Annotated in this window: 83 protein-coding genes, 2 tRNA genes and 1 pseudogene (1 of these 86 running past the window's edge); 48 read left to right on the top strand and 38 right to left on the bottom strand. The window is 54.9% G+C overall.

Annotated features, from left to right (window positions below):
* Positions 1–416: 416 nt before the first annotated feature.
* Both H6F75_RS14760 and H6F75_RS14755 read right to left on the bottom strand, forming a co-directional pair.
* A complete protein-coding gene (locus tag H6F75_RS14760) occupies positions 417–806 on the bottom strand; it encodes an AbrB family transcriptional regulator (protein ID WP_190753235.1) in 390 nt (129 codons plus the stop codon).
* Positions 807–997: 191 nt separating this feature from the next.
* Positions 998–2,569: a cytochrome P450 gene (locus H6F75_RS14755; RefSeq protein ID WP_190753225.1), complete on the bottom strand. Its 1,572-nt coding sequence runs from the start codon at positions 2,567–2,569 to the stop codon at positions 998–1,000.
* Positions 2,570–3,908: 1,339 nt separating this feature from the next.
* Here H6F75_RS14755 and H6F75_RS14750 point away from each other — a divergent pair.
* On the top strand, positions 3,909–4,382 hold the full coding sequence (locus H6F75_RS14750; protein WP_190753224.1) for a hypothetical protein: 474 nt from the start codon (positions 3,909–3,911) through the stop codon (positions 4,380–4,382).
* 237 nt (positions 4,383–4,619) lie between these two features.
* Here H6F75_RS14750 and H6F75_RS14745 read toward each other — a convergent pair whose 3' ends face one another.
* Positions 4,620–5,426, bottom strand: coding sequence for an aldo/keto reductase (locus H6F75_RS14745; RefSeq protein ID WP_190753223.1), 807 nt, complete (start codon positions 5,424–5,426; stop codon positions 4,620–4,622).
* A 499-nt stretch (positions 5,427–5,925) separates the two neighbouring features.
* Here H6F75_RS14745 and H6F75_RS14740 point away from each other — a divergent pair, with 499 nt between their 5' ends.
* From H6F75_RS14740 to H6F75_RS14700, 9 genes are all read left to right on the top strand, one after another.
* On the top strand, positions 5,926–6,678 hold the full coding sequence (locus H6F75_RS14740; protein WP_190753222.1) for a DUF4336 domain-containing protein: 753 nt from the start codon (positions 5,926–5,928) through the stop codon (positions 6,676–6,678).
* A gap of 123 nt (positions 6,679–6,801) precedes the next feature.
* Entirely contained in the window at positions 6,802–7,020 is a 219-nt protein-coding gene (locus tag H6F75_RS14735; protein ID WP_190753221.1) for a hypothetical protein, read from the top strand.
* A 254-nt stretch (positions 7,021–7,274) separates the two neighbouring features.
* Entirely contained in the window at positions 7,275–8,390 is a 1,116-nt protein-coding gene (locus H6F75_RS14730) for a carboxylate-amine ligase (RefSeq protein ID WP_190753220.1), read from the top strand.
* A gap of 618 nt (positions 8,391–9,008) precedes the next feature.
* Positions 9,009–9,081 (top strand) — tRNA-Val (locus tag H6F75_RS14725).
* Between the two features lie 518 nt (positions 9,082–9,599).
* Entirely contained in the window at positions 9,600–10,406 is an 807-nt protein-coding gene (locus H6F75_RS14720) for a 4'-phosphopantetheinyl transferase superfamily protein (RefSeq protein ID WP_190753219.1), read from the top strand.
* 291 nt (positions 10,407–10,697) lie between these two features.
* On the top strand, positions 10,698–13,016 hold the full coding sequence (locus H6F75_RS14715; protein ID WP_190753218.1) for an NACHT domain-containing NTPase: 2,319 nt from the start codon (positions 10,698–10,700) through the stop codon (positions 13,014–13,016).
* A 547-nt stretch (positions 13,017–13,563) separates the two neighbouring features.
* Positions 13,564–14,052 carry a hypothetical protein gene (locus tag H6F75_RS14710; protein ID WP_190753217.1) on the top strand — a complete coding sequence of 163 codons (489 nt, stop codon included), beginning with the start codon at positions 13,564–13,566 and terminating at the stop codon, positions 14,050–14,052.
* Between the two features lie 595 nt (positions 14,053–14,647).
* Entirely contained in the window at positions 14,648–15,133 is a 486-nt protein-coding gene (locus H6F75_RS14705) for an allophycocyanin (RefSeq protein WP_190753216.1), read from the top strand.
* 293 nt (positions 15,134–15,426) lie between these two features.
* Positions 15,427–15,921, top strand: coding sequence for a response regulator (locus tag H6F75_RS14700; protein ID WP_190753215.1), 495 nt, complete (start codon positions 15,427–15,429; stop codon positions 15,919–15,921).
* A 609-nt stretch (positions 15,922–16,530) separates the two neighbouring features.
* Here the strand turns inward: H6F75_RS14700 and H6F75_RS14690 are convergent.
* The 3 genes from H6F75_RS14690 to H6F75_RS14680 form a co-directional block, all read right to left on the bottom strand.
* Entirely contained in the window at positions 16,531–17,667 is a 1,137-nt protein-coding gene (locus H6F75_RS14690; RefSeq protein ID WP_190753213.1) for a diguanylate cyclase, read from the bottom strand.
* Entirely contained in the window at positions 17,664–18,341 is a 678-nt protein-coding gene (locus H6F75_RS14685) for a PAS domain-containing protein (RefSeq protein ID WP_190753212.1), read from the bottom strand. Before H6F75_RS14685 ends, H6F75_RS14690 begins: the two co-directional genes overlap by 4 nt.
* Positions 18,342–18,763: 422 nt before the next feature.
* Positions 18,764–21,724: a chemotaxis protein CheB gene (locus tag H6F75_RS14680; RefSeq protein WP_190753211.1), complete on the bottom strand. Its 2,961-nt coding sequence runs from the start codon at positions 21,722–21,724 to the stop codon at positions 18,764–18,766.
* 915 nt (positions 21,725–22,639) lie between these two features.
* Here H6F75_RS14680 and ftsH point away from each other — a divergent pair.
* The 3 genes from ftsH to H6F75_RS14665 all read left to right on the top strand — a co-directional run bounded on the left by ftsH (position 22,640) and on the right by H6F75_RS14665 (position 25,753).
* A complete protein-coding gene (gene ftsH, locus H6F75_RS14675; RefSeq protein WP_190753210.1) occupies positions 22,640–24,499 on the top strand; it encodes an ATP-dependent zinc metalloprotease FtsH in 1,860 nt (619 codons plus the stop codon).
* Between the two features lie 87 nt (positions 24,500–24,586).
* Entirely contained in the window at positions 24,587–24,886 is a 300-nt protein-coding gene (locus H6F75_RS14670; protein ID WP_190753209.1) for a hypothetical protein, read from the top strand.
* A gap of 465 nt (positions 24,887–25,351) precedes the next feature.
* Positions 25,352–25,753, top strand: a complete 402-nt coding sequence (locus H6F75_RS14665; protein ID WP_190753208.1) for a fasciclin domain-containing protein — start codon at positions 25,352–25,354, stop codon at positions 25,751–25,753.
* 504 nt (positions 25,754–26,257) lie between these two features.
* Here H6F75_RS14665 and H6F75_RS14660 read toward each other — a convergent pair.
* The 8 genes from H6F75_RS14660 to H6F75_RS14625 all read right to left on the bottom strand — a co-directional run bounded on the left by H6F75_RS14660 (position 26,258) and on the right by H6F75_RS14625 (position 35,024).
* Positions 26,258–26,503 (bottom strand): hypothetical protein, encoded by a 246-nt coding sequence (locus H6F75_RS14660; protein WP_206754681.1) that lies wholly within the window; start codon positions 26,501–26,503, stop codon positions 26,258–26,260.
* A gap of 254 nt (positions 26,504–26,757) precedes the next feature.
* On the bottom strand, positions 26,758–28,416 hold the full coding sequence (crtO, locus tag H6F75_RS14655; protein WP_190753206.1) for a beta-carotene ketolase CrtO: 1,659 nt from the start codon (positions 28,414–28,416) through the stop codon (positions 26,758–26,760).
* Positions 28,417–28,430: 14 nt separating this feature from the next.
* Positions 28,431–28,904 (bottom strand): tryptophan-rich sensory protein, encoded by a 474-nt coding sequence (locus H6F75_RS14650; RefSeq protein WP_190753205.1) that lies wholly within the window; start codon positions 28,902–28,904, stop codon positions 28,431–28,433.
* Between the two features lie 295 nt (positions 28,905–29,199).
* Positions 29,200–30,159, bottom strand: coding sequence for an aldo/keto reductase family protein (locus H6F75_RS14645; RefSeq protein WP_190753204.1), 960 nt, complete (start codon positions 30,157–30,159; stop codon positions 29,200–29,202).
* 173 nt (positions 30,160–30,332) lie between these two features.
* Positions 30,333–31,283, bottom strand: a complete 951-nt coding sequence (locus H6F75_RS14640) for an SDR family oxidoreductase (RefSeq protein WP_190753203.1) — start codon at positions 31,281–31,283, stop codon at positions 30,333–30,335.
* A 160-nt stretch (positions 31,284–31,443) separates the two neighbouring features.
* A complete protein-coding gene (locus H6F75_RS14635) occupies positions 31,444–32,004 on the bottom strand; it encodes a DUF2231 domain-containing protein (RefSeq protein ID WP_190753202.1) in 561 nt (186 codons plus the stop codon).
* Between the two features lie 659 nt (positions 32,005–32,663).
* Entirely contained in the window at positions 32,664–34,307 is a 1,644-nt protein-coding gene (locus H6F75_RS14630) for an alpha-amylase family glycosyl hydrolase (RefSeq protein WP_190753201.1), read from the bottom strand.
* A 210-nt stretch (positions 34,308–34,517) separates the two neighbouring features.
* Positions 34,518–35,024 (bottom strand): vitamin K epoxide reductase family protein, encoded by a 507-nt coding sequence (locus H6F75_RS14625; RefSeq protein WP_190753200.1) that lies wholly within the window; start codon positions 35,022–35,024, stop codon positions 34,518–34,520.
* Positions 35,025–35,061: 37 nt separating this feature from the next.
* On the opposite strand from H6F75_RS14625, the gene H6F75_RS14620 reads away from it, so the two are divergent.
* The gene (locus tag H6F75_RS14620; protein ID WP_190753199.1) at positions 35,062–35,223 is read left to right on the top strand and encodes a hypothetical protein; all 162 of its coding nucleotides are present in this window, start codon (positions 35,062–35,064) and stop codon (positions 35,221–35,223) included.
* 25 nt (positions 35,224–35,248) lie between these two features.
* On the opposite strand, the gene H6F75_RS14615 is transcribed toward H6F75_RS14620, so the two are convergent.
* Complete coding sequence (locus H6F75_RS14615) at positions 35,249–35,803, bottom strand: hypothetical protein (protein WP_190753198.1); 555 nt, start codon at positions 35,801–35,803, stop codon at positions 35,249–35,251.
* 406 nt (positions 35,804–36,209) lie between these two features.
* On the opposite strand from H6F75_RS14615, the gene H6F75_RS14610 reads away from it, so the two are divergent.
* Positions 36,210–37,373, top strand: a complete 1,164-nt coding sequence (locus tag H6F75_RS14610; protein WP_190753197.1) for a Gfo/Idh/MocA family oxidoreductase — start codon at positions 36,210–36,212, stop codon at positions 37,371–37,373.
* Positions 37,374–37,448: 75 nt separating this feature from the next.
* Positions 37,449–37,667 carry a hypothetical protein gene (locus H6F75_RS14605; RefSeq protein ID WP_190753196.1) on the top strand — a complete coding sequence of 73 codons (219 nt, stop codon included), beginning with the start codon at positions 37,449–37,451 and terminating at the stop codon, positions 37,665–37,667.
* 230 nt (positions 37,668–37,897) lie between these two features.
* On the opposite strand, the gene H6F75_RS14600 is transcribed toward H6F75_RS14605, so the two are convergent.
* Positions 37,898–38,035 (bottom strand): hypothetical protein, encoded by a 138-nt coding sequence (locus H6F75_RS14600; protein ID WP_190753195.1) that lies wholly within the window; start codon positions 38,033–38,035, stop codon positions 37,898–37,900.
* A gap of 497 nt (positions 38,036–38,532) precedes the next feature.
* Here H6F75_RS14600 and H6F75_RS14595 point away from each other — a divergent pair, with 497 nt between their 5' ends.
* The 4 genes from H6F75_RS14595 (at position 38,533) to H6F75_RS14580 (ending at position 41,934) form a co-directional block, all read left to right on the top strand.
* Positions 38,533–39,270: a hypothetical protein gene (locus H6F75_RS14595; RefSeq protein ID WP_190753194.1), complete on the top strand. Its 738-nt coding sequence runs from the start codon at positions 38,533–38,535 to the stop codon at positions 39,268–39,270.
* Between the two features lie 94 nt (positions 39,271–39,364).
* Positions 39,365–39,790, top strand: a complete 426-nt coding sequence (locus H6F75_RS14590) for a hypothetical protein (protein WP_190753193.1) — start codon at positions 39,365–39,367, stop codon at positions 39,788–39,790.
* A 183-nt stretch (positions 39,791–39,973) separates the two neighbouring features.
* Complete coding sequence (locus H6F75_RS14585; RefSeq protein WP_190753192.1) at positions 39,974–40,492, top strand: hypothetical protein; 519 nt, start codon at positions 39,974–39,976, stop codon at positions 40,490–40,492.
* A gap of 653 nt (positions 40,493–41,145) precedes the next feature.
* The gene (locus H6F75_RS14580; RefSeq protein ID WP_190753191.1) at positions 41,146–41,934 is read left to right on the top strand and encodes an META domain-containing protein; all 789 of its coding nucleotides are present in this window, start codon (positions 41,146–41,148) and stop codon (positions 41,932–41,934) included.
* Positions 41,935–42,170: 236 nt separating this feature from the next.
* On the opposite strand, the gene H6F75_RS14575 is transcribed toward H6F75_RS14580, so the two are convergent.
* Positions 42,171–42,884, bottom strand: coding sequence for a response regulator transcription factor (locus tag H6F75_RS14575; protein ID WP_190524014.1), 714 nt, complete (start codon positions 42,882–42,884; stop codon positions 42,171–42,173).
* 285 nt (positions 42,885–43,169) lie between these two features.
* Positions 43,170–43,241, bottom strand: a tRNA-Asn gene (locus H6F75_RS14570).
* A gap of 207 nt (positions 43,242–43,448) precedes the next feature.
* On the opposite strand from H6F75_RS14570, the gene rpmI reads away from it, so the two are divergent.
* From rpmI to H6F75_RS14530, 8 genes are all read left to right on the top strand, one after another.
* Entirely contained in the window at positions 43,449–43,646 is a 198-nt protein-coding gene (rpmI, locus tag H6F75_RS14565; protein WP_073609358.1) for a 50S ribosomal protein L35, read from the top strand.
* 54 nt (positions 43,647–43,700) lie between these two features.
* The gene (gene rplT / locus H6F75_RS14560) at positions 43,701–44,051 is read left to right on the top strand and encodes a 50S ribosomal protein L20 (RefSeq protein WP_190524018.1); all 351 of its coding nucleotides are present in this window, start codon (positions 43,701–43,703) and stop codon (positions 44,049–44,051) included.
* 49 nt (positions 44,052–44,100) lie between these two features.
* Positions 44,101–44,868 (top strand): transporter substrate-binding domain-containing protein, encoded by a 768-nt coding sequence (locus H6F75_RS14555; RefSeq protein ID WP_190753190.1) that lies wholly within the window; start codon positions 44,101–44,103, stop codon positions 44,866–44,868.
* A gap of 43 nt (positions 44,869–44,911) precedes the next feature.
* Positions 44,912–45,451: a tetratricopeptide repeat protein gene (locus H6F75_RS14550; RefSeq protein ID WP_190753189.1), complete on the top strand. Its 540-nt coding sequence runs from the start codon at positions 44,912–44,914 to the stop codon at positions 45,449–45,451.
* 160 nt (positions 45,452–45,611) lie between these two features.
* A complete protein-coding gene (locus H6F75_RS14545; RefSeq protein ID WP_190753188.1) occupies positions 45,612–45,773 on the top strand; it encodes a hypothetical protein in 162 nt (53 codons plus the stop codon).
* Positions 45,774–45,843: 70 nt separating this feature from the next.
* On the top strand, positions 45,844–46,929 hold the full coding sequence (locus tag H6F75_RS14540; RefSeq protein ID WP_190753187.1) for a thiamine phosphate synthase: 1,086 nt from the start codon (positions 45,844–45,846) through the stop codon (positions 46,927–46,929).
* A 126-nt stretch (positions 46,930–47,055) separates the two neighbouring features.
* Complete coding sequence (gene thiS, locus H6F75_RS14535) at positions 47,056–47,280, top strand: sulfur carrier protein ThiS (protein WP_190753186.1); 225 nt, start codon at positions 47,056–47,058, stop codon at positions 47,278–47,280.
* Positions 47,281–47,385: 105 nt separating this feature from the next.
* Positions 47,386–48,333 (top strand): DUF1517 domain-containing protein, encoded by a 948-nt coding sequence (locus H6F75_RS14530; protein ID WP_190753185.1) that lies wholly within the window; start codon positions 47,386–47,388, stop codon positions 48,331–48,333.
* Between the two features lie 165 nt (positions 48,334–48,498).
* Here H6F75_RS14530 and H6F75_RS14525 read toward each other — a convergent pair whose 3' ends face one another.
* Positions 48,499–49,122: an exopolysaccharide biosynthesis protein gene (locus tag H6F75_RS14525; protein ID WP_190753184.1), complete on the bottom strand. Its 624-nt coding sequence runs from the start codon at positions 49,120–49,122 to the stop codon at positions 48,499–48,501.
* Positions 49,123–49,145: 23 nt separating this feature from the next.
* Positions 49,146–51,971 carry an HAD-IC family P-type ATPase gene (locus H6F75_RS14520; RefSeq protein ID WP_190753183.1) on the bottom strand — a complete coding sequence of 942 codons (2,826 nt, stop codon included), beginning with the start codon at positions 51,969–51,971 and terminating at the stop codon, positions 49,146–49,148.
* A 90-nt stretch (positions 51,972–52,061) separates the two neighbouring features.
* On the opposite strand from H6F75_RS14520, the gene H6F75_RS14515 reads away from it, so the two are divergent.
* Positions 52,062–53,153, top strand: a complete 1,092-nt coding sequence (locus tag H6F75_RS14515; protein ID WP_190753182.1) for an ATP-binding protein — start codon at positions 52,062–52,064, stop codon at positions 53,151–53,153.
* A gap of 17 nt (positions 53,154–53,170) precedes the next feature.
* Here the strand turns inward: H6F75_RS14515 and H6F75_RS14510 are convergent, their stop codons facing one another.
* On the bottom strand, positions 53,171–53,593 hold the full coding sequence (locus H6F75_RS14510) for a thioesterase family protein (RefSeq protein WP_190753181.1): 423 nt from the start codon (positions 53,591–53,593) through the stop codon (positions 53,171–53,173).
* Positions 53,594–53,832: 239 nt separating this feature from the next.
* On the opposite strand from H6F75_RS14510, the gene cbiT reads away from it, so the two are divergent.
* Positions 53,833–54,432 carry a precorrin-6Y C5,15-methyltransferase subunit CbiT gene (cbiT, locus tag H6F75_RS14505; protein WP_190753180.1) on the top strand — a complete coding sequence of 200 codons (600 nt, stop codon included), beginning with the start codon at positions 53,833–53,835 and terminating at the stop codon, positions 54,430–54,432.
* Positions 54,433–54,524: 92 nt separating this feature from the next.
* On the opposite strand, the gene H6F75_RS14500 is transcribed toward cbiT, so the two are convergent.
* A complete protein-coding gene (locus H6F75_RS14500; RefSeq protein WP_190753179.1) occupies positions 54,525–55,187 on the bottom strand; it encodes a response regulator transcription factor in 663 nt (220 codons plus the stop codon).
* A 95-nt stretch (positions 55,188–55,282) separates the two neighbouring features.
* A complete protein-coding gene (locus H6F75_RS28820; protein ID WP_199303938.1) occupies positions 55,283–56,575 on the bottom strand; it encodes a sensor histidine kinase in 1,293 nt (430 codons plus the stop codon).
* Between the two features lie 326 nt (positions 56,576–56,901).
* On the opposite strand from H6F75_RS28820, the gene H6F75_RS14490 reads away from it, so the two are divergent.
* A complete protein-coding gene (locus H6F75_RS14490) occupies positions 56,902–58,281 on the top strand; it encodes an efflux RND transporter periplasmic adaptor subunit (protein WP_190753178.1) in 1,380 nt (459 codons plus the stop codon).
* Here H6F75_RS14490 and H6F75_RS14485 read toward each other — a convergent pair.
* Entirely contained in the window at positions 58,253–58,405 is a 153-nt protein-coding gene (locus tag H6F75_RS14485; RefSeq protein WP_190753177.1) for a hypothetical protein, read from the bottom strand. The genes H6F75_RS14490 and H6F75_RS14485 overlap by 29 nt on opposite strands.
* Before the next feature lie 186 nt (positions 58,406–58,591).
* Here H6F75_RS14485 and H6F75_RS14480 point away from each other — a divergent pair, with 186 nt between their 5' ends.
* From H6F75_RS14480 to H6F75_RS14470, 3 genes are all read left to right on the top strand, one after another.
* Positions 58,592–59,821, top strand: coding sequence for an ABC transporter permease (locus tag H6F75_RS14480; protein ID WP_190753176.1), 1,230 nt, complete (start codon positions 58,592–58,594; stop codon positions 59,819–59,821).
* 4 nt (positions 59,822–59,825) lie between these two features.
* Positions 59,826–60,542, top strand: coding sequence for an ABC transporter ATP-binding protein (locus H6F75_RS14475; protein ID WP_190753175.1), 717 nt, complete (start codon positions 59,826–59,828; stop codon positions 60,540–60,542).
* A gap of 388 nt (positions 60,543–60,930) precedes the next feature.
* Positions 60,931–61,833 (top strand): ADP-ribosylglycohydrolase family protein, encoded by a 903-nt coding sequence (locus H6F75_RS14470; RefSeq protein WP_190753174.1) that lies wholly within the window; start codon positions 60,931–60,933, stop codon positions 61,831–61,833.
* Positions 61,834–61,924: 91 nt separating this feature from the next.
* Here H6F75_RS14470 and H6F75_RS14465 read toward each other — a convergent pair whose 3' ends face one another.
* Positions 61,925–62,281 (bottom strand): hypothetical protein, encoded by a 357-nt coding sequence (locus tag H6F75_RS14465; protein WP_190753173.1) that lies wholly within the window; start codon positions 62,279–62,281, stop codon positions 61,925–61,927.
* A 163-nt stretch (positions 62,282–62,444) separates the two neighbouring features.
* On the opposite strand from H6F75_RS14465, the gene H6F75_RS14460 reads away from it, so the two are divergent.
* The 10 genes from H6F75_RS14460 to H6F75_RS14415 all read left to right on the top strand — a co-directional run bounded on the left by H6F75_RS14460 (position 62,445) and on the right by H6F75_RS14415 (position 72,463).
* Positions 62,445–63,422, top strand: a complete 978-nt coding sequence (locus tag H6F75_RS14460; RefSeq protein WP_347710653.1) for a beta-fructosidase — start codon at positions 62,445–62,447, stop codon at positions 63,420–63,422.
* Between the two features lie 270 nt (positions 63,423–63,692).
* Complete coding sequence (locus tag H6F75_RS14455; RefSeq protein ID WP_190753171.1) at positions 63,693–65,075, top strand: proton extrusion protein PcxA; 1,383 nt, start codon at positions 63,693–63,695, stop codon at positions 65,073–65,075.
* A gap of 608 nt (positions 65,076–65,683) precedes the next feature.
* Positions 65,684–66,181 (top strand): DUF2231 domain-containing protein, encoded by a 498-nt coding sequence (locus H6F75_RS14450; RefSeq protein WP_190753170.1) that lies wholly within the window; start codon positions 65,684–65,686, stop codon positions 66,179–66,181.
* Positions 66,181–66,768, top strand: a complete 588-nt coding sequence (locus H6F75_RS14445; RefSeq protein WP_190753169.1) for a DUF2231 domain-containing protein — start codon at positions 66,181–66,183, stop codon at positions 66,766–66,768. The genes H6F75_RS14450 and H6F75_RS14445 overlap by 1 nt, the downstream gene beginning before the upstream one ends.
* A 15-nt stretch (positions 66,769–66,783) precedes the next feature.
* A complete protein-coding gene (locus tag H6F75_RS14440; RefSeq protein ID WP_190753168.1) occupies positions 66,784–67,746 on the top strand; it encodes a cytochrome c oxidase subunit II in 963 nt (320 codons plus the stop codon).
* A complete protein-coding gene (gene ctaD / locus H6F75_RS14435; protein WP_190753167.1) occupies positions 67,739–69,424 on the top strand; it encodes a cytochrome c oxidase subunit I in 1,686 nt (561 codons plus the stop codon). Before H6F75_RS14440 ends, ctaD begins: the two co-directional genes overlap by 8 nt.
* Entirely contained in the window at positions 69,411–70,016 is a 606-nt protein-coding gene (locus H6F75_RS14430; protein WP_190753166.1) for a cytochrome c oxidase subunit 3, read from the top strand. The genes ctaD and H6F75_RS14430 overlap by 14 nt, the downstream gene beginning before the upstream one ends.
* Before the next feature lie 108 nt (positions 70,017–70,124).
* A complete protein-coding gene (locus H6F75_RS14425) occupies positions 70,125–70,541 on the top strand; it encodes a XisH family protein (RefSeq protein ID WP_190753165.1) in 417 nt (138 codons plus the stop codon).
* Positions 70,529–70,864, top strand: coding sequence for a XisI protein (locus H6F75_RS14420; protein ID WP_190753164.1), 336 nt, complete (start codon positions 70,529–70,531; stop codon positions 70,862–70,864). Before H6F75_RS14425 ends, H6F75_RS14420 begins: the two co-directional genes overlap by 13 nt.
* Before the next feature lie 87 nt (positions 70,865–70,951).
* Positions 70,952–72,463, top strand: coding sequence for a GMC family oxidoreductase (locus H6F75_RS14415; protein ID WP_190753163.1), 1,512 nt, complete (start codon positions 70,952–70,954; stop codon positions 72,461–72,463).
* A gap of 5 nt (positions 72,464–72,468) precedes the next feature.
* Here the strand turns inward: H6F75_RS14415 and H6F75_RS14410 are convergent, their stop codons facing one another.
* The 11 genes and pseudogenes from H6F75_RS14410 to H6F75_RS14360 form a co-directional block, all read right to left on the bottom strand.
* Positions 72,469–73,176 carry a carbonic anhydrase gene (locus tag H6F75_RS14410; protein ID WP_190753162.1) on the bottom strand — a complete coding sequence of 236 codons (708 nt, stop codon included), beginning with the start codon at positions 73,174–73,176 and terminating at the stop codon, positions 72,469–72,471.
* An 11-nt stretch (positions 73,177–73,187) separates the two neighbouring features.
* On the bottom strand, positions 73,188–73,499 hold the full coding sequence (locus H6F75_RS14405) for a P-II family nitrogen regulator (protein ID WP_190524085.1): 312 nt from the start codon (positions 73,497–73,499) through the stop codon (positions 73,188–73,190).
* Between the two features lie 3 nt (positions 73,500–73,502).
* Complete coding sequence (locus H6F75_RS14400) at positions 73,503–74,471, bottom strand: sodium-dependent bicarbonate transport family permease (RefSeq protein WP_190753161.1); 969 nt, start codon at positions 74,469–74,471, stop codon at positions 73,503–73,505.
* A 677-nt stretch (positions 74,472–75,148) separates the two neighbouring features.
* The gene (locus H6F75_RS14395; RefSeq protein WP_190753160.1) at positions 75,149–75,601 is read right to left on the bottom strand and encodes an orange carotenoid protein N-terminal domain-containing protein; all 453 of its coding nucleotides are present in this window, start codon (positions 75,599–75,601) and stop codon (positions 75,149–75,151) included.
* Positions 75,602–75,874: 273 nt separating this feature from the next.
* Positions 75,875–76,561, bottom strand: coding sequence for an isochorismatase family cysteine hydrolase (locus H6F75_RS14390; protein WP_190753159.1), 687 nt, complete (start codon positions 76,559–76,561; stop codon positions 75,875–75,877).
* Between the two features lie 50 nt (positions 76,562–76,611).
* Positions 76,612–76,956 carry a cupin domain-containing protein gene (locus H6F75_RS14385; RefSeq protein WP_190753158.1) on the bottom strand — a complete coding sequence of 115 codons (345 nt, stop codon included), beginning with the start codon at positions 76,954–76,956 and terminating at the stop codon, positions 76,612–76,614.
* Positions 76,957–77,023: 67 nt separating this feature from the next.
* Positions 77,024–78,568, bottom strand: coding sequence for an ABC transporter ATP-binding protein (locus H6F75_RS14380; protein WP_190753157.1), 1,545 nt, complete (start codon positions 78,566–78,568; stop codon positions 77,024–77,026).
* Positions 78,569–78,607: 39 nt separating this feature from the next.
* Positions 78,608–79,366, bottom strand: a complete 759-nt coding sequence (locus H6F75_RS14375; protein WP_242020018.1) for an isochorismatase family cysteine hydrolase — start codon at positions 79,364–79,366, stop codon at positions 78,608–78,610.
* Between the two features lie 174 nt (positions 79,367–79,540).
* A complete protein-coding gene (locus H6F75_RS14370) occupies positions 79,541–80,470 on the bottom strand; it encodes an ABC transporter permease (RefSeq protein ID WP_190753156.1) in 930 nt (309 codons plus the stop codon).
* 85 nt (positions 80,471–80,555) lie between these two features.
* Positions 80,556–81,647, bottom strand: a complete 1,092-nt coding sequence (locus H6F75_RS14365; RefSeq protein WP_190753155.1) for an ABC transporter permease — start codon at positions 81,645–81,647, stop codon at positions 80,556–80,558.
* A gap of 194 nt (positions 81,648–81,841) precedes the next feature.
* Positions 81,842–82,998 (bottom strand): annotated as a pseudogene (locus H6F75_RS14360) (BMP family ABC transporter substrate-binding protein).
* A 267-nt stretch (positions 82,999–83,265) separates the two neighbouring features.
* Here H6F75_RS14360 and H6F75_RS14355 point away from each other — a divergent pair.
* Positions 83,266–87,006 carry an NB-ARC domain-containing protein gene (locus H6F75_RS14355; protein ID WP_190753154.1) on the top strand — a complete coding sequence of 1,247 codons (3,741 nt, stop codon included), beginning with the start codon at positions 83,266–83,268 and terminating at the stop codon, positions 87,004–87,006.
* 115 nt (positions 87,007–87,121) lie between these two features.
* The gene (gene sipA / locus H6F75_RS14350) at positions 87,122–87,352 is read left to right on the top strand and encodes a regulatory protein SipA (protein WP_073609289.1); all 231 of its coding nucleotides are present in this window, start codon (positions 87,122–87,124) and stop codon (positions 87,350–87,352) included.
* 35 nt (positions 87,353–87,387) lie between these two features.
* On the opposite strand, the gene H6F75_RS14345 is transcribed toward sipA, so the two are convergent.
* Both H6F75_RS14345 and H6F75_RS14340 read right to left on the bottom strand, forming a co-directional pair.
* Positions 87,388–87,750 (bottom strand): hypothetical protein, encoded by a 363-nt coding sequence (locus H6F75_RS14345; protein ID WP_190753153.1) that lies wholly within the window; start codon positions 87,748–87,750, stop codon positions 87,388–87,390.
* Positions 87,751–87,945: 195 nt separating this feature from the next.
* Entirely contained in the window at positions 87,946–88,122 is a 177-nt protein-coding gene (locus H6F75_RS14340; RefSeq protein ID WP_190524118.1) for a hypothetical protein, read from the bottom strand.
* 300 nt (positions 88,123–88,422) lie between these two features.
* On the opposite strand from H6F75_RS14340, the gene H6F75_RS14335 reads away from it, so the two are divergent.
* Both H6F75_RS14335 and glgA read left to right on the top strand, forming a co-directional pair.
* Positions 88,423–88,893 carry a hypothetical protein gene (locus H6F75_RS14335; RefSeq protein WP_190753152.1) on the top strand — a complete coding sequence of 157 codons (471 nt, stop codon included), beginning with the start codon at positions 88,423–88,425 and terminating at the stop codon, positions 88,891–88,893.
* 203 nt (positions 88,894–89,096) lie between these two features.
* Positions 89,097–89,775, top strand: the start of a protein-coding gene (gene glgA, locus H6F75_RS14330) for a glycogen synthase GlgA (RefSeq protein ID WP_190753151.1). 797 nt of this gene lie beyond the right edge of the window; the window shows 679 of its 1,476 coding nt (coding positions 1–679); the start codon lies at positions 89,097–89,099; its stop codon lies off the right edge, out of view.

Below are 89,775 nucleotides of genomic sequence, written 5' to 3'. Positions count from 1 at the left end.
GCAGCAAGCACTTTGTTACGGAGGTCATCACTATAAGCGGCTGGCATCAGACGTGGGGGTACAGTAGACGCACTTCCCTCTATATTGTCCTAATTACACCTTCGACTGCAATAAGGGCTGAGAGCAAGGTAAAGACGATGATAGCTCTTCGTACCGCTAAGTCGACAGTGAGATTTGTAGATGCCTATTACGAAAGCTACCGAGAATCTAGAACTCTGGACTTGAGGCTTGGGTGCAGACATGGTCAGATGGAGGAAGATCGGCTTAAACCTAGGGTGGAAGTAGTCTGCGGAGTGGTCGTGCGTCAATTTAAACAGTTCTTTGAGCAGCTAGCGTTGTCCCAATAGTAAAAAACCCTCTGAAAGATCAATTCCAAAGGGTACGAGTTAAAAGTTCTAGTTCATTAACTAGTTTCGTCAGGCTTGCTCTTCATTGCCTTCAGCGTCCAACTTGACCAAGCGAATGTGCTTATAGCCCAACTTGATCTTGAACTCATCTCCAGTCTTCAAGCCCATTTCCTGGGTGTAGGCTGCGCCAATCACAATCTGACCATTCTTATGGACAGTGAGAGTGTAAGACGCTTCCCGGCCTCGACCGTCAGCCGCCTTCTCTGGCTCAAGCTGAATGCCCTTAGCTGCTAGGAGAGCATCATAAAAGTCAGCCAGGTTCACACGGGTTTGCCCTTCTTTACCAACCGTATAGTAACCACATTCCTTAGCAAGATCCCGCTTAGTGAGGCCGTCGTTCTCCTTGACCTTGGCCAGAAGCTCTTTCCCTGACAGGGGTTCTTTACTTTTCACTGCCATAGTTTGGATTGTCCACAGGGTAAACATCAAATATGCGATGATCCAGAAAAGAGTCTCTGGAGCTTTTTAATCATCTTCCCTTACGATTCTATCTAACTAGGGAGTTTTAAGAGCATAAACTAATTTATTCACCTGATGGCGATACTGCTTTAAAGTGGCTCAAGTGTGTGATCACTGCTGTGCTGGTCCTGTTAGTTAACCAATGATTTCGCCCGTGGTTGGACGAATGAGCGCACCTGAAATCTCACTGGCATGCGATCGCGCGGAAAGATAGTCAAGTTCTGATCAAACTGTTTCAACGATGCAGAGCCATTGACCAACTCCCAGTCAAAGTAGTGCAGCAAAACCGAAAGCATGATCGTGGCTTCTAGGAGCGCTAGGGGAGCCCCAAGACAGTAATGTGGTCCCAAGGAAAAGCCAAGATGAAGGGGCTGTTTCCCAGGTATGTTCTCTACTTTATCCGCTTGAAGCCAGCGCTCCGGGCGAAACTCATCCGGTTGAGGATACATCTCAGGATCTCTGCCCGCGCCCAGGAAAAAGGGCTCTATACCGGTTCTTTGAGGAATTCGTATGCTGTCAAGCTCGGTGTCTTGAGTGGCTACTAAAGGAATGCCAGGGGCCACGGGATATAGCCGCATTGTTTCTTTAACGATTGCCTCAATATAAGTCAGGTCCTTAACGGCTGAGGCGTTAAGACATCCTTCCTGCTGCCAAATTTCGTCAACAATATTCTGAGCTTTCTGGCGTACTGTCGGGGTCAACCCCAGAGCTCCGACAGCAAACGATAGGGTGTGAGCGGTGGTATCGTGACCGGCAAAGAGGAAGGCTTTCGCTTCAGCAACCAAAGTCTCTAAATTGTGCTGAGGACTCTTTGCGAATTGAATCAGCATCGAGGTTCGAAACTGCTGACTGACCTCAGGTATAGACTGAGTATCCGACTCCTTGGCCAACCGTAGCGCCATGGCTGCGCGAGGGGCGAGGAATTCCTCCAAATATTGTTGAGCATTTTTGTAGGTACGCCCTTCCTGAGTCGGCAAATACTTCAGCCATTTGTTTGTGCCCGCAGACTGAAGCAACACCTGCTTTTCCAGCACGGCTAGGGCTTTGTATAATTTCTGCGGCTCAAAGGAGGGCTCACCCTCAAAATTTGGCTTGCCATCCAGCGACACCCCCAACAGGAAATGGGCAATTACTCCCATGGTTAAATTGACAAAAAGTGAATCGACATGGATAACCTCCTGCTTTAACGCGAGTTGATGGATGTCATCTATCACGCCCATACAGCTATCAACAATCACGTCTAGCTTCTGCGAAAACTGGCTGGGTTTGAATGATGGGGCAGCAGCCTGTCGCCGCCACTTCCATTCCTGCCCTTTTTGATTGCCGATGTGAATTCCAAAGACATCTTGATAGGCCCCATAAAAATTAGGGCTCCTGGCAAAGATGCCGTCACTCTGACCTTGGGTGAGAATTTGCTCGATTAACTTAGGTTTTGACACCACCAAGATTGGTTTGTTAAAGACCCAAACCACCAACAGGGGGCCATATTGCTGAGTCCATTCCAAAAACTTCTGTGAAAACTTACCGTCTTTAGCTAAGGCAATTAATTCTGAGGCATTACCGCTGAGCCAATGACCTGACGGTGAGGGCAACGCTTTCAATGACTGAAGCTGCTTCGCTTGCTGTCGCCAACGCCATCCTAATCCACCAGCCCCTATAGCAGCCAAACCTAAGATTGATGCTAAACCTTGTATTTCAACCATGCCGACTACCCCTTCAATTCACTGTATACAATCATCCAGTGTTGAGTCGTCACTGCTTTAATAAAATCGTAAACCTGCCTTTTAATTGTTGACAGGATGAAGAGGTTGAGGAAGTACTTTGGAAACAATTGGTAATATCAAGGCTGTTTGAACACCTGACCGCTCGGTGGGTTGTAGGGTGGGGCTTTCTTAGGAACCTTAGATATAGGAAAGGGCGGTGTGGGGAATTTGGAGCGATGCCCCTCTTCGCTGAAACAATAGTAATCAGGTTGTCCTGATGCACGGATCGCGTTATCCTGCTGAGTTTGTCATTGTTCAAGCCTTAACTGGGTTTTAGACCATGCCTGCAAAAGGTGAAATCGACATTACGGTTAAATTTAGCGGTATCCCAATAGCCACTGCTGCTCCTGGTGGAGTTACTAAAATCGAAATGTACTGTAACGGCTATATTGTTTTAGCCAATATCAAACCAAAACGTTCAAGCGCTTTATTGAGAAGACTATGGAGTATGACTATTGGGAGGGCATCGTAAGCGGCAGGCTTCACCATATTCAAGGCCATCAGCTAATGCTTACCCACGCTGGCCTCCACTGTCGTGAAAAGAAAACAGCAGGCTAGAGGAGAGACAGGGTATAAGCAAAGCAGCCTCATCCCAAACCAAGATGGCAACAAGCAGGCTAACCCAAAGGTTGCAGAGGAGCTATTTCTATGGAGGGTAGGTTGCTTGGAATGGCGTGTAGAGGGCAGGCTAAGCAACAAAGTGGAGTAAGTCTGCTGAGTGCGATCGCAGACCTGAAGCAGGTTTGAACGCTTGTCCGCTCAACTCGGAATTGGGGCGGGGGCTTTGGAGAGAAAGTTGGCTAGGAGTAAGGGCGGCGTGATAGATCGGCCTGTGTTGCTCCAACGGGGATGTGTTCTGGGGAGATGGGAGGCAAGAACGCCCTTCAAGCCAAAACAAAAACAGGGGGGCCGAAGCCCCTCAGAAACTATCCCCGCAGTTGCACTCGTGACCCGCGAGAAGCTGGCCCTAAAGACACCTGGTCGCTAGGAACGGTGCAGGGAATGGAAGCCGCGAACGACCCAGGTCCCGGGGGCATAAAGCGCACCAGGATAGAGCATCCCACGACCGCAGCCCAGCAAGTGGAGAAGGCCGAGGGCAGCTCATTGAACCACCCCTCAGCCATGAGCAAGCTTACCTAACATCCAAAGCGCGATCGCCCCCCAACCCGCTACAGCGGAGCCTTGTTCCCCAAACGACCTGGACATCAGCCTAGCGGCAATAGACATACGCAGCGCAGATGCTTACGATCTGTAGTAGCGACTCCAAAATTCACGCCCAATGCCCCCAACCCTGAATGAACCCCTTTCCCTCGAAATTTCTGAACAAATCAAAAGCAAAGCAGGCGCTCCCTTTGACAATACCCATCGAGCTGTGCTGACACTGACTGGAGCAACCTACGTCCAAGGGTTTGTGGTTTTGAATAACGGGCAGTATGCGCCTATCGAACACGCCTGGATTGAGCTAGGTGAGGATATTATCGACCCGACGCTACCGCATATCAATAAGACCCAGCAAGAAATCTATTACTTTCCCGCCCAAAGCCTCAGCATCAAGGCATTAAAAGCCTCTGTTGAAGAGGCCCAAGAAGATTACCCAGACGATCCTCCGCTGCCGATTTACGGTGCTCCGCCCTACGAGTATTACGGTGACGTGATGCTAGGGGGAAAAGACTACGTGAATGCTTATCAAGCAGCCGAATTAAAGAGCCGAGAACTCAAGGCAGCTAGAGCAGAACGCAAACAAAAAAACTGATGTTGTCAAAGCATTATGCTTGTTTAGCTAAAGCTAAGAAGTCCTTTAAAACTGGAGAAACCGGCTGTCTTATCGGTTTCAGCCCCAGGCAGTCTGAATTACAGGAGAGCGTATAGCCCTAAGTGAGACCGTTTTGACAGACACGAAGATTCAGCTCGATTTAGTCAGCCTCGCCACTCAGCCTTAGCTTCCTGTCAAATCGTCTACTCACAGCAATTCTCCCCAGGAGAGATTCAGCTATGGCCAGCTCGTTTCAAAACTGTCCTGGCCACTGCCATAGACTAAATCTCCAAACTGCCGCCAGTGCGCAACTTCGTGTTCGGACATGGGCGGGGAAGTGAGGGCAGCAAGATTATTTCCTAATAACTTGAGGGTTTTTGGGGCCGTTAGCACTAACCGAGTAGCTGGTTGGTACAATCCAAAGCGATAACAATCAGAAGCTGTTGGCGGGGCGGTAGGCCAGTCTGTAGGCTTTTGAAGGAGCGTTCCCCAACGAGTGCTAGTGAAGGCGACGACCGGGATCTTAGCGGCCTCTGCCATGGGAAACACGGTTTCTTCAGCCTTACGGTGAGCCATGTTGTAGCGATGCATTAGAACATCACAGAGGGATTCTTGAATGAGCTGTTGGGCGATCGCTCGATTATGGGTTGTCATACCCACATACCGAATTACTCCCTCAGATTTCCAACGATAGAGTTGATCCGCCAGGGCCTTTACCTGCTGCCAATCATCGGTAGGGGAGACATATTCGGCAAAGAGAATGTCTATTGTGTCGATACCGAGGGTCTGCTGTACCTGCTCAACGTACTCTTGCCAGTGGCCAATCTCTCGCTTCTCGCTTCCTGTAGCCACAATGACGGATTCTCTATGCTGCTGTAATAGCTGCTTCAAATTATTGACGATAGGGCTATTCCCAATGCCATAGGAAAAGAAGTAGTTGATGCCAGCTTGCCAAGCTAGATCAACACATCCCGACTCCATGGTCTGCTGTACTGCCAGTCCAAGCATGCTGGCGGAGTTGCCTTGAATTGTTTGAATGTCCATAGCGGCTTTGTCTCCACAGACTCAAGAAAGGCGGGAAACACTACATCGACGTTGAATCCTTTGGCCCCTAAAACGCTACCCATTTTTAGCCTCTTCAATGAAGGATAGAGCGGTCGTATCAGCATTGATTAGTGACTAACGTCAGTCGATAGGCCTTAATCTCAGACTTCTAACGTAGCTTATCCATCATCGGACTTTAAACATCAATTCCGGTATAGGCATAGCCGACGTTACATGGTGGAGACTCTTTAGTTCAACTCATTGCCACTTCTGGTTGGATTGTGGCCGTCACTCATTGCCATGCCACGGGGCATCGCTGATGGGTTATTGCTCCTGAACTATCCACCCTTAGCGATTGCGAAATCTACCCGACTAACCAAGATATTTTAGAGTCTAGTGCAATGCTCCACTGGGTTATAGATCGACTTTAGCCGCTGTCGTCTTTACTAAGACTAGCAACTGGCCTCAAAATGGTAGAGTCGCTATCCCTTGACTGGCCATGGTCAAAGACCTGCTGACGCTGTACGAACCCATCAACACACTCAAGCCTGTTGATAACGGCATCTGGCTCGTGGATGGCCCTATTGTCAAGATGTCGATGTACGGCATGGCTATTCCCTTCACCACTCGAATGACGGTTGTGCGCCTGGGCAACGGCGGGCTGTGGTGTCATTCCCCCATAGAACTAACGTCTACTCTCAAAGCCGAAATCGACAATCTTGGCCTCGTCGAACATCTGGTATCGCCCAACAAGATTCACTATGCCCACATTCAGAGTTGGGTAGATGCTTACCCTCGGGCGATCGCCTGGGCATCCCCAGGGGTGCGAGAGCGAGCTGACAGCCAGCACATTCCAACGACCTTCCACGCTGACCTAGACGATACGCCACCGCCCCAGTGGGCCACCGAGATTGACCAAGCGATCGTTCGCGGCAGTCGGTTTTTAGATGAAGTGGTGTTCTTCCATCGGCAGAGCAAAACGCTGATCTTGACCGACCTGATTGAAAACGTTGAACCTTCAAAGATAGACAAAACCTTTCGCTGGTTAATTCACCTGGTTGGTATAGCCGACCCCAACGGCAAGGCTCCCCTAGATTTAAGGATGACGTTTTGGAATCGTAAAGCCCAGGCGAGGAAAGGCTACGAACAGATGTTAGCCTGGGCACCCGAGAAGATTATTTTGGCTCACGGTCGCTGGTTTTCAGAGAATGGGGTGGCGGAGCTAGAGCGGGCCTTTCAGTGGCTCAAGTAGTCCGCGGTGGAGGCGATCGCCTGTGATGGAGCGACAGCGGTGGCAAAGCTAATGCGAGTTGAGTAGCCCAAGCCATGACTGACTTCATTACCACCGGCCGCTTTCGTTCCTAGGAACCGCAGTATGCCAACTCAGAGACACTGGGGCGATACCCCAACGGTAGTACAGGCAGCGCCAAGGGCTACAGAGCAGCTGTATGAGCCTGGATACCAGTACTACAAGGCCGGAGTTATGCTGATGGAGTTGGACCCTACTAGCATCGCTCAAGGCAGCTTGTTCGTGGATGAGAGCAGGCGCGAGACGGCTTGGCAACTGATGGATGCTGTGGACTCGCTGAGTTAGCGGTTTGGGGTGGGGACTGTACTCTCGACGGAGGGATGGCAGCACGGGTGGAGGACGCGAGCTGAATGGCGTTGGCAAAGTCGCTCTGAAAGAGCCTCGCCCAGGTTTACTACTCGGTGGGATGAGTCAGTGAAGGCTGAGTAGATGGAAGAAGCGCAGGCTAAATGTCTAGAAGCCCGTTGAAGCTGTTGCAGCAATAATTAAAAAAGAGTTTGTCGTTACACATTTTCTAAAACTTACTAAAAACATAAACAATGTCACTTCCAACAGAAGACTTTACCATTGGGGTTGAAGAGGAATATCAAATTATCGATCCTGCGACTCGTGAACTGCGATCGCGTCAACAGCAAATTCTACCGATCGCCAAAAAAGCGCTTGGTGAAGAAGTACAACCGGAAGCTCAGCTTTCGCAGATAGAGATCGGTACACCTGTTTGTCACTCGCTTTCTGAAGTACGTGCAGAACTTGTCCGCTTGCGCCGGGAACTTATTGCTGCCGCTGCCAAAGACGGCAATCAAATTGCTGCCGCTGGAACGCACCCATTTTCCGAGTGGAAAGAACAGCAAGTTACGCCCAAAGAACGTTATCAAGGGCTGATGCGAGATTATCAACAACTGACCCGCGAGCTCATGATCTTTGGCTGTCACGTACACGTTGGCATCAGCGATCGAGAGATGGCAATTCAGGTTATGAACCGTTCGCGAATGTGGCTGGCACCGCTGCTGGCGCTTGCTGCTTCCTCGCCATTTTGGTTCGGTACGGATACGGGATATGCCAGCTATCGCACGGAAATTTGGGGCCGATGGCCCATATCCGGCCCACCGCTAATTTTCTCCTCACACGCTGAATACCAAAGGCTTGTAAAAGATTTGGTCGCAACTGGAGCTGTAGAAGAAGCGACGAAGATTTACTGGGATGCGCGTTTATCAGAGCGTTACCCAACCGTAGAGTTTCGCATTACAGATGTCTGCATGACGGTGGATGAAGCAGTAATGGTTGCAGGACTGGTGCGCTCTTTGGCGCGAACGTGTTACGAACAAGCTCAAGGAGATAAACCATTTCCAGCCACTCGTCACGAAATTATACGCGCCGCGCACTGGCGTGCTGCACGCTACGGATTAGATACAGAGCTGATCGATGTTGAGGCAATGCGTGCTGTTCCAGCCCACGAACTCGTTGAGAAGTTTCTAGCCTTCGTGCGCCCATCGCTGGAGGAGTATGGCGACTGGGACGAAGTTTCATTGCTCGTGCGGCAGACGATGCAGCAAGGTAATGGCGCAGCGCGACAGCGGGAAGTTTACCAGCGTACTGGACGCTTGGAGGATGTCGTTGATTTTATTGTCGCCCAAACGCTGAAAGGTATTGATTAACTTCATTAGGGGTAGAAAAATGTGGATGTTGCCATTGTTGGAGGCGGTGTTTCCAGAATTTAGAATCCCTAGCGATTGACATGGACAGGTAGTTCTTTCTCAATCCCTTGAAGGGGACTGGTCATTACATTGGGTTTTGGTATGTCTAAGGTTGGCCCGAGCCCGGCGTAGCTTGTGACTTTAAGCCTGGACCCCCACCGTTTCTTCTGAGGCTTGTCGGGTGGTTAGGGGGATAGTTGGTAGGCTGGGTGGTGGAGAAACGGACTCAGGTGTAGCGCTCAGCAAAGCCAGCTTCTCTTCTCTTCTATTCGGGTCAGCCAGTCAATTACGACACCCAACGACTCGGAAGGTTTCTGAAAGACTAAGTATCTTCCCTCTGCAGCTGTGGACAGCAGTTCGCTTAAACTGACCCCTTGCCTTGCCGCGACAAGCTTCAAGAATGTCTTTGTCTCCGGCCTTGGGGTGACTTAGTCACGGGTGGTAGGTGGGGTCACAGGGGTAAATGGGATAGTCCAGTTCTAGTCCATGCGGTGTGACCCCAGCTAATCGACCAAATTTCACAGAAACGGCTAAAACGTCTCTATCCTCTGCTAAGATATGAAACTGCAAATGCAGCACGGGCGATTAGCTCAGTTGGTAGAGCGCCTGCCTTACAAGCAGGATGTCACTGGTTCGAGTCCAGTATCGCCCATACATTGCCCTTGTCGGATAACAGTTTAGCTGTCGTCTTAATAGATTAGTGACGGCGAAGCGTTTTGACTAATCGTTAACATGCTATCTGTCGTTTCAAGCGCTCCCGTATAGCGATCTGACGTGCGGCTCCTGCCATATTGGCCCTGTTCTCCCTTGTCGTGCTCCTCACTCAGCGCTGCACCCGCAATTTACGTGCTCCCTGCCTCAAACTGCCTGATACGTGAAGCAACATCCAACCTTGGCCTGTGTCCGGTGCCACTTGTGGGCTTCCGACTTTTTCGAACATTACTAGACGACTCTGAGCATGTGAAAGGCCCTCGCCCTATTTTGGGCAGTTGGACCGAGCTACTCTGCCATGCTACCTAAATGGATAAAGTCGAGCCGAGACATGTTGGGAGAAATTGGAACTCTTCTTTCTGCTGTTGATTCTCAAAAAGATTTTATACTCAAATGTTTGCCTGCTGAGTAGCGTTTTGACAGCAGTACCAAAGCGCTGCCGTTTACATTTGAGAGCGTATGGTAACTACTCGGCTGAGCCAAAACTGGCGGTTTCCGGCTACTGTCCCGCTTTTTTGCCGAGGGGATGAAGTTCATGTTTGGCGCATAGATTTGTCGCTACCTCCAGCTTATCTGCAACGGCTTCAGCTACTGCTTTCTCACGATGAACGGATGCGGGCGGGGAAATTTCGGTTTCAGCGCGATCGCGATCGCTTTACGGCCACTCGGGGTTGTTTACGACTACTGCTAGGTCATTATCTAGGGGTAAAACCGGAGACCGTGCAATTTTGCTATGGCCCTCAAGGCAAGCCTGCCCTTCAGCTACCGTCTGCAACAGCACTCTCATTTAATGTCTCTCATACTCACGAGTGGGCTTTGGTCGCCATTGGTCAAGGGCAACCCGTGGGTATCGATTTAGAACATATTCAGCCTGACTATCCTTGGCAAGCCGTCAGTGATCTGGCGCTTTCACCAAAGGAGCGGGCGATGTTGGCGGCGCTGCCACCAGAGGCCCAAAGCGCTGTCTTTTTTAAGCTTTGGACGGGTAAGGAAGCTTATGTCAAAGCTACGGGAGAAGGGCTGTTGAGACCTTTTAATCAGCTGGAAGCTTGGGAATTTGATCGGCTAGAGGTTGGAGAAGATTTGGCTGCTACGGCGGTGCGCTTGCCTGACTCAGCAGGTTCTAGTGGGAATCAATCCTGGTGTTTGTATCTACTCCACCCTTTGCCGAACTACGTCGCGACCTTGGCGGTCTTGGGGCCTGCGATCACCCTGAGCTGCTGGGACTGGCATGCTGAACTTTTTAGCTTAGGGGTGATTGATTAGACATGATGCTGATGCAACAACTGGCGTGGTAGGTATTTTGATGTTGAACATTGCCTTTGATGACTAGTTGGGCTGGACGCATACTGTAAATACCTACGATGGCTGGAATGCCTACTGGCTGGAGCTGGTTGGCGATAGCTATGGCTGGGAAGGGGATTTTGGGCTTGAATGCGCTCATGGGATGCTGCTAGACCTTGAAGTCTCGGAAAAAGGCGTTAGTATGAGCCTCATATAAGACAACCACTTTTTTCCGCTGTTTAAATTCACAATTTAGAATGCTCTTTTTACAGTATGGCCAAGCGATCGCTAAAGGCCTCCCCCGCTGGCATTCAGCGGGCTAAGCGGGCATTTGCGCTCAAGGGGTGGACTCAGGAAAATTTGGCCGGGGAGGTGAACCTCAAAACTCGGCAGCCAATCTGGCGGTTTTTTACCGGTCGCCCGGTCGATCGCCAAATTTTTGTGGAAGTTTGTCAGGTTTTAGACCTCGACTGGCGAGAGGTTGCCGCCGATCCGCCCGCTGACTTTTCGGAGCCAGGAGAGTTGCTGGGGCCGCGCCCGCTGACGGTGGACGAGCTGGTGGCAGAGGTGCGATCGCAGCACTACGACACCATTCAGCACCAGTGCGGCATTCTGCAACTGCTCGATATTGGCCGCCCGGTCAACATTGACGACATCTATGTCGAGGTCAACATTCTCGAAGCGGTCGCTAACCAGCAGTGGCTAGAGATTGCTGAATTGAATAGTCTGGCCCCAACCGAGTTTGACCGGGTGGGGCTAGGGGATGTTGACCAACCCCAAATTTCTGGTGTGGAAGCGGTTAAAACCCACGGCAAACTGCGGGTGCTGGGCAAGCCGGGGGTGGGCAAAACCACCTTTTTGCGGCACCTAGCCGTGCAGTGTAACCAGGGCGAGTTTGCCCCCGAGCAGATGCCTCTGTTTATCGTCCTGCGGGAGTTTGCCGAGGCCGCCAAACGCCAGGCCGACTTTAGCTTATTCAGCTACATTCACCAGACCCTGCTCACCGCTGGCATCGCCGACCCCGCCCAACTCGAAACGCTGCTCACTGAGGGACGAGTGCTGATGCTGATGGACGGCATCGATGAGGTGCTAAATCAGGACATCAACGCCGTTATTCGAGAAATTCGCACTTTTTCGGACCGGTATCACCGCAATCGGTATGTGGTGTCGTGCCGCACGGCGGCCCAAAAGCTGGCCCTGCACGGCTTTACCGATGTAGAAATTGCCCCCTTCAGCCAAACGCAGATTGCCACCTTTGCCAAAAAGTGGTTTGTCGCCCTGGGTAAAGCGGCCACCCCCGAGGGCGAGACCAGGGCAATGGCATTCGTCACTAAGCTTGAGCAGCCCGAAAACTGGCAGTTTCGCCAGCTAGTAGTGACGCCCCTATTTTTGCACCTGGCCTGCTGGGTATTTCAAGGGGAAGGGCAGTTCCCCAGCAAGCGCACGGCCTTTTACAAACAAGGCCTCGACCTGCTGCTGGGCAAGTGGGATGAGACCAAAGGCGTTGCGCGCGACGATATCTATCGCGGGTTTTTGCTGCCCCAAAAAATGAAGCTGCTGAGTCAGCTGGCTGCCGTCACCTTTGAGCAGGGGCAATACTTTTTTGAGCAGCGCACCATCGAGCAATACATTGAAGACTACCTGCAAAACCTGCCCGGCAATGCCCTCGAACCGGAAGAACTCCAGCTCGAAAGCGAGGCAATGCTGAAGGCGATCGAGGCTCAGCACGGGCTGCTGATCGAGCGGGCGCGAGGCATTTTTTCGTTCTCGTATCTGGCGTTTCAAGAATATCTAACAGCGCGTAAAATCGTCGCTACCCACAACCTGCGGGCGCTGGACCAGGCGCTGGGGGGGCTGGTTAGCCACATCACCGACCCTCACTGGCATGAGGTGTTTTTGCTCACCGCTGCCATGCTGCGCAGCGCCGACTCGCTGGTGCAGCTGATGAAGCAGGAGATCGATGCCCTGGTGGCCCAAGACCCCCACCTGCAAGATTTTTTGATGTGGGCTAGCCGAAAATCCCAGACTATTCCTCCTGAGCCCAAGTTGGCTACTACCCGCGCCTTTTATCTGGCCATGGCTCAGAGCCCCCACACCGCCGACCAGTTTGCCCTGGCCAGCACCCTCGATCAGGGGATTTTTCTAGATGCCGCCCTGGAAAACCTGCTGGTGGAGTTTGCTGTCGATCGCAGCCAAGATTTTGCCTATGTACACGCCTGTAGTGAGGCGCTCAGCAATATTTTGGTCATGGTGCTCGATGCCGGATTTTATAAGTCGCTCCAGCAGCTGAAGGATCAGCTGCCCGCCTCGCACCAAAGCCAGGAGCGGTTGCAAGCCTGGTGGCAAGACAATTACCCAGCCTGGGTCGAGCAGATCAAACGCTCGATCGCTGAATACCGCAATATTCACCACCCTTGGCAGTTTAGCCCTGAGCAAGAGCAGGTGCTAAAGCGCTACTACGACGCCAATCAGCTGCTAGTGGACTGTTTGAACAGCAACTGTGAAGTAACCGAAACTATTCGGCAGGAGATTGAAGCGACGCTGCTGCTGCCTCAGAAGGAGTTGGAGGAGCGGGAGTGGCAGAGGGAGTAGGGAAGCGGGAAGATGGGGAAGGTGGGGAAATGAGGAAGGTGGGGGAGATGGGGAAGACGGTGGAGAAATTGAGGGAATTAGATAGATATTTGATTAAATCAATCGATTCAAACAGGGCTTAAACAGTAGTTCGACCACGGCTGCGACATAATTTAGATATCGCTTCATCAACTGCAGAACCGTGAGAAAGTTGCCTATGTCCATATCTAATTGGCAAATAGTCAATCAATAGCTGATATGTGATGCTGGTTCAGTTCTGGCGATTGCGGCTGGGCCTCTAAATCATCCCAGTCTGACTAAGGTTATCCATAGTTTTGGCAAGTAGCGATCGCGATTTGATTGATTGCTTTTGCAGCGCGATTGCGTTTAAACACCCAATCTCATCGACCCCTTTCTACGAGAAAAGGGAATTAGCAGCAGATAAGTTCTGTCGTGAGTAGGCCTAATTCCCCAATGTTTCTCAGCAAAAATTTTAGCCATTAACCCTTCTTTAAAGAGGGATAGGCTTCGTTTAATCAACGCCCCCTTAAGAAAGGACTTCTACACCATGGTTAAAGGTAGAGACATGCTCGGTAAAGCTATCGTCTCCTACGACGCTGGGGAAACAACCAAAACCGTCCAACTGACCAACGAGCGCCTTCAGCACCTAGGCCACTACGCTAGCGAAATGACCCAACCCCTGCACGGTCTGGGCCGCACTGCTCCGACCGCCTTGACCAGTGCCATCCTTGACCCGGCGGCGCAAAAGGCTTATGTCACCGGCAAAGTTCCCCATCGTGAGGTGCTCACTCTGAGGGGCAGCTTGTTTGCGCTGGAGGGGCAGCCTATCACCCATGAAATCGCCGAGGCCGCCAATGCTATAGGCATTTTAGACAACCTCTACCGCGCCGTGGGGGGCAGTTGGACGGTGTCGGCCAGGTCGGATGAGGCGGTGGACAGTGTTATGGTCGAGCAGACCGAGGGGTGGAAAGTGCGGCACTCGGTACGCAACGAAGCGGACTCTATTTTGGCGGCACTGGGCAAATTGTTACTTTAGCGGTGATTGAGCGGGCCAAGCTTTGTTACCGAGAGCACTGACTGCTGCAAGCGGTGAGTTTATATCCATGGACAGTTCTGCAAGGGACTTAGCAGCGCCGGGGCCGGAGCAGGCGATCGCCTCCAAAGCGCCAGCGCCAGTACCGGTGAGCAGATTCAGGTCGGGTGCTCAACCTGCTACTCAACTGGGTTCAGACGGGGAACCTCTGACTCTCCCCAGAAGACTTGGGACACCTCAACCAAGAATTGCCGCACTATAAAGTCACCAAAAAAGGTCATTAAATCTTGGGCGGCTCTAACTCAAGCTTCACTGGCTACAGCGCAGACAATTTGTTCGAATTGCTACAGCTTTATGCCCGTTAACAACAAATTTATACCTCAAATAATCTAAGCTTACTGAAGTTTTTTGCTTATCCCCTAGCCTTAAACAACTCACACATGAAATAAAACCTCTGTCTAACACAATTGCAAGAGAGGTTTTGATAGGCCTCCCTGCACTTCCGAGCCAGGCTCATCCCTCAACTATTAGATACATCCGTACCTAGCTATCGCAAGATCAAGCTGTCCGTGGTTAAGCAGATTAAAAAGGTGATTAAGTGAGCATTGTTAAAACATTAATTATTAATGCCGATGCTGAATGCCGCTACCTCACGCCAGGGGAATCGGAGCAGATCAAGATTTTTGTCGCTAGCGGTGCTCGGCGAGTGCGGCTAGTGCAGGCATTGGCCGATGGCCGCGATCGCATCGTTAAACAGGCGGCTAACCAGCTCTTTCAAAACCGGCCCGACTTAGTTGCCCCTGGCGGCAACGCCTACGGCAAAGATATGACTGCTATCTGCCTGCGCGATATGGACTACTACCTGCGTCTGGTCACCTACGGGGTTGCCGCTGGAGACACCACTCCCCTAGAAGAGATTGGCGTGATTGGCGTGCGTCAAATGTACAACTCCCTCGGTACCCCCATGGAAGGAATAGCTGAAAGTATTCGCGCCATGAAAACCGTTGCGATCGCACTCTTATCCGCCGAAGATAGTGGTGAGGTGGGCGCTTATTTCGACTACCTAATTCGGGTCTTTGAGTAGGCCAACTCACCTGAACGAACAATTTTATGACTACCCCCCTTGCTCAATCGGTTTCTACTCTAGAGAAAGTTAGCGCGATCGCTCAAAGGCGATCTGTGGGGGTTAGACAATCGTGCCCCTGCTGCTCAAATACACCACTTCGCCATGCTCGATCGAACCAGGTGTATTGGCGCTGTAGCCATTGCCATCAAGCTATGCCTTTATTGGGAGATGCGGTAGCGTTTATGGTCTAGATCAATCAGCATTTTTCGGCGATTTTTGCACTTTGGTTATTTATTACAGAGGGCAATAGCATGTCTGATTCAAGCCAAGCTCTTTCAAATCCTGGTCTACTCAAGGATGTTCAGATCCTTGTCGTTGATAATGATGCTGACAGCCGATATCTTTACAAAGTTTTGTTTGAGATCTGCGGTGCACAGGTAACGCCTGTTGAATCGATCGCCGACGCCATAGCTCTTTTAGACGATTTGGTTCCCGATATTCTGATCTGTGAATCTAGTTTTTTTAACGAAGATACATCATCGCTGGTTCAAAGAATTAGAGCTGTAGCTTTAGACCGAGAGCGGACGATCCCCATTCTTGTGGTTTCTGCTTATTATCTGGCTAAATTTGTCCAAAAAATGTTTCCTGTGGTTGAAGACTGCTTGCTCAAACCTATCGATGTTGAGAAGTTGGTTGACGAAGTTTGGAATTTGGTTCGTCTAGCAAAATCAACCGAAAAAGCTGGCATACAAGATTGGGTTATCAAGCATAGAGATAGGGCAAAGCAGCTTACTGCTAGTGTGTAGCCGTAGAAAAATTTACTTATAAAGGGAGCAAAGCCAACTATATCTTCAGACCTTCGTGTCAAGAAAAAGAACCGAGAAAGCCTCCAAAGTCTTCTCCCAAAAGAGGGAGATCAGGGTGAAAAGAACTTCCTGCATTTTAAGCTGACCGAGTTTAATTAAACTGTTTGCTTAGATGTAAAAATTAGCTACGTTATCAAACAAAATATGCGTTTACTTAGACAGCCTGGTGAGAAGCTTATGGGTAATCATCTACGTTGAATATGATTTCTTAAAAGCCATGTCCTATATACTGTCTTTGCTAAAGTCCAAACTGCCCACTCAGCTGAGAAGTGAAGTCTCCTCGTCCATCCTTTGTTATTACATTAACGATACGACAGATATACAAATTATTCGGGTAGTAAGTGAGGCGGTATACCGCTTCGAACGCGTTGTCTTTCCAGAGGAGAGGGTTTTATTCGAGGCTTCTTCAGAATCTTACCTAGAAATTCATTCGCCTTCTCCCAATGGGGCTCGAATAACTCGATCTGAGTGCAGAACTTTTCAAGTAAGTGAGGGATAAAGCAATAGCTCTAGCTATCGCAAACGTCTGTGGGTTTAGGGTCGATGCAACTACTGGCTTTCCTGGCTTTGTTCGCCATTGTCAAAGCATTTGATGGTCAACCCCGGTTGGTAAAAACGGTAGGTGTTGCGGCCCTGGTTTTTGGCTTGGTAGAGAGCATGGTCGGCGTGGCGCAGCAGAATGGTGGGGTCGGTGCCATCTTGGGGAAAGAGGGCGATGCCGATGCTGGTGCCAATGTGCAGCTGGTGGTCATCAATCTCGAAGGCGAGTTCCAGGCTTTCTAAAATGCGATCGCAGGTGCGCCCTACCGAGTCTGCCGCAGTGAGCCGAGAGAGTACCAAAACAAACTCATCGCCACCCCAGCGCACCAGCAGGTCTTCGCTGCGCAGGCATTGGGCTAGGCGCTGGGCTACTCGGTGCAGCATTTGGTCGCCTACCTCGTGGCCCAGGCTGTCGTTGATGTTTTTGAATTTGTCGAGGTCTAAAAAGGCCACCGCTACCTGAGTATGTTGGCGATCGGCCTGGGCCAGCACCTTGGGCAGGTAAGTGTCGAGAAAGGCGCGGTTGGGTAGGCCGGTGAGCCGGTCGTAGAAGGCTTGGTGGTGAATTCTGGCCTCGGCCTGCTTTTTTTCAGTAATGTCTCGCACCAGCCAGCGCAGGTGTGCTTCGCGGCCCTCGCGGCTGATGGAGACAGTAATAGCGACATCAATATTCGGGCCATCCCGAGGCAAAAGCTTGGTTTCCCAAGCTTTGGTGGGCAACGCCTGGGCGGCGCGGCTGAGCTGGGCCAACATGGCATAGAAGGCGCGGCGGTGCTTAATCGGTAGAAACAGCACCATGGGTTTACCCACCAGCAACTCCTGGGGTAGGTGCAGCATGGCTGCGATCGCCACGTTGCCCGCCTGAATAATGCCCTTGGTATCGCTGACCAGGTAGCCATCGGGGGCGAGATTGAAGAGGTCTTGGTAGCGCTGGCGCTCGATTTCTAACTGCTGGCGGTAGTCGGCCAGGACCAAATTTTGCTCAGTCAGCTCTTCGTGGGCGGCCCGCAGTTCTTCAAGCACCAGGCTGAGGTCGGCTAGGGCCAGGGCCAGTACCTCGGGCTGAATAGGCGACGCGCTGGCGTGCTGGTGCAGCAGTAGTGCCCGCTGCTGCACGGCATCAATGCGCTTGAACATGATACTCATTGCGGCCCACCCCGACGGCAGTCGTTGAGATCTTGACGCAGCTGAGCGTTGGCCTGGGTGAGTTCTGCGGTGCGGGCGGCAACGAGATCTTCGAGATCGGCGTGGGCCGCCTGGAGCTGCTGCTCTACCCGACGCTGCTGAGAAATATCTCGCAGCGACCAAAGAATGGTGGTGCCGCCTAGGCGGCTGTCTTTGAGGAAGTTGGTGGCGATCGCTACCCTAACCGGATCCCCCTGGCGTGATTTGAGGGTGGCTTCCCAGGGCTCGGTAGGCTGGGCTAGCCGCTGCTGAAAGTCTGACCAATCGCCCTGATCGATCAGCACCACTAGGGGTTTGCCCACCAGCCCCGCCTGGGGTAGCGCAAATAAGGCTTCTGCTGCTCGGTTGGCGTGGTAAATTTTGCCTCTGGCATCGGTGACCAGGTAGCCATCGGGGGCCAGCTCAAATAGGGTGCGGTAGCGCTGGCGCTCAAGGTCAGCCTGATAGCGAGTGTTGTTGAGTATCTGGTTTTGCTCGTGCAGCTCCGCATCTACGGCCTGGAGCTCTTCAAGCACGAGGTAAAGATCTTTGAGGGCTAGCTCTAGCAGGGCGGGGTCGATCGGGTTGGTGGTGGCCTGCTCACGCAGCCGCAGGGCGCGTTGGTAGACTGCCTCGATTTGGTGAGAGATGCTCATGGGTCAGTCTCCCTGAGGATGGACGGTCATCCCAAAAAGTGTAGCTGTCAGCACCTTCCTCAGAGGTTTGATTTCAGCCTAAAAAGCGCTTGCTGTCGGAGATATCATACCAAAATGTTTTGCTGAGTATAATCTCCGGTGGACTGAGTTTGCCTTCTTCAGCAAGGATAAGGTCAGGCGTTCATGACGGTCTTTCTACAATCGCCAGCCTAGCTCGGGAGCTGTAGATTTCTCTTAGGAAAAACTCTATTTCTGGGCTTGGATTAGGTCTAATTTTCTCTGAAGAAATACTGCTCTCAGGGCGCAGCCCACCCTCGCAGACTTTACTGCCGACTAGATATGGCAGGTTGGATTTTGCTGTCATTCGAGCTCTATTAGCGATTTACCCATACATTTCATACCTTTAATCAAACCATTTTCATCTAGTCCTCATTGGCAGCGCGCTCAAGCACGGTTTCAATCGCTAGCAAAACTAAATCGTCACCATTGACTTGAGTCATCTTGCGGGCGTTGAGCCACATGGTTTGGGGGCCAATGGTCTCAAAATTATGCACCACTTCAAAGTCGTCGATCTGCATGTTTTGGGGCAGCAGGTCGTGAAGCAGCGATCGCAGCTGCGGGATATCCCACTGGCCGTTGCCCAGCTCAAAAATCAATTGGCCCTCAGTATCGCCGGGGCTAACCTGAAAAGTTTGATAAAACTGCCGATTCGCCGTCACCACCCGCAGGTCGTGGGTGAGCACCACCAGGGCCTCGCGCACGGTTTGCACAATGGCGTCGGCGTAGTCGCGGGCCTGTCGCAGCTGCTCGGCACTGCGCTTGAGGTTATCAATATCCACCAGCACCAGCACCGCCCCATCGATGCGGTTGTCGAGGGTGCGATAGGGGCGAATGCGCAGGTCGTACCAGCAGCCCTCCTGATCCTGTACCTCCTGGCTGCTCTGCTCTAGGGTATTGATCACCGCTAGGATGCGGGCCTCGAGGTCGGTGATTGCCAGGCGGTGGTTGATGTCGCCCAGGGGGCGGCCCACGTCGCCGGGAATCAGGTTAAATAGGGCTGCTGCGGTGGGGGTAAAGCGGCGAATTCTGAGGTCGTCCTCCAACATCAGAATGGGAATGTGGATGCTGCTGAGCAGGTTTTGAAAATCGTTGCTGATGCGGGTGGTCTCGGAGTTGCGGCGGTAGAGCTCGTCGTTGATTGTGCTGAGTTCTTCGTTGGTGGCCTGAATTTCTTCTTTGGCGGTTTGCAGCTCTTCGTTGGTGCTCTGGAGCTCTTCGTTACTGGAGAGAATCTCTTCGTTGGCGGCCCGCAGATCCTGGTTGGTGGCTTCCTGCTCTTGGATAATCGATTGCAGGTGCGATCGCGTGGTGTTGAGATCCTGCTGGAGGGCAAGGTTTTCCTGCCGGTACTGATTTTCCATGTCGGTGACGGGGACGGCGGCTTTTGGGGCGGTGCCGTCTGACCCCAAATCGGCGAAGAACACCAGATAGTAGGCTTTGTCAGCGGGTTGAGGACTGAGGGGCACGACCTCAATTTGAATAGGGCGGGGGCGATCACCCGCTTCGATCAGCAGCGATCGCCGCTGCACCTCCTGGCTGGTTTGCTGGGCCTGGTAGAGGGCCGTGCGCAGGTCGAGCCGCAGCCCCTCCTTGGCCATGGCAAGCAAATTGAGGCTGGCGCGACCGGGGGCAGGCTCCAAATAAGCCCCCGTTTGCCCTCGAAACTGCAAGATCTCCAGCCGGTCATTTACCAATACCCCCACTGGGCCGTAGCGGTTGAGCACCATTTGGTCGGCCAGGGCATAGAGGTCAGTTTCTGAGGTGTGCTCTCGCGGGGGCTCGGGTCGGGGGGGCTGGGGGCTGGGAGTGTAGGTGGTGGGGTCAAAGTCAAAGTTCAAGGGCAGCGACGTCGACTGCTTGGCGTAGAGCTTGTAGCGGCTGTCAACCAGCGAAAACAGGTGGCTAAACTCCCCCGTCGTCTCCGACGACCCCAGCAGCAAAAAACCCTCGGGCTTGAGGCCGTAGTGAAACATGGGCAGCACCTTGCTCTGCAAAGACACCCTGAAGTAAATCAACACATTGCGGCAGCTAATTAAATCCAGGCGTGAAAGGGGTGGGTCAGTGATCAGATTTTGGCAGGCAAAGATGCACAGCTCCCGCACCACTTTGTTGATCTGGTAGCCGCCGTCGGCGGGCACAAAAAACCGCTGCAACCGCTCTGGCGATACGTCGCTCACCTGCACGGGCGAGTACCAACCCAAGCGGGCCACTTCAATGGCCAGCTCGCTGACATCGGTGGCAAAAACTTGAATTGGCGGGCTAATGTTGTGGCGGCTCAGATACTCCAGTAGGCAAATGGCGATGGAATAGGCCTCTTCGCCAGTCGAGCAGCCTGCCACCCAGATACGCAGGGGCAGTTCGGGGTTGCGCTCCCTAAGCAGCGCTGGAAACACGGTCTGCTCTAAGGCCGTAAACACTTCCCCGTCGCGAAAGAAGCTGGTCACGCCAATCAAAATTTCCTGGTGCAGGGCCTGCACCTCCTCGGAGTTGGCCTGGAGGTACTGACTGTAGCTCTCTAGGCTCTCCAGGTGGTGCAGGGCCATGCGACGAGAGATGCGCCGCTTGACGGTGTTGGGCTTGTACTGGGCAAAGTCAATTTTGGTGACCCGCTTCAGCAGGGTGAGAATGGTGTCTAGCCCAGTGGCGTTTGGGTCCTTGTCCTGGGCCACGAGTTCTGCTGGGCTGAGGCTGGTGATGTAGGGGTGAGCGCTGAGGCCGGCCAGGGTTTGGGCAATTTCTTCTGGCGTTTGAATGAAGTCGATCTGCCCAGTCGCGATCGCCATGTGGGGCATGCTGCTAAATTGTGCCGATGCCTCTGACTGCGAAAAGGTGATGCCCCCCGCCGCTTTGATCGCCTCTAGACCCAGGGTGCCGTCGGCATCGGCCCCCGAGAGCACCACGCCAATGGCTTTGTTCCCCCGCTCCTCGGCCAGGGCGTTAAAGAAACTGTCGATCAGGCGGTTGCCGGTGCGCGATCGCGGTCGGGGTTGCAGCCGCAGCTCGCCCCCCACAATCGTCATCGCCGTGTTGTGGGGGATGACGTAGACGTGGTTAGGGGCGATTGCCACCCCATCGACCACCTCCAGCACCGGCATCGCGGTGGTGCGGCCCATGATCTCGCTCAGCAGGCTAGGCTGACTAGGGTCTAAATGCTGCAACAGCACAAAGGCCATACCCGTAGTAGTGGGCAAATGGCGCAGCAGTTGGGTAAAAGCCTCTAGCCCTCCCGCTGACGCCCCAATGGCCACCACCGGAAACATCTCTTCTGGTAAGGCAGAGGCTGGTGAATCGTCGTCGGTGGGGAAGGGTTGCGGGAGAGCCATACCTGGGGTAAGCCACGGTCTAATAACTGCGCTGAGCGGGTCTAGGTCAGTATGACGGCTCAACCCCCTCTATATAGCGCGATTTTGCTGACCTGGGGCATGGATCTGCGCGCCTGGCTAAGGCCTACGTGGGCAATCGCAGGTGCACCTACGATCCCGCTCAGCCAGAGCCCTGGAGTGGAGGTTTGAGCCCTGGCATTTCTCAATGATTGATTGGCGATCGGTTAAAGCCAGTCAATACCAACTAGACTGAAGCTATCCGGCGACAACGCTACCCGTTGCGAGGCAACCAGCGTAGGTGCCGAACTAGGTTTTAACACCCCGTTAAATTCCATGCGCTTTTAAGTGAATTGCAAAATTCTGTAGGGTTAGCCTTTGCCCTGTGCGGGCAAGAACCTGTGGAGATTGCAAATATCAACCTGGATAGTGATGTTTAAGTCTTTAGATTAGGTAATGGTTGTGGGTAAGGAAAAGAAAGGCAATAGAGAAACCGAAGGCGGATTCTAGCGGGGTTAAGAAGTCCAAAAAAGATTCTAAACGCTGTGACTCTTCTGCATAAGTTTTTGTGGTCGGCGTTATTTCACTCTTTTGACAGATGAACTTGTCGCCCTCGCCTAGCTCAGCCTTAAAACTAGTTGGGACGCGTACTTGGTTATCTAGTCTGCTATTTGGTGCAGGATTTTACAACCCTATTTTCTAGCGGTGGGCAGTGCCCACCCTACCTCTAAGGCAACAAAGAAAGATTACACAGCTGGGCAACACTAAAGCTTTCCATGCTTCCATCACTCTAACCTTTGAGGTGATGGTTTTTTGGGTGCCTAAACTTTAGTGTCCCTCTTCATCAATTCAAACTCGAAATCAAACCTCAGACCGTCATTCTAAAAGAGCCCTCCGTCCTATTGCCAGGTTGCCAAAATGCCCATCAAAGACAAGCCGACGCCGCCAAAGTTTCGCCTCTTCAACAATATTTTTCTGATTTTGGGCGTCGTGTTTCTGGCGGCCAGCTTCATCTTGCCCAGCATCCTCGGGCCGAAGATTCCGGGTGTGCCTTATAGCCTGTTTATTCACCAGGTGCAGGAGGGCGAGGTGGCGCGGGTGCAGGTGAGCGAAAACCAGATTCAGTATCAGCTCAAGCCCGTGGCTGACGAGGAGGCCGGGCAGGTCTTCTCTACCACTCCCATCTTTGATTTGAGCCTGCCCAAAACCCTTGAAGCCAACGGTGTCGAGTTTGCCGCCACGGCTCCGCCCAAAAATCGCTGGGTGGGCAGCCTGCTGAGCTGGGTGATTCCGCCGCTGATCTTTGTGGGCATCTGGCAGTTTTTCCTCCGTCGCAGTGGTGGCGGCGGTGGCCCCCAGGGCATGCTCTCCATCGGTAAGAGCAAGGCCAAGGTCTATGTGGAGGGCGAAGCCGCCAAAATCACCTTTGCTGATGTAGCCGGGGTAGACGAAGCCAAGACCGAGCTGGTGGAAATCGTCGATTTTCTCAAAACACCGGAGCGCTACACCCAAATTGGGGCGCACATTCCCAAGGGTGTTCTTTTGGTCGGACCACCGGGCACCGGCAAAACTCTGCTGGCGAAGGCCGTCGCCGGGGAGGCCGGGGTGCCTTTCTTCAGCATTTCAGGCTCTGAGTTTGTGGAGATGTTTGTGGGGGTAGGGTCGTCGCGGGTGCGTGACCTGTTTGAGCAGGCTAAAAAACAAGCCCCTTGCATTGTGTTTATTGATGAATTGGATGCGATCGGCAAGTCGCGCAGCAGCAGCGGCATGTACGGCGGCAACGATGAGCGCGAGCAGACCCTCAACCAGCTGCTCTCAGAGATGGATGGTTTTGCCCCTGAAGATGCCACGGTGATTGTGCTGGCAGCCACTAACCGGCCCGAAATTCTCGACCCAGCTCTCTTGCGCCCCGGTCGGTTTGACCGTCAGGTGCTAGTCGATCGCCCCGCCCTCTCCGGTCGTGAGGCCATTCTCGGCATCCACGCCCAGACGGTGAAACTGGGGGAGGATGTGGATTTGAAGGCGATCGCCACCCGCACCCCCGGCTTTGCCGGAGCCGACTTGGCCAACCTGGTCAACGAAGCCGCCCTGCTGGCCGCCCGTAATTATCGTCCGGCTGTAGCCCAAGCCGACTTTGCCGAGGCGATCGAGCGAGTAGTCGCTGGGCTAGAGAAAAAAAGCCGTGTGCTCAACGACAAAGAGAAGAAAATCGTGGCCTACCACGAAGTCGGCCACGCCCTGGTGGGTTCTCTCATGGCGGGCAGCGGCAAAGTCGAGAAAATCTCTATCGTGTCGCGGGGCATGGCGGCCCTGGGCTATACCCTGCAACTGCCCACCGAAGACCGCTTTTTGATGGATGAAGCTGAATTGCGGGGACAGATTGCTACTCTGCTGGGGGGGCGATCGGCGGAAGAAATTGTCTTCAACAGCATCACCACCGGAGCTTCCAACGATTTGCAGCGGGCAACGGATCTAGCTGAGCAGATGGTAACCGCCTTTGGCATGAGCAAGGTGCTGGGGCCACTGGCTTATCAGCAGGGGTCACGCCCGATGTTTCTTGACCAGGGAGCCAGCGGTCGCCGCACCATGAGTGAAGAAACTGCCCAGGCGATCGATCGCGAGGTCAAAGACATTGTCGAAACCGCTCACCAGCAAGCCTTAGAAGCCATTCGCCACAACCGCGACCTGATGGAGACTATCACCATGCAGCTGCTGGAAACCGAGGCGATCGAAGGCCAGACATTGCACCATCTACTCGATCAAGCCAGCCCAGCTTGATAGGCATTCATTAGCTTGCACCGGGGGTTAGGGTTTCTCCCCTAACTCTCTACTCCAGTTTCCAAACACCATTTTTAAGAGGTGAATATGTCATCTTCTCTAACCAAAGGCACCCTCGTCACTATCATTGGCGAAGCCGTGTTGCAAAATCGGCTGATTAGTTTGCTTACGGAGCTTAAGGTCTCGGGCTACACCCTGGTGCCTGCCCAGGGCGCTGGCAGCCATGGCAGACGCATGGGCGATATCGCTGGCTATAACACCAACATTGAGCTTAAAACCCTTGTTACTGCTGACATCTCCGATCAGCTGATCGAAGCCCTGAAACCTTTTCAAGATACCCACGCTCTCATTGTCTTTCGCCAAACTGTAGAAGGATTGTTTGACTAAGGGGTAGTCGCTGTTCAGCTTTCTCCTAGAAGGGCGTTTAAAGAGCAGTTTGTTGTAGCTTTGGCCACCTAATAATCTCCCTTGCTCCTTTCAAAAAGAGTAGGTATTCCCTTTCTTAAAGAGAATTTAAGCGGAGCTTCACTTTTGCTATAAGGAGCAGGAATACTTAAACGTCCCTTAAGGCCGCTATGGTTTGGGTCAGGCTATACGAACAATTCAAATCCACGCCTTTTTACAGCACGCTTATACTTGCCCTACCCACTAGCAGACCCTAGACCAGGTATAGCGATCGCGCTTTATCAATTTGTTTTAAATCACGGTTAAGGAAAAAAATCTGCCTAAGTTTAGGTCTAAAACATTGAATCCACGGCACGTTAGATCTAGATCTGTTATAGTTCGAAGTGTTAGCCGCTCATCCGTGACAGATGACCTTAGTTAACTAGTAACAAATCTAGGAACAACCCCATGGCTGACATTGTAGATACCGCCGTAAACGCCGGTTCATTCACTACTCTAGTGGCTGCTGTTAAAGCCGCTGGCTTAGTCGATACCCTCAAAGGTGCAGGCCCATTCACCGTTTTTGCACCCACTGACGAAGCCTTTTCTAAACTGCCAGAAGGCACTGTCGACGGGCTACTCAAAGACGTGGCCAAGCTGAAAGAAATTCTCACCTACCACGTCGTCTCCGGTAAGGTGATGGCTGCGGATGTCTCTAAGCTCAAGACCGCTACTACCGTCCAGGGCACCGATGTTAAAATCGATGCTTCTAGCGGCGTAAAAATCAATGACTCGACGGTAACCACCGCCGACGTGCCCACCGATAATGGTGTCATCCACATTATCGATACTGTGCTTATCCCCGCATAGATTAGTTAGAGGAAGGATGCGATCGTGCCCTTCCTCTGTATGACGGATCAAAAAACTCCCACGATATTACCGGGAGTTTTTTTCTGTTTATTCCGCTGTTTAAATAACTGCTGAGATATAGTAGCTACCCTCTGAAGTTAGTTGCCGAATTGAGCGCCTCAGATAGCCTTCAACGGGCTCATGGCCACAAAGTTTTTAGTGATGGGCAATCTTCGCAGCGCAATGTTCTGCGTGTTAGCTGAGCGATCGTCTGCGGAGACGGTATGGCAAAAAAACAGAATAGCGAAAAATGACGGGGCGCGCCCCAACCCAAAGGGGCGGGGCGGCATCTAGCAACCTATGCAGAGCGCTTGGCTCTACAACAATGCGGCAGCTACGGTTGCTATGCTCCTAGCGATGATGGGCCTGGCGGCAACTGGCGGCAACCGCATTGGGTGCGGCTCTGTCGCTGGCTCACTGGCTACCAAACGGCTAGGGTTCTGTAAAGGTGAATATCTAGACCGTCTAACGTTTGGCAATCTTGCCCAGTTCGATCATCATTAGCGCGCCACCGCTGGCAAAAGCGCCAGCGAGCATGCCCTGTGCCACTTGCATTTTGGGGGATTCGCTGAGGCAGTGCCCAGGCATTATCTGTGATTGGGCGCAGGCCTGATTTTTAGCCCGCGCTGCGCCGCCGCCCAAGAGGATACCGGTTGAGATTACTAGGGTAGCGCCCCACAGCATGACATTTTTTTCGCGTTGAATAAACATTTCGGTAGTTGACAAACGGTTGCTTTAGCATGCCCAACTACATCAACTTTCATAACGCGTGCTGCCATCAACTCCCCAAATTTTATATGAATGTTGGGCATGGTTGTGGTTAGGCAGCTGGTAACGCCGTCCATAGGGACCATCGGGTACAGCCGCGATTCTTGTAAAAAAGCCTGCTGAGTCAAAACCTCAGCAGGCTTTTTTACCTCGGGTAGAGCCTCAGGGAAGGGATGCCATTGTTAGGCGATCTAGCATCACGCTCCAGAAAGCCATTGACCGAAAATACCTAAGGGGTTTTGCTGCTGTAAAAACTGGCGGGCGCAGTTGCGGCCCGGCATGCCCGAGATGGAACCTCCGGGATGGGTGCCTGCCCCAGTCAAGAAGAGCTGCTCAATAGGGGTCTGGTAGTTGGCAATCTCTGGCAGGGGGCGAAAAGGCATCATCAAATCTAGCGTCATATCGAAATGGTAATAGTTGCCTTTTTCGACACCAAGGCGATCGCTAATTTCGGCGGGGCTTTCGACCCGGCGAGCAATAATGGACGACTTGAGGTTGGGGGCGTAGGTGGCCAGCTTATTTAGTACGCGATCGGCCACCTGCTGTTTGCGGTCTTCGGTCCAGCCGGTGCCCATCAGGCCAGTGCCTTCTGCCCCTTGAATGGCGTAGGGCGCAAAAAACTCAATCCAAAGGGTGTGCTGTCCGGGCGGAGCCAGGGAGGGGTCAAGCAGGGAGGGAATCACCGCATACATCGAGGGATTTTCGTCGGGGATGCGGCCAATGTGGGGATCGCTGTGGGCTAGCTCCACGTGATCAATCGAGTCGGCAATCAAAACGGCCCCAGTCCAGTAGTCATCGCGGTGCTGGTGATACTCAAAGCGGGGCAGCTCAGACAGGGCACAGTCGATTTTCATAATGGCGTCGTTGTGGCTGGTGACCCGCCGCTGAAGGCGATCGCGCAATATTTCATCAGCCTTATCGACATCGGCAGCATCAACTAGCTGGAGAAACACCCGCTTGGCATCTAGGCTAGAAATCACCCCCTTTTGGGCGCGATACTCCTCGCCGTTTGCCACCCGCACCCCCACCGCTTTGCCCTGGTCGATCAGGATTTTGGTGACGGGTTTTTCAGTCCAAATTTGGCCGCCTAGGCTGGTGACTAAACGCACCAGAGCAGCGGTTAATGCGCCGGTGCCGCCTTTAGGGCGAGCCACACCGGGATGGTGGCGCATGGCCATCATCATGCCTCCGATGGCGCTGGTCTTTTGGGAAGGAGGCACACTTAGCTCCGAGGCCATACGGGCTAGAGGAGCCCTGAGAAATTCGGCGTCAAAGTGCTCCTGAATGACATCTTCGGCACTGGTAAACAGAGTGCGAAATAAATCCAGGGTTTTGCGGTCGGAGCCAAGCAGTGAAACTAAGTCTTTGACATTGGTCAGACTGTAGTTGGCAAGAATATCGATCAGGGATTTAGGCGGCGCATTGAAGATAGGTCCAACTGCCGAAATTAGGCGCTGCCAAAAGTCGATATATTCCCGATATCGCTGGGCATCTTTGGGGCTAAAATAGGCAATTTCTTGACAGGTTTTGTCTACCGATTTGTGGGCAAAGAAGTATTTGCCATCGGGATGGGGACAAAATACTAACGGATCGCAAAAGAGGTATTCCAGACCATACTTATGCAGCTCTAATTCCTGCACAACAGGCCCGAGATGGATGAAAGCATGGTCGATCGCACAGAGGTTGAAGTGAAACCCTGGTGCCTGATCTGGCATGATCTCTTCAGTGGTGGCGGCGCCACCGGGGATTGAGTTTTTTTCTAGCAGTAGAACCGAGTAGCCCGCTTTTAGCAGATAGGCTGCACAGATCAAGGCATTGTGGCCAGCCCCGATCAAAATTATGTCGTAGGTCTGCATAGGGTACTACTCGACTAGCCAGCGCTGGGGTTAAGGTCTATCATCTGGCCAGTGGTGTAGGTGCCAACTGGGCTCCAGAGCACGTAGGGCAGAAGGAGCAGGGCAGCAAACTCAGAGATCGGAAAAACTATGAGTGTGAGCACAACGCCTAGAACCACCCCCAGTCCACCTAGCACAGTGCCGACTTTCAGGCTTCTAAACCACAGTGTGGCAGGAATATAGGCGACGGTAATGACTTCTACCAATAGATAAAAACCCATCAACAGCCAGGTTTTAGAACTACCCGGATCGTCTTGCCAAACGTAGGTGGCCGAGAATGCTCCGCAGGCAAAAATTACCGTCCAAATCAGCGGAATAGCGGGTTCAAAGAAGAGCCACCTGGGGCGATCGAGGCGCTTTCCCCAGGAGATATCTCGAGGTCTAATAAAACTGCTACCCAGGGCAACCAGGAAGGTTATTCCCCCAATTATCATCCAGCTATCGTGCATTTTAGGGTCGGGATTTAAACGGCATAAGACTTTTTTGAGGCCAGTAGTCTGCCGAACTAAACGTGACAGGTTATTAGAGGGTTTAAGGTCTAGGGTTCATGACCTGCCTTGAACCCTAGACCTTAAACCCTATCCCGTCACCCCGTTACCATCGGCTTGATCAAGCACTAATAAAAGCCCCATCTATTAACGAATTGTTCCAGCTTTTTTGGGCGTCGCCGTCAGTCTTTGGTAGGAATTCGCAATTCCCCGTTGGGCGAAGTGATCTGGGGCGATCGCAGCTAAACTCAGCGCTTTACGACCTGGCTGCCTGCGGCAGGGCCGGAGCCAGTACTCCGTCGATCTCCTGCAATACTTCAGAGCTGAGATCCACCCCAGAGGCAGCGGCATTGTCGGCCACCTGTTCGGGACGACTTGCACCGATAATCGCCGATGTCACCCGCCGATCGCGCAGAATCCAGGCGAGGGCTAGTTGGGCCATGGAGAGGTTGAGCTTTTGGGCAATGGGCTGGAGGTTTTGCACGGCACTAAGAACGCGATCGCTTTTCAGCTCGTTCATAAACCCATTCATTTTGTCGTTGGCAGCGCGGGAGTCTGAAGGCGGTGTAGCCCCCGGCTTGTATTTGCCCGTGAGCACCCCCTGGGCTAGGGGTGACCAAACAATTTGTCCAATGCCGTGGTCGGCACAGAGGGGAAAGACTTCGGCCTCGGGCTGCCGCCACAGCATAGAGTATTGGGGCTGGCTAGAGACAAACTTTTCGACGTTGGGCAGGTCCAGCGCCGCCTGAATCTGGGCAGGGCTCCATTCGCTAAAGCCGATATAGCGGGCTTTACCCTGCTGCACCACCTCGGTGAGGGCGGCCATAGTTTCTTCAAGCGGCGTGTTAGGATCGTAGCGATGGCACTGGTAGAGATCAACATAGTCGGTGCCCAGGCGCTGCAAAGAGGCGTCGATCTGTTTGTGAATTTGCGCTGCCGACAGTCCCTGATCGCTTGGCGACATAGGAAAAAAGACCTTAGTGGCCAGCACGTAGGAGCTGCGATCGCGCCCCCGCAGTACCTCTCCTAAAAATGACTCCGCAGCTCCACGTCCGTAGACGTTGGCCGTGTCAATAAAGTTGATGCCGACGTCAAAGGCCTTGTGCACACAGGCTTCCGCCTGCTGCCGCTCTACCCCACCGCCGTAGGTCAACCACGACCCCAGGGCCAGCTCCGAAACGGTGAGGTCGCTATCCCCCAGCTGCCGATATTTCATCCTAAATCTCCTTCATTGGTTAAATTGAGACAAAATCTAGAACCCTGGGCTTGAGCTGACGGGGCTGGGCGACTAACAGAACCCCCATAAAACTGGGTCTGAGGACGGGTTCAGATTATGCCAACCAGCCCACCCGTCCCTCAGCGTTGTCTCGGAGGGCTTTCTGCTGTCAGTTAGACGCGGTTCCCGAATATAAGCTTGAGCAGCCAGTCCGACAGACTGGGCACGGTGAGGTGATTAAAGTCTCCCTTCACCTGCTCATAGCCCGGCATTGGCTCAAACAGTCCGTCTGGAGCCTGAGGAGCTTTCAGATCGTCGGTGCGCTGACCGCGAAAGCCCACGTAGTTGAGGGCAACATCCATTAGCCCCGGCGACAACCGCTGGCCCCAGTCAAGCAGGCGACCGACATCACCCACGATGTAGTCGCGGATTGGGTTCTCAGCAGCATAGAGAATGGCATCGGTGACCAGGCTCGGGTCGTAGTAGGGCGGAATGCCTGTGGGCTTAACGCCGACTTTGGTGCGCATGTGGTTGTAGAAGGGGGTGTTGATCACCGCTGGCTTAATGCTGGTGACATTGATGGTAGACCCCTCGTGCTCCAGCTCTACCCGCAGCGATTCGAGAAAGCCCTCCAGCCCGTGTTTAGCTGTGGAATAGGCGCTCTGCAACGGCAGTGCCCGTCGCCCCTCCATAGACGAGATGGCAATCAGCGAACCTCGTCCCGCTTGTTTGAGGTGGGGCAGGGCCACCTTGGCCCCGTAAACCTGACCCATCAGGGTAACGTCAATTACCCGACGAAACTCTTCAATGGTCATGGTCTCGAAGGGGGCGAGGATGCCGGCGGCGGCACAGTGCACCCAGGTGTCGATGCGGCCAAAACTGGCGATCGCAGCATCGGCGATCGCGCTGACCTGCTCAAATTGGGCGACATCGGCTGTGACGGCGATCGCCTCTCCGCCCAGCTGCTGAATTTCTTTTACCAGCGACGCTAAGCCGCTCTCGTTGCGTGCCGCCACGACAACTTTAGCGCCGCGCTGGGTCAACTTTAGGGCGGCATCGCGACCGATACCGCTAGAGGCCCCCACTACAACGACAACCTGCTGGTTAAGTGGTTTAAGCTCCATGAAAAATCTCTACATTTCCTAAATTAGGGCCTCGGACCAAATCTTGAAGTCAACCACCCCCAACACCAAAAGAGGCAACGTTCTAAAATCAAACGGGGTTTGCCCCAATAGGATTTGGGGGCAGTCAAACTAAGCTTGAGATAAATCGATATCAACTCCGTCAGGACAAGTGGGTTTCACCTGGTCCTACAATCCCTACCTTGTGGCGGAACATCAACTCACCGCCAAACCAACCACTGGCCAGCAGTAGCACCGACACCACCAAAGACAACACTAAGCCAGTTGGCAAAATATTCGTTTCTGGGTTGCCCAACCGCAGTGCAAAGTTGCCAATGCTCAATACCAGCACTGCCACGTTTAGCCCCATGTGCAACCAGCCCGCCTGACGTTTGCGCGCCCTGGGAATACGAACGAAGTCAAACATGCCAGTGATAGCGGCGGCCACCCCAGATAGCAGACCCACCCCCAACAGCCAAATCGAAGCTTGTGCCCAAAACTCGCCTTTGGTTAGCCAGTAGCCCAGATCAGCACCAGCTACGCCGCTGAGAAATGCAACTGGGAAAATTACAATAATCGGATGAATTGGGTGGCCCAAAATAGCTACGGTGCTGGTGATACCGGTGCCATGATATTCGGTGGCGCGACTGTCAATCAGCGGTGGAATATTTGGATAGGGAACATCACCACCCTGCTGATTTTGTTGAGTTTCTCGTGTTTCCATACTGCCTCTTAGGTACAAAACTATACTGTCAACCCTTAGCGCTCTACCGGTCCCCAACGCCTAACCCTGCTCGAAACCACTGAAATGTTGCCCTTGCACGTACGTCCCTTAAGGGGAAACGGGAAAAACCCATGGGTTGTCAAAGCTAAGGGCCATATTTTCTAGCGTTGGAACAAGGCGTCACCGTTGCTACTTAGAGAATCGCCATTCCGTTCTTGCCCGTTGTGACACAGGCACAATGCTCAGCTTCCAAAATTTTGCAAATGGGGGCCGCCTCTCAACCAGAGATTGATAGTCATTGCTATGGCACTTTGATCAAGATCTGACTAGAGCCTTCAGCACAAAGCATTCTGTGGAATGGCTACCAGGGAACACTTGCTCTACCAGGAGTCTAGTGACTAGCCCAGCCTATTTCGTCTTCCTTAAGAAGTATCTGCCTATTTCCTAAGGGGGAATAAGCAGCAGCAGCAATGCCACACCTCAGGCGTAGGTTTCAAGGTTCTGCTTCACTGGCAAGGGTGTGGCAAAAAAGATCTTTTTTGCCACACCCTTGTACCCTCTACTAAAATCTAAGTCCTTGAGTCTGTCACTGTGTCTGTCAAGGTCAGAGAGGCTCAATCAGTCACTCGGACCACAGTCGTTTCCTTCACGGCAACTCTTTAGACCAGTACCTTTGCCTCGTATTCGGGTAAATCTGTTATCCAAACACCATCATGCACTTCGATATCGTAGTCGCTAATCCATTCGTGCCAGGTATTTCCCTGGGGAAAGTTTTTAACTTCGTAGTCAGCTAGATATTGGTCTGAGAAATTGATGACAACAACAACACGAGATCCCTCATCGTTCCAGCGAATATAGGCCAGCACTTTAGAATCTGGATCCTCGTAGAAAAACTCTACATTTTCGGTGCGCAGGGCATAGTTGTCTTTGCGAAGATTAATCAGACCTCGGTAGTGCTGCATCAGGTCATGGTTGCGATCGTTCTTCAGCAGTGTCCAATCAATTTTGGCTGATTCCAGGGTTTTGGGTTGGTGGGCCCCAAACTCTTCTCCCATCCAGATCAAGGGCACGCCCATAGCAGTCATCACCAAAACGGCCCCTAGTTTCGCTCGCTTAAAGGCGGTTTCGTCAAAGATTTCATGGTTGGCGAGCTGCACCATTAAGCGATCGTGGTCGTGGTTGCTGAGATAGTTAATGGCGTTGACAGCCCCTAAATAGCCTGACTGCTTGGCATCAATTAGCTCCTTAACGGTATCTATACTGGTCTCATCTCCCCACAGCACAGGCAGCAGCTGGTGCAGAAATCCATCGCGCCAGCAGGCATCGAGGGGGCCTTCTAAATTGGTGGCATCGGGAGATTCGGGAATGAGTTCTCCGATGTTGTAGAAGGGTTTGGGCTGAGCCTGCTTGCTTGTTTCTTCAGTAAGCTGTCCCAGAAAGTCAAAGTGGCCCATTTGGCTGACGGCATCAAATCGGAAGCCGTCAATGTGGTATTCCGTAATCCAGAAATGCAGGACGTCTTTGACGAATTCCTGAGCGGGACATAGATTCAAGTTTTCGTCGTAGTGATCGTAATCAAATTCTGGTCCCCAACTTTGCTCAGGGTCTTTAGGTTCGCTTCGGTACCAATAGTTATAGTCAATTTTTGTCAGCGGAGCCTCAGAGCCCGAATGGTTGAGAATAATATCTAGAATGACTCGAATGCCTCGAGCATGGCACTCATCTACTAAATGTTTAAAGTCTTTGCTGCTGCCATAGGCCGACTCTACTGCGAAATAATGGTGAGTATTGTAACCCCAGCCCTGCTCACCAGGAAATTCCTGAATCGGCATCAGCTCAATGGCATTTATCCCTAAATCGCAGAGGTAGTCGAGCTTTTCGGTAATATGCTTAAGCTGCCCACGCAGATCGGAATCATCCTCTCCGCCAGAAAAATCGCTAACCAGAACCTCGTAGATGATCAGCTCTTCGTTTTGTGGCAGTGCTTTATCATCGTGATGCCAAACATAATCGTCAACTATAGGTTCGCCGTCCTTAACATGCAAAACAGCGGTTTGATTGCTTTCGTCTACGTGACTAGCTCTTGGATCAATGACCTCAATCCACTGATCGGGTTCTAGAAAAAAGCTTTTAGATTGAACCCGAAACTTGTAGTCGTAGTGACCATCATCTAAGTCAACTTGGGTGCGAAAATAGCCGTCTTCTCCTTTTTCCATAGGGATGTCTTTCCCTTTGGTAAAGGAACTAGTCAAAACTGCGCCCTTGTTGTAGGGAGCGAACAGCTTAAACTCAACAGAGACCATAACCACACCTTTCTCTTCTTAGTGTGTCTTAATTTGATGCTAAAGCTTCTGTTTTTTACCTATCCTTGGGCAGAAATTACTGGTGTCTCGTTTTCCTGAAGTTGAAATAGGCAACTGGTACCAACTACCGTAATTGTGTGTTGGCCTAAAGCCGTGCTTACACTGTTGGCCAATGTGGCACGGCATGATGGGATCATTCCAGAGACTGGTTTAGTCAGTCTTTGCGAGCAGGGCTTGAACGGCGGTGGTTATCTCTGGTATTGCGATCGCAAGTGACGCAAACGTTGCCAGCGTTGCTACTTGGCAGTACTCACATAGAGCCTTGTTTTCTGCCCATTCCTCTCGTGCCAATTCCGCAGTCAGAAAGGCGTCAAACAAGAGCTTAGCCCCCATCGCTAAAGGAATCAGCGGCTGCTCTCGCCCTCGGTTTTCGCCGCCCATCGAGGCTAGCCAAGCGGTAATGCCGTAGTTAACCGTCATTAGTGGTCCGTCGGGGCTATTGAACCGGCTGTAGGCGTAGTTAGAAGCATCGACTTTATTGGCATCAAAAAGTGGGCCAGGTAGGCTAGGTAGCTCTTTGACTACCCCCGTTTGATATAGGGTGATGACTTCTCCGATCGCCGCTCCTAACATGGACAAGCCGATGATCTGACGGCGTCTCTCTAGATCGGGGCTGCTGCCTTTGCGGAGTTCGTAACTCAATTGTGTTGGGTTCATGGGTTTGCTGGGGTTTAGGGTTTAAAGTTTAGGGTTGATGAAAAACGGAGAGTTTTTACTTTTCATCGCTCAGTTTCAAGCTTTTTGTTCAAAGTCTAAACTCAGAACTCAAGCCGGTGATTTTCTAAGCTTTGATGATTTCCAAGATGAAAAACTTGGAGAAATACCAAAGTTTAGAAAAGGCAACTTGGTTGCTTAAAGTAACCTTAAGACAACTCTTCGGTTTAGGACTGAGGCTTAGGGTAGATGCCCCAGGCTTGAATATTGTGTTTTATCAGGAGTGGCTCGACCTGGTTGATTTCGTCCTGGGTGCCATCTATTACCACCATAAAATCTTCGCCAAGGAGGCGATCGCAAGCAGTTCCAATCTGATCTTCAGGAAGGCCTAAAGACTTTAATCCCTCCTTTAAATTCATGGTTGCAACAGCCCCTGCCCCTTGCCCAGCCGCAACAGTTAGAAAAGCCGTTCCAAGGGCACCGACAGCAATCACAGTTCCAGCGCCTGGTATCGCTAGGCTGCTCAACCCACCCAACAATCCGCCCCAGAGGGCACCCGTCAAAGCGTCCTCTGACCAGCGTTGAGAGGCATTAATATCCTGGCCTTTAACCCGGTGGCCCGTGGTTGCCCCCCCTGCTACCACATCTTTTTTTAGCTGTTTGGCTAAAATTGATACCTGATTCATGGCAAAGCCAGTCGATTCTAGAGCCTTAGCCGCTTGCTCTGCCTGGTCTTCCTGAGCGAAAAAACCAATGCCTCTATGGGTAAGTTGTGCTGCCATTAGGGTCTCCTAGCCAACCGGATGCAGGGCGTTACGTGTGTGCCTAGTTCCATCCTTCGCCTTTTGCCAATAATCCTCATCAGCCCGCAGATACAGTATTTTTTCTGGTTCGAGAGTGGTTCTTTAAAACCTTTGGCGATCGCTCAACTACCGCTATCTAGCTAGTTTGATACAACTCGTTACCTTAAATCTCCACCTAAGCTTTTTAAGCGTCAATCTCAGTCGCTTCCAAGGCAATATGTTGATTTCTTTCTAACTAAAGGCAGAGCTATAGCCATGGTCAATCTGCCTCACTTGTCAGAGGCCAAACTCAGCTCTAGTGTTTAGCCTAAGGGCATCGATCCCTACGGATTGCACTGCTGTGGAGAGCAGCTGCGATCGTGTCAGTCTTCTTGGAGCTCCCACCATGACTGCGTCTCAAAATTCACTTAGCGATCGCGCTGTCTCTGAAGAGATTCAATCCTCCCCAGAGAATCGCATACGCTACGCCGTAGTAGGGCTTGGCTGGTTTGCCCAGACCGCAGCCTTGCCCTCCTTCCCCAGTTCTGAAAACTCCGAAGTCGTGGCCTTAGTTTCTGATGACCCCACCAAGCTGCAAGAGCTTAGCCAGAACTACGGAATTCAATATACCTACAGCTATGAAGAATACGAAGACTGCCTCAGAAGTGGAGCGGTAGATGCCGTCTATATTGCGTTGCCCGACCATCTGCACTGTGAGTACACCGTGCGGGCGGCAAATCACGGTATTCACGTGCTGTGCGAAAAACCGATGGCCACAACCGTAGCCGAAGGTGAGCGCATGATTCAGGCATGCCAAAATAACGGCGTCAAGCTAATGATTGCCTACCGCCTCCACCTTGACCCAGCCAATATGCAGGCGGTTGAAATTGTCCAATCAGGGCAAATTGGGCAACCTCGCATTTTCAACTCCGTCTTTTCGCAACAAGTTAAGGGAAACAATATTCGGCTCCAGAAGGCCACTGGTGGCGGTGCTTTAGAAGACATCGGCATCTACTGCATTAACGCCGCCCGGTATCTGTTTCAAGCTGAACCCGTTGAGGTGTTTGCTACAGCCGCCAATAACGGCGAAGAGCGGTTTCGTGAAGTCGATGAAATGATCAGTGTCATACTCCGCTTTCCCGATCAGCAACTGGCAAATTTCACCGTCAGTTTTGGGGCCAGTCCGGTTTCGACTTACCACGTCATCGGCACCAATGGCGATCTACGGCTAGAACCAGCCTATGCGTGGGATACAGAAATCACTCACCACCTAACCATCAATAACGAATCCTCCCAGCAGACCTTTGGCCCCCATAGTCAGCTAGCAGCTGAGTTTACCTATTTCTCTAACTGCGTTATGCAGAACAAAGACCCGGAACCATCGGGGATAGAAGGGCTTAACGACATCCGCATCATCTGTGCCCTGCATGAATCGATTCGGCAGGGCAAACCCGTCGTTCTCGACCAGATAGATTCTGTCCAGCACCCGACAGCTGACCTAATCACGGTTCGCCCAGCCAATGCAGACCACGCTGACCTTGTCCATGCGGCTAGCCCAGAGGATAGCTAGAGCGATGAAGCTAATTAAATCTCAAATTGACTGCACTCAAACCCAAAATCTCTACGTCCTACTTAGGAATAAATTATGACTACTAACCCACCCACCTTTCATGATGAACAAAGCTTGGCAGACGCAGCAGAAGACCTTGGCAACCAAGCTTTACAGCAGGGGTTAATCCACAGCTTTGTCGTGCGTCACTTTGCCGACACGCGGCAATTTTATATTCCCGATGAGCATCACGAGCCCCTCACACCAGAGCAGGCTTATTTGCAGTTAAAGGCGCTGCTGAAATCATCAAATTAACCCTAGCCCAACGAATTAATGACCTCACGAGCTTCTAAGTAGCGGCAGTTCTCGCGAAGGAGCGCAGGCGTTCCCATTCTCTTGCCTAAAATTTTTGTTTTGCAGCAGCGATCGCCGCTGCTATAGCACTCGTCAAAATTAGCATTATCACAAAAAGTGCCGCTGGATCAATTTAATCCATCTAGCGGCACTTTAACTATAGCGGGTTGTTGTTAACTACGTCGTTATTGCTACTCAGAAACTTCAGCCTCAGCTTCCTTCTTCTTCTCTTCCCGCTTCTTTTCCCCTTTTTCGTTGATGTTATCAACAAATTCTGTGATGCGCTCTTCGTTCTTTTCGGCGTAAGACTTGTGCTGTTTATCAGTCATAGGATTAACCTCAGTAGTCAAATTACTCAGGTTTCAGTCTAGCGGCAGCTCTAGGCACTACCCTCTACTCAATGAGTGATTTAATCTAAACGACGTTCTACCACAAGGACTAATACCAATCGAAATAGCGGAACACCTTAAATGATTCCGCCTTATCTCTATCAGGCCGACTAAACTCTACATCCCCTAGCCCACAGGGTATTTGACCACAAAGTGTTGAGAAGTCAATCGATGCTCTAAGAACATTCATCAATCGACTTCAGTAGTTTAGGTGGCTGAGAAGATGCAGGCTGCTAGCGATCGCTAACTTGACCTAACCCCCTAAAGGGCAACGCTTGTGAACGGTACCCACTATAGGATCTCCTCCTTTCTACAATTTTTGATCCCTCCAATGAGCGATAAGGCTAACCGAGCGCAACCTTTAGGATATTAACCAAAGCAGCGATCGTCAGCTTTGCAATAGCTGCTGGCTTCGCACAACAAGGAGGAAGCACGACATGGCTTCACAACACAGACGAGCGGTAGGTATTTTCTCCAACCGTCCTAAAACAGCATCGGCTCTACAAGCCCTTAGTGACTCATGGCGAAGCCTGAGTCACGTGTCGGTGATTGCTAAAGACTCCGAGCGACAAAGCGCGATCGCAGGGGTTAAAGTCACCGACGAGGCTGGCAACCACGCCGACAAAGCTGGCACCGTCGGCGCGGTGACAGGTGGCGTGTTGGGAGGAGTCACCGGTCTACTGGTGGGCCTTGGCACATTAGTTATTCCTGGCGTTGGCCCTGCCGTACTGGCGGGAGAAGCTGCCGCAGTGGTGTCTACGCTGATCGGCGGGGCCGCTGGAGCAGCAGCCGGTGGTGTGGCAGGTGCCCTGGTTGGTTTGGGCATTCCTGAGCACCGGGCCAAGCAATACCGCGATCGCATAGCCCGAGGCGAATACCTCGTTATGCTCAAGGATACTGAGCCTGAAATCGCTCGGGCAGAACGCACCCTCAGGGCGGCGGGCATTGAAGATTGGGGAGTTTACGAGACTCCAGCCGATGCATCTTACGCCAGAAGTGGTTCTCCCAACGCCACATTCAATGGAACCGCTGACGTTGTCCAGGGGCGAGGCAATCCCTACAACCGAGTCGATCATCCCATGGATGAAGCTTACCCTTACGACGATTCTCGTCGAGGAGGGGAGGTGCCCCAGGCCGCTGGACTACCCCATGCCTCCAACCCCTTGGAGCCCTAAAACGTTCGAAAGTTAGCAGCTGAGTTGGGAGGGCCGTTTGGCCGCGCCCATGGCTAGCACTGCTAAACATGCTGTCGTTATTGAGGAAAAACCCGTGAATTTCTTAAAGTCTATCCGTCTTGGCGTAATCGCCCTGTGTTTGGGAGTAATCTTGCTCACCACCAGCGCCTGTGGTAGCGCTACTCAAACCAGCACCGCCCCTAGGCTATCGCCTACCAGTGCCTATACCCAGCTCGAACGGGGTGACACCGCTAGTGGCGAAAGCTACGGGCGATGGGTCATGCAGACTGCAAAAGGATTGGTCAGCGATGCTTTTGTACGTGACAACAACAAACTCGGCGTTGTGATCTCACCAGATGTGCAGCCCCGGGAGGTAAAAACCTTGGCCCAGTCGCTGGTGCAGGGGTTCCACAAAAAGTTTCCCAATCGGGATCTGAGCGTCTTGGTCTATGCACCTGACAAAGAGCTAATTTTAACCGCCAAATATGACGATACGACTCGGCAGGTCGAATACCAATAGGTGACGACGCTCCCTAATGGCTCGCCTAAACCGAGATATCAGTCTCGAAAGTGCTAATCACTGCAACGTTCATAAGTTGCTTGAGGAAGGGGAGCTTTGAGAGTAGCGGTTTTTTTCAGCTCTGAAACGCTGTAGAGACCGGTCAGATTGGAATCAAAAAACAAAAATTTGGAGAGTTACGCTATGAGTAGCAGCAAAGATTACAAACGTGAAATCATGAATGACTTGGCTGGTGGCAATGTTGAAGGCATCGATGCCAAAGCTACCCAGCCCGAGAAAGAGTATGCCAACTTTGACGATTTCGCCAATCGTTCGTCTCGTAACGAGCGCCGGGAATTATTTGGGCGCGGGTTTCACCCCGATCGCATCCCCACCAGCGAAATGGAGCCTGAGCTGCGCAAAGCGATCGCTCAAATCAAGCCCCAGCAACGAGACGATGTTGCTCGCGATCTATTCAAGCATCTCAAAGAGCGTGGTCTCCACGATCGAGATCTAGAGAGACAGCTGGGGCTATCGACCCACCACACCGGCCGCATGAATGAAGATGACGTCTCTAAGCTGGCCGCTTTCGCTTACCACAACCACCCCGATGTCTTTCAGGAAGTGCTGGCTGACCAACCCACTATTCTCAAGTTTTTGAGCAATCCGATGGTGGGTGCGGCTGTGGGAGCGATCGCCGCCAAGTGGCTGGGCAAGCGCTAAGAGCCCTGACTCTGTTGCCCAGCCTGGAGTTAGGCTGGGCAGCAAAAGCCTTCCCTTAGCAGCCATTAGGGGTTAATGCACCCGTGAAGAGTTCAGGGAAAAGACCTCACTGGCTGTCCAACACATTAGTCCTTGCGGTTGCCTACCAAAAAGAGCCCGCCTGTTTAAACGGGCGGGCTCTTTTTTGAGAAGACTATTAAACATCCAACACAGCAACCAAAGTTTCAATGTATAAGTGATTAATTTAACTGGTGAATTTAGTCAAGCCACAAAACAACATTGATAGATCTTGGAAAGAAGCGACTTTACAGGGAATTGAGTAGAAATAAAAATATGAAATTTATAGGATGCTATGTTTCTAAATCTACTGTTTTGGAGATTGAATAACATTAAAAATTATGGATTTTGCAATCTAAGAGTTGACGTTTTTTAGAGGATGTTGCAATTATTAGGGTGCTTGTAGCCCGCTTAAAATTAGGCATCAACTAGATGTTTCAAGCCAAGCTGAGTTTATTCAAAACTAGGGCTGCACGATTATCTGGGCCATAAATCCTGGTGAGCTGACCATGTTGGCTGAGCAAAATTTCGTCGTCAGCCACGGCTGTATGGCTTTATTGCTCCTGATCGACTCATTAAAAACGTTGGGTGATTTTATGATTTCATCTCGCTCTGCTGCGGTATTAGCGGCAGCCTCTGCAGTCTTCTGGGGAGCCACGGCCTGTGTAACTCCATCCTCTGGTCCTGGTGTGCCACCCCTCACGGGCAGCATCTGGGAACTCCAGCAAATTCAGATGAACGATGGCACACTGCTAACAGCAGATCCGCCGCAAAACTACACGGCGGAGTTTGCTGAAGACGGACAGGTGTTTGTCAAAGCCGACTGCAATCGGGCGATCGGTCAATTTACGGAATTCGCCGACGGACGAATTACGGTTTCTATGGGGCCAACTACCCTAGCCGCTTGTCCAGAGGCAAGCATCAGCTCTCAGTTTTTGCAGGCGATGAACAACGCTAACTCTTTCTTTTTCCAAAACGACGATCTATTTATTGAGCTAAAGTTTGACAGCGGAACGATGCAGTTTTCGAGTACCCCTACCCCAGCCCTGGTTGGCACTCTATGGAAGCTGCAGCAAATTCAGTTCAGCGATGGCAAGCTGCTGGTCGCCGATCAGCCCGATCACTACACTGCTGAGTTTTTAGACGATGGCACTCTGCTGGTGCGAGCCGACTGTAACCGAGGTCGGGCCGATTTCACAACCACCGACGATCGCACCCTTCAAGTCTCGTCCATTGCAACCACCAGAGCCGCCTGCCCCGAGGGGTCAATTGGCAACGAATTTGTGCAGGCTCTGGGGAACTCTGGCACCTACTTTTTCCAAGACGGCAATCTTTTCGTAGACCTAGCCTTTGACAGCGGCACCATTCAGTTTTCTGCCGACTGAGGCTTAACGCCAGTAAAAAAGGCCACCGTAGGGGTCAACATTGTTTGCCCTGTCAGACTAAAGCGGGCAACCAGGATTGGGATTACTCTCAGATTGATATAAAAAGTAGAGGGTTGCTGGAACCCTCTGTTTTTTGGCCTCTACTTATATACAAGCCTTTTACACCTCAGTTGGAGCCTGGAGTAGTAGACAAGCATTAAACAGAGACCGGGCGTCCTGTATCCCTTAGGCTGGCCCTACTCTACAGTGACAGCAGGCAACTCTAAGCAGTAGCCGGCTCCGTAGACGGTCTTGATAAATTTAGGATGCCGAGGATCAGGCTCTAGCTTAGTGCGCAGGTGCCGTACGTGAACTCGAATAGTTTCGATATCGTCGTTGGGCTCGTAGCCCCACACCTCTTGCAAAATTTGGCTAGGAGATACCGTCTGACCGTGGCGCTGAAGCAGGCAGTGCAATAGCTCAAACTCCAGATGGGTGAGCTTGACGGTGCCGTCAAACCAAATCGCTTCGTAGCGCTCAGGAATTAGGGTGAGAGGGCCGTAGTTGAGAATTTCGCTGTGTTTAGCCGCCTGGGGAATGCGATCGGTGCGGCGCAGCAGAGCGCGTACCCGAGCGAGCATTTCATCTAGCTCAAAGGGTTTGGTGAGATAGTCGTCGGCCCCAGCGTTAAAACCATCGACCTTATCCTGGGTCTGCGATAGGGCCGTGAGCATTAGCACAGGAATTTCGGCGGTGCGGCGATCGCGGCGGAGGCGCTGGCACACGGTTAGCCCATCCACCTTAGGCAGCATCAGGTCGAGCATGATCAAATCTGGCAGCAGCTGCACAGCTAGAGCCTGACCCTTGATACCATCTCCAGCCTGGTTGACGTCGTAGCCTGCCATTTCCAAATTGACGGAAACAAGCTCCGCGATCGCGGGATCATCATCAATGACAAGAATACGAGGCATTACCAACTAGACCTGAAACCCTAAAACAACACTCACTCAGCTAGAGGCAAGCCACAAAGCTTTGAGTAGCCTAGCATCACAACGTAAAGAGCCGTGTCGGAATAATACAATTCCTCGATAAATTATAAGCAGAACCCTTAAATTTTCCTAAGTAAACCGGATTACAGCTCGCCGAGCTTAAGCTTTTCTTTAGGTTCTAGAGCAAACTTAGGTACTGCTCGTCAGATCCCTAGAGATCTACTGACGCAGAAAAACCACTGCTTGTACCAACTATTAGTTTAGAAACTCCCCAGGTAGGATTCGAACCTACGACCAATCGGTTAACAGCCGACCGCTCTACCACTGAGCTACTGAGGATTAATCGCGAAGCCGCGAAGCTAATAATAACGATAAGTGTGCAACCTTGACAACCCTTTGGTGAAAATTTCTGGCTTGGCCCCGATCTCAGCTATCTAGCGGACACTCTAAGGGTGGCTTCGCGCTGCAGCGCTATGGCTGAATTTCGTGCTTCCATAGCGGGCCACTCATGGTATAGTCAAAGACTGTGTCGAAATTGTGGTAACCATGCCCAAGCTTAAGTCTCGCAAAGCTGCCGCTAAGCGCTTTCGTCGCAGTGGCAGCGGCAAAATCATGCGTCGCAAGGCGTTCAAGAATCACATGTTGCAGCACAAAAATGCTGAGCGTCGTTCTCGCCTGTCCAAGATTGCCTTAGTGTCAGAAGAAGACGCTCCCAACGTGGAGCTAATGTTGCCCTACCTCTAGGTAAGGGCTTTGAGTCTGCTAGTAGTCATTAATAGTTCCAAGGGTTAAACAGTCATGGCACGTGTCAAGCGCGGCAACGTAGCACGCAAGCGCCGCAACAAAATTCTCAAGCTGGCAAAAGGGTTTAGAGGGTCGCACTCTAAACTGTTTCGCACAGCCAACCAACAGGTGATGAAGGCGCTGCGATACGCCTATCGCGATCGCCGCAACCGGAAGCGCGATTTTCGCCGCTTGTGGATCACCCGCATCAACGCGGCTTCTCGCATGCATGGTCTGAGCTACAGCCAGCTGATTGGCCAGCTCAAGAAAGCCAATATCGACATCAACCGCAAAATGCTGGCCCAAATGGCCGTGCTTGACCCCGATGGGTTTGCCAAGGTAGTTGAAGTTGCCAATCAATCTTAAGGATTGGCCCAGACAGTAGGAGCAGTCGTAGTTTAGGCACGGCCGCGCCATGACATGGAACTGGCTTGGGTTTGGTTTAGCACTGGGGGCGCAGCTAGCTGTGCTCCCAGTTTTTGCTGCGGATCTTGACACCATTCACGCCCGTGGCCACTTGGTAGTGGCGGTGCGAGATGGCTGGCGACCCCTGAGTTTTCGCGATCGCGAAGGCGACCTAGTCGGCTTAGAGGTTGACATAGCCCACGGACTGGCGACAGCTATCTTTGCTGACCCCGCGGCGGTTGAGTTTGTAGTCGTGCCCAACAGCGAGCGACTGCCGGCGGTGCTGGAAGATCGAGCTGATATGGCGATCGCTGGCCTCACCTTGACCTCGGGTCGCCAGCGGCTGGTGAGCTTTAGCCCACCCTACTACCTCGATGGCACCGCCGTGCTGGTACGCGATCCCCAGTTGCAGAGCCTGAGTGATCTCCAGCGCCAGCGGCTAGGGGTGCTGCAAGGGGCAAGTACCGTAGCGGTACTTCGCTATCTGCTGCCACTGGCCATCCTCACCCCTCTAAATAGCTATCAAGATGCCTTTGATCGCCTCAGCACAGGCCAAATTGACGGCTTTGCTGGCGATGTGACGGTGCTGAGCGGGTGGCAGCAGGCCCACAGCGACTATTATTTAGTGCCCAGCCTGCTGTCGGCTGAACCCCTGGCGATCGCTCTGCCTAAGGGCACTCAGTACAATGAGTTGCGTAGCCTGGTCAATCAGACCGTCATCGATTGGCATCAAAGCGGTTGGCTAGAAGAACGGACCACCTTTTGGGGGTTGCCCTAGCCATGGCAAGATAAGGTAGTTCTCAAGTGCAGACAAAGACCGCATGGAAAACAGCAACCTGCTCCTTATTTATCTGGGTATTCTGCTGGCGTTGCTGAGCGTTGCCGCCTTTTTTGTGGTGCGCCAGGTGCTCAAGACCCGCCGCATCGAAAGCACTTTGGGGCGACTTCAGTCACGGTTAACCAAAGAAAAGGGCACCGCTCAGGAGTATTACGAGTTGGGCAGTCTACTGCTCGACAAAAAGCTCTACACCCAGGCTGCCCTCTACCTCCAGCAGGCTATCAAGCAACTGGGTAACGACGAAGCCGAAAACGCCGCCGTGGTTTATAACGCCCTGGGCTACTCCTACTTTGCCCAAGACCAGTACGACCTGGCCATTCGCAATTACAAAGAAGCGCTCAAAATTTCGCCTGAGTACGTCACCGCCCTCAACAACCTAGGCCACAGCTACGAGCGCAAGCAGCTCACCACCCAGGCTCTGGAGATGTACGAAGCCGCACTGGCGCTTGAGCCCAAGAATTCCACTGCCCGCCGCCGCTTCGACTCGCTCAAAAAGCGCGTTTCTCCTGCCGAAAAATCATAGCTGCCGGGCTAAACCTCCTTTGGCTAAGCCTTCTTCTAAGCAGGCGTTATGAAAATACAATCTGCAGGGTATATAAGTAGGTATAGGGATCCTGCTATGGCAGGATATTGCACCGATACTCTACCTCTTTCTGCTCTTCATTGTTTTTCAGGGAGTGGTTATGCGCCTCGATACTGGTACTCCGCTTACTCGGTTTTTCTCAGCGCTAGTGACTATTTTGGCGCTGCTGGCCTTTGGCTTCGTGGCCTGGAAGGCTTTTGATGTCTGGCGTTCTGACCCGGCGGTAGAAGGCATTCACGACATTTTGCAGCCTAAGCAGTAGCACCCTTGCCTAATCTCTGCCTGGCCCTTGCCTGGTAGGATGTGGAGGTTCTTTGCCCCACAGTGTTTCCATGCCGGAGTTAACCGGGCTGCCAGTGCTGCCCACTCGTGCCGATGCTGCCGTTTACCGAATTCTCGATGCCAACCTCGATCGCGCCCGCGAAGGGCTACGCGTTATCGAAGAGTGGTGCCGCTTCGGGCTGAATAACTCAGCTCAAACCGAGCAGATTAAGCACCTGCGGCAAACCCTGGCCCAGTGGCATACCCCTGAGCTACGCCTGTGCCGCGATACGCCCGGTGACCCCGGTACTGCCCTCACCCACCCCCAGGAGGCGGAGCGCACCAGTGTGACAGCGGTGCTTCAAGCCAACTTTTGTCGGGTGCAAGAGGCCCTGCGAGCCCTCGAAGAATACGGCAAGCTCTACCGTGATGATCTAGCGGCAGGGTCTAAGGTCATGCGCTACAAGATTTACGCTTTAGAAAGCGAAATTTTGGGTAGTCATCGGCTGCAGCGGCTGCGCCAGGGCTTGACTTACCTGGTGACATCGCCAAATGATCGCCTGCTGCCCATTGTTGAAGCTGCACTGCAGGGAGGCATTGCCCTGGTGCAGTACCGCGACAAAGATGCAGACGACCACCTGCGCCTAGATCTAGCTCAAAAGCTGAAGGATCTGTGCCACCGCTATGGAGCGCTATTTTTAATCAACGATCGCGTCGATCTTGCCCTGGCCGTGGAGGCCGACGGCGTCCACTTGGGCCAAACCGACCTGCCCACCGTCACCGCCCGCCAACTGCTGGGCAGTCAGTGCATCATTGGCCGCTCAACCACCAACCCCGACGAAATGCAGCGGGCGATCGCAGAGGGCGCTGACTACATCGGCGTTGGCCCGGTCTATGCCACCCCTACCAAACCCGGCAAAGCAGCCGCTGGCCTTGACTACGTACGCTACGCTGCCGAGCACGCCACCGTGCCCTGGTATGCGATCGGCGGCATCAACACCGAAAATCTGAGCGAAGTGTTGCAGGCTGGAGCTGAGCGAGTCGCCGTCGTGCGGGCGCTGCTCGAAGCCGAAAATCCCACCCTGATCGCCCAATACTTTGCTGCTCAAACCAACCACCGTCGAACCTTTCACACCGTCGCTACCCCCACTGGTTGAGCCGCTATCAAGTTGATTAACTGTCGCAAACAATGGGATTTGGGGTGCAAGGTATAGGGTCTAAGGTTGCCATACATCCCTCAACCCCAAACCTTGAACCCCTACACCCTATACCCGACTTTCCCCATGAACGACCCCACCACCGACAACTTTCATCTTCTCGTCAACGGCGAATCTCAGCCCTGCGCTCCTGGTACGCTGCTGCCCAATTTTCTAGAATTATTAGGTCTGAATCCTCGCCTGGTGGCAGTAGAGTACAACGGCGAAATTCTTCATCGTCAGTTGTGGGAAACTACCTACCTGCGTCCTGATGACAGGCTAGAGATTGTCACCATTGTCGGGGGCGGTTAGGGCCATTAGGTACGGGTTTCCGCCGTTAGTTGGCCAAGCAGCAGCAACACTTCGCGTTACATTAAAGACATAAAGCAATCCACGTTAGCACTCCGGTTTTACGCGATGGTTAAACAACTTTTTCAACGCCTTAAGCCGTTTTTGAAGCCTCTGATGGCCATGGTCCTGGCCGTAGTGTTGGTGTTCGGCACCGCTCAGGGTGCCTGGGCCGCTGCGGGTGGCCGTATAGGAGGCGGTAGCTTCCGGGCTCCGGCTCCTCGCATGAGTCCGGCCCCTCGCACCTATGCCCCCGGTGGCGGTGGCGGCTACTATCCCGGCGGTGGCTTTGGCTTTCCGTTTTTATTCCCCTTTATTGGCATTGGGGGTGGTTTTGGCGGGTTGTTTACCCTGCTGATCTTTATTGCCATCGCCAATGTAGTGGTGCGCGGTCTCAGGGGCGCAACCGCTGGTGACGACTACGACTATGCCGCTCCTGCTAGCAGCAACCCACCGGTGTCTATTGCTAAGCTCCAGGTAGGGCTGTTGGCCGACGCTCGCGCTCTGCAAGACGACCTCAACCGCTTAGCAACCACGGCAGACACCGGTACCTCTCAGGGTCTGGCCAAACTGCTGCAAGAAACTACCCTGGCTCTGCTGCGCCATCCCGACTACTGGGCCTACGCCGCCAGCGAAGACAAGCAAACCCGTCTGCTGAGCGCTGAGCAAGAGTTTAACCGCTATACCCTCTCGGCCCGCAGCCGGTTCAGTGCCGAAACCCTGTCCAACGTCAACAACCAGCTTACCCAGGCTGAGCCCCAGGCTCTGCTAACGGGCGACACTGACCAGGCTCCCGGCGAATATATTCTTGCCACGGTAGTTGTGGCCACCCAGGGCAAGCTTGACCTGCCTGATATTTACTCCTCGGCCGACCTGCGCCAGGCCCTGAGCCAGATTGGTGCAGTCTCCGGCGAAAACCTGCTAGCGGTGGAAGTTCTTTGGACGCCACAGCAGTCAGGGGAAACCCTCAGCAGCGATGAGCTAATTTCTCAATACCCAGAGCTGAAGCTGATTTAAACTGCTTTTTAGCTTACAAATTACAAAAAAGCCCTTTGGTAAACAAAGGGCTTTTTTTAAGGTCTATGGCTGCTGGTGGATAGCGAAGTCAAAGCCACCGCTAGTTTGGAGAAGGTCTCCTGGAGTTTGAATGCCGCTACGGGAGAGCAGGGAATAGAATCGGCTCTAGCGTTGAAACCAATTTTGGAGTAGTTCGGGCGATCGCCACAGCAGATAACCCACCAAGCCAAAGGTACTGGTAATCAATCCTGTGGCTACATAGCCCAAAATCATTACTACGCCATCGGCTTCGAGGGTGGCCACCACAAAGATCAAAATGCCAACCGTAGGGATGGGATTGGTAAAGGGAATTGGACTCATCAGCAGCAGCGTCAGCCAGCTAATACATAACCCGTTGATGCGCCAGATGGTGGATCGGTTGGCAAACCTTGGTAGACGAGGCCGCACAAACCGCTCGGTGACTCGCGTTACCCGTTTGAGGTTGCTGAGCACCGTTTTGGCCAGCACCGACGGGAACTGAAACTGAGCGACTCGTCGGGGTAGCCAGGGCGATCGTCGTCCCACCGCCATCTGCAACGACAGCAGCAGACAGGCCGACCCCAGAATGGTGGTAAACCCCGGTGGCATGGGGAACAAGAACGGCAGCACCAGTAGCCCAATCACCAGGCAAAAGCCCCGCTCGGCGGTTTCATTGAGCACGTGGGAGATAGTTAGCGGCTGCTCGGCGACGCGCTCTAGCAGGACTTTGATTTCCTGGGAAAAGCTGTGTTGAGGAGAGTCAGAATCCATAGGGGTGAGGAAGTTGGGTGGGATTAAAGCACATGTTTAGACCCATTGGGCAGACCCGGCTGCTTGCGCCGTAGCGACAGTTGAATGACCAGTTTTTCGAGCTCTAGCCAGGCAAACATGAGAGCGCTAAAGCCGAAGCAAATGGTCAGTTCTGAGGCTGACAGGGGATGAAGGCCGAAAAATTGCGCCAGGACTGGAACGTACAGTAACAACACTTGCAGGCCGGTGGTGAGTAAAACCGCACCCCATATGTAAGGATTCGACAAAGGATTGAGCTGAGCTGTTAAGCGTGTGTCTGAGCGAGCCGCCAGGGCATGGCCCATCTGGGCTAGGCAGAGGGTTGTGAATACCATCGTCTTCCAGGTGTCGGGATGACCGGGATAGCCGGGGGCATTGGTATAGCGGTAAGCCCAGCCCATCAGGCCAATCGTCAGCACCGCCAGCACGATACCCACCCGCACCATGTAGGAACCCAGGCCGCGAGCAAAGATGCTCTCGCGCGGATTGTGGGGCGGACGCTCCATCACGTCGGGTTCGGCAGGTTCCATAGCCAGAGCCAGGGCGGGCACACCATCGGTCACTAGGTTCATCCACAGAATTTGCAGGGGCGAAAGGGGCACGCCACCCAAGCCCATAATCGGGGCGGCAGCGATGGTGAGCACCTCGCCAATGTTGCTGCCCAGAATGTATTTGATGAAGCGGCGAATGTTGTCGTAGACGACTCGGCCCTCTTCGGTGGCCGCCACAATGGTGGCAAAGTTGTCGTCGAGTAGCACCATGTCGCTGGCTTCTTTGCTGACGTCGGTGCCGGTGATGCCCATGGCAATGCCAATATCAGCCTGCTTAAGGGCGGGAGCGTCGTTGACGCCGTCGCCCGTCATGGCGACAAATTCGCCCTGTTTTTGCAGCGCTTGCACGATGCGCAGCTTGTGCTCTGGGGCTACGCGAGCGTAGACGCTGACGTGGGGAACAGTTTGCTCTAGTTCCTCTGAGGAAAGGTGGCTCAGCTCGCGCCCAGTCAGGATAGTGTCGCCGGGTTGGGCAATGCCAAGGGTTTCGGCGATCGCCTTAGCGGTCAGTGGGTGATCACCTGTGATCATCACTGGGCGAATGCCGGCTCGCCGACAGTCGATTACGGCGTCGCGCACTTCGGGGCGTGGGGCATCTAGCATGCCCACTAGACCCAGCCAGATCAGGTTCTGCTCCTCGGGCTCTAGGTTGCCGTTAGGGTTGGCTACGTTCGTAGGCTTCATGGCAAAGCCCAGCACCCGCAGGCCACTGGAGGCCATGGCGTCGTTGTGGGCCAAAATAGCCTGTCGCTGAGCCTCAGTGAGCGGCACGGGCTGCCCCTCGCCCTGGCTAGTGCTACAGCGCTCTAGCACCAGCTCGGCGGAGCCTTTAGTGAACATCACCTGGGGGGCCAGAGGCCAAGCAGCATCGCCATGGGCCTGCACGAAGACGCTCATGCGCTTGCGCTCTGAGGTGAAGGGCACTTCGCCGATGCGATCGCTCTGTTGACTCAGCTTCTCTTGATCAAAGCCACCTTTGCCCGCTACGGCCAGCAGGGCTCCCTCGGTGGGGTCGCCCAGCAGGGTCCAAATGCTGCCTGACTGGCTGAGGTTGGCATCGTTGCACAGGGCGCAAGCCATCAGCAACGCCTGGAGGGACGGGTCAGACTGAGGGGAGATAGCGGACCCATTTTCCAAGAGGTTGCCTACGGGGGCATAACCCTCGCCGGTCACCTCATACTGGTGTTCTACGGTTTTAACCTGCTGCACCACCATTTTGTTTTGGGTCAGGGTGCCGGTTTTGTCGGAGCAGATGGTGGTGACCGAGCCTAGAGTTTCTACCGCCGGCAGTTTGCGAATCAGGGCGTGGCGTTTCACCATGCGCTGGGTGCCCAGGGCTAGGGTGACGGTGATGACGGCAGGTAGACCTTCCGGTACCACGGCGACGGCCATGCTGAGGGAGACTTCTAGCAGCTCATCGAACAGGCTGAGATCGCCGGTGCGCAGCAGCCCCGCCACTACTACTAGGGCTACGAGCACCAGGGAGCCGGTCACCAGCACATTCCCCAGCTGGGCCATGCGCTGCTGGAGGGGCGTGGGCTCTGACTCCACCGACTGAATTAGGGTGGCAATGCGGCCCAGCTCGGTGGTCATTCCCGTTTGGGTGACCAGCACGGTACCGCGTCCTTGGAGAACTTCGGTGCCTTGGTAGACCAGGTTGAGGCGATCGCCCAGGGCAGATTCGTCCTCTAACAGCAGCTCAGGCTGCTTGATTACCGCTTCGGCTTCGCCAGTTAGGGCGGCTTCGCGCACCTGCAAATTGGCGGCGCTGAGCAGACGGCCGTCGGCGGGCACCTGCACCCCCGCCTCTAGCAGCACCACATCGCCTGGCACCAGGGCTTTGGCGTCGATTTCCTGCTCCTGGCCCTGGCGAATGGTGCGCACCCGGGGGGAGGTCATGTTTTTGAGGGCGGCCAGGGCTTTTTCGGCCTTGCTCTCTTGCAGGTAGCCTAAAATGCCGTTTAGCAGCACAATGGCAAAGATTGCGATCGCATCTTTAGGAAAGCCCCCCTCGCGCAGATCGAGCACCAGCGACACCAGCGCCACCGCGATCAGCATCAGCAGCATGATGTTTTTGAACTGGTCCCACAAAATTTCCCAGGGGCTACGGGTGGCCCCCTCCTGAAGCTCGTTGGGGCCATAGACCTGCTGTCGGTGCTCGGCTTCGCTGGGGCTTAACCCTTCGGGGCTGCTCTCTAACAGCGCGATCGCCCGCTCCGGGGTGAGGGTATGCCAAAGGTTAGCAGACGCGCTTTTGCTGGGGATGGTGCTTTGGGCCACGGGTGCAATTTACCTCAAAAATCAAGTGCTACTATTCGCCAGTATCTAGCCTATATTTATAGCACTAAAAAATAGTGCAGCTCCGCCTCAATGTTCAATCCGTTTGTGCCGCAGTCGCTGATTTGCCGAGAAAGCGAATTAGAGCGCGTCTGCGCCCTGCTCCGTCAAGACAGCGATTTTGTCGTCACCGGCGTGCCGGGCATTGGCCGCCGCACCCTAATTCGCAGCGCCGCCTATCAGGAGGGCTCGCGCTGTCTAGAAATCGATCTGCTGCGCTGCCGCAATGCCGGTCAATTTCTGCGGTTTTTGGCCGATGGCATTGTCGACGCCTTCTCAGAACCAAGTGAAATTGCCCAGATTCAGCGGTGGAGCCAGAATCAGCCCCTCAGCGTCGATCAGACCCTAGAAGCCGAAGCACGACTGGTGTGGCCCAAGACCCTGGGCAAAGAGTGGCCCTTGTTTGAAGACCTACTGTCGCTGCCGCAGTACCTGGCAGAATGGCTCAACTGCCAGGTGGTAATCATCTTTCACAACTTCCCTCACATTCGCTCGTGGGATCGTCAGGGCAAGTGGGAAAGCCACCTGCGCCAGGAGATTGAGCGGCAGAACCGGGTTAGCTACGCCCTGATCGCCACCGTGGCCGAACCCTGGATGACCGCCAGCCAGCTGCCAGTGATTGCGCTCACCCCCCTGAGCGATCGCGAGCTGCAACCCTGGGTGATTAGCACCATGGCCACAGCGGGCCTCAAGTTTGACCCCGAAAGCCAGGCCCTGGAGCTATTTCTCAGCTACGTGCAGGGTCACATGAAGGATGCCATTACCCTGGCCCAGCGTTTGTGGTTGGGCTGCAATGCGATCGCCTCACCAACCCCAGAGCTAATTCAGGCGCCCCTGGTGCACAGCACCATGCTGGGTCTGGCCCAGGATATGGCGGTTGTCTTCGAAGCTCTGCTGCTGCTGCTGCCCTCTACCCAAGCCCGCGTGCTCGAAAGTCTGGCCCTCGACCCCACCGACAGTCCTCAGTCCAACGCCTATATCAAGAAACACCAGCTCTCGAGGGGCGGTGGCCTCCAGGGGGCACTCACCAGCCTGGAGCAAAAGGGCTTAATCTACGGCCCCCAGTTCGGTTACCGGATTGCGCTACCGCTGCTCGATTTTTGGCTCAAACAGCGGCTGCGGTAGTCATACATTGAAGCGATTTAGAGAGCTTCTGCGGCGGTTACCAATTCAAAACAGCCTGACACGGAGACGGGAATGGTGCGGGGGCGATGGCTAACTGCATCGACAAAGACCCACTCGGTTGCGCCGGTTGCCAGCACGGTGTCGTCGCTGAGGCGCGAAAATTTGTACTGACGAGTGCTGCGGGCTTTGCGCAGGGTGGTGATCCAGGTGGTAAGGCGCAGGCGATCGCCCCCAAAGGCTGGGCGCAGGTAGGTGATCTGGTGCGATCTTGCTACCCAGGTAGCCCCTAGGGCTTGAGTTTCGGCGGTGCAGCCGACGCTGGTGGCGTGGGCAATGGCGATATCTTGCATCCACTGCACGTAGGCGACGTTGTTGACATGGCCGTTGCCGTCGACAACCTCAGTTGGCACAACAAATTCGTGGTGGTAGAAGGCTTTCATGAACTAACCAAAGGGTTGGAGGAGCGCAATGGGGGCTGAGCCGCGTTGAGGAAGAGCCGAACCTTTAGTACAAGCTAAAACGCCTCACAAACTAATTACTCGAAGTTCTAAACACTTCGCGGTCTGATGCCGATCACGCTCCTCTAACAATACCTACTCGGCTTCCGTTCTAGAGTCTGCGCGATCGCCCCTTCCTTTCCCCCCGCCATAATAGAGCTAGCGCTATTCCCGGCAATTCTATGGCGAAACTCTGGCCCTATGCCACCCCCGGCATTCCCGATCACCTGTTCGAGCAGTTGCCCGGCATTCCCCTCAGCAGTCGGGAGGTGCGGCTGCTGCTGCTGGGCTACCTGCGGCTCAAGCCCAAGGATGTGCTGTGGGATATTGGTGCAGGCACCGGCACTCTAGCCATTGAGGCGGCGCTGATGTGCCCCGGTGGCAAGGTAGTAGCGGTCGAGCGTGACGAGGATGTGGCCGATTTGATTCGGCGCAACTGCGATCGCTTTGGCCTTAACAACGTGCAGGTGATTCAGGGCAGCGCCCCCGGCTGTCTGAGCGAGCTGCCCCACCACCCCGACTGCATTTTTGTCGAAGGCGGGCGCAACCTCAAAGACATTCTGCTAGCTGCCTGGGACTACCTGCCATCGCTGGGGCGGGTAGTGGTGACGGCGGGCAACCTGGAAACCCTTTACGTGGTGTCTGAGACCTTTGCCCATTTGAGGGTGCGCAACATTGAAGCCGCTCAACCTGCCGTCAACCGGCTAGAGACTAAGGGCAACTACCAGGTATTTACGGCAGTAGACCCGATCTTCATTCTCAGCGGCGAAAAGTACGAATAATCTGAGTCCTGCTAGGCTATGCCCCATGCTCTAAGGGCAAACGCCATTTGCCCCCACCCATCTACCCACCTACCCATCCACCCACCCACTCCCTACCTCCCCACTCTGGGCCAAAACCCACTGGCATAGAGCGCGGCCTGGGTGCGATCGCGCAGCCGCAGCTGGCTCAAAATGCTGGTTACGTGGTTCCTCACCGTGCGCTCAGCAATATAGAGAGCGGCAGCAATTTCACGATTGCTGAGGCCGTTGCTAATTAGCCTCAGCACCTCCTGCTCACGGGGTGACAGCGCCGCTAGCTCAGGCGGAATCAGGGTCTCGGGCAGTTCGGCAGCGGGGAACTGGGTTTTCTCAAACAGCCCTGGCCCCATGTGGGTATAACCCTGATGAACAGCGCGAATGGCGATCGCCAGTTGCTCAATGGGAGTCTGTTTTAGCAGGTAGCCCTTAGCCCCATAGCGCATAGCCTGCTGCACGTAGTCGTCATCGTCAAAGGTGGTGAGCACCAAAATTTTTACCTTCGGAAACTCATCGCAGATCTGACGGGTGGCGGCGACCCCATCTACCTGAGGCATACGGATATCCATCAGCACCACGTCGGGCTGGTGGGGGGTGGCGTAGAGAGCGGCGACCTGCTCCACCGCCTGCTGGCCGTTTTCGGCGTCGCCCACCACGGTGAGATCGGGCTGAGCCTCTAGCAGGTTGGCCAATCCCTGGCGAATGATGGTTTGGTCGTCGACAAGCAGGAGGCGGATCATGGGTGAGGGGATGAGGGAGATGGGGAGGCTAAGGGGGATGAGATGATTGAGGGGTGGATCGAGTAGGGTGCAGTCGGGACAGGACTGCACCAACCCTATGCGGGACGTTCAATCGCCCCAGGCAAGGGCAAGATGACGCTGATGCGACAGCCCGCACCGGGGGCGCTCCAAATTTGGCAGGTGCCGCTAAGGGCGATCGCCCGTTCGCGCATGCCTCGCAGGCCAAAGCCCGTGGTGTTTTTGCTAGGGTCAAAACCCTGGCCGTTATCGAGCACCTGAAGGTAAACGCGGCTGGCTTTGGCTGCCAGCTTGACCTGCACGGCGGTGGACTGGCTGTGCTTCACCACATTAGTAATCGCCTCCTGCACAATCCGAAACAGAGCCAGCTTGATGTCGTCGGGCAGCGGCTCGGGCAGTTCGACGGAGCAGTCGGCCCCCATGCCCGCCGATTGGCACAATTCATCCACTAGCAGGGGCACCGCCGTGGTCAGCGATTGCCCCTGCAACGGGCTGGTGCGCAGGGCCGAAACCGACTTCGACACATCTCGCAGCGCTTGGTAGGCCGAGTCTTTGGCGCTGGTGAGGTAGCCTCTAGCTTGGTCGGCCTGGGAGGGCAGGTACAGCAGGGCATTCTCTAGCAAAATGGTTTGGGCTGTCAGGGCATGACCGAGGGAATCGTGAATTTCGCGGGCAATGCGGTTGCGCTCTTGCAGCGTGGCCTGGTTTTCGACCCGCGTGGCGTAGGCGCGTAGCTGCTCGTGGGCGATCGCGAGCTTCTGCTGACTTTGGTAAACCGACAGCAGCGCATTGACCAGCAGCGACACAAATACCAGCACCAAACCAAACACAATCATGGCGTTGGTTTGAAAGATGTGGAGGTGCAGTTGTTCTGGGGGTGGAATAATGCGCTGCCCGATGTCTTCGTGCAGAGACGTGCCGGCGTAGATCATGGCGATCGCCCCATGCAGCACAAAAATAACGCCCACCACCGCAGCCTGCCCCCACCGCCCAAAGCGCTGACAGCTGCGCACCACCACGACTAACCCCAGCAGCGGCAAAATGCGCATCATGGCGGGAACATGGCTAGTGGCCATTGCCAGCAGCAGCAGCAAGCCCAACTCTATAGCGGTGTAGAGCAGTTTTTGGGACCTTTGCGGCGGTCGCCACAGGCCCATCAGGCCCAGCAGGGCAATGGTCAACACCTCTAGCCAGGCTATACCGGCTTCAAAGTCCACCACAAAGGAGGGCAGGGTTAGGCAGATGGCAATGCCGAGCAGCACCCACTCTACGTAGAGCAGCTGTCGGAGCGGCGAGGGGTGGCTTAGGTCGGCTCTAGGCAATTCCCTCAAGGGGGCGGGCTTTGACCCTAGCAGAAACGCAGATTTCACCAAAGTTAGCGTCCAAAAAGGGTTGCTGCTTCAACTGTACAAGCCGCCAATTGGCAGTGACTAGGGGCTGACATCCCATTGCGGCCCAGTTCTAGTAGGACAAATCTCCTAGCTTTGGGGCACCATCACAGCGACATTTGCCCTACAAGGTTTGGGAGCTTTGCTTCAGGCGCGGGGCAAGGTCAGCTCCGTAGGATGGGGCTAACCCAACTGGGTTGGTTGTGTGTTCCAACTTTTCACTTCCCGAACATCACTCCTTGCTTCTTTTGGCCTCAACCCCGGGGCCAAGAGAAGCTTTCCTCACTACGGTTGCAGATAGAGAACCTATGGCAGAGTCTTTTTCAACGGCTCCTTTATCGGGGGAGCGATCGCCCGATGCCGACCCTGTAGATGCTGAGGCAAAGCCAAAACGCTGGCCTCGGTGGTTCTGGTTGCTCGCTGTGCTGGGCTTGCTGGGGCTAGTGCCGATCGTCGGCCCTCGGGTGGGGCTGTTGCCACCGTCTCCTAAACGCCCAGCGGCTAGCAGTAACCTCAACGCCTTGACTCAACCCGTCGAAACAGCGGCGCTGACGGTGCGGGTGGAGGGGCGGGGCAGCGTCGTCGCGGTGACTACGGTGAATCTCAGCCCTAAGACCGCAGGACGATTGGAGGCACTCTATGTAGACCAGGGGGCCATAGTAGCTGCTGGGCAGGTGCTAGCTCGTATGGAGGTAGGCACTTTGGAGGCCGAGCTGACCCAGCGTCGCGCCCAACTGGCCCAGGCTGAAGCTGAATACGATCGTACAGTGGCGGGGAATCGGCCCGAAGCGATTCGTCGGGTTGAGGCGCAGGTGGCCTCGGCCCACGCGCAGGTGGAGTTGGCGGTGAGCCAGCGCGATCGCTTTCGTGACCTGGCGGCCCAGGGGGCAATTTCTCAAAACGAGCTCGATCAGTATGAAACCGAGGCCCGCAATGCGGCAGCGAGTCTGAACGAGGTGCAGCAGCAGCTGGCCGAAACCACCAGTGGCTCTCGCCCAGAGGAGATTGCGGCGGCGGCGGCAGCGGTGGCGGCGGCGAAAGCCCAGGTCGAGATTGTTCAAACTCAGCTGGGCGAGGCGACGATTCGCGCTCCGTTTGGTGGGGTGGTGACGCAGACCTATGCAACGTTGGGAGCGATCGTGACGCCGACGACCAGCGCCTCAGCGACGGCTTCGGCGACCTCTAGCTCAATTTTGGCGCTGTCTTCGGGGCTGGAGGTGGAGGTGGAGGTGTCGGAGGCGAGCATTGGCCAGGTGGCGGTGGGGCAAATGGTGGAGATTGTGGCCGATGCTTTTCCGCAGGAGACTTTTCAAGGCCGAGTAAAGCGGATTGCTCCGGAGGCGCTGATTGAGAATAACGTCACGGTGTTTCAGGTGGCGGTGGAGCTGCAAACGGGGCTGGATCGGCTGCGATCGGGGATGACGGTGGCGGCGACGTTTGTGGGCGAGACGGTGGCGGATGCGCTGCTGGTGCCGACGGTTGCGATCGCAACTGAGAATGGCCAGCTGGGGGTGCGGGTGGCGGATGCCGCTGGCAATCCGGTTTTTCGGCCGGTGACGGTAGGGCTGACCCAGGATGGGAAGACGCAGATTTTGACGGGGGTGGAGGGGAGCGATCGCGTTTTTCTGGATATGCCAAGGGAGGAGGGGGGATCGCCGTTTAGTCCACCGTCGCCGCCGCCGGGTTAGGGAGGCGGCGCACAATTGGGGTCGAAAGCCAGATCTGCTGCTGGGGCCATTTCGCAGGCCCCAGACCCCCATCGAGAATGGCGTTCCGCCGCCCTTCACCCCACGGAAAGGAGTGGCTGATCATCGGTTTAAACCTCTGTTCTGCAAACGGGCTTGTGAGCAACTGCGATCGGCCTCACCTCCCCCATCTCCCTCATCCTCCCCATCTCCCTTTCCTACCCACCTACTCGTCCACCCATCTACCCAACCACCCATCTACCCAACCACCCATCTACCCACCCACTCGCCCACCCCCTACCCATCCACCCCTATGTCTCTCAACATTGTCGAAAACGCCGCAATGGCGGTCAAAACTCTGAACGCCAACCGGATGCGCAGCGGTTTGACGATGCTGGGTATTGTGATTGGCAATGCGTCGGTGATTGCGATGGTGGCGGTGGGGCAGGGGGCGCAGAGGTTTGTGACGCAGCAGTTTGAGGCGTTGGGGACGAATGTTTTGTTTGTTACGCCGGGGGACGCGCAGCGGGGGCCGCAGGCGGGGGTGGCGCGGGCCGATACGCTGACGCTGGCGGATGCGCGGGCGATCGCAGCGGAAGTCTTGGCTATTCAGGCGGTGTCGCCGGAAAAGAGTGAGCGGCTGCGGGTGACGCAGGGCGCGGCTGAGACTCAGGCCAGCGTGATTGGCACCACGCCCGACTATCCGGTGGTGCGGAATGTGACGGTGGATAAAGGGCGCTTTTTGCACCCAGTGGATGCTCAGGGGGGGCTGGCTGTGGCGGTGCTGGGCAGCGAGGCGGCGAAGATTTTGTTTGGCAGCGAAGACCCGCTCAATCAGCGCGTTCGCATCAACGGGGTGGGTTTTACGGTGGTGGGGGTGGCGTCGCCGCGGGGGTCTTCTTTTGGTCAAAACCAGGATGAGGCGATTTACATTCCCATTGAGGCGATGGTGAACCAGATTACAGGGCTGGAGTCGGGCCAAACCAGCCCCACGGTGCAGACGATCGCGGTGTCGGCCCGCAGCGAGGCAGATACCAGCGCCGCCCAGTACCAGATCACTAACCTGCTGCGCCTGCGCCACGAGCTGCGCAACCGAGCCGACGACTTTACCGTGCAGAGCCAGCAAGAATTGTTGTCTACGGCGGCCAGTGTGTCCGACATTTTGGTGCTGCTGCTGGGGTTTACGGCCAGCATTTCGCTGCTGGTAGGGGGCATTGGCATCATGAATATCATGCTGGTGTCGGTCACCGAGCGCACTCAAGAGATTGGCCTGCGCAAGGCGATCGGGGCCAAGGGCGCGGATCTGATGGCTCAGTTCACCATTGAGGCAGTGATCTTAGCGGTGATTGGCGGACTGGTGGGCGTGGTGTTTGGGGCTGGTGGCGTTGGGCTGGTGGCGCTGCTGAGCCCGCTGGAGGCGGGGGTAAGCTGGGTGGCGATCGCCCTCTCGTTCTCGGTCTCTGGCGGCATTGGCTTGGTCTTTGGCATTTTGCCTGCCCGCCGCGCTGCTCAGCTCGACCCTATCGTTGCCCTGCGGAGCTAAACCCATGGCCCTCATCGAACTCGATCGCGTCAGCAAAACCTACGGCAGCGGCGAACTGGCTGTCCATGCCCTACACCCCGTCAGCCTCACCATTGAGGCGGGAGAGTACTGTGCCATTGTGGGGCCGTCGGGGTCAGGTAAATCGACAGCGATGGCCATTCTCGGCTGCCTCGATCGCCCCACCGAGGGCACCTATCACCTCAATGGCAACCCTGTGAACAGCCTGGCAGCCGATACCCTGGCGGAAGTACGCAATCGCACCCTGGGCTTTGTGTTTCAGCAGTTTCACCTGCTGCCCCAGCTTACCGCCCTAGAGAACGTGATGCTGCCCATGGTTTACGCCAACCTGCCCAAAACCAAGCGCAGGGTGCGCGCTACCCGCGCCCTGCAACGAGTAGGCCTCGGTAATCGCCTTCACAACCGCCCCAGCCAGCTATCGGGTGGTCAGCAGCAAAGAGTCGCGATCGCCCGCGCTATCGTCAACCGCCCCAAACTCCTGCTCGCCGATGAACCTACCGGAGCCCTCGACTCTCAAACCAGCCAGAGCGTGATGCAAATCTTCGCCGATCTCAACCGCGAAGGCATGACCGTGATCCTGGTGACCCACGACCAGGAGGTGGCCGGGCAGTGCGATCGCACCATCACCTTTCGCGACGGTCAAATCATCGCCGACAACCCTACCAGAACACCCATTCATCTGCCACGCAAAACAGAAGTTTAAACCGATGATCGGCCGATCCTTTCCGTGAGGTACAGGACGACGGAACGTCCTGCTCGTAGGTCGGAGGACACACGAAGCCGGGAGCCTGGGGCCTGCGAAATGGCCCCAGCAGCAGATCTGGATTTTGACCCCAATTGTGCGCCACGCACGCCCATGGAGCTTACACAAACAACGCTACAGGTTCACTGTAGGGGCGAACACCAAGGGATTGGTAGCCTTGCTATTCAATCTGCTAGCAGCACTGAAAAAGAACTTCTCTAAGCTTTGGGGTCAGTTTCCTGATCGAATCTCAAACCAAAAGCTTGTGAAGGAATACAACATTTTTAGAAAAAAGTCTTTTATAGAATCAGAAGACCAAGAAATAGTGGCTGGAGAAACAATCATTCCAATGAATTCATCACAGCGATTTCGAGGGTGCCTGTTGGGGCTAGCGGCAGGCGACGCCGTCGGCACCACGGTCGAGTTTCAGCCCCGTGGTTCGTTTGCACCGGTGACAGACATGGTGGGCGGTGGCCCATTCGACCTCCAGCCAGGGCAGTGGACCGACGACACATCAATGGCGCTATGTCTGGCCACTAGCCTAGTCGAGGTCGGTGCCTTTGATGCCGTTGACCAAATGAATCGCTACTGTGACTGGCGCGACGACGGTTATCTCAGCAGCACCGGAGACTGTTTTGATATTGGTAATACTGTCAGTCAAGCGCTGTCTCAATACAAAACCTCCGGCAATCCGTTCAGCGGTTCTACCCATCCAAGGTCTGCCGGAAATGGTTGCTTGATGAGGCTTGCCCCCATCCCAATGTTTTATTTTCCCGATCGCGATCGCGCCATCCAGTTCTCAGGCGAGAGCTCTCGCACAACCCATGGGGCACCAGAATGTATTGATGCCACTCGTCTCTTTGGGAATATGCTGTTCCGAGCGCTCTCAGGGGCTAGCAAAACCGAAATTCTCTTTGAGCACAACCTAGAGACAATTGCATCTCCCGCCATTCAAGCCATTGCCGATGGGGAATATCAAAGCAAGCGAGTCGGTGATATTCGGGGCACAGGATATGTCGTAGACAGTTTAGAAGCAGCGCTGTGGTGTTTTTGGACAACGGAAAGTTACGAACAAGCCATTCTTGCGGCAGCCAACCTTGGTGATGACGCCGACACAACCGCCGCTATTTGTGGTCAAGTAGCTGGAGCTTATTACGGAGAATCGGGCATACCGACGTCTTGGCTTAAACGACTCGCTATGGGCGAGCAAATTGCTGAGCTTGCCGATCGATTACACACTGCTACGCCATGACGCCCCTTCATACCAACCTACGCTCCGTAACCCCCTCTTAGGAGGACAGAGGGGGAGCATTTGACTATCTCACAAATGAAAAATGCTAGACCTACGCTTCCAGCACCCGCTGAATGCGGCGCTCTAGCTGATCGAGATCCAGCCCGCCTTCGTCACGGCTGATGCGGCGCACCGTCGAGTTGACCTTCGACAAATCTTGAAGCAGGTCAGTTAAAATTTCCTGCTGCTGCCGCGACTGAATTACCTCACGCGGTTCCTGCACCAAATCGCGCACAATAGTATCTTCTGCCCGCGAGGCCACAACGGGGTCAGTTTGCCCTTCTAAATAAACAAATGTTCGCCGCCCTGGACCGCGCTCCTCCTCAACTGGCTGCAGCGATGTTACCTGATCCGATCGCACATATTTGCCAAAACCTAAGTGTACTAATACCGATGATTGAATCTTCATACTGCGTATTACGTCTACTACCGCTATATCCCTATGATAAAGACTTTGAAGAATCGCTAGAAGCAATGATAGGAGAGGATTCTACGGTATTTTAGGTAGGGGTTTACGCGACGTTTGTACAGGTGGCAAAATGCCCTTTCCAATGCAGCATCCCAGTCGCCATGTGTGGGATTTTTGGTATCATTTTGACCCAGGAACCAAACTCTTTCATATTTTTTATCTAAATGCCGATCGGGCGCTGGTAGCGTCAGAGCAGCATCACTACGCCTCCTGCGTAGGCCACGCCACCACCACAAATTTTGTCGCGATTGACTGGGGCAACGAGAGCAATTTTGACGTGCTAAAGCCTCCCATAGAGCACTGGGCAAATACCTGCATCTGGAGCGGCGATATTATTAAATTCCAAAACGGCTATCTCATGTTTTTTACATCGCGAGATTGCCGTCAAGACGACGGCATGACCCAAAGCATAGGCGTTGCTTACACCAGCGATTTGTTCTTGAATCAGTGGCATTTCTTTGATACCCAGCTAAAGCCAAAATTCTTTTATCAAACCCGAGGCGTTGCTGAGGATTTAACCATTCACGCCTGGCGAGATCCATTTTTATTTCGGGATCGAGCCAGCCGCCAAATTTTTATGCTGGCGTCAGCTAAGGCATTGAATGGACCGATGGGCAGGCGTGGTGTAGTCGCCCTATTGCAAGTTGCCGACGACAACTTTGCCCAAGCTGTGCGCGGAGATAGCGAATGGCAATACCTCCCGCCGCTGCTAGAACCTGGCGGCTACTCTGAAATGGAAGTGCCACAGCTCTATCGACATGTTGAAGGTGGCTATGAACTGGTATTTTCGTGCTGGGCAAAATACGATTTCTCACCCGTTACAGGAGGGGTAGGTGGCTTCCAGGGCCTAACGATTCCCCAACTCTGGATGCAGGAGCGCGCTCGTATTCCACTCCCTCTATCTACCCAAGCTATCCATGTGCTAGTCGCAGAGACTCAAGGGCTCTATGCCTGTCGTATCGTGCCTGAATTGGACGGTGAAATCATTGGCTTTGATATTCAAACGGGCGGCATCCGCCGCAGTGGTGTGCAAACTAGTCTGGCCTCAATGGACCGTGACTTTTCTGATTTGGCAGTTTGAAACGAGCTAGCGCTTTGGGAATAGCTAGCGGCACGAATGTTGCGCGTAGATATTTCACGTTTGCTTGCAGCTTTGCTTAGCTAGTAGCCGCAAGAAATCTTCTAGTTAGCTCCAAAAAGCGTTGCCGATGACTTCCTTAAGAGCGGTTTGCGTTGTTCAGCACACGTATATATCAATAAATATATATGCTGCTTTGTCTGCCGCCCCTCATCCCCTGGTCTCAACCGACTGTAGTAGGATCGGGACATCTCAGCGCCAATACCCAACCCAATGCAGAACTCAGGCTTTTTTCGCAGCGCCCAGCGGTGGGTTTCTCGCACCCCCGAGCGTGCCCTTAACCAAGCCTACGAAGCCGCCCAAATGATTGAGGCGATCGAGCGTGAGTACTTTGGTGGCAACCCGATCTCACCTCGCTACGGCAGCTACGGCGACAGCGCCATTGCCTACTTTCAGGGCGAGCTAAAAAAATACCTGAACCTGATCAAGGTTCGCATGGCTGTGTTCCGAGCCAGTCGATCGCTCGTGCGGGTCACTGACCCTAGAGTGACCGAGGTGCAGCTACCTGCGGCTGGGGCCGATGAGCTGGCCGTCAGCGTGATTGACCAGCAGGCGATGTTTTTTCGCAAACTCCAGCTGATCGACGACGTGCTGGCCCGCTACGCCAGCCTCGACACCAACCCAGAACGGGTGATCACCCTTGCCAACGGAGCCAGCGGCAGCTTAGAACCTGCTCCTTCAAGCCCGGTGCTGCGATCGCAGACTAACCAGGCGCGGGATGGGCAGCTGTTGACTGGCCCAAACGGGTCAACGCCCAACACTCCTCCCAAAGACGGCACCCGGGCAGCGGGCCTCTCCGACCGGGCCAACGTGCTGCCCCGCTCCATCCTCCGCACCGTCGATCGCATTCGCCAAGACCTCGACCCCAACGCCGAGCAAGAAGTGGTCAAGGAGTTCCGCAATTCCAAAGCCAAAACCACTGCCGCTATTCGGTTTGTGCTGCTGCTGGTGATTGTGCCGCTGCTGACCCAGCAGTTTACCAAAGCCTTTATCGTCGGGCCGATCGTCGATCGGGTGCGGGCCGGGGGCGAAGAAATTGAAGTTTTTCTCAATCCCGAAATGGAGGAAGAAGCCCTCCACGAGCTACAGCAGTTTGAAGAGCGCCTGCGCTTTGAAGTGCTGATTGGCAAAGTCCCAGCCCTGTCTGAGCTGAATATTGAAGAGCGAGTCCGCGCTAAAGCTGCCGAAGTCGAGGAAGAGTACCGCGATCGCAGCGCTAGCTCCGTCAAAAACGTGTTTTCCGATATTCTGGCGGCAATCGCCTTTGCCCTCCTGCTGATTTACCGCAAGCAGGACGTAGCCAACATCAAAGCCTTTATGGACGAGATCGTCTACGGTCTCAGCGACAGCGCCAAAGCCTTCATCATCATTCTCTTCACCGATACATTCGTCGGCTTCCACTCGCCCCACGGCTGGGAAATTATCCTAGAAGGACTCTCGCGACACCTAGGCCTACCCGCCAACCGCGACTTCATCTTTCTATTCATCGCCACCTTCCCCGTTATCCTCGACACCATCTTCAAGTATTGGATCTTCCGCTACCTGAACCGGATCTCGCCCTCGGCGGTAGCGACCTATAAGAACATGAACGAGTAGGGGGAAAGGGGTAAGGGAGATGGGGAAGGTGAGAGAGATGGGGATGCAATAAGAGGCCCGTCTCCCCCACCTACAGGCCCATTTGCAGAGCAGAGGTTTAAACCGATGATCGGCCAATCCTTTCCGTGGGGTGAAGGGCGGCGGAACGCCATTCTCGACGGGGGTCTGGGGCCTGCGAAATGGCCCCAGCGGTAGATCTGGCTTTTGACCCCAGTTGTGCGCCGCGACGCTGGTGCCATATTCTCAAATTCAACGTTACAGACGTTGCACTGGGCAAACGCCATTTGCCCCTACAGAAGGGCGCTCGACCCATCCCACCTCCTCCCCAAGTAATATTTCGCCCCCTCCCCTGCTCTACCGACAAGCAGAACAAAATTCTCTCGACAGAAACTAACATTTCATAAAAACACAGCTGATTCCTGCCTCACCAGTGAGAGAATCTGCCCACATCTAACATGCCCCTAGCTATTGATAGCTCTGATACCTACCCTGTAGAGAGCAGCTTGTTATGCTCAATCTGCGGTCAGCACAAAAGTTGCCCAGACGCTAAACTCTAACCGTGTTGTTCCCCTCGTCGCTCAGGCCCCCTACCTCCCAAGGAAAGCCCCGTGTTTGAGTACCTGCCCCCTCTCAACGACCACAACCTTCCCTACCCCGACACCATTCACCCCATCGTGGTGCACTTCGTGATTGCGATGGTGCTGTTTGCCGTCTTCTGCGATCTAATTGGCTATTTCACCAAAAACACCCGCCTGTTTGAAGTGGGCTGGTGGAACATGGTATTCGCCACAGTGTCTATCTTCATCGCCATTATTTTTGGCCAGATCGAAGCCGGTCTAGCAGAACCCTACGCCGCCGCCGTTAATGACCTGAACTTACACACCCTAATCGGCTGGTCCCTTTCGGGCATTATCGCCGCTCTGACCGGCTGGCGCTACATCATTCGCATTCGCACCCCTGACCAGCTGCCCATGCCCTACCTGGGCTTAAACGTGCTGCTGACTGGGATTGTGCTCTTCCAAGTTTATTTGGGTGACAAGCTGGTTTGGGTTTATGGGCTGCACAGCGCGCCCTTAGTAGAAGCCACCCGGGGAGGTGTACTGTGATGGTTTGGTCTTTGGTGGCTGAGACGGGGCCTAACGACCTGCCGTACGCCATTCCCATTCACCCCAACCTGGTGCATTTGACGCTGGGTCTGTTTATTGTGGCGATTGGCTTTGATATTGTGGGGGCGCTGTTTCCCTTAGAAAAGCGGGTGTTTAAGTTTTTGGCGATTCCGGCCACCCGCTCCAATTTGTTTGATGTGGGCTGGTACAACATGGTGGCCGCCGCGATCGTCACCTTCTTTACCGTCGCTGCTGGCTTTTACGAAATTTTGCTAGCCGACATGTCGGTGCCTGGGGTCAGCGCCTGGGGGCTGGGAGTTAAAGACACCATGGTCTGGCACGGTTTGGGAGGCGTGCTGATCCTGACGCTGATTGTAGCTATGACCGTCTGGCGAGGGTTTCAGCGCTATGTGTGGCGGCAAGACCGGGCCCGGCAGGTGCAGTGGAGTTACCTGTTGTTGGGTCTAGTTGTCTTTGGGCTGATGTTTGCTCAGGGCACCCTGGGCGCTCACCTGGGGGGTGATTTTGGGGTGCATGTCACGGCCGATCAACTGCTGCGATCGGGGGGCGACCCCAACCAGATCTAGAGGAACCACAGCGATATGACGACACCGACGACACCGACAAAACCCCGCAGTCTTTCCTTTCGCACCGTTGCGCAGCTGGTCGCCCTAGCGATCGCCGATGCCGCAATCAGCGTTTGGGTGGGTCGCCAGGCTTACCTCTGGATGCCGCCTCAGGCCTCGGCTGAGGCGCTGTTAGTTGACGATCTGTTTGGCTTTTTGACCACCATTGGCAGCTTTATCTTTTTAGGGGTCACCGCCGCGCTGCTGTACTCGGTGCTGTTTCAGCGAGCAGACAAGTACGACATCAGCGATGGCCCCCCGGTCGAAGGCAACCTGCTAGTCGAAATTCTCTGGACGACAATTCCCCTAGGGCTGGTGATCTGGATTGCCACCTATAGCTACCAAATTTATGACCAGATGGCGATTCTCGGCCCCATGGAGCACATGAACCACGTGCCTAGTTTGAGCCTGATGCCCTCCGCCGAGGCCGCGACCCTGCCCGCCGTGCCTGAGCAGACCCCAATCGAAGTCCACGTGCGCCAGTGGGCCTGGGAGTTTCACTACCCCGACCAAAACATCATCAGCACCGAACTGCATCTGCCGGTAAACGAGCGGGCCAGGCTGAAGCTGATCTCCGAAGACGTGCTGCACGGCTTCTACGTGCCCGCCTTTCGCGTCAAGCAGGATGTGATTCCTGGCAGCACCATTGACTTTGGCTTTATGCCCATTCGCGAGGGGCGCTACCGGCTGCGCGACTCTGACTACAGCGGTACCTACTTTGCCGCCAACCAGAGCACCGTAGTGGTTGAGTCAGCCGAGGCTTACCAGCAGTGGCTAGCCACCGCCGCTCAGCAGCCCCTTACCGAAGCTGACAATCGCGCCTTTCGCGAATTCACCAAGTTGGGCGATCGCCCCATCAGCGCCGGCTGGAAAACCGTCGAACCGGCTCCGCCTCCCCGTGTAAACTTTGCCAGCTCTGAGGAAGATAGCTATGAGTAATGCGTCGCTCGATGCGATCGCCGCCAAGAGCGATCAGCCGTTTCCTGGAGCCCCCAACAACTGGCGACGGTTTTTCAGCTTCAGCACCGACCACAAGGTGATTGGCATCCAGTACATGGTTACCGCCTTTGTGTTCTTCCTGATCGGCGGGCTGCTAGCTATGGTTATGCGGGGCGAACTGATCACTCCCGAGGCCGACCTGGTCGATCGCACCGTTTACAACGCCCTATTCACCATGCACGGCACCATCATGCTGTTCATGTGGACATTCCCCATGCTCAACGGGCTGTCCAACTACCTGGTACCGCTGATGATTGGGGCCAGGGATATGGCCTTTCCCCGGCTCAACGCTGCCGCCTTCTGGCTGGTGCCGGTGTTTGGCACCCTGCTGATGGTCAGTTTCTTTATCCCCGGCGGGCCGTCGCAGTCGGGCTGGTGGGCCTACCCCCCGGTCAGCCTGCAAAACCCCACCGGCAATCTGATCAACGGCCAGGTGCTGTGGCTGCTGGCGGTGGCCCTCTCGGGGGTGTCGTCGATCATGGGGGCGGTCAACTTCGTCACCACCATCTTTCGCATGCGGGCCCCCGGCATGGGCTGGTTTAGAATGCCCGCCTTCTGCTGGACGGTGCTCAGCGCCCAGATGATCCAGCTATTTGGTCTGCCCTCCCTGACAGCGGGCGCCGTGATGCTGCTGCTAGATCTGACGGCGGGCACCAGCTTTTTTGACCCAGCCAAGGGCGGCGACCCGGTGCTGTATCAGCACTTCTTCTGGTTCTACTCCCACCCGGCGGTTTACGTGATTATTCTGCCGATTTTCGGCACGTTTTCGGAGGTTTTTCCGGTTTACGCCCGTAAACCCCTGTTTGGCTACCGGTTTGTTGTAGTGTCTTCGCTGATCATCACCGTGCTCAGTGCCATGGTATGGGTGCACCACATGTTTGCCAGCGGCACCCCCAGCTGGATGCGGATGCTGTTTATGTTCTCCACCATGCTGATTTCGGTGCCTACCGGGGTGAAGGTGTTTGCCTGGGTAGCCACGGTGTGGGGCGGCAAACTGCGACTCGATACTCCCATGCTGTTTGCCCTGGGCGGCCTAGTCTGCTTTCTGTTCGCGGGCATTACCGGCGTCATGCTGGGGGCTGTGCCCTTCGATATTCACGTCAACAACACCTACTTTGTGGTGGGCCACTTCCACTACGTGATCTACGGCGCTACGGTGATGGGCATCTATGCCGCCATCTACCACTGGTTCCCCAAAATGACGGGCCACATGTACTACGAGGGTCTGGGCAAGCTGCACTTTGTCCTCACCTTTATTGGCGTCAACCTCAACTTCTTCCCTATGCACCCTCTAGGGCTGATGGGCATGCCCCGGCGAGTGGCTTCCTACGACCCCGAGTTTGCCTACTGGAACGTGATCGCCAGTCTGGGCGGCTTTTTGCTGGGAGTCTCGACCCTGCCCTTTATTCTCAATATCGTGAGTTCCTGGGTGCTGGGCAAGCGAGCTCCGGCCAACCCCTGGAATGCGATCGGTCTGGAGTGGCTGATTCCTTCGCCGCCGCCGGTCGAAAATTTTGAAGAAATTCCGATTGTGGTGTCTGGCCCCTACGGCTACGGCTCCGATGAATCTTTAGTTGCCAACAATCCCGCTGGAGAGTTGATCAGTGAGCACAGCTAACCTCGACCCCACCCTCAATACCCACAGCGCCCACGCCGCCGAGCACGAAGAAGAAGACCATCGCATGTTTGGCTTCATCATCTTTCTGCTGTCAGAAAGCGTAATTTTTCTGAGCTTTTTTGTCGGCTACACCGTCTACAAAACCAATCTTACCGACTGGCTGCCGGCAGGTGTAGAGGGGCTAGAGGTGCGCGAACCGCTGATCAATACCATCGTGCTGGTGTCGAGCAGTTTTGTGATTTACTTTGCCGAGCGGTTTTTGCGTAAAGACAATCTCTGGGGCTTTCGCGCCTTTTGGCTGTTGACCATGGCTATGGGCAGTTTCTTTCTCTACGGTCAGGCCGTGGAGTGGATGGGATTGCCCTTTGGCTTTACTGACGGTGTGTTTGGCGGCACATTCTACCTGCTGACCGGCTTCCACGGCCTGCACGTGATGACCGGCGTGCTCTTGCAGGGGATTATGCTGGGGCGATCGTTTTTGCCCAACAATTATGCTGGAGGCGAGTTCGGTGTGGCGGCAACCTCGTTGTTCTGGCACTTCGTCGACGTAATTTGGATCATCCTATTTATCTTGATCTACGTTTGGCAGTAGGTTGTTGTCTCAAATCCCAAGGTTTTTTGAACCGCTTTAGTTTGCTTACCATTCCTCTAAAGAACCCCAGGATCGCTGCCAGCAAGATTTGCATTAGCAAAAGTCACTATGCCCGCAAAGGATATTTACCATGATGCTGTCAAAACTGCCTTGATTAAGGATGGGTGGACAATTACCCAGGATCCTCTAAGTTTACGCATAGGTAAAAAGGACCTGTTTATTGACCTAGGTGCCGAAAAACTGCTGGCAGCAGAGAAAGGCTCAGATAAAATCGCTGTTGAAATTAAGAGCTTTGTTGGTCCTTCAGAAATCCGTGATTTAGAAAATGCTTTAGGTCAGTTCGTGCTTTACGAAAATGCTTTGAGCCTCACCGAACCAGACCGAACTCTCTACCTGGCGATTCGAGAAGCAGTGTATCTCGATTTGTTCGAAGCAGAGATTGGCAAAATGCTTTTAGAGCGAAATATTATCAAACTCGTGTCGTTTAACCCTGAGCAGGAGGTAATCACTCGATGGATACCTTAGAGAGCTATCGCCAGATTATTCGCAAGGTTTTGAATCCCTACACCCGTCTTGCCTACGCTAATGTCGATGTCCGCAATCTCGCCGCCTTTGACGCGGACACCGACCAATACATTATTCTCTCTGAAGGCTGGAACGGCCAACGCCACCACCACGGGTGCCTGATTCATATTGAAGTTCGCGACGGCAAAGTTTGGGTACAACGCGATGGCACTGAAGACGGCATTGCCAATGAACTAGTGGCGGCAGGAATACCTGAAACAGATATCGTTCTCGGGTTTCAAGAACCTTCGGTCAGACCCTACACAGGGTTTGCGGTAGCTTAGCAGCGATGTGCTGCACCCTCTCAACTTTCTCTACCCCCAACTGGTTTAAGCCAGTTCATTTTTCTAGCCCCCTAGTGAGAATTCTTTATGATTATCGACGACCAGCACTATGACGTGATCATTGTCGGTACCGGGGCGGGGGGCGGTACTTTGGCCCGCAAGCTTGCGCCCTCAGGTAAGCGGATTTTGCTGCTGGAGCGGGGCGGCGCGATGCCCCTCGAAGAGCAAAACATTAGCGATGTGGATATTTTTCAAAAGCAGCGCTACCACGCCCCCGAACAGTGGTACGACGGCGATGGTGAACCTTTTACGCCGCAGATGAAGTATGCGATCGGTGGCAACACCAAGATCTACGGGGCTGCCCTGCAGCGCATGCGCGAAAAAGATTTTGAAATGGTGAACCACCAGGACGGCCCTTCGCCTGAGTGGTGCCTGAAGTACAGTGACTTTGAGCCTTACTACACTGAGGCGGAGGCGATGTACCAGGTGCATGGTCAGGGCGGAGTAGATCCTACTGAGCCAAGTCGCAGTGGCGATTATGCCTATCCGGCGATCGCCCACGACCCCACCATTCAGCCCGTGGTAGAGGGCATTGCTAACCAGGGCTGCCACCCCTACCCGCTGCCGATATCGCTGTCGCTGCGGGAGGATGACCCAACTGGGGATGCTGAGGTGTTTGGGGTTAATCCGGCTTTAGACTTTGGCAACGTTACCCTCAAGACCTCGGCTAAAGTTACCGGCGTTCTCACTAACCCGGCGGGGACAGCGGTCAAAGCGGTGCAGGCCGAGATCAACGGACAGCTCTATATCTTTATGTCCGACATTGTTGTGCTGGCCTGCGGGGCGGTGAATTCGGCGGCGCTGCTGCTGCAATCGGCCAACGAGAAGCACCCTAACGGGTTGGCAAACAGCTCTGATCAGGTGGGTCGCAACCTGATGAAGACCCAGCTGAGTTCGATTGTGCAGGTCACGGCCCAGTCCAACTCTGGAAAATTTCCGCGCTCTGTAGGCATCAACGACTACTACTGGGGCGACAGCCAGGTTGACTACCCCATGGGCCACATACAAAACATGGGCGGGGTACTGCAAGACGCCATTTTTGCCGAGTCGCCCCCGGTGCTTTCCCTGGTGACTAAGTTTCTGCCCAACTTTGGGCTAAAGCAGCTGGCGACGCGATCGATCGCCTGGTGGGCCATGACTGAGGTGCTGCCCGACCCCAAAAACCGGGTGACGGTGAAGGACGGCAAGCTCTCGGTGGCATTCACCGCCAACAATGCTGAGGCTCACGATCGCCTCGTATATCGCTGGCTCGACGTGCTCAAGGCGGTTGAGAAAGACAGCAGCCTGTTCTCGCGATCGGGCCTGCACCCGCGGGGCGAGGTGCCCCAGTCGGTGATGGCTTACCAGTGTGGCACCTGCCGTATGGGCACTGACCCCACCACCTCCGTACTCGACATTAACTGCCGCGCCCACGCGCTCGATAACCTCTACGTAGTAGACAGCAGCTTTATGCCCTCCAGCGCCAGCGTGGGGGTAGCGCTGACGGTGATTGCCAATGCCCTGCGGGTGGGCGAGCATCTGCTGGAGCGGCTGCGGTAAGCGCCTCAGGTGACTAGGGTGACGGTGCCGGTATCGAGGTCGTAGCGGGCACCCACCACCTGAAGCTGGCCCGACCGCTGGCGATCGCGCACCAGCGATGACCTCAACACCTGCTCGACCTGGTAGCGGACATTGGCCGTCACGGCGTTGTCTACCGCATCTCCAGGCTGCCCCTTCACCTGATTCACCGCCGGCAAAATTGCCTGGACAAAGGTGCCGATCTCTCCCGGTAGCGGTTCATTTTTCACGGCTGCTGTCACTGCGCCACAGCGCTCATGACCCAGCACCAGCAGCAGCGGAGTTTCCAGCAGTCCCACGGCATATTCAATGCTGCCCACCACCTCAGGCGTGGCAATATTGCCCGCCACCCGCACATCAAAGATGTCGCCCAAACCCTGATCAAAGATGATCTCAGCCGCCACCCGCGAGTCGGCACAGCTGAGCACTGTGGCGAAGGGATGCTGGGACTGGGTCAGCTCTAGCACCCGCTCCTCCGACTGGTCGGGGTGTTCGAGGTGGTGCCCAGTAAACCGCTGGTTGCCGTCTAGCAATCGCTGCAGCGCCTCCTCAGGGCTGAGGGATGACGGTGCTAAAGTCGCCGCCGCCGCTGATTTCGTCGGCCAGAGCGCTGGCCCCAGCGCCGCTAACCCAAGTAATCCACCGCCAAAAGTCAGCACCCGGCGGCGATCAATACCTCTATCGCTATGGTCCATAACTCAATTCCTTACAGCGACGCCACACATTTCACAGAACGGATTTCCATCACATCGGAGATGTAACAGGTGCCGCCAAATTTGTTCAGCAGCGGCCGCACGTTCTCGGCCACGGTTTTGATTTCGTCAGGCATGCAAAACGCGACGATGTAGACGTTGTCGTCCATAGTCATGTCGAGGTCTTCGCTCCCGCCCCGCAGCCCCTCGCCCTCTACGTTGCGAATCACCGCGTGACCATGAACACCTGACTTTTTGAGGCTGTCTAAAATCTTGGGTAACTCAAAGGAATTGGCAATAATCTCGATTTTTTTGACGAGGTGCATGGCTTAGCTCCACAACAGGTTAATGCCGTACAGATAGAGCGGAATTCCGACGATAATATTGAACGGAAATGTGACCGCTAAAGCTGTAGAAACGTACAGGCTCGGGTTAGCCTCGGGCACCGTTAACCGCATAGCCGCTGGCACCGCAATATAGGATGCGCTGGCACACAGCACAGCAAAAAGGAGGGCATTACCTTGGGACATATCGATCGCCCTGGCGATTAGCAATCCAACGCCTGCATTCAGTATTGGGATCAGTATGGCAAAGGAAATTAGGAACACGCCGGTTTTTTGCAAGTCTTTAATGCGTCGGGCCGCGACTAGACCCATGTCAAGCAAGAAGAAGGTCAGCACCCCGTAGAACATCTGCTGGGTAAAGGGCGACAAGACTTCCCAACCGTGCTCACCGGTGAGCACACCGATGATTAAGCTGCCGACCAACAGAAAGACTGAACTGTTGAGAAACGCATCTCGCAGGACCTCAGACCAAACAAATTCTCGCTTTTCGTCCCTAGCGAAGAAATTTACTAGAATCAGCCCGACAATGATAGCTGGAGACTCCATCAGGGCTAGGGCGGCCACCATAAACCCGTCAAAGGGCATGCCCAACTCGGTCAGGAAGGCGCTGGCTGTAATGAACGTAACGGCGCTGATCGAGCCGTAGGTGGCTGCGATCGCCGCTGAGTCGTAGGTGTCGAGCTTCAACCGTAGAATAAAAAACGTATATAGCGGCACGACGCAGGCCATCACGATCGCCGCCAAAATCGTTAAAACTACCTGCTGGTTGATACCACTCTTCGTTAGCTCAACCCCACCTTTAAACCCGATCGCCAACAGCAAATACAGAGAAAATAGCTTTGGAATTGGCGGCGGAATTTCTAAATCAGATTTAACTAAAACAGCTATCATTCCCAAGAAGAAAAATAGCACTGGAGGATTCAGAATGTTGGACACGATCAAGTTGGCATTCATGTCCACCTCTTCTGATGCAGATATCGCCGAAACTTAAACAAACTTTGCATGCTGTCAACTATTATTGCCCTACGCCCCCATGGTGTATCGTGTCGAATCCACTCCTGTCAATGGTTTTGTCAAAATCTTTGCTGTTCTGTCCATAGGCAGAACAGTTGTTTTTCGAACTGTTCGAAACCTTCTTGAAAATAATGGGAGAGCGTAGCTACTAGGGAATCAATGGAAAATTCTGATTATTCACCACTTGCTCCCTTTCGAAACGATCTAATCGATAGGTGATGCTGAATCTTACTTAAACCCTATTCAAAATAAGATGCTCGGTAGGGGCACCGGTCAAGCATCTCGTCAAATTCGTGCCTAACGAATAGGCGATCCCTAGTGCCTAACTCTAGAACATCGTCTGACGACTTTTTATACCAATAGCTGAACTGCCCAACAAAAAAAGGAGCCAGCCACTAGCGGGCTAACTCCTAAGATTTATTGTTCTGTCAAATTTAAACGTGTAGGTCGGCTAATAGTGGAACCCCGCAAAGCCAGTTGTGGCTTGGTCACAACCTATTTAATCCGGCTATAAGCATCTCAGCTATTGATACTTATTAGACCAGCAATAACTAGCCCCGAAGGGTTTACTCGCCGGTACCTACTGAGGGCATCTATTGCTACCCGAAAGTGACTTTTTACGCGCCCATACCGGTGACGGCGTCGCGGGTAAAGGTAATCCGCTGCTCGAAGTCTAAGGCTTTGATTTGGTCAACAAATCCCTGGGTGTGCTCAGGCAAAGAGTAGTCGCTGGGGACGTTAATAATCTCGCCCGACTCCATACCTTGGGCCAGTAGTAGCCAAGTCTCTAGCTTCGACGAGGGGCTGAGGGCACCATACTGTTTACTGATGTCGGTGTCAGCTCGGTTGGCGATATCGCGCTGAGCCTGAAGCTGGTCCTCTTTGGACAGAACGACTATGTGATCGTAGAGGGTTTGGCCCATTCCTTCTACTTTGCTGTCGGGGTTAGGATTGAGCTGATCTTTAATGTCTAAATAGCCATACCACAGCAGCGCTAGCTGGGTGTCAGCATCGAAGGCTTCAAACTGTTTTAGAGGCTCTTTGATTGCGTCTAGAGTTGAGTTAGTCATGGGGACTTCCTGTGTAAGGTTCTGCACTGTGCTTTCCTGTCAAAACCTAAGTTCAAGCTGAACTGAAGTTTTGAAAAGGTTAGGCTAACAACGCTTTCGTTACAGACCTTAACGATTAAAGGTAAGTGATGTAGTCTGCCAGAAGGGATAACCCGAAAACCCTCGATTTGACAGAGTGACAAGGTTGCGCAGGACAACTAAAGGGGTCCAAGAGACGGCGATCGCTCCCAAAAACTCCCCAACAGTGCAATTGGACTCACACCTGCTCCATTCCTAAGCTATTACCGGAGTTTCATACTGAGCCGCTAGGGCGTTGAGCAGCGTCTCGGTGTGCCCCGTCCAGCCGATGATGCCATCTTGGGCACGCACCATTTCGAGGGTAGACTGCTTAAATTCGGGCAAGTAGCTCTCGGTAGCGTCTTCGACCAGCAGGCATTCGTAGCCGCGATCGTTGGCCTCGCGCATGGTGGTCTGCACGCAGACCTCGGTGGTCACGCCGGTAATGATTAGGTGGGTGATGCCTTGGGCTTTGAGGTGGACCTCTAGCTCAGTGGCATAGAAGGCTCCCTTGCCGGGTTTGGGAATGATCACCTCGTTGGGCAAGGGTGCGAGTTCGGGGATGATGCCGTTGCCCGGTTCGCCCAATATCAAAATTCGCCCCATAGGACCGCGATCGCCGATTTTGAGCGATCCATTGCCGCGATCGCGCTTCGACGGCGGACAGTCCGAGAGATCCGGCAGGTGCCCCTCCACAGTCTGAAAAATCGGCAGATGGTAGCGCCGAAACGCCTCCTGCAATGCCTGCACGTTGGGAATGATCGATCGCAGCAGGCTGACATCGTTGCCTAAGGCATCGCCAAAACCACCGGGCTCAATGAAATCGCGCTGCATGTCGATAATGAGCAGCGCGAGGCCGGTGGCGGGTAGGGGGTAGGGGTAGGGTAGGGCGGGTAGGGGCATGGTGGGTGGATGGGTAGGGGGTGGATGGGTAGGGGTAGAGCGTGTCTGCCTTAGGGTTCGATCTCGATGGGTTTGGCCCAGATGGCGAGGACGATGCAGCCCTCGGGGCTGCTGACGGTGTGGCAGGTGCCGGGTGGATTGACTACTAGGGTGCCCGCCCCATAGGTGCCGTTGTCATCGGTTTGGGAGCCTGACAGCACCAAAACGTGCTCAAACCCGGTATGACGATGGTAGGGAACCGAGGCTCCAGGCTGGTAGCGCAGCAGGGCAGCGGCGGCCCCACCGGGTTCGGCGGGGTAGAGCCAATGGATCTCGACTCCAGACCGAAACGGCTCCCAATCCAGTTCTGGGTCAGCCGCCATAGCTTTTAGGTCAGGCAAAACAATCGATTGCATACTAACTCTCCCACTCATTCACTCATCCACCCCCTACCCATCCACCCCCTACCCATCCACCCATCCACTAGTGCCCAGCCATCTTGTGACCTAGGGTTTTGATATCGGCAGCAGCGGTGGGGCTTTCGTAAACCAGTTCGCCGCCGCTGATCACAACGATGCGATCGCTCAGTTTCAGCAACTCATCGAGGTCTTCGCTTACCAGCAGCACCGCCACGCCCCGATTGCGGGCAGCGAGGATCTGGCTGTGGATATAGTCGACCGCCGAAAAGTCGAGACCAAAGCAGGGGTTAGCGGCAATCAGCAGGTTGATGTTGGTTGACGACAGTTCTCGGGCTAGCACGGTGCGCTGCACGTTGCCGCCAGAGAGATGACCTACCGGGGTATCGACCGACGGGGTTTTGACCGAGAAGACCTTGACTAAGCCCTCGGCCATGCGCCGAATGTTGCGCAGGCTGAGCAGCCAGCCGCGCCGAGCCTGGGGCGGGCAGTCGAAGGTGCGCAGGGCCATGTTTTCGGCCACACTCATGTGGGGGACACAGGCGTTGCGCAGCGGTTCTTCGGGCAGGGTGTAGACCTGGTGACGAGCCATTTCTTTGCGGGTCGACTGATAGGGCTCGCCGTTGACAAGAATATCGCCGCTGTGGCGGGGGCGCTGTCCGGCCAGCACCTCCACTAGCTCGCGCTGGCCGTTGCCCGAGACGCCGGCAATGCCAACGATTTCGCCACTGTTGACGATTAGATTAGCGCTGCACACAGCGGGCAGGCCGTTGTCGCGATCGGCGCACAGGTCTTTGAGCTCTAGAACCGGCTGCGAGTCGGCGATCGCGACCTTTTCCACTGGGGTGGCTTCGGTCTTTTCGCCCAGCATCATGTGGGCCATGTCATCGACGGTCAAATCGCGCACGTAGCCGTGGCCTGCCAGCTTCCCCTTGCGGAGCACCGTTACCTCGTCGGTAAACGCCATCACCTCGCGAAACTTGTGGGAAATCATCAGCACGCTGAGGTGGCCAGCGGTGACCTCTTCCCGCAGTAGGCCCAGCACCTCGTCGGCTTCGTCGGGGGTGAGCACCGAGGTGGGCTCATCGAGAATCAGCACCCGGCTATTCAAATAGAGCTGCTTGAGAATTTCGAGCTTTTGCTTTTGGCCGGCCGCTAGTTGAGCGATGGGGGTGCGCAGGTCGATCTGGAAGGGGGAAGTGGCCATGAAGGCGTCAAGGCGATCGTACTCGGTCTTCCAGTTGATCCACTGGGGGCTGTCGTAGCGGGAGAGCACCAGATTTTCGGCCACGGTCATGGCGGGCACCGAGGTGAAGTGCTGGTAGACCATGCCCAGGCCAAAGTGGTGGGCATCCTTAGGGCTATCGATCGCACGAGATTGCCGATCGACTAGCACCTCCCCCGAGGTGGGGGTGTAGAAGCCCATGATGCATTTCACTAGGGTGCTTTTGCCCGCTCCGTTTTCTCCTAGCAGAGCGTGAAAGCTGCCGGGGGTAACTTTGATCGAGACCTGATCGAGGGCAGTGAAGCTGCCAAAGCGTTTGGTGAGGTTAATCACCTCTAGCTCGGGGGGCGCGGTTTTGATCTGCGGTGCAGCAATCGCGGTTTTCATAGGGAAGTAGGGAGTAGGGGGTAGGGAGTGATGGGGAGATTAGGAGAAAGTAGGCTGTGCTTGCGAAACAACCGTAGGGTGGGCACTGCCCACCATTTCCCCAAAACTCATCTCGGATTGGGCCAAAGCTTCGATCAGGGCTTCGGAATGGGCTACTGCACCAAACACGCCGCCCTGCATTTTGACCATCTTCAGCGCGGCCAAGTGGTTGCCGTAGTCGGTAGCGCCTGTGCAGTCTGACAGCAGCAGGCACTCGTAGCCGCGATCGTTGGCGTCGCGCATGGTGGTGTGGACACACACATCGGTGGTGATGCCCGCCAAAATCAGGTTGCGAATGCCTTTGCGGGTCAGAATTAAATCCAGATCGGTGGCGTAGAAGGAGCCTTTACCGGGTTTATCGATCACCACTTCACCGGGCAGGGGTTGCAGCTCGGGAATGAGTTCCCAGCCAGGCTCGCCGCGCACTAAAATGCGTCCGCAGGGGCCGGGGTCACCAATGCCTGCGCCGATCTGGCGCGATCGCCACTGTTTGTTCTCCGGCAGGTCTGACAGATCGGGGCGATGGCCCTCGCGGGTGTGGATGATGGTGAAGTTGCGATCGCGCAGCACTTCTAGCAGCCTGGCGATCGGTGCGATCGGGGCGCGGGTGAGCGACAGGTCGTAGCCCATCTTGTCTACATAGCCGCCGATGCCGCAGAAATCGGTCTGCATGTCGATCACAATCAGCGCCGTATTTTCGGGCCGCAGCTCCCCGTCGTAGGGGTATGGATACGGCTCGGATTCAACGAAAATTCCCATGGGTTCTCTCCGGTTGGATAGCTAACGGGTATTAGCGCGCTTTATTGGTAGTTGGGCGGTCAGGCGAGGGCAGCGTTAGCGACCCCAACGGCAGCTGAGTGGGTTCCACTGTGTTTCACTCAACCTACCGTTCAACCGATCGCCATAAAGTGCTCTAAAGAACAGTGGCCAATGTTACTCCTGCGCCTGTCCGAGGGAGCCGGGGGCACCTGTTAAGGTCCGCTTGGGCGAGCAGGTAATCACCATAATCAACAGGGTCAAAATGTAGGGCGAGGCGTTGAACAAGTAGTAATAGGCGTCAATGCCCACCGATTGCAGGGCGGGGCCAATAGCCTGGGCACCGCCAAACAGCAGCGACGCGTAGAGACACTGCACCGGGTTCCAGCGGGCAAAAATCACCAGGGCCACGGCCATCAACCCCTGACCGCTGGAGATTCGCTCTGACCAGCTGCCGGGATAAAACAGCGATAGAGAGGCCCCGCCAATGCCGGCCAAAAAGCTGCCCGCGACAATGCTGGCCATTCGCACCTTGAAAATCGAAATCCCCATCGCCTTGGCGGCATCAGGGCTGTCGCCCACGGCGCGCACCAGCAGACCCCAGCGGCTAGAGCGAAAGAACCACTGCATGAGCGGGGCGATCGCTACCCCCAAAATAAACAGTGGGCTAATGCTCAGGGCCGACTCGAGCTGAGGAATTTGGGTCCACCCCGCCAGGGATAGAGTTGGTAGCTGAGGTGCCGAGGGCTGAATAAACGGCTTGCCCAAGAAGAAGGCCAGACCGCTGCCAAAGATAATCATGGCAATGCCTACCGCCACATCGTTGACCCGGGGCTGCTGGGCCAGCCAGCCGTGAATGACCCCTAAGAACATACCGGCTACACCGGCCACAATCACCCCCAGCCAGGGCGAACCAGTCAGGTACGACACGGCGTAGGCGCTCATGGCTCCCATCAGCAGAGTACCTTCCAGGCCCAGGTTGATCTTGCCGCTTTTTTCGGTCAGGCATTCCCCCAAGCTGACCAACAGAAACGGAGCGCTGCCCCGCAGGGTTCCAGCAATGATTGCGAGGGGAACACCCCACCACCCTAGTGCTTCACTGGCCATGGCTCTAAACTCTCTGTAGATTACTGTTGAAGACGTTTATGGACTGGGGCATTGCGCGCCATTGCGACCGTCTAACCCAACACACCTAGACTGGGGTTGCCGTCGCCATCGGCGGACTGGGCTGCACGCCGCGCTCCTTGAAGATGGGCAGCCGCCCGTAGAGCGAATCGCTATACAGCACCGACAGAAACACAATGCCCTGGAACACCATCACCGTGGCATCGGGCAGGCCGTGGCTGCGCTGTAGAATGCCGCCGCTGGCCAGAATGCCGCCCAAGAGCAGGGCCACCAGGCTAGCCGCGATCGGGTTGTGGCGGGCAATAAAGGCCACCAGCACGCCGCCGTAGCCGTAGTTCGCGTTCAGCGATTCGTTGGCTCGACCGTGGACGGCGGCCACCTCAACCATCCCCGCCAGGCCCGCGCAGGCCCCGCCCAAAAAGCAGATCGCCAGGGTGAGCTTGCCGACGGGTAGCCCCGCCACCCGCGCCGCTCGCACATTGCCCCCAGCGGTGCGCGCCGCAAAGCCAAAGGTTGTCCGCTGAATCAAGAAGTAGGCCAAACCGCAGGCCACCAGTCCCAGCACCAGACCGTAGTGCACCCGGCTGCCCGGCAGATTGCCCAGCATGTGCATTTCGGGCAGGGGATAGCTAGAGGGCTTGTTGAGCGAGCTGGGATCCTTCATCGGGCCGTTAACCATGTGGTTGAGCAGCGCGATCGCAATGTAGTTCATCAGCAGGCTGCTAATGGTCTCATTTACCGCTCGGTAGTGCCGCAGCGCTCCAACAATGGCAATCCAGATGCCGCCCGCCGCCATGCCCGCCAGGGCCATGCCCAGCTGCACCCCCGGGGTGGGCAAGCCCCAGCCCCCTAGGGTAAGGCCACCTGCTACCGCCGCCAACCCACCCAGCACCAGCGCTCCTTCGTTGCCGATGATCACCAGGCCCAACCGAGCGGGCAGCGCCGTACACAGAGCGCTCAGCATCAGCGGCGACGCCTGAATCAGCGTGTTTTGAAACGAGCTCCAGCTGCCAAAGGCGGCGCGGTAAATGGAGTAATACACCCCCAACGGGTTCGCCCCTGCCAGGGCGCAAAACAGACCAAATATCACCAGGGCCGCCAGCAGCGCTCCAATGGGAATACAGATTTTTTCGAGAAGACTCCGCCAGCGATCGCTCATGATTCTGCTCCTTAATTCACTGGATATTCAATCCCTTTATCAGAGATAACGTTGCGGTGAAGCGGCCTTAGAGTCGGTGGAACGCGCAAGTAGGTGGCGCAACCTAAGAGCTAGTAGGTAGGAGCCGCAGATGAATGGTGGGCAATGCCCACCCTACGACCATTCACCCATCCACCCTCTACCCATCCACCCGTCTACCCCACACTTCCCATCACCCCTTCCGCCAGCCAGTTCATCTGCTCCAGCTCGATCGCCGTCTGCCCCAGCTCTTTACCGCCAGCGATCACGGTCTTGCCCTTGTTGTCTTTGATTTCGCCTTTGTAAATCACCAGTTCTCCCGATATCAGCTGGGCCTGGGCGGTCTCTGCCGCCTGCTGGGCCTGGGCGCTCACCGCCGGGCCAAAGGGCGACAGCTTCAGAAAGCCATCTTTAAAGCCGCCCCGTACCAGGTGAGGAATGCCGCCATTCATCAGGGTTTTGCCCCCCTGCAACAGGCTGACGTAGTTTTTGTACACGTTCGACCAGTCCCACTCGGCCCCGGTGAGGTAGCCCTGGGGAGCCAGTTCAGCCTGGTTGGCGTGGTAACCCGTGGCAAAAATGCCGCGCCGCTCGGCGGTTTCAATCACCACCTTGGGGCTGTCAACGTGGCAGGTGAGCACGTCTATCCCCTGGTCGGCCATGCTGTTGGCGGCCTCGGCCTCACGCACCGGATCGGCCCAGTCGCCGGTAAAGATCACCTGGGTGGTGGCGCTGGGGTCGATGCTGCGAGCCCCCAGGGTAAAGCTGTTGACGTTGCGCAGCACCTGGGGAATGGGCTTGGCGGCGATGAACCCTAGCCGCTTGCTGGTCGAGGCGTGGGCGGCGACAACGCCCGCGACGTATTGGGCTTCGTCGATGTAGCCAAAGTAGCTGCCGACATTCTCGGGGTGCACACCCTCCTGGTACAGCCCGCCGCAGTGGAAAAACTGTACTTCGGGAAAGTCTTTGGCCAGCGCCAGCACGTGGGGGTCAAAGTAGCCAAAGGAGGTGGCAAAAATCGCCGTGGCCCCGTCCAGGTCGATCATGCTGCGGATGCTTTCTTGCACCGCGTTAGTTTCGGGCACGCTGGCCTCTTCGGAAGTTTTGACCCCATCGAGGGCATCGAGGCTGGCGCGCCCTTCGGCGTGGGCCTGGTTGTAGCCATAGTCATCCTTGGGGCCGACGTAGATGAACCCGGCTGTGAGGGTGTCGCTGCCCCCCGCCGTGGGGCGTTGCTACAGCCGCTGAGTTTTACCGTCAGGCCAAAGGCACCGGTGGCCAGCAATCCCCGAATCGCCTGGCGACGGGTCACCTGAAACGTGGGCTTCCGCATGGGGACTCTCCTTAGTGAGGGTGAAAGATAGTCAGGTTGAAGCGCTGAATGTTAAGGAGAGACTACCAACACAGGCTGGGCTGGGAGGTGCGAGGAAAGTTCGCCAAAAGTACGTTTCTGAGCGGGTAGAACCCGGCTTGGCGGGTGAAATGTTACCCAAGGTACAAAGTTGGGGGTAAGGCTTGGCTAGGATCAGCCCCATAGAATTTCCCCTAGGCCCCATGCCACTTTGGTTTTAGAGCAGCAAGTAGCATTGGATACACCCCGATGACCGATGACGATGCGTTAGGACTGGTTGAACGGGTTCTCGCCGAGCGTGGGGTGGCGCTCAGTCAGCTTCAGGTGACGTTATTTCAGCAGGCCTGGGGCGATCGCACCTACCAAGACACGGCCCTGGCTCTGGGTTACGAGGTGGGCTACATCAAGCAAATGGGGTCTGACCTGTGGCAGTGCCTTTCTGAGTATTTAGGAGAAAAAGTCACTAAGCGCAACCTGCGGACGGTCTTGGCTCGCCAGCTCAAAGCCCCCGATTTGGCGGCAGGCAACCCCAATGCAGCGCCTTTTCGTCGCCGCCGCGACTGGGGCGACGCCGCTACCGCAGCCGTGTTCTACGGCCGCACTGACGAGCTGGCTCAGCTGCAAGACTGGGTGGTTGCCGATGGCTGTCGGCTGGTGGGGCTGTTTGGCATGGGGGGCATCGGCAAAACCACTTTGGCGGTGAAGCTGGCCCAGCAGGTGCAAGACCAATTTGAAGTGGTGATCTGGCGATCGCTGCGCCATGCCCCACCGGTCAATGACCTGCTCAAAGATCTGCTGGGGTTGCTGTCGCCGGGAGCCAACACCGCCGCTGAGTTTGATGGCCTGCTGCGATCGCTGCTTGACCAGCTGCGCCGGCACCGCAGTCTGATTGTGCTCGACAATGGCGAGACCATTTTGCAGCCGCGCGATCGCACCGGCACCTATCAGCCGGGCTACGAAAACTATGCCCAGCTCTTCTACAGCCTGGGCAATGTTGACCACCCCAGCACCATCGTGCTCACCAGCCGCGAAAAAATTAAAGAGATCGCCCAGCAGGAAGGGGCTACCCTACCGATTCGCTCCCTGCGTTTGGGTGGGCTGCCGCCCCCGGTCGGCCAGTCCATTTTCCAGACTCGGGGCCAGTTTATGGGCACCCCCAGCGACTGGCAGCACCTGGTCAACCACTACGCGGGCAATCCTTTGGCCCTCAAGATGGTGGCGGCCGTGGTGCAAGACTTCTTTGATGGGCAGCTGGGGCCGTTTGTGCAAATTTTGGCCCAGGGAGACTCGGTGTTTGGCGACATTCGCGATCTGCTGACCCACCAGCTCGATCGCCTCACGACCGTTGAGCAGCAGGTGATGGCCTGGCTCGCCATTCATCGTGAGCCCGTTACCCTAGCGCAGGTGCGCGCTGACTTGGTGGCTCCCCTGGCCCTGGGCGAGCTGATCGAAGCCCTCACCAGCCTGGAGCGGCGATCGCTGATTGAGCGCGACATCCTACGAGCCAATGCTCGCAGCACGCGCTTCACCCTCCAGCCCGTGGTAATGGAATACATGACCGACTGGCTGGTAGAGCAGATCAGCCAGGCCATTCTGGCACCGCCGACGGTCGACTCCAGCCCACTGCACACCCACGCCCTGATGTTGGCCCAGGCTAAAGACTACATTCGCGACGGCCAAACTCGGCTGATTCTGCAACCGGTGCTGCAACGGCTACGGCTGCACCCTGACAGTTTAGCCCAGCGCCTGCGCCACCACCTTGACATCTGGCGCGGGCAGAGCTTGCAGAGCTACGCCTGCGGCAACCTGCTCAATCTGCTTCAGCAGGCTGACATCTCGCTGGCGGGCTGGGATTTTTCTGAGCAGACGATTTGGCAGGCCTATCTGCAAGACAGCACCTTGCACAACGCCAACTTTGCCCAGGCCGACCTGTCGCGATCGGTTTTCAAAGACACCTTTAGCCAGGTGCTAGCCATTGCCTTTAGCCCCGACGGCCAGCTGTTAGCAGCCAGCGATGTCAGCTACGAAATTCACCTATGGCGGGTCAGCGATGCCCAGCCGATGCTCACCCTGCATGCCCAAGACGGCTGGTGCTGGGCGGTGGCCTTCAGCCCCAATAACCAAACTCTGGCCAGCAGCGCCAATGGCACCATCGACCTGTGGAATCTCAAAACCGGCGATCGCTACGGCCAGCTCAAAGACTTCTCCAGCCGGTTTTTTTCCCTCGCTTTCAGCCCCGACGGGCGCTTTTTGGCCAGCGGCTGTGAAGACCACCAGATCCGCGTGTGGGATGTGCGGACTCAGACCCTGGTTTACAGCCTAGTGGGCCATACCGATGAGGTGCGATCGGTGGCGTTTTCACCCCAAAGCTATCTGCGCGGCGGTCCGAATTTGAGCGATTTGCACAGTGGCTCGTTTCAGAATCGCTCGGCCAGTCATCTCTTGGCCAGCGGCAGCTATGACGGCACCCTGCGCCTGTGGGATGTGGCCAGTGGCGACAGCACCGTAATGGCCGCTGGGTCACCGGTGTGGTCGATCGCCTTTAGCCCTGACGGGCAAACCCTGGCCAGTGGTCACCACAACGGCAGCATTGGCATCTGGGATGTCGGCACTCAGACCAGGGTGCGATCGCCTCAGCCCGCTTCAGCGGGACTTGCAAGTCAAGGGCATCAAGCGGTGCGCTCCGTCGCCTTTAGCCCCGACGGCCGCACCCTGGCCAGCGGTGGCGATGACCAGATCCTGCGCCTGTGGAACTGGCAGACCGGGCAGATCAACTGGGCGGTCAAGGGCCACAGCAGCTGGATCTCAAACGTCGCCTTTAGCCCCTTGGGGGAAACATCTGCCGAAGAGACCGGCTACATCCTAGCCAGCGCCAGCGAAGACCAGTCTGTGCGCCTGTGGGATAGCCAAAACCACCAACCCCTACGGGTGCTGCGTGGCCACAACAGCGGTGTGTGGTCTGTAGCGCTGCATCCCCAGGGTCACTACCTGGTCAGCGGTGGTCAGGACCGCCAGGTACGCCTGTGGCCCCTGACTACCCCAGCCGCTCCCCGAGAGTTTGTTGGGCACAATGGCTGGGTCTTTGCCGTCGCGGTTAGCCCCAACGGCCGCTGGATTGCTAGCGGTGGCGAAGATCGCACCGTGCGTCTGTGGGATAGCGAAACTGGGAACTGTCGCGCCACCTGGACCGACCATAGCCATGAGGTCTGGGCTCTAGCCTTTTGCCCTCGGGGTGCAATTGGGGGCGATCGCTTAGCCAGCGGCAGTCTTGACGGCACCATTCGCCTGTGGGATATCGACCGCCAGACGGGCTGTGGCATTCTCACAGGTCACACTAGCGGCGTTTGGACGCTGGCCATCAGCCCCGACGGTCGCCGCCTAGCCAGCGGCAGCCAAGATCAAACCGTGCGCCTTTGGGATCTTGAGTCCCAAACCTGCCTGCAAACCCTACCCTGCGAGGGCAGCTGGGTGCGAGGGCTAGCCTTTAGCCCCGATGGTCGGTTCCTCTCCAGCGGCGGGTCTAACGGCTATGTCATGCTGTGGGATCTGAAGCTGGGCCACCGCACCGTCATTGGCACCCACCCCAGCCTGGTGCTATCCGTAGCCTTTAGCCCCGATGGCCAGTGGCTGGCTAGCTGTGGCGGCGACACCACCATCAGGCTGTGGAACCTGCGCACTCGGCAGTGTCACCAAACCCTTTGCGGCCACAACAAGTGGGTGCGATACGTGACCTTTAGCGCCGACGGCGATCGCCTGATTAGCTGTAGCCAAGACGAAACCATTCAGGTTTGGCAAAAACTGCCAACTCCCGACGGCTTTATCTACCATCATGCCCAAACGCTACGGGTACCCCGTCCCTACGAAGGCATGGCGATCGCTGGGATCACTGGCTTGACCGCAGCCCAAAAATCGGCCTTAGTCGCTCTAGGAGCCAGCGAAACGCCAGCCCTTAGCCCGACGCCCTTGATCGCGCCTCTGTATTACCCGTAGAGTAGACTACACTCCAGGTATCACAACTGCCCCTAACCGCCAGCCCTTGGCCCAGTTCAGAGCGCCTTGGCCCTAGGTTTGGAACATTTAACCTTATGTTGACCCAGAGGTGGCCATGACATCTGAATTTGCCGTCGGCGATCGCGTCCGCCTCGCCGCCCTGCCCCCCTATTTCAAGACCGCCGACCCCATGCCCATGCTGCGTCCCGCCGATACGATTCCGTTAGGGGCGGAAGGGGTGATTCTTAATCGTCGCCCCGGTGGCTATTGGGGCATCAAATTCGATAAAGGGTCTTTTCTCGTCGATAGCCAGTTTTTAGAGCTAGCAGAAACCCCGGCAGACTAAACAACCGGGGCCTGCAAGTCATCCTTTGTCGCCAACTAGGCTGGCGAGACTTCAGTATCAGCCTCTGCGGCGGGGCTATCTGCCGTAGTTTCAGCAGCATCGCCTTCCGCAGCGTCACCTTCAGCCGCAACGTCATCTGCTACCGTTTCTTCCGGTGCTGCTTCGGGTTCCTCGACCGCCTCAACCTTAGGCTTGGGTTTAGGGCCGCGCATGAGCGCGGGCGGAACCGAGGGCTTGCGATCGCGATCGTCGCGATCGCGACCCCGACCACCACCGCCGCCCGAGCGCTTGCCCTGACCTCTAGGGCGCTCCTCGCCACCACCGCCGTCTTCTTTCACTCCCACGGTAATAATTTTTTTCTTGGGCTTCTCAGGGGAAGCATCCGGCGTGTCTGACATGACTTTACAGTAGTTAACGTCGTGGAGATCTTACCCCGAATCTGGCTCTGGCCCAATCTCGATCTAGCCAGCAGCGGCACCGATCGCATTGGCAATTCCAAAGGCTCACAAAAAAGCTCCCTTCCATAAGCTGAGGGAGCTTAACGCTCAATGGCTGGTTACCCGAGGGGGCTAATGCCAGCCAGCGGCAAAAAGTTAGTCGACGACCCGCAGTCTTCCCTGGCTGAGCGCTTCATAAACCCGATTGATTAAGGCGGCATCGTTAGGGCTTAGGTCACGCTGAGAAAACATGGCCATCAATTGCTGTTGGTCGTTTCGGGTTAGGCGACGGGCGGCAAACATTCGTTCGATGGTCTGCTCAAGGTTTGACATGGTAACGCACTCTGATTGGTCGAACCGTGGCTATTCCGGGGAATATATAACACAACTTGAGTGTTACCCCCGAAAACTATAACGCTTTGTATAGTAACCCGATTTTACTGGGCAACCAGAGAGGCCACATCGGCGGGATAACTTATCTATTGGGCTAAAGTTGCACGTCCGGAAAGTTCTATCTCCGTATTTTCACGGATAACCTTGAGCCGTTGCTGGGTGGCTCCCGTCGCGACACTACTCTGAAATCAAGAGCTCACCGGGTATACTCGTGCCATAGGGGTATAGAGTCAACAGCTAATGCAATACCTGGCAAAGGTTCAAAAAAAAGCATTTCTGGGCGGTGCAGAACTGCTGCTGCTGGCCGAACAGACCTCTGAATCGACCTGGGCGCGGCTGCCCTCGGAACGCATTGTCGAAACGACTCGCCTGCTTGCCTTTCAAGAGGGCAATCTGGTGCTGGTAGACCTTGACAACTTGAACCAGATTGTAGCGGTGCAAGACGCCACTCCCTGGGTGTTGGGCCTAGTCGAGCACTATCTGGCCTATGGGGTCACTCCCGAAGCCCTAGAGCAAGAAATTGAGCGGGCCGAACGGTGGCGGCAGTCGCTAACCCTCAAAAGCCAGGAAGTTGATCGCCGCGCCCTCGAAACCGCTGCCCGCCGCGACGAAATTCAAGAACTAGAGCGCAGCCTGAAACACGAACGCGAAGAACTAGAAACCCGCTGGCAGGCGTTGCAGCAGATGCAGTCGGAGGGGGGTGAGGGGTGAGGGGTGGATGGGTAGATGGGTAGATGGGTAGATGGGCGAGTGAATGGGTTGACCGCCTAAGTGCATATTCCCCAGTCCCTACTCGCCTACCTCCTACTCCCTACTTGCCTACCCCTACTCCCTATCCTCAGACGCTTGCCTATGCCCCAACATCCTGATTGAATAGGGGCATTAAAAATGAAGTTTTATGACGGGAAGGCCCTATGTATATCGTGCAGATTGCTTCGGAATGTGCCCCAGTTATTAAGGCTGGAGGACTGGGCGATGTGGTTTACGGCCTCAGCCGTGAGCTAGAAAACCGAGGCCACTGCGTCGAGATCATTCTGCCTAAGTATGACTGCATGCGGTACGACCACATCTGGGGGCTGCACGAGGCCTACCGCGACCTGATCGTGCCCTGGTACGGTACCGACATTCGCTGCGATGTGCTGTGTGGCTGGGTGCACGGTCGGCTGTGCTTTTTTATTGAGCCCAAGTCGTGGGAGATGTTCTTTAACCGGGGCTGCTATTACGGCTGTGATGATGACCCGATGCGCTTTGCCTTCTTCAGCAAAGCGGCCATGGAGTTTTTGCTGCGCAGCAACAAGCGCCCCGATGTGATTCACTGCCACGACTGGCAGACCGGACTGATTCCGGTGATGCTATTTGAAATTTATAAGTACAACGGCATGGAGTTTCAGCGCACGCTGTACACCATCCACAATTTCAAGCACCAGGGCTTTGGCGGCAACGAGATTTTAGCGGCTACGGGGCTCAACCGGCCAGAGTACTACTTTCAGCCCTACCGGCTGCGCGACGACTTTAACCCCTTTGCGATCAACTTTATGAAGGGGGGCATCACCTACGCCAACCACGTCAACACGGTGTCGCCCTACCACGCCT

Origin of the sequence: Nodosilinea sp. FACHB-131 (assembly GCF_014695395.1) — a bacterium.
Taxonomy (GTDB): Bacteria; Cyanobacteriota; Cyanobacteriia; order Phormidesmidales; family Phormidesmidaceae; genus Nodosilinea.
Note: the sequence above shows the minus strand (reverse complement) of the source record. Positions and strands in the feature narration are given on the sequence as shown.

Excerpts from the sequence above, each read along its gene's own strand:
- H6F75_RS14760 (WP_190753235.1), bottom strand. The coding sequence starts at position 806 with ATGGCAGTGAAAAGTAAAGAACCCCTGTCAGGGAAAGAGCTTCTGGCC.
- H6F75_RS14755 (WP_190753225.1), bottom strand. The coding sequence starts at position 2,569 with ATGGTTGAAATACAAGGTTTAGCATCAATCTTAGGTTTGGCTGCTATA.
- H6F75_RS14750 (WP_190753224.1), top strand. The coding sequence starts at position 3,909 with ATGCCCCCAACCCTGAATGAACCCCTTTCCCTCGAAATTTCTGAACAA.
- H6F75_RS14745 (WP_190753223.1), bottom strand. The coding sequence starts at position 5,426 with ATGGACATTCAAACAATTCAAGGCAACTCCGCCAGCATGCTTGGACTG.
- H6F75_RS14740 (WP_190753222.1), top strand. The coding sequence starts at position 5,926 with ATGGTCAAAGACCTGCTGACGCTGTACGAACCCATCAACACACTCAAG.
- H6F75_RS14735 (WP_190753221.1), top strand. The coding sequence starts at position 6,802 with ATGCCAACTCAGAGACACTGGGGCGATACCCCAACGGTAGTACAGGCA.
- H6F75_RS14730 (WP_190753220.1), top strand. The coding sequence starts at position 7,275 with ATGTCACTTCCAACAGAAGACTTTACCATTGGGGTTGAAGAGGAATAT.
- H6F75_RS14720 (WP_190753219.1), top strand. The coding sequence starts at position 9,600 with ATGGTAACTACTCGGCTGAGCCAAAACTGGCGGTTTCCGGCTACTGTC.
- H6F75_RS14715 (WP_190753218.1), top strand. The coding sequence starts at position 10,698 with ATGGCCAAGCGATCGCTAAAGGCCTCCCCCGCTGGCATTCAGCGGGCT.
- H6F75_RS14710 (WP_190753217.1), top strand. The coding sequence starts at position 13,564 with ATGGTTAAAGGTAGAGACATGCTCGGTAAAGCTATCGTCTCCTACGAC.
- H6F75_RS14700 (WP_190753215.1), top strand. The coding sequence starts at position 15,427 with ATGTCTGATTCAAGCCAAGCTCTTTCAAATCCTGGTCTACTCAAGGAT.
- H6F75_RS14690 (WP_190753213.1), bottom strand. The coding sequence starts at position 17,667 with ATGAGTATCATGTTCAAGCGCATTGATGCCGTGCAGCAGCGGGCACTA.
- H6F75_RS14685 (WP_190753212.1), bottom strand. The coding sequence starts at position 18,341 with ATGAGCATCTCTCACCAAATCGAGGCAGTCTACCAACGCGCCCTGCGG.
- H6F75_RS14680 (WP_190753211.1), bottom strand. The coding sequence starts at position 21,724 with ATGGCTCTCCCGCAACCCTTCCCCACCGACGACGATTCACCAGCCTCT.
- ftsH (WP_190753210.1), top strand. The coding sequence starts at position 22,640 with ATGCCCATCAAAGACAAGCCGACGCCGCCAAAGTTTCGCCTCTTCAAC.
- H6F75_RS14670 (WP_190753209.1), top strand. The coding sequence starts at position 24,587 with ATGTCATCTTCTCTAACCAAAGGCACCCTCGTCACTATCATTGGCGAA.
- H6F75_RS14665 (WP_190753208.1), top strand. The coding sequence starts at position 25,352 with ATGGCTGACATTGTAGATACCGCCGTAAACGCCGGTTCATTCACTACT.
- H6F75_RS14660 (WP_206754681.1), bottom strand. The coding sequence starts at position 26,503 with ATGTTTATTCAACGCGAAAAAAATGTCATGCTGTGGGGCGCTACCCTA.
- crtO (WP_190753206.1), bottom strand. The coding sequence starts at position 28,416 with ATGCAGACCTACGACATAATTTTGATCGGGGCTGGCCACAATGCCTTG.
- H6F75_RS14650 (WP_190753205.1), bottom strand. The coding sequence starts at position 28,904 with ATGCACGATAGCTGGATGATAATTGGGGGAATAACCTTCCTGGTTGCC.
- H6F75_RS14645 (WP_190753204.1), bottom strand. The coding sequence starts at position 30,159 with ATGAAATATCGGCAGCTGGGGGATAGCGACCTCACCGTTTCGGAGCTG.
- H6F75_RS14640 (WP_190753203.1), bottom strand. The coding sequence starts at position 31,283 with ATGGAGCTTAAACCACTTAACCAGCAGGTTGTCGTTGTAGTGGGGGCC.
- H6F75_RS14635 (WP_190753202.1), bottom strand. The coding sequence starts at position 32,004 with ATGGAAACACGAGAAACTCAACAAAATCAGCAGGGTGGTGATGTTCCC.
- H6F75_RS14630 (WP_190753201.1), bottom strand. The coding sequence starts at position 34,307 with ATGGTCTCTGTTGAGTTTAAGCTGTTCGCTCCCTACAACAAGGGCGCA.
- H6F75_RS14625 (WP_190753200.1), bottom strand. The coding sequence starts at position 35,024 with ATGAACCCAACACAATTGAGTTACGAACTCCGCAAAGGCAGCAGCCCC.
- H6F75_RS14620 (WP_190753199.1), top strand. The coding sequence starts at position 35,062 with ATGAAAAACGGAGAGTTTTTACTTTTCATCGCTCAGTTTCAAGCTTTT.
- H6F75_RS14615 (WP_190753198.1), bottom strand. The coding sequence starts at position 35,803 with ATGGCAGCACAACTTACCCATAGAGGCATTGGTTTTTTCGCTCAGGAA.
- H6F75_RS14610 (WP_190753197.1), top strand. The coding sequence starts at position 36,210 with ATGACTGCGTCTCAAAATTCACTTAGCGATCGCGCTGTCTCTGAAGAG.
- H6F75_RS14605 (WP_190753196.1), top strand. The coding sequence starts at position 37,449 with ATGACTACTAACCCACCCACCTTTCATGATGAACAAAGCTTGGCAGAC.
- H6F75_RS14600 (WP_190753195.1), bottom strand. The coding sequence starts at position 38,035 with ATGACTGATAAACAGCACAAGTCTTACGCCGAAAAGAACGAAGAGCGC.
- H6F75_RS14595 (WP_190753194.1), top strand. The coding sequence starts at position 38,533 with ATGGCTTCACAACACAGACGAGCGGTAGGTATTTTCTCCAACCGTCCT.
- H6F75_RS14585 (WP_190753192.1), top strand. The coding sequence starts at position 39,974 with ATGAGTAGCAGCAAAGATTACAAACGTGAAATCATGAATGACTTGGCT.
- H6F75_RS14580 (WP_190753191.1), top strand. The coding sequence starts at position 41,146 with ATGATTTCATCTCGCTCTGCTGCGGTATTAGCGGCAGCCTCTGCAGTC.
- H6F75_RS14575 (WP_190524014.1), bottom strand. The coding sequence starts at position 42,884 with ATGCCTCGTATTCTTGTCATTGATGATGATCCCGCGATCGCGGAGCTT.
- rpmI (WP_073609358.1), top strand. The coding sequence starts at position 43,449 with ATGCCCAAGCTTAAGTCTCGCAAAGCTGCCGCTAAGCGCTTTCGTCGC.
- rplT (WP_190524018.1), top strand. The coding sequence starts at position 43,701 with ATGGCACGTGTCAAGCGCGGCAACGTAGCACGCAAGCGCCGCAACAAA.
- H6F75_RS14555 (WP_190753190.1), top strand. The coding sequence starts at position 44,101 with ATGACATGGAACTGGCTTGGGTTTGGTTTAGCACTGGGGGCGCAGCTA.
- H6F75_RS14550 (WP_190753189.1), top strand. The coding sequence starts at position 44,912 with ATGGAAAACAGCAACCTGCTCCTTATTTATCTGGGTATTCTGCTGGCG.
- H6F75_RS14545 (WP_190753188.1), top strand. The coding sequence starts at position 45,612 with ATGCGCCTCGATACTGGTACTCCGCTTACTCGGTTTTTCTCAGCGCTA.
- H6F75_RS14540 (WP_190753187.1), top strand. The coding sequence starts at position 45,844 with ATGCCGGAGTTAACCGGGCTGCCAGTGCTGCCCACTCGTGCCGATGCT.
- thiS (WP_190753186.1), top strand. The coding sequence starts at position 47,056 with ATGAACGACCCCACCACCGACAACTTTCATCTTCTCGTCAACGGCGAA.
- H6F75_RS14530 (WP_190753185.1), top strand. The coding sequence starts at position 47,386 with ATGGTTAAACAACTTTTTCAACGCCTTAAGCCGTTTTTGAAGCCTCTG.
- H6F75_RS14525 (WP_190753184.1), bottom strand. The coding sequence starts at position 49,122 with ATGGATTCTGACTCTCCTCAACACAGCTTTTCCCAGGAAATCAAAGTC.
- H6F75_RS14515 (WP_190753182.1), top strand. The coding sequence starts at position 52,062 with ATGTTCAATCCGTTTGTGCCGCAGTCGCTGATTTGCCGAGAAAGCGAA.
- H6F75_RS14510 (WP_190753181.1), bottom strand. The coding sequence starts at position 53,593 with ATGAAAGCCTTCTACCACCACGAATTTGTTGTGCCAACTGAGGTTGTC.
- cbiT (WP_190753180.1), top strand. The coding sequence starts at position 53,833 with ATGGCGAAACTCTGGCCCTATGCCACCCCCGGCATTCCCGATCACCTG.
- H6F75_RS14500 (WP_190753179.1), bottom strand. The coding sequence starts at position 55,187 with ATGATCCGCCTCCTGCTTGTCGACGACCAAACCATCATTCGCCAGGGA.
- H6F75_RS14490 (WP_190753178.1), top strand. The coding sequence starts at position 56,902 with ATGGCAGAGTCTTTTTCAACGGCTCCTTTATCGGGGGAGCGATCGCCC.
- H6F75_RS14485 (WP_190753177.1), bottom strand. The coding sequence starts at position 58,405 with ATGATCAGCCACTCCTTTCCGTGGGGTGAAGGGCGGCGGAACGCCATT.
- H6F75_RS14480 (WP_190753176.1), top strand. The coding sequence starts at position 58,592 with ATGTCTCTCAACATTGTCGAAAACGCCGCAATGGCGGTCAAAACTCTG.
- H6F75_RS14475 (WP_190753175.1), top strand. The coding sequence starts at position 59,826 with ATGGCCCTCATCGAACTCGATCGCGTCAGCAAAACCTACGGCAGCGGC.
- H6F75_RS14470 (WP_190753174.1), top strand. The coding sequence starts at position 60,931 with ATGAATTCATCACAGCGATTTCGAGGGTGCCTGTTGGGGCTAGCGGCA.
- H6F75_RS14465 (WP_190753173.1), bottom strand. The coding sequence starts at position 62,281 with ATGAAGATTCAATCATCGGTATTAGTACACTTAGGTTTTGGCAAATAT.
- H6F75_RS14455 (WP_190753171.1), top strand. The coding sequence starts at position 63,693 with ATGCAGAACTCAGGCTTTTTTCGCAGCGCCCAGCGGTGGGTTTCTCGC.
- H6F75_RS14445 (WP_190753169.1), top strand. The coding sequence starts at position 66,181 with ATGGTTTGGTCTTTGGTGGCTGAGACGGGGCCTAACGACCTGCCGTAC.
- H6F75_RS14440 (WP_190753168.1), top strand. The coding sequence starts at position 66,784 with ATGACGACACCGACGACACCGACAAAACCCCGCAGTCTTTCCTTTCGC.
- ctaD (WP_190753167.1), top strand. The coding sequence starts at position 67,739 with ATGAGTAATGCGTCGCTCGATGCGATCGCCGCCAAGAGCGATCAGCCG.
- H6F75_RS14425 (WP_190753165.1), top strand. The coding sequence starts at position 70,125 with ATGCCCGCAAAGGATATTTACCATGATGCTGTCAAAACTGCCTTGATT.
- H6F75_RS14420 (WP_190753164.1), top strand. The coding sequence starts at position 70,529 with ATGGATACCTTAGAGAGCTATCGCCAGATTATTCGCAAGGTTTTGAAT.
- H6F75_RS14415 (WP_190753163.1), top strand. The coding sequence starts at position 70,952 with ATGATTATCGACGACCAGCACTATGACGTGATCATTGTCGGTACCGGG.
- H6F75_RS14410 (WP_190753162.1), bottom strand. The coding sequence starts at position 73,176 with ATGGACCATAGCGATAGAGGTATTGATCGCCGCCGGGTGCTGACTTTT.
- H6F75_RS14405 (WP_190524085.1), bottom strand. The coding sequence starts at position 73,499 with ATGCACCTCGTCAAAAAAATCGAGATTATTGCCAATTCCTTTGAGTTA.
- H6F75_RS14400 (WP_190753161.1), bottom strand. The coding sequence starts at position 74,471 with ATGAATGCCAACTTGATCGTGTCCAACATTCTGAATCCTCCAGTGCTA.
- H6F75_RS14395 (WP_190753160.1), bottom strand. The coding sequence starts at position 75,601 with ATGACTAACTCAACTCTAGACGCAATCAAAGAGCCTCTAAAACAGTTT.
- H6F75_RS14390 (WP_190753159.1), bottom strand. The coding sequence starts at position 76,561 with ATGCCCCTACCCGCCCTACCCTACCCCTACCCCCTACCCGCCACCGGC.
- H6F75_RS14385 (WP_190753158.1), bottom strand. The coding sequence starts at position 76,956 with ATGCAATCGATTGTTTTGCCTGACCTAAAAGCTATGGCGGCTGACCCA.
- H6F75_RS14380 (WP_190753157.1), bottom strand. The coding sequence starts at position 78,568 with ATGAAAACCGCGATTGCTGCACCGCAGATCAAAACCGCGCCCCCCGAG.
- H6F75_RS14375 (WP_242020018.1), bottom strand. The coding sequence starts at position 79,366 with ATGGGAATTTTCGTTGAATCCGAGCCGTATCCATACCCCTACGACGGG.
- H6F75_RS14370 (WP_190753156.1), bottom strand. The coding sequence starts at position 80,470 with ATGGCCAGTGAAGCACTAGGGTGGTGGGGTGTTCCCCTCGCAATCATT.
- H6F75_RS14365 (WP_190753155.1), bottom strand. The coding sequence starts at position 81,647 with ATGAGCGATCGCTGGCGGAGTCTTCTCGAAAAAATCTGTATTCCCATT.
- H6F75_RS14355 (WP_190753154.1), top strand. The coding sequence starts at position 83,266 with ATGACCGATGACGATGCGTTAGGACTGGTTGAACGGGTTCTCGCCGAG.
- sipA (WP_073609289.1), top strand. The coding sequence starts at position 87,122 with ATGACATCTGAATTTGCCGTCGGCGATCGCGTCCGCCTCGCCGCCCTG.
- H6F75_RS14345 (WP_190753153.1), bottom strand. The coding sequence starts at position 87,750 with ATGTCAGACACGCCGGATGCTTCCCCTGAGAAGCCCAAGAAAAAAATT.
- H6F75_RS14340 (WP_190524118.1), bottom strand. The coding sequence starts at position 88,122 with ATGTCAAACCTTGAGCAGACCATCGAACGAATGTTTGCCGCCCGTCGC.
- H6F75_RS14335 (WP_190753152.1), top strand. The coding sequence starts at position 88,423 with ATGCAATACCTGGCAAAGGTTCAAAAAAAAGCATTTCTGGGCGGTGCA.